Annotated in this window: 95 protein-coding genes, 2 tRNA genes, 1 pseudogene and 1 riboswitch (1 of these 99 only partly in view); of the genes and pseudogenes, 44 read left to right on the forward strand and 54 right to left on the reverse strand. The window is 65.0% G+C overall.

What is annotated here, in order from left to right:
• Positions 1 to 478: the 3' end of a methyltransferase gene (locus M6E97_RS30610; RefSeq protein ID WP_021264096.1), read on the forward strand. Its footprint begins 647 nt before the window's first position; only the last 478 of its 1125 coding nucleotides appear in the window; the start codon falls outside the window, past its left edge; the stop codon is at positions 476 to 478.
• Here the strand turns inward: M6E97_RS30610 and M6E97_RS30615 are convergent, their stop codons facing one another.
• From M6E97_RS30615 to M6E97_RS30635, 5 genes are read right to left on the reverse strand one after another with little or no spacing between them, the layout of a single operon-like run.
• Complete coding sequence (locus M6E97_RS30615; RefSeq protein ID WP_003094898.1) at positions 479 to 1054, reverse strand: nucleotidyltransferase family protein; 576 nt, start codon at positions 1052 to 1054, stop codon at positions 479 to 481.
• Positions 1054 to 2025 (reverse strand): XdhC family protein, encoded by a 972-nt coding sequence (locus M6E97_RS30620; RefSeq protein WP_015503668.1) that lies wholly within the window; start codon positions 2023 to 2025, stop codon positions 1054 to 1056. Before M6E97_RS30620 ends, M6E97_RS30615 begins: the two co-directional genes overlap by 1 nt.
• Positions 2026 to 2028: 3 nt before the next feature.
• On the reverse strand, positions 2029 to 3276 hold the full coding sequence (locus tag M6E97_RS30625; protein ID WP_003141588.1) for a cytochrome c: 1248 nt from the start codon (positions 3274 to 3276) through the stop codon (positions 2029 to 2031).
• A 2-nt stretch (positions 3277 to 3278) separates the two neighbouring features.
• Positions 3279 to 3818, reverse strand: a complete 540-nt coding sequence (locus tag M6E97_RS30630; protein WP_033938438.1) for a (2Fe-2S)-binding protein — start codon at positions 3816 to 3818, stop codon at positions 3279 to 3281.
• On the reverse strand, positions 3811 to 6642 hold the full coding sequence (locus M6E97_RS30635) for a xanthine dehydrogenase family protein molybdopterin-binding subunit (RefSeq protein WP_003135031.1): 2832 nt from the start codon (positions 6640 to 6642) through the stop codon (positions 3811 to 3813). Before M6E97_RS30635 ends, M6E97_RS30630 begins: the two co-directional genes overlap by 8 nt.
• A gap of 310 nt (positions 6643 to 6952) precedes the next feature.
• Between M6E97_RS30635 and M6E97_RS30640 the strand changes: the two genes are divergently transcribed.
• A complete protein-coding gene (locus M6E97_RS30640) occupies positions 6953 to 8164 on the forward strand; it encodes an MFS transporter (RefSeq protein ID WP_003094912.1) in 1212 nt (403 codons plus the stop codon).
• 159 nt (positions 8165 to 8323) lie between these two features.
• Here M6E97_RS30640 and M6E97_RS30645 read toward each other — a convergent pair whose 3' ends face one another.
• From M6E97_RS30645 to cdrA, 3 genes are all read right to left on the reverse strand, one after another.
• On the reverse strand, positions 8324 to 8713 hold the full coding sequence (locus M6E97_RS30645) for a hypothetical protein (protein ID WP_003106768.1): 390 nt from the start codon (positions 8711 to 8713) through the stop codon (positions 8324 to 8326).
• Between the two features lie 302 nt (positions 8714 to 9015).
• Positions 9016 to 10722 (reverse strand): two-partner secretion system transporter CdrB, encoded by a 1707-nt coding sequence (cdrB, locus tag M6E97_RS30650; protein WP_003094915.1) that lies wholly within the window; start codon positions 10720 to 10722, stop codon positions 9016 to 9018.
• A 62-nt stretch (positions 10723 to 10784) separates the two neighbouring features.
• A complete protein-coding gene (cdrA, locus tag M6E97_RS30655; RefSeq protein ID WP_267262493.1) occupies positions 10785 to 17252 on the reverse strand; it encodes a two-partner secretion system adhesin CdrA in 6468 nt (2155 codons plus the stop codon).
• A 320-nt stretch (positions 17253 to 17572) separates the two neighbouring features.
• Between cdrA and M6E97_RS30660 the strand changes: the two genes are divergently transcribed.
• From M6E97_RS30660 to M6E97_RS30680, 5 genes are all read left to right on the forward strand, one after another.
• Complete coding sequence (locus tag M6E97_RS30660; protein WP_033938436.1) at positions 17573 to 18544, forward strand: 2-hydroxyacid dehydrogenase; 972 nt, start codon at positions 17573 to 17575, stop codon at positions 18542 to 18544.
• A gap of 109 nt (positions 18545 to 18653) precedes the next feature.
• A complete protein-coding gene (locus tag M6E97_RS30665) occupies positions 18654 to 19652 on the forward strand; it encodes a class I SAM-dependent methyltransferase (protein ID WP_025297595.1) in 999 nt (332 codons plus the stop codon).
• A gap of 94 nt (positions 19653 to 19746) precedes the next feature.
• Positions 19747 to 21210 (forward strand): amino acid permease, encoded by a 1464-nt coding sequence (locus M6E97_RS30670; RefSeq protein WP_003094922.1) that lies wholly within the window; start codon positions 19747 to 19749, stop codon positions 21208 to 21210.
• A 138-nt stretch (positions 21211 to 21348) separates the two neighbouring features.
• Positions 21349 to 21472, forward strand: a riboswitch (yybP-ykoY riboswitch).
• A 90-nt stretch (positions 21473 to 21562) separates the two neighbouring features.
• Positions 21563 to 22141 carry a TMEM165/GDT1 family protein gene (locus M6E97_RS30675; RefSeq protein WP_003094926.1) on the forward strand — a complete coding sequence of 193 codons (579 nt, stop codon included), beginning with the start codon at positions 21563 to 21565 and terminating at the stop codon, positions 22139 to 22141.
• 116 nt (positions 22142 to 22257) lie between these two features.
• Positions 22258 to 22701 carry a nuclear transport factor 2 family protein gene (locus M6E97_RS30680; protein ID WP_003094928.1) on the forward strand — a complete coding sequence of 148 codons (444 nt, stop codon included), beginning with the start codon at positions 22258 to 22260 and terminating at the stop codon, positions 22699 to 22701.
• 9 nt (positions 22702 to 22710) lie between these two features.
• On the opposite strand, the gene M6E97_RS30685 is transcribed toward M6E97_RS30680, so the two are convergent.
• Entirely contained in the window at positions 22711 to 23736 is a 1026-nt protein-coding gene (locus tag M6E97_RS30685; protein WP_003121034.1) for an NAD-dependent epimerase/dehydratase family protein, read from the reverse strand.
• 143 nt (positions 23737 to 23879) lie between these two features.
• Positions 23880 to 24701: a M48 family metallopeptidase gene (locus M6E97_RS30690; protein WP_003094932.1), complete on the reverse strand. Its 822-nt coding sequence runs from the start codon at positions 24699 to 24701 to the stop codon at positions 23880 to 23882.
• 162 nt (positions 24702 to 24863) lie between these two features.
• On the opposite strand from M6E97_RS30690, the gene M6E97_RS30695 reads away from it, so the two are divergent.
• On the forward strand, positions 24864 to 27002 hold the full coding sequence (locus M6E97_RS30695) for a methyl-accepting chemotaxis protein (protein ID WP_003135079.1): 2139 nt from the start codon (positions 24864 to 24866) through the stop codon (positions 27000 to 27002).
• 2 nt (positions 27003 to 27004) lie between these two features.
• Here the strand turns inward: M6E97_RS30695 and M6E97_RS30700 are convergent, their stop codons facing one another.
• Entirely contained in the window at positions 27005 to 27619 is a 615-nt protein-coding gene (locus M6E97_RS30700; RefSeq protein ID WP_003135081.1) for an SOS response-associated peptidase, read from the reverse strand.
• Between the two features lie 425 nt (positions 27620 to 28044).
• On the opposite strand from M6E97_RS30700, the gene M6E97_RS30705 reads away from it, so the two are divergent.
• A complete protein-coding gene (locus M6E97_RS30705) occupies positions 28045 to 28749 on the forward strand; it encodes an MgtC/SapB family protein (protein ID WP_003094941.1) in 705 nt (234 codons plus the stop codon).
• Between the two features lie 12 nt (positions 28750 to 28761).
• Here M6E97_RS30705 and M6E97_RS30710 read toward each other — a convergent pair whose 3' ends face one another.
• Positions 28762 to 29025: a putative signal transducing protein gene (locus M6E97_RS30710; RefSeq protein ID WP_003094943.1), complete on the reverse strand. Its 264-nt coding sequence runs from the start codon at positions 29023 to 29025 to the stop codon at positions 28762 to 28764.
• Positions 29025 to 29207 (reverse strand): CPXCG motif-containing cysteine-rich protein, encoded by a 183-nt coding sequence (locus tag M6E97_RS30715; RefSeq protein ID WP_003094945.1) that lies wholly within the window; start codon positions 29205 to 29207, stop codon positions 29025 to 29027. The genes M6E97_RS30710 and M6E97_RS30715 overlap by 1 nt, the downstream gene beginning before the upstream one ends.
• Positions 29208 to 29304: 97 nt before the next feature.
• On the opposite strand from M6E97_RS30715, the gene M6E97_RS30720 reads away from it, so the two are divergent.
• Positions 29305 to 30465, forward strand: coding sequence for a 1-acyl-sn-glycerol-3-phosphate acyltransferase (locus M6E97_RS30720; protein ID WP_003135083.1), 1161 nt, complete (start codon positions 29305 to 29307; stop codon positions 30463 to 30465).
• A 99-nt stretch (positions 30466 to 30564) separates the two neighbouring features.
• Here M6E97_RS30720 and M6E97_RS30725 read toward each other — a convergent pair whose 3' ends face one another.
• Positions 30565 to 30843, reverse strand: a complete 279-nt coding sequence (locus tag M6E97_RS30725; RefSeq protein ID WP_033938431.1) for a hypothetical protein — start codon at positions 30841 to 30843, stop codon at positions 30565 to 30567.
• Between the two features lie 283 nt (positions 30844 to 31126).
• Between M6E97_RS30725 and M6E97_RS31160 the strand changes: the two genes are divergently transcribed.
• Positions 31127 to 31333, forward strand: a complete 207-nt coding sequence (locus M6E97_RS31160; protein WP_003094951.1) for a hypothetical protein — start codon at positions 31127 to 31129, stop codon at positions 31331 to 31333.
• A 57-nt stretch (positions 31334 to 31390) separates the two neighbouring features.
• Here the strand turns inward: M6E97_RS31160 and M6E97_RS30735 are convergent, their stop codons facing one another.
• A complete protein-coding gene (locus tag M6E97_RS30735) occupies positions 31391 to 31978 on the reverse strand; it encodes a YajG family lipoprotein (RefSeq protein WP_003094953.1) in 588 nt (195 codons plus the stop codon).
• Between the two features lie 841 nt (positions 31979 to 32819).
• On the opposite strand from M6E97_RS30735, the gene mqo reads away from it, so the two are divergent.
• Positions 32820 to 34343, forward strand: a complete 1524-nt coding sequence (mqo, locus tag M6E97_RS30740; protein WP_003099345.1) for a malate dehydrogenase (quinone) — start codon at positions 32820 to 32822, stop codon at positions 34341 to 34343.
• A gap of 51 nt (positions 34344 to 34394) precedes the next feature.
• Here the strand turns inward: mqo and M6E97_RS30745 are convergent, their stop codons facing one another.
• The 5 genes from M6E97_RS30745 to M6E97_RS30765 form a co-directional block, all read right to left on the reverse strand.
• Complete coding sequence (locus tag M6E97_RS30745; protein ID WP_003094957.1) at positions 34395 to 34808, reverse strand: VOC family protein; 414 nt, start codon at positions 34806 to 34808, stop codon at positions 34395 to 34397.
• Positions 34809 to 35063: 255 nt separating this feature from the next.
• Positions 35064 to 35354, reverse strand: a complete 291-nt coding sequence (locus M6E97_RS30750; RefSeq protein ID WP_003094960.1) for a PA4642 family protein — start codon at positions 35352 to 35354, stop codon at positions 35064 to 35066.
• An 82-nt stretch (positions 35355 to 35436) separates the two neighbouring features.
• Complete coding sequence (locus tag M6E97_RS30755) at positions 35437 to 35922, reverse strand: hypothetical protein (RefSeq protein WP_033938430.1); 486 nt, start codon at positions 35920 to 35922, stop codon at positions 35437 to 35439.
• Positions 35923 to 35984: 62 nt separating this feature from the next.
• Positions 35985 to 36458, reverse strand: a complete 474-nt coding sequence (locus M6E97_RS30760; protein WP_003094965.1) for a WbuC family cupin fold metalloprotein — start codon at positions 36456 to 36458, stop codon at positions 35985 to 35987.
• 1 nt (position 36459) lies between these two features.
• On the reverse strand, positions 36460 to 37017 hold the full coding sequence (locus M6E97_RS30765) for a hypoxanthine-guanine phosphoribosyltransferase (protein WP_003094967.1): 558 nt from the start codon (positions 37015 to 37017) through the stop codon (positions 36460 to 36462).
• A 167-nt stretch (positions 37018 to 37184) separates the two neighbouring features.
• Here M6E97_RS30765 and upp point away from each other — a divergent pair, with 167 nt between their 5' ends.
• The 8 genes from upp to M6E97_RS30805 all read left to right on the forward strand — a co-directional run bounded on the left by upp (position 37185) and on the right by M6E97_RS30805 (position 45239).
• Positions 37185 to 37823, forward strand: coding sequence for a uracil phosphoribosyltransferase (upp, locus tag M6E97_RS30770; RefSeq protein ID WP_003094968.1), 639 nt, complete (start codon positions 37185 to 37187; stop codon positions 37821 to 37823).
• 2 nt (positions 37824 to 37825) lie between these two features.
• A complete protein-coding gene (locus tag M6E97_RS30775) occupies positions 37826 to 39109 on the forward strand; it encodes a uracil-xanthine permease family protein (protein WP_003094970.1) in 1284 nt (427 codons plus the stop codon).
• Between the two features lie 332 nt (positions 39110 to 39441).
• The gene (locus tag M6E97_RS30780) at positions 39442 to 39990 is read left to right on the forward strand and encodes a spore coat U domain-containing protein (protein ID WP_023100253.1); all 549 of its coding nucleotides are present in this window, start codon (positions 39442 to 39444) and stop codon (positions 39988 to 39990) included.
• Between the two features lie 30 nt (positions 39991 to 40020).
• Positions 40021 to 40554: a spore coat U domain-containing protein gene (locus M6E97_RS30785; RefSeq protein ID WP_003135089.1), complete on the forward strand. Its 534-nt coding sequence runs from the start codon at positions 40021 to 40023 to the stop codon at positions 40552 to 40554.
• On the forward strand, positions 40554 to 41096 hold the full coding sequence (locus M6E97_RS30790) for a spore coat U domain-containing protein (RefSeq protein ID WP_023098841.1): 543 nt from the start codon (positions 40554 to 40556) through the stop codon (positions 41094 to 41096). Before M6E97_RS30785 ends, M6E97_RS30790 begins: the two co-directional genes overlap by 1 nt.
• A gap of 18 nt (positions 41097 to 41114) precedes the next feature.
• Positions 41115 to 41903: a molecular chaperone gene (locus M6E97_RS30795; protein WP_003094976.1), complete on the forward strand. Its 789-nt coding sequence runs from the start codon at positions 41115 to 41117 to the stop codon at positions 41901 to 41903.
• 16 nt (positions 41904 to 41919) lie between these two features.
• Positions 41920 to 44295: a fimbria/pilus outer membrane usher protein gene (locus M6E97_RS30800; protein ID WP_034005470.1), complete on the forward strand. Its 2376-nt coding sequence runs from the start codon at positions 41920 to 41922 to the stop codon at positions 44293 to 44295.
• Positions 44292 to 45239: a spore coat U domain-containing protein gene (locus M6E97_RS30805; RefSeq protein ID WP_003094979.1), complete on the forward strand. Its 948-nt coding sequence runs from the start codon at positions 44292 to 44294 to the stop codon at positions 45237 to 45239. Before M6E97_RS30800 ends, M6E97_RS30805 begins: the two co-directional genes overlap by 4 nt.
• A gap of 1 nt (position 45240) precedes the next feature.
• On the opposite strand, the gene M6E97_RS30810 is transcribed toward M6E97_RS30805, so the two are convergent.
• The 3 genes from M6E97_RS30810 to M6E97_RS30820 all read right to left on the reverse strand — a co-directional run bounded on the left by M6E97_RS30810 (position 45241) and on the right by M6E97_RS30820 (position 48830).
• Positions 45241 to 46614, reverse strand: a complete 1374-nt coding sequence (locus tag M6E97_RS30810) for a spinster family MFS transporter (protein ID WP_003094980.1) — start codon at positions 46612 to 46614, stop codon at positions 45241 to 45243.
• Between the two features lie 279 nt (positions 46615 to 46893).
• Positions 46894 to 47916: a ferrochelatase gene (hemH, locus tag M6E97_RS30815; protein WP_003094982.1), complete on the reverse strand. Its 1023-nt coding sequence runs from the start codon at positions 47914 to 47916 to the stop codon at positions 46894 to 46896.
• On the reverse strand, positions 47913 to 48830 hold the full coding sequence (locus M6E97_RS30820; RefSeq protein ID WP_003094984.1) for a TIGR01777 family oxidoreductase: 918 nt from the start codon (positions 48828 to 48830) through the stop codon (positions 47913 to 47915). Before M6E97_RS30820 ends, hemH begins: the two co-directional genes overlap by 4 nt.
• A gap of 395 nt (positions 48831 to 49225) precedes the next feature.
• Between M6E97_RS30820 and M6E97_RS30825 the strand changes: the two genes are divergently transcribed.
• The 4 genes from M6E97_RS30825 (at position 49226) to phrB (ending at position 53669) form a co-directional block, all read left to right on the forward strand.
• Positions 49226 to 50209, forward strand: a complete 984-nt coding sequence (locus M6E97_RS30825) for an NAD(P)/FAD-dependent oxidoreductase (RefSeq protein ID WP_003094987.1) — start codon at positions 49226 to 49228, stop codon at positions 50207 to 50209.
• A gap of 152 nt (positions 50210 to 50361) precedes the next feature.
• Positions 50362 to 51318: a DUF523 and DUF1722 domain-containing protein gene (locus tag M6E97_RS30830; RefSeq protein ID WP_023876000.1), complete on the forward strand. Its 957-nt coding sequence runs from the start codon at positions 50362 to 50364 to the stop codon at positions 51316 to 51318.
• Positions 51319 to 51327: 9 nt separating this feature from the next.
• Positions 51328 to 52227 (forward strand): MerR family transcriptional regulator, encoded by a 900-nt coding sequence (locus M6E97_RS30835; protein ID WP_003141623.1) that lies wholly within the window; start codon positions 51328 to 51330, stop codon positions 52225 to 52227.
• Positions 52224 to 53669 carry a deoxyribodipyrimidine photo-lyase gene (phrB, locus tag M6E97_RS30840; protein WP_004355239.1) on the forward strand — a complete coding sequence of 482 codons (1446 nt, stop codon included), beginning with the start codon at positions 52224 to 52226 and terminating at the stop codon, positions 53667 to 53669. The genes M6E97_RS30835 and phrB overlap by 4 nt, the downstream gene beginning before the upstream one ends.
• Before the next feature lie 125 nt (positions 53670 to 53794).
• Here the strand turns inward: phrB and pagL are convergent, their stop codons facing one another.
• The 6 genes from pagL to hemA form a co-directional block, all read right to left on the reverse strand.
• Positions 53795 to 54316: a lipid A 3-O-deacylase gene (pagL, locus tag M6E97_RS30845; RefSeq protein WP_003094992.1), complete on the reverse strand. Its 522-nt coding sequence runs from the start codon at positions 54314 to 54316 to the stop codon at positions 53795 to 53797.
• A gap of 133 nt (positions 54317 to 54449) precedes the next feature.
• Positions 54450 to 55247: a glutamate racemase gene (gene murI / locus M6E97_RS30850; RefSeq protein ID WP_003099300.1), complete on the reverse strand. Its 798-nt coding sequence runs from the start codon at positions 55245 to 55247 to the stop codon at positions 54450 to 54452.
• On the reverse strand, positions 55237 to 55995 hold the full coding sequence (locus M6E97_RS30855; RefSeq protein ID WP_033938464.1) for a molybdopterin-synthase adenylyltransferase MoeB: 759 nt from the start codon (positions 55993 to 55995) through the stop codon (positions 55237 to 55239). Before M6E97_RS30855 ends, murI begins: the two co-directional genes overlap by 11 nt.
• Entirely contained in the window at positions 55989 to 56819 is an 831-nt protein-coding gene (gene prmC / locus M6E97_RS30860) for a peptide chain release factor N(5)-glutamine methyltransferase (protein WP_015503679.1), read from the reverse strand. Before prmC ends, M6E97_RS30855 begins: the two co-directional genes overlap by 7 nt.
• A 1-nt stretch (position 56820) precedes the next feature.
• A complete protein-coding gene (gene prfA, locus M6E97_RS30865; protein ID WP_003099290.1) occupies positions 56821 to 57903 on the reverse strand; it encodes a peptide chain release factor 1 in 1083 nt (360 codons plus the stop codon).
• 17 nt (positions 57904 to 57920) lie between these two features.
• Entirely contained in the window at positions 57921 to 59189 is a 1269-nt protein-coding gene (gene hemA / locus M6E97_RS30870; protein ID WP_003095001.1) for a glutamyl-tRNA reductase, read from the reverse strand.
• Between the two features lie 143 nt (positions 59190 to 59332).
• Here hemA and lbcA point away from each other — a divergent pair, with 143 nt between their 5' ends.
• The 10 genes from lbcA to M6E97_RS30920 all read left to right on the forward strand — a co-directional run bounded on the left by lbcA (position 59333) and on the right by M6E97_RS30920 (position 66988).
• Positions 59333 to 61105, forward strand: coding sequence for a proteolytic complex protein LbcA (gene lbcA, locus M6E97_RS30875; protein WP_003135130.1), 1773 nt, complete (start codon positions 59333 to 59335; stop codon positions 61103 to 61105).
• 4 nt (positions 61106 to 61109) lie between these two features.
• The gene (lolB, locus tag M6E97_RS30880) at positions 61110 to 61727 is read left to right on the forward strand and encodes a lipoprotein insertase outer membrane protein LolB (RefSeq protein ID WP_003095005.1); all 618 of its coding nucleotides are present in this window, start codon (positions 61110 to 61112) and stop codon (positions 61725 to 61727) included.
• 1 nt (position 61728) lies between these two features.
• A complete protein-coding gene (ispE, locus tag M6E97_RS30885) occupies positions 61729 to 62577 on the forward strand; it encodes a 4-(cytidine 5'-diphospho)-2-C-methyl-D-erythritol kinase (protein WP_009878189.1) in 849 nt (282 codons plus the stop codon).
• A gap of 36 nt (positions 62578 to 62613) precedes the next feature.
• Positions 62614 to 62688: transfer RNA gene (locus M6E97_RS30890), tRNA-Gln, on the forward strand.
• A 55-nt stretch (positions 62689 to 62743) separates the two neighbouring features.
• A complete protein-coding gene (locus M6E97_RS30895; protein ID WP_003099281.1) occupies positions 62744 to 63685 on the forward strand; it encodes a ribose-phosphate pyrophosphokinase in 942 nt (313 codons plus the stop codon).
• 116 nt (positions 63686 to 63801) lie between these two features.
• Positions 63802 to 64416: a 50S ribosomal protein L25/general stress protein Ctc gene (locus tag M6E97_RS30900; protein ID WP_003095013.1), complete on the forward strand. Its 615-nt coding sequence runs from the start codon at positions 63802 to 63804 to the stop codon at positions 64414 to 64416.
• A 41-nt stretch (positions 64417 to 64457) separates the two neighbouring features.
• The gene (gene pth / locus M6E97_RS30905) at positions 64458 to 65042 is read left to right on the forward strand and encodes an aminoacyl-tRNA hydrolase (protein ID WP_003099278.1); all 585 of its coding nucleotides are present in this window, start codon (positions 64458 to 64460) and stop codon (positions 65040 to 65042) included.
• A 40-nt stretch (positions 65043 to 65082) separates the two neighbouring features.
• Positions 65083 to 66183 (forward strand): redox-regulated ATPase YchF, encoded by a 1101-nt coding sequence (gene ychF / locus M6E97_RS30910; RefSeq protein WP_003099270.1) that lies wholly within the window; start codon positions 65083 to 65085, stop codon positions 66181 to 66183.
• Positions 66184 to 66361: 178 nt separating this feature from the next.
• Positions 66362 to 66438, forward strand: a tRNA-Met gene (locus tag M6E97_RS30915).
• Between the two features lie 139 nt (positions 66439 to 66577).
• On the forward strand, positions 66578 to 66988 hold the full coding sequence (locus M6E97_RS30920) for a hypothetical protein (RefSeq protein ID WP_123789187.1): 411 nt from the start codon (positions 66578 to 66580) through the stop codon (positions 66986 to 66988).
• On the opposite strand, the gene M6E97_RS30925 is transcribed toward M6E97_RS30920, so the two are convergent.
• From M6E97_RS30925 to M6E97_RS30975, 11 genes are all read right to left on the reverse strand, one after another.
• The gene (locus tag M6E97_RS30925) at positions 66969 to 67970 is read right to left on the reverse strand and encodes a tyrosine-type recombinase/integrase (protein ID WP_004352688.1); all 1002 of its coding nucleotides are present in this window, start codon (positions 67968 to 67970) and stop codon (positions 66969 to 66971) included. The two genes, M6E97_RS30920 and M6E97_RS30925, sit on opposite strands and share 20 nt — an antisense overlap.
• Positions 67967 to 69259: a hypothetical protein gene (locus M6E97_RS30930; RefSeq protein ID WP_033966774.1), complete on the reverse strand. Its 1293-nt coding sequence runs from the start codon at positions 69257 to 69259 to the stop codon at positions 67967 to 67969. Before M6E97_RS30930 ends, M6E97_RS30925 begins: the two co-directional genes overlap by 4 nt.
• Positions 69260 to 69488: 229 nt before the next feature.
• A complete protein-coding gene (locus M6E97_RS30935) occupies positions 69489 to 70772 on the reverse strand; it encodes a zonular occludens toxin domain-containing protein (RefSeq protein ID WP_003140504.1) in 1284 nt (427 codons plus the stop codon).
• 3 nt (positions 70773 to 70775) lie between these two features.
• A complete protein-coding gene (locus M6E97_RS30940; RefSeq protein WP_003114150.1) occupies positions 70776 to 71132 on the reverse strand; it encodes a DUF2523 family protein in 357 nt (118 codons plus the stop codon).
• Positions 71133 to 71136: 4 nt separating this feature from the next.
• Entirely contained in the window at positions 71137 to 72474 is a 1338-nt protein-coding gene (locus M6E97_RS30945) for a hypothetical protein (RefSeq protein ID WP_053091507.1), read from the reverse strand.
• A 153-nt stretch (positions 72475 to 72627) separates the two neighbouring features.
• Complete coding sequence (locus tag M6E97_RS30950) at positions 72628 to 72876, reverse strand: major capsid protein (RefSeq protein WP_003125072.1); 249 nt, start codon at positions 72874 to 72876, stop codon at positions 72628 to 72630.
• Between the two features lie 12 nt (positions 72877 to 72888).
• On the reverse strand, positions 72889 to 73140 hold the full coding sequence (locus M6E97_RS30955) for a hypothetical protein (RefSeq protein ID WP_003115979.1): 252 nt from the start codon (positions 73138 to 73140) through the stop codon (positions 72889 to 72891).
• 121 nt (positions 73141 to 73261) lie between these two features.
• On the reverse strand, positions 73262 to 73696 hold the full coding sequence (locus tag M6E97_RS30960; protein ID WP_003140508.1) for a hypothetical protein: 435 nt from the start codon (positions 73694 to 73696) through the stop codon (positions 73262 to 73264).
• A gap of 515 nt (positions 73697 to 74211) precedes the next feature.
• Positions 74212 to 74502: a lysogeny maintenance protein PflM gene (pflM, locus tag M6E97_RS30965; protein ID WP_023119949.1), complete on the reverse strand. Its 291-nt coding sequence runs from the start codon at positions 74500 to 74502 to the stop codon at positions 74212 to 74214.
• Between the two features lie 3 nt (positions 74503 to 74505).
• Positions 74506 to 74688, reverse strand: a complete 183-nt coding sequence (locus tag M6E97_RS30970) for a hypothetical protein (protein ID WP_058187913.1) — start codon at positions 74686 to 74688, stop codon at positions 74506 to 74508.
• Positions 74678 to 74950, reverse strand: coding sequence for a hypothetical protein (locus tag M6E97_RS30975; RefSeq protein ID WP_004352675.1), 273 nt, complete (start codon positions 74948 to 74950; stop codon positions 74678 to 74680). Before M6E97_RS30975 ends, M6E97_RS30970 begins: the two co-directional genes overlap by 11 nt.
• A gap of 109 nt (positions 74951 to 75059) precedes the next feature.
• Between M6E97_RS30975 and M6E97_RS30980 the strand changes: the two genes are divergently transcribed.
• From M6E97_RS30980 to M6E97_RS30995, 4 genes are all read left to right on the forward strand, one after another.
• Positions 75060 to 75326, forward strand: a complete 267-nt coding sequence (locus tag M6E97_RS30980) for a hypothetical protein (RefSeq protein WP_023088595.1) — start codon at positions 75060 to 75062, stop codon at positions 75324 to 75326.
• A gap of 55 nt (positions 75327 to 75381) precedes the next feature.
• On the forward strand, positions 75382 to 75717 hold the full coding sequence (locus M6E97_RS30985; protein ID WP_031637200.1) for a hypothetical protein: 336 nt from the start codon (positions 75382 to 75384) through the stop codon (positions 75715 to 75717).
• Positions 75718 to 75869: 152 nt separating this feature from the next.
• The gene (locus M6E97_RS30990) at positions 75870 to 77087 is read left to right on the forward strand and encodes an AAA family ATPase (protein ID WP_071534385.1); all 1218 of its coding nucleotides are present in this window, start codon (positions 75870 to 75872) and stop codon (positions 77085 to 77087) included.
• A complete protein-coding gene (locus M6E97_RS30995) occupies positions 77088 to 77816 on the forward strand; it encodes a hypothetical protein (RefSeq protein ID WP_152904799.1) in 729 nt (242 codons plus the stop codon). It begins immediately after the preceding gene.
• A gap of 449 nt (positions 77817 to 78265) precedes the next feature.
• Here the strand turns inward: M6E97_RS30995 and M6E97_RS31000 are convergent, their stop codons facing one another.
• The 3 genes and pseudogenes from M6E97_RS31000 to M6E97_RS31010 all read right to left on the reverse strand — a co-directional run.
• Positions 78266 to 78571, reverse strand: a complete 306-nt coding sequence (locus M6E97_RS31000; RefSeq protein ID WP_003133769.1) for a HigA family addiction module antitoxin — start codon at positions 78569 to 78571, stop codon at positions 78266 to 78268.
• An 11-nt stretch (positions 78572 to 78582) separates the two neighbouring features.
• The gene (locus M6E97_RS31005; RefSeq protein WP_071534386.1) at positions 78583 to 78861 is read right to left on the reverse strand and encodes a type II toxin-antitoxin system RelE/ParE family toxin; all 279 of its coding nucleotides are present in this window, start codon (positions 78859 to 78861) and stop codon (positions 78583 to 78585) included.
• A 52-nt stretch (positions 78862 to 78913) separates the two neighbouring features.
• A pseudogene (locus M6E97_RS31010) lies at positions 78914 to 79033 on the reverse strand (integrase); the annotation flags it as partial.
• Positions 79034 to 79183: 150 nt separating this feature from the next.
• Between M6E97_RS31010 and M6E97_RS31015 the strand changes: the two are divergent.
• Positions 79184 to 81412, forward strand: coding sequence for a TonB-dependent receptor (locus M6E97_RS31015; protein WP_034005476.1), 2229 nt, complete (start codon positions 79184 to 79186; stop codon positions 81410 to 81412).
• A 69-nt stretch (positions 81413 to 81481) separates the two neighbouring features.
• Here the strand turns inward: M6E97_RS31015 and can are convergent, their stop codons facing one another.
• The 8 genes from can to M6E97_RS31055 all read right to left on the reverse strand — a co-directional run bounded on the left by can (position 81482) and on the right by M6E97_RS31055 (position 88479).
• Entirely contained in the window at positions 81482 to 82129 is a 648-nt protein-coding gene (can, locus tag M6E97_RS31020; protein WP_003095021.1) for a carbonate dehydratase, read from the reverse strand.
• 61 nt (positions 82130 to 82190) lie between these two features.
• Positions 82191 to 83429 (reverse strand): C69 family dipeptidase, encoded by a 1239-nt coding sequence (locus tag M6E97_RS31025; RefSeq protein WP_003111578.1) that lies wholly within the window; start codon positions 83427 to 83429, stop codon positions 82191 to 82193.
• Between the two features lie 198 nt (positions 83430 to 83627).
• Positions 83628 to 84080, reverse strand: a complete 453-nt coding sequence (gene rimI / locus M6E97_RS31030; protein ID WP_003095025.1) for a ribosomal protein S18-alanine N-acetyltransferase — start codon at positions 84078 to 84080, stop codon at positions 83628 to 83630.
• Complete coding sequence (locus M6E97_RS31035; protein ID WP_003141633.1) at positions 84077 to 84778, reverse strand: hypothetical protein; 702 nt, start codon at positions 84776 to 84778, stop codon at positions 84077 to 84079. Before M6E97_RS31035 ends, rimI begins: the two co-directional genes overlap by 4 nt.
• Positions 84779 to 85037: 259 nt before the next feature.
• The gene (locus M6E97_RS31040; protein WP_003106145.1) at positions 85038 to 85574 is read right to left on the reverse strand and encodes a DUF6160 family protein; all 537 of its coding nucleotides are present in this window, start codon (positions 85572 to 85574) and stop codon (positions 85038 to 85040) included.
• Positions 85575 to 85604: 30 nt separating this feature from the next.
• Positions 85605 to 86624 carry a hypothetical protein gene (locus tag M6E97_RS31045; protein ID WP_003095031.1) on the reverse strand — a complete coding sequence of 340 codons (1020 nt, stop codon included), beginning with the start codon at positions 86622 to 86624 and terminating at the stop codon, positions 85605 to 85607.
• 1 nt (position 86625) lies between these two features.
• Positions 86626 to 87672, reverse strand: a complete 1047-nt coding sequence (locus M6E97_RS31050; protein ID WP_003095033.1) for a DUF6160 family protein — start codon at positions 87670 to 87672, stop codon at positions 86626 to 86628.
• A 204-nt stretch (positions 87673 to 87876) separates the two neighbouring features.
• Entirely contained in the window at positions 87877 to 88479 is a 603-nt protein-coding gene (locus tag M6E97_RS31055; protein ID WP_003095035.1) for a hypothetical protein, read from the reverse strand.
• Positions 88480 to 88763: 284 nt separating this feature from the next.
• Between M6E97_RS31055 and mksB the strand changes: the two genes are divergently transcribed.
• From mksB to M6E97_RS31080, 5 genes are all read left to right on the forward strand, one after another.
• Positions 88764 to 90062, forward strand: coding sequence for an Mks condensin complex protein MksB (gene mksB, locus M6E97_RS31060; protein ID WP_003095037.1), 1299 nt, complete (start codon positions 88764 to 88766; stop codon positions 90060 to 90062).
• Positions 90052 to 90747: an Mks condensin complex protein MksE gene (gene mksE, locus M6E97_RS31065; protein ID WP_003095041.1), complete on the forward strand. Its 696-nt coding sequence runs from the start codon at positions 90052 to 90054 to the stop codon at positions 90745 to 90747. The genes mksB and mksE overlap by 11 nt, the downstream gene beginning before the upstream one ends.
• Entirely contained in the window at positions 90744 to 93590 is a 2847-nt protein-coding gene (mksF, locus tag M6E97_RS31070; RefSeq protein WP_034005478.1) for an Mks condensin complex protein MksF, read from the forward strand. Before mksE ends, mksF begins: the two co-directional genes overlap by 4 nt.
• A gap of 111 nt (positions 93591 to 93701) precedes the next feature.
• Positions 93702 to 94709, forward strand: a complete 1008-nt coding sequence (locus M6E97_RS31075; RefSeq protein WP_003095046.1) for an iron ABC transporter substrate-binding protein — start codon at positions 93702 to 93704, stop codon at positions 94707 to 94709.
• Positions 94710 to 94729: 20 nt separating this feature from the next.
• Positions 94730 to 96268, forward strand: coding sequence for an ABC transporter permease (locus M6E97_RS31080; protein ID WP_034005485.1), 1539 nt, complete (start codon positions 94730 to 94732; stop codon positions 96266 to 96268).
• An 80-nt stretch (positions 96269 to 96348) separates the two neighbouring features.
• Here M6E97_RS31080 and M6E97_RS31085 read toward each other — a convergent pair whose 3' ends face one another.
• The 3 genes from M6E97_RS31085 to M6E97_RS31095 are packed head-to-tail and all read right to left on the reverse strand — an operon-like array spanning position 96349 to position 99962.
• Positions 96349 to 98655 carry a PqiB family protein gene (locus M6E97_RS31085; protein ID WP_034005480.1) on the reverse strand — a complete coding sequence of 769 codons (2307 nt, stop codon included), beginning with the start codon at positions 98653 to 98655 and terminating at the stop codon, positions 96349 to 96351.
• Positions 98648 to 99268, reverse strand: a complete 621-nt coding sequence (locus tag M6E97_RS31090) for a paraquat-inducible protein A (protein WP_003111274.1) — start codon at positions 99266 to 99268, stop codon at positions 98648 to 98650. The genes M6E97_RS31085 and M6E97_RS31090 overlap by 8 nt, the downstream gene beginning before the upstream one ends.
• Entirely contained in the window at positions 99255 to 99962 is a 708-nt protein-coding gene (locus M6E97_RS31095) for a paraquat-inducible protein A (RefSeq protein ID WP_011666770.1), read from the reverse strand. The genes M6E97_RS31090 and M6E97_RS31095 overlap by 14 nt, the downstream gene beginning before the upstream one ends.
• Between the last annotated feature and the right edge of the window lie 85 nt (positions 99963 to 100047).

Here is a 100047-nt window from a genome sequence, read left to right on the forward strand (position 1 = left end):
CATCGGCACCCGCGCCTTCCTCCCGCACCTGCCGCGCAGCCTCGGCGCGCTACGCGCCGCCGACCTGGGCTGCGGCAACGGGGTGCTCGGCATCGCCTACGCGCTGCTCAACCCGCAGGCCGAGCTGACCCTGGTGGATGAGTCGTACATGGCCGTGCAGTCGGCACGGGAAAACTGGCAAGCAGCGCTGGGCGAGCGGCCGGCGACGTTCCGCGCCGACGATGGCCTGGCCGGCCAGGCGGCGGGCTCGCTGGACCTGGTCCTGTGCAACCCGCCGTTCCACCAGCAGCAGGTGGTCGGCGACTTCCTCGCCTGGCGCATGTTTCTCCAGGCTCGCGATGCCCTGGCGGCGGGCGGCGAACTGTGGATCGTCGGCAACCGCCACCTGGGCTACCACGCCAAGCTCAAGCGGCTGTTCCGCAGGGTCGAGCAGGTCGCGGCGAATCCGAAGTTCGTGATCCTGAAAGCGGGAAAATAGTCAGCCGAGCGCCGCCGGGGTGTCCACGTCGCGGAGTACGCCCGGATCGTCGCACGGTACCTCGCGCCAGGCCGGACGATGGGCCAGCAGCACGCGGCGCGCGCCCTGGTCGCCGTCCAGTTGCGCAAGCGCGTCCCAGAAAGCGCGGCCGAACAGCACCGGATGACCGCGCTGGCCGTCGTACAGGGGAAACACGATGGCTTCGGGAGTGGCCATCGCGGCCAGACGCTCGAGGGTATCGGCGGCGATCCAGGGCATGTCGCCGAGCAGGACGGCGATGGCCCGGGCCGGGCTGTTCCTCGCCGCCGCGACGCCGGCGGCCAGGCTGTGGCCCATGCCCGACGAGGCGTCGAGGCTGTGGACAAGCCGCTGTTGCGCCGGCAGGCCCAGGCTCGCCGGGGTGTCTCCGGCACGCACCACCACCCGCACCTCGGCGAACGCCTCGCGCGCCCGCGCCACGCTGGCCGCCAGCAGGGTCGTGCCATCAGCCAGGCGCGCCAGGCGCTTGTCGCTGCCGAAACGGCGCCCCTGCCCGGCCGCCAGGACCAGGCACAGCACCTCGTCGGCGGCGACCATCAGAGCCGCTCGCGGGGAATGCCGTTGCGGATGCGAAGAATGTCCGCCAGCACCGCCAGGGCGATTTCCGCCGGCGTCTTGCTCCCCAGGTTGAGGCCGATCGGCGCGTGGATCCGCGCCAGTTCGGCGTCGCCCAGGCCGCCGATGCGCCGCAGGCGCTCGAAGCGTTTCTCCGAGGTCGCCCGCGACCCCATCACGCCGATATAGAAAGCTTCGGTACGCACCGCCTCGAGCATCGCCAGGTCGTCGATCTTCGGATCGTGGGTCAACGCCACCACCGCCGTATCGGCGTGGCAACCGCCGTCGGCGATGAACAGCGAGGGCAGCTCGCGACGGATCTCGATGCCCTCCAGCAGCACGCCGCGCAAGGCTTCTTCGCGCGGGTCGCAGAGGATCACCTCGAAGCCCAGGCCCTTGCCGAACTCGGCGCAGGCATGGGCGACGCTGGAATAGCCGGCCAGCAACAGGCGCTGGGCGGCACCGACGCGCAGGCGCACGCGCTCGCCGTCGCGTTCCGCCCGTGGGCCGTGGCTGGAATCGTCGCGCAGGCTGCGCGCGCCGCTGCCCAGTTCGACCTCGCGGAGCAGGCGGCGCTGGCCAAGCAACGCCGACTCCAGCTCGCGCAGATGGGCCTGGACGTCGCAGTCCGGCGCCAGGTTTTCCACCAGTACGTCGAGGATGCCGCCGCAGGGCAGGCGCACGTTCGAGTTCGGGTCGTCACCCTCGCCGTAGCGCACGATCACCGAGGGCTCGGGGAAACCGCCGGCGGCGACCCGCTCGAGGAAATCATCCTCGACGCAGCCGCCGGACAGCGAGCCGATCCATTCACCGCTGGCGTTCACCGCCAGCAGCGATCCCGGCGCGCGGGGCGCCGAGCCGTAGGTCGTGAGCACGGTACAGAACCACACCCGTTCGCCGCCCACGGACCACTTCAGCGCCTTGCGGACCACCTGTAGATCGAGGTGTTGCACGATTCACTTCACCTTGACGGTATGCACCGAAGCGCTCTCCGTCTTCAATTGCGCGACCTGTTGGGGACCGAGGTCACCGGGCAATCCGCCCCAGGTCTGGCGCAGGTAGTTGAGCAGGTCCGTGAGTTGCTCGTCGTCGAGTTTCCCGGCGAAACCGGGCATCGGTTGCATGCGTTCGAAGCCGGTGAACTGCTGTTCGACGATGCCGTCTTCGATCACTCGCAACAGATTACGCGGGTCTTGCAGGCGCAGGGTAGTGTTGCCGTTCATCGCCACCGCGATATGCGGCTTGCCCTCGCCTTCGCCGCCGTGGCAGCCGGCGCAGACGTTGAGGTACTGCTGGCGACCGCGCTTGCCGCTGTCGTTCAGCTGCGCCTCGGGTAGCGCCTGGACCACCTTGGCCGGCGGCGGCTGGTCGCCGAGCAGGTAGGTGGCCATGGCCGCCAGGTCGCCGTCGTCGAGGTGCTGGGTGCTGTGGTGCACCACCGGGAACATCTCGTTGAACATGCTGCCCTGGGCGCTCATGCCGTGCTTGAGGAAGCTCGCCAGGTCCGGCTGGGTCCAACCGCGCGCGGCAAGGTCGCCGGGCAGCAGGCTGGGCGCCAGGTAGCCGTTGAGCAGGCCGCCGCTCAGGCGCTTGTCCTGCTCCAGGGCGCCGGCCAGGTTGCGCGGGGTATGGCACTCGCCGCAGTGGCCGAGCACCTCGACCATGTACTGCCCGCGTTTCCAGGCCTCGCTGCGCCCTTCCTCCGGCTGCAAGCGCACGCTCTTGCCGTAGAGCAGGTTCCAGCCGGCCAGGCCCATGCGCACGTTGAACGGGAAGCTCAGGCTGGTCTGCGGCGCCGGCCGGGCGATCGGCTCCTGGGCCATCAGGTAGGCGTAGATGGCGTCGGCATCCTCGCGCTCGATCAGGTGATAGGAGGTGTAGGGCATCGCCGGATAGAGGTAGGCGCCGTCCTTGCGCTTGCCCTCGGTAAGAGCGGCGAAGAACTCGTCGGCGCTGTAGGCGCCGATGCCGTGTTCCTTGTCCGGGGTGATGTTGGTGCCGTAGATGGTGCCGAACGGCGACTGGATCGGCAGCCCGCCGGCGAACGGCGCGCCGCCCTCGGCGGTATGGCAGGCCATGCAGTCGGCGGCGCGGGCGAGGTATTCGCCGCGCTTGACCAGCGCCGCGTCGGCGCCGGCGGCGGAGGCCAGGAACGGCGACAGCGCGGCCAGCGCCAGGGCGAGGCCGGAAAGGGTGCGTTTCATCCTCAAGCCTCCTTGACCAGGCCGAGTTCGTCGAGCACGTCGCGGGTGGCGCTGTAGTAGCGCACGTAGCCGGTGCAACGGCAGATGTGATGGCCGAGGCTGTCCTCGATCGCCTGCTCCAGCTCGCTGCGCTTGATCGGCTGGCGCTGGGCTTTTTCCACCAGCACGGTGGCGGCGTTGACGAAGCCCGGCGCGCAATAGCTGCACTGGAAGGCGAACTGGTCGACGAACTTCTGCTGGATCGGGTTCAGCTCGCGGATGTCGCCATTCTCGTCGCGCTGGGCATGGCCCTCGATGGTGCGAACCTTCTTGCCGTCGAAGTAGTGCGCGCCGGTGATGCAGGTGCGCACTTCCTCGCTGGTGCCGTCCGGATTGTCGACGATCACCACGCAGGCATGGCAGATGCCCTGGCCACAGCCCAGGCGCGAGCCGGTGAGGTTCTGGTATTCGTGCAGGTAGTCGATCATCGGCAGGTCTTCGGCGACCTCCACCGGACCGATGGCTTGACCGTTGAGGGTCATCTGGAGCTTGCGGTTAGCCATGGAGGGCCTCCTTGATGCGGGCGGGAGTGATGGGCAGGTCGCGGACGCGCTTGCCGGTGGCGTGCGCCACGGCGTTGGCGATGGCGCCGACCACCGGGATCATCACCACCTCGGCGATGCCCTTGGCCGGATCGGTCGGCGACAGCGGCGGGAGGATCTCCGCCGTCTGGTTCCACACCGCCACGTCCTTCGCCCGCGGCAACCGGTAGCGGTTGAAGTTCCAGTCCCCTTCCGCGGGGCCGCCCTCGTAGAGCGGCATTTCCTCCAGCAGCGCATGGCCGATACCCATGGCGATGCCGCCCTCCAGCTGGCCCTTGACCAGCTCTGGCACCAGCACCCGGCCGCACTCGATCCAGGAATGGTGGTCGAGCACCTGCACCTCGCCGCTGCCCTTGTTCACCTTCAGCTCGACCAGGGTCGCCACCGGACTGTAGTAGGTGACCATCGCGTTGTTCAGCTGGGTCGCCGGATAAGCCGGATTCTGCCGGTCGAGCAGGTGGAAGCCGGCGCTGTTCATCATCGCCTTCTTCACTCCCGGCGCGCCGTCGCCGTACTTCACCGCCATGGCGTCGAGCGGCAGGCGTTCGCGCACGCCATCGATGACGAAGTCCGCCTCGGCCCAGCTCCAGCGGTTGAAGCCGTGGACGCTGACGCCGGTGACCAGGCCCATCTCGTGGGCCTTCTTCGCCAGCTCGGCGAAGGGAATCGGCGCCAGGCCGTTGCCGGTCAACTGGCCGTCGACCCATACCGCGTTTTCGCGGCGCACCACATAGGGATTGGCCTGGCCGCCGAACGGACCGCTGCGCCACAGCGCCAGGGCCGCCGGCCACAGGCCGTGGTTGAACAGTACGCGCGCGGCTTCGCGGGTGGCGTGGCTGAAATAGAACGCCGAGTTGGTCGCCGACGACGGCGAGGCCAGCTTGCCGACCCAGCGCGGATCGCGTAGCGCGGCGTCCTGCTCGGCCTGGCTCATCAGGTAGGGATTGCCCTTGGTGGTGAGCCGCAGCTCGGGCCATTCGGTCTCGGCGGTCTTCACCTCGTCCGCCGGACGGCCGAGGAAGTCGCCGACCACGAAGGCCTGCGAGGTGGACATCCCGGTACCGATCTCGGTGCCGATGTGGCGCAGGCTGATGCGCCCGTCGGCGCTGAACTCGATGCTCGCCATCGGCGCCTCGGCGCCGGTGCCGAAGTCCTTCTGGCAAATGGCGAAGCCGACCCCATACCAGTTGTCCGGGTCCTCCGCGTCGAAGCGCTTCTTGCGTGCGTCGCGGTCCTTCCAGACCTCGTGGGCAGCGGCCTTGTCGAGGATCTCGTGCAGGCGCAGGGCACCGGCCGGGACCGCGCCCTGGGTGTTCTTCATGCCCGAGCGCAGGGCGTTGCGACGACGCAGGTCGATGGCGTCGACGCCCAGCCGGCCAGCAATCTCGTCGACCATCATCTCGGTCGCGGCCATGGTCTGCAGGGTACCGTAGCCGCGCATCGAGCCGGCCTCCACGCCGCGCGAATGATAGGCGGTGACCGCCAGGTCGTTCTGCGGCATGTAGTAGATCGACTGCGCGGCGGTGGCGCCCACCGCCGCCACCGAGGCGCTGTAGTTGGCGCGCCCGCCGCCGTCGGCGCTCATGTCGGCGCGGAAGATGCGGAAGCCGAGGTCGTTCCTGTCTACCGCCAGTTGGTAGCGGATGTCGAACGGGTGGCGCTTGATGCCGCTCTGGAACTGCTCGTAGCGGTCGTTGGCCAGGCGCACCGGCACACCCTCGCCATACAGCGCGGCGAGCGCGGCATAGAAGACGAAGATGTTGTTGTCCTTGGAGCCGTAGCCGACGGTATAGCCCGGATGGATGTTGAGCTTCTCCAGGGCGAAGCGCGACGGCTTGATCATGTGCACGCTTTCGTAGGCGACTTCGAACGGGCACTGGGTGGCGACCACGAAGTGCAAGGTCTTGCTCGCCGCGTCGTACCAGCCGTTGCCGTTGTCCGGCTCCAATGCCGCCGGCTCGATCGATGGGGTCTTGTAGCGCTCGTCGAAGACCAGCCAGTCCTGCGGCGGGTTTTCCAGTTGCTCGGCCATGCGCTTGGCATGGAACAGCCCCTGCTCGGTGAGGTCGCCGTGCAGCTTCGGCTCGCGGGTCCATACCGGTTTGCGGTTGAGGATGGTGGGGAACAGCATCGAGTCCTTCAGGCTGGAGAACTCGTCGTCCTCGTAGGGCGTCTTGCCGCCGACCCGGACGAAGCGATAGCTGCCGTAGGGATCGCCCTGGTACAGCGGGGCCTGGGCGCCATAGCGGATCGCCTTGTCGTTGAACTTGAGCTTGAGCTTGGCCCGGCGGAAGCGCTCGAAGTCGTTCCAGATCAGGATCGCCACCGGATGGCCGATGAACATCGGCACCTTGCCCGGCGGCAGGAGCGGATCGGGCGAATGCGCCTCGGGGAAGACGATGCCGTCCTTCTCCAGGTCGGCGGCGGTGACGATACGGTCCGGCTGCAACTCGGCGCCCAGCCAGGAAAGGTCGTGGCCTTCGTAGATGCGGTCGGCGCGAACAGTCTTCAGCAACATGGCGTGGCCTTGCTGCTGCGGCCAGCCGGGCATGTCCCTGGCGCGGATATCGCGGGCGAACACCTTGTTGCCGCAGACCTTGGACAAGGCGTCGTTACGGAAACGGACCTGGCCGTTGCCCGCCATCCAGCGCTGGGCGGAAACGGTCACCTGGTTCTCGAACAAGGCAGCGAACGCCTGGCTGCCGAGCGGCGCCAGGGTGACACCCACGCCGGCGATCAACCCGCCCTGGAGAAAGGCGCGCCGGGATATATCACGGTTGGACATGCAAGTTCCTCTGGGTGGTACGGTTCCCACCCATGTCGTTATTCAGGCTTGAACAGCTCGTCCGGACGGACGAAGTGGAGCACGCAGGCGGAAAAACCTGACTCAGGAGTTAATTTTAGCGACAAGTCGCACCCGAGGAAAAGTCCCGTCTACCGCTGGAAGGCCCCATGGACACTCGACTTTGGTCGCCTGCCAGGCCGGCTCCAACCTTTTCGTGCGCTTCTCTGAATCTTCGATTTCGGCAATGGCAACAGCCAAGAGGTAACCACATGTTACTCTCCGCCCTCCTCTCGAAACGCCCGACCCCAGCATGTCCAGCCAACCCAGCTCCCTGCTCCGCCATCGTCCCTTCCTCGCCTTCTGGCTGGCCCGCGTCTGCACCGCCAGCGGCTTCCAGATGCTCACCGTGGCCATCGGCTGGCACATCTACGAACTGACCGGCAATGTCCTCGACCTGGGCCTGGTAGGCCTGGTCGAATTCCTCCCGCGGGTACTGTTCATGCTCCACACCGGGCATGTTGCCGACCGCTACGACCGACGCAGGATCGCCGCCCTCTGCCAGGCCGGCCAGGCCCTGGTGGCGGTGGCACTGGTGCTCGGCGCGGCTTCGGGAGAGATCACCCGCAACATGATCTTCGTCCTCGCCTTCGCCCTCGGTACCGCCCGCGCCTTCGAAATGCCGACCACCCAGGCGCTGCTGCCGAACCTGGTACCGGCCGGGCTGTTCCCGCGCGCGGTGGCCGCTTCGGCTTCGGCGATGCAGGCGGCGACCATTGCCGCCCCGGCCCTCGGCGGCCTGCTCTATGCGTTCGGTGCCTCCTGGGTCTACGTGCCGACCGCGACTCTCTACGTCCTCGCCTGCGTCCTGACGCTCAGCCTGCCGGTACGCAACCAGCCGCTCACCCAGGGCAAGGCCACCCTCGACTCGCTGCTCGCCGGCATCCGTTTCATCCGCAGCCGACCGGACATCTTCGGCGCAATCTCCCTCGACCTGTTCGCCGTGCTCCTCGGCGGCGCCACCGCCCTGCTCCCGGTGTTCGCCAAGGACATCCTGCTCACCGGGCCCTGGGGCCTCGGCCTGCTGCGCTCGGCTCCAGCGGTGGGCGCCCTGGCGATGTCGTTCTGGCTGGCGCACTTCAGCATCGAACGCAACGTCGGGCGGATCATGTTCCTCTCCGTGGGCATCTTCGGCCTGGCAACCATCGCCTTCGGCCTGTCGAAATCGTTCTGGCTGTCCCTCGGCGTGCTGGTGGTACTCGGCGCCGCGGACATGGTCAGCATGGTCATCCGCGGCGCCTTCGTGCAGCTCGAGACCCCCGACGAGATGCGCGGCCGGGTCAGCGCGGTGAACGGCCTGTTCATCGGCGCCTCGAACCAGCTCGGCGAGTTCGAGTCCGGGCTCACCGCACACTGGTTCGGCACGGTACCGGCAGTGGTCCTCGGCGGGATCGGCACCCTGGTGGTCACCGGAGCATGGATGAAGCTGTTCCCTAGCCTGGCGCAACGCGACCGCCTGCACTGAGGCCAATGCCGTCGCGCGTCGCTGCCCCGACAGCGGCGTATCGGCGATAACGCCTGGGGCGTTATCCGTCCTCCCCATGGAACACCGCACCTTCTCGGCAATAAGAAAGCCCGGCATCGAGCCGGGCTTTTCTCGCACCTTGCGGCGTGATCCGCGGTGTCAGGCGGGGCGCCGCATCTCCCGATGCAGGCGGTCGACGGTGCGCTCGCTACCGTTGTCGGCCAGGCGCAGATCGACGCGCCCCATGTCCTTGTGCAGACGGTCGACGGTCTGTTCGCTGCCGTTCTCGGCCAGGCGCGCCTCGCGGCTGGTCATGTCGCGGTGCAAGCGATCGATGGTCTGCTCGCTGCCGCTTTCGGCGACCCGGCGTTCTTCCTGGACGCGCGGCGCCTGGGTCTTGCGCAGGCGCTCGAGGGTACGGTCGGAACCGTCGGAGGCGATCAGTTGTTGGGCACCGCGCAGGGCGATGGATTCGACCCGCGGTGCGGCGAAGGCGGCATTGGCGGTCAGGGTAGCAAGGGCGATGGCGAGGATCAGCGGGCGTTTCATGGCAGTGGCTCCAGGTATTCGTTACGTGGGGCCATTCTCTGTTCGGGAAACTCGATTGGAAAACGAAGCGCGCCAATAGTATTCATCGACGTTTGAAATAGTGCGAATAACCGCTCTAGCACAGCAGTTACAGCAAGAATACGCCTCTCCGACCGACCTCGACACGGATTGACGGCATCGATATGAAGAATCGAAGAAATCGAAAGTTTGAGAAAAACACTCGGAATTGAGCACGGACCTCCCTCTCCGCAGAACCGGAGAGGGGCTCCGTCAGCAGCCTCCGGAACGGAGGCCGGCAGGGTTCAGAAGCGCGCCACCACGTTGAACAGGACCCGCGTCTCGCGCTTCCCATCGCGCTGGTCGGCTGGCTCGCCGATGACCTGGCGGGCAATCTCCGGGTTGAACGACAACTGGTCGGTGAGGTTGAAGCGCACCCCGGCACCGATCGAGCCGAGCTTCTGCTGCTCGTCATCGTCCACGTCGAGGTTGTAGGTCTTGCCCCAGTCGTAGAAAGCGTAGGCCTGGTAGCTGCGCAGCCAGCTATAGCCCACCGCCTGGCCATAGCGCGGTTCGAGCTTCAGGGCGAAGCCACGGTCACCGGTGATGTTGCCCGGGGCGAAGCCGCGACCGATCCCGCTGCCGCCAACGCCGAAGCGCTCGCTCGGCAGCAACGGGTCGAAGCTGTACTGCCATTGCAACTCGCCATACACCGACCAGGGTCCGCCGAGCCCTTGCAGACGCCCGATGTTGCCGTTGAGATAGACGAAACGTCCGTCGGCCACTTCGCGGGAACGACGTTCATCGTCCTTCTTGGTCGCGCCCCACATGTCCAGGCCGATGTTGTTGCGCACCTCCGCCAGGTTGATGCCCATCCAACGGTCGACCCAGTCATAGGTCAGGCGTTGCTGGAACACCCGCACATGGTCACGACCGGGGTTCGAGGCGTCGCTGGCGAAGTCGCGCAGGCGGGTCTCGGTATCCTTCCACTGCAACGCCAGGCCGCCGCTAAGGTTCTGCGAGCGCGAGCGGATGAAGGGATGGTTGTAGGAAATGCTGCCTTCGGTGCTCTTGCTGACGCTGTCGAAGGGGAATACCGAGTCCGGGATGTCCGGGTTGACCTTCGAATAGGAACCCATGATCTGCAGGGTATCGCCGGCGAACATGCCGCCCAGCGGCAACGTGCCGCGCAACTGGATGTAGCGGGTGGCATCGCTGAACGGCGAGATCGCACCGAGCACGTCGATCTGCTCGTAGAAGCCCAGGCGGGAGAACTCGGTGGCGCCGAAGGCCAGGGTGGTCGGGTCGGTGTAGTGCGAACCGCGGTTGTCGAGGCTGACGAAGCCTTCGTATCGCTGCTGCTGCAAGGCCACGTCGAGGTTCGACGAGCCCAGCGCCTGACCCGGGCTGAGCACGCTCTGCACGTTGACCCCCGGCAGGTCGCCGACCAGCAGCAGGCCGCGCTCCAGGGTATCGGCATCCAGCGGACGTTTTTCGGTCAGCGGTGCGAGCAGTTCCTCCACCCGCACCCGCGGCCCATCGACGGTTCCCTTGATCTGCACGTGTTCGAGGTAACCCTCGATCACCTGCAGGCGTACCTTGCCGCCCTCGATGCTCTGCTCCGGCACCACTACCTGGGTCAACAGGTAGCCGTCCTGGCGGTACTTGGCGGTGAGGCGGTTGGCCAGGTCGACCAGTTCGGCCAGGGACACCTGCTTGCCGAGCATATGCTGGTAATAGGACTCGAGCACCGCCTTGTCATAGCGGGTGTTGCCTTCGATGCGTATCTCGCGCAGTTCGAAGCGGATCTGTTCGCTGCCTTGCGGCGCGACCTGCTTGGGCACCACCAGCGGCGCCTCGGGCTTGGCCTGCGGCTCGCTGCGGGGCTTGAAGCGTTCATCGAGCTGGGATGGCTGTACAGTCCCTGGCAACTCCACGGCGGCGGCGGAAGCTGCCAGCATCCCGCAGCCACAGAGCGTCACCCAGCGAAGCGTCCATTGCGAAGGTTTCATCATTCACCTCGGGCAGATGACGCACTACCGCCCGGAGACGATAGTGCGCATTGCGAAAAGGGTTAGAAATTCAGAGGCTTGTTGAAGCAGCTCCAGTAGTCGGCCAGGTAGCTCTGGTTCGAGCAACCCGCCCCACTCTCGGCCTCTGCCCTGAGCGGACGATCGGTGAACTGCCCCACCCGCTTGGCGCTGGCGTCCTCCGCCGGACCCGCGGCGGTAGCCGGCAGCAGGTTAGGATCGCTGACGTCCATGCCCAGAGCGTAGGCGCGCAGGAACGGGTTTTCGAGGAACGGGTTTTCCAGCGTGGTGGTGCGGTAGACCGCATCCCCGGGGGTATCCGGATCGCGCCCCTTCTGCAGTTCGCGCAAGTCGGAGAGCGCTGCCAGTTGCCCCAGGTCGCCCGGCGTGACCGGCAGCGGCAGGATGCTCAGCAGGTTGCCCTGGTAGTTGAGCTGGTAGTTGCCGCTGGTGAGGGCAAGCCCACCCTGGAGGATGTCGTACTGGCCTACGGCTTCGCCGCCCACCCGACCGAGCCCGCCGGCGAGCACCTGACCGGCGCTATCGCCATTCTTCAGGCCGGAAACCTGATAGGTCAGCGCCGGGTCGGCGGTGCCGACCTGCTTGCTCTTGGCATCGGCGAATACGTTGAGCAGCGCCTTGGTGATGGTCAGGTCATTACCCTGGTAGGCCAGGTCATAGTTGCCACTGGTCAGCACCAGGCCGCCCTGGTTGATGCCATACACACCCACGTTCTCGCCTGCGTCGCGGTTCAGCCCGCCGGTCAGGATCGAGCCGGCGCTGTCACCGTTCTTCAGGCCGCTGACCTGGTAGGTCAGGCTCGGGTCGGCGTCGCCATAGACCTTGGTCTTGCCGTCGGCGATCACATTGAGCAGTGCCTTGGTGATGGTCAGGTTGTTGCCCTGGTAAGCCAGGTCATAGTTACCGCTGACCAGACCCAGGCCACCCTGCTGAATCGCATAGTTGCCTACGTTTTCGCCGGAGACACGAACCAGGCCGCCGCCATTGAGCACCGAGCCAGCGGTATCGCCGTTCTTCAGCCCGGAAACCTGGTAGGTCAGTGCCGGATCGGCATCGCCATAGACCTTGGTCTTGGCGTCGGCGATCACATTGAGCAGTGCCTTGGTGATGGTCAGGTTATTGCCCTGGTAGCTCAGGTCGTAGTTGCCGCTGTTCAATGCCAGGTCGCCCTGATTGATGCCATACACACCCACGTTCTCGCCTGCGGCGCGGTTCAGCCCGCCGGTCAGGATCGAACCGGCGCTGTCACCGTTCTTCAGGCCGCTGACCTGGTAGGTCAGGCTCGGATCGGCGTCGCCATAGACCTTGGTCTTGGCATCGGCGATCACATTGAGCAGCGCCTTGGTGATGGTCAGGTTATTGCCCTGGTAGCTCAGGTCGTAGTTCGCGCTGACCAGGCCCAGTCCACCCTGGTTGATGCCGTACACGCCGACATTCTCGCCAGCCACGCGGCTCAGGCTGCCGCCGTTGAGCACGGCACCGGCGGTGTCGCCGTTCTTCAGGCCGCTGACCTGGTAAGTCAGGCTCGGGTCGGCATCGCCATAGACCTTGGTCTTGGCATCGGCGATCACATTCAGCAGAGCCTTGGTGATGGTCAGGTTATTGCCCTGGTAGTTCAGGTCGTAGTTCGCGCTGACCAGGCCCAGGCCGCCCTGGTTGATGCCATACACGCCGACATTCTCGCCAGCCACGCGGCTCAGGCTGCCACCGTTGAGCACCGCGCCAGCGGTATCACCGTTCTTCAGGCCGCTGACCTGATAGGTCAGGCTCGGGTCAGCGTCGCCATAGACCTTGGTCTTGGCATCGGCGATCACATTGAGCAGTGCCTTGGTGATGGTCAGGTTATTGCCCTGGTAGCTCAGGTCGTAGTTACCGCTGTTCAATGCCAGGTCGCCCTGGTTGATGCCGTACACGCCGACATTCTCGCCAGCCACGCGGCTCAGGCTGCCGCCGTTGAGCACGGCACCGGCGGTGTCGCCGTTCTTCAGGCCGCTGACCTGATAGGTCAGGCTCGGGTCAGCGTCGCCATAGACCTTGGTCTTGGCATCGGCGATCACATTGAGCAGTGCCTTGGTGATGGTCAGGTTATTGCCCTGGTAGCTCAGGTCGTAGTTACCGCTGTTCAATGCCAGGTCGCCCTGGTTGATGCCGTACACGCCGACATTCTCGCCAGCCACGCGGCTCAGGCTGCCGCCGTTGAGCACGGCACCGGCGGTGTCGCCGTTCTTCAGGCCGCTGACCTGATAGGTCAGGCTCGGGTCAGCGTCGCCATAGACCTTGGTCTTGGCATCGGCGATCACATTGAGCAGTGCCTTGGTGATGGTCAGGTTATTGCCCTGGTAGCTCAGGTCGTAGTTACCGCTGTTCAATGCCAGGTCGCCCTGGTTGATGCCGTACACGCCGACATTCTCGCCAGCCACGCGGCTCAGGCTGCCGCCGTTGAGCACGGCACCGGCGGTGTCGCCGTTCTTCAGGCCGCTGACCTGATAGGTCAGGCTCGGGTCAGCGTCGCCATAGACCTTGGTCTTGGCATCGGCGATCACATTGAGCAGTGCCTTGGTGATGGTCAGGTTATTGCCCTGGTAGCTCAGGTCGTAGTTACCGCTGTTCAATGCCAGGTCGCCCTGGTTGATGCCATACACACCCACGTTCTCGCCTGCGACGCGGTTCAGCCCACCGGTCAGGATCGAACCAGCGCTGTCACCGTTCTTCAGGCCGCTGACCTGGTAGGTCAGGCTCGGGTCGGCGTCGCCATAGACCTTGGTCTTGCCGTCGGCGATCACATTCAGCAGCGCCTTGGTAATGGTCAGGTTATTGCCCTGGTAGCTCAGATCGTAGTTGCCGCTGTTCAATGCCAGGCCGCCCTGGTTGATGCCGTACACGCCGACATTCTCGCCAGCCACGCGGCTCAGGCTGCCGCCGTTGAGCACGGCACCGGCGGTATCGCCGTTCTTCAGCCCGGACACCTGGTAGGTCAGTGCCGGATCGGCATCGCCATAGACCTTGGTCTTGGCATCGGCGATCACGTTCAGCAGTGCCTTGGTGATGGTCAGGTTATTGCCCTGGTAGCTCAGGTCGTAGTTCGCGCTGACCAGACCCAGGCCGCCCTGGTTGATGCCATACACACCCACGTTCTCGCCAGCCACGCGACTCAGGCTGCCGCCGTTAAGCACCGCGCCAGCGGTATCGCCGTTCTTCAGGCCACTGACTTGGTAGGTCAGGCTCGGATCGGCATCGCCATAGACCTTGGTCTTGGCATCGGCGATCACATTCAGCAGTGCCTTGGTGATGGTCAGGTTATTGCCCTGGTAGTTCAGGGTGTAATTGCTGCTGACCAGGCCCAGTCCACCCTGGTTGATGCCGTACACGCCGACGTTCTCGCCAGCCACGCGGTTCAGGCTGCCGCCGTTGAGGACCGCACCGGCGGTATCGCCGCGCTTGAGACCGGAGACCTGGTAGGTCAGCGCCGGATCGAGGTCGCCGTAGACCTTGTTCTTGGCATCGGCGATCACGTTCAGTTGCGCCGGAGTGATGCGCAGGTCGTTGCCGACGTAGCTGAGGGTGTAATTGGCCGTGTTGAGGCCCAGCCCGCCCTGAAGTATCCCGTAGTTGCCGACGTTCTCCCCGGCCACCCGGCCGAGGTTGCCGCTCAGCACGCCAGCGGCGGTATCGCTGTTCTTCAGGCCACTGACCTGGTAGGTAAGGGTCGGATCGGCGTCGCCATAGACCTTGGTCTTGGCGTCGGCGCTGACGATCAATTGCGCCGGCGTGACGGTCAGCTTGCCGTCCTGGCGCACCAGTTGGTAACGCTGGCTGAAATACTCGCTGCCATTGGCGTTACCGGTGATCGCGTACTGCCCGACGTTCGACGCCTGGGTCGCCGTGGTGCTGGCGGTCGCCTGGTAGAGGTCGTTGAACTGGCTGTTGACGTAGGCGTCGATGGCGTTGATGCCGGACATCGTGGCCGTCAGAGTCGGATTCACATCACCGTAGACGCGGGTAGCGTCATTGGCGGTCAGGGTGGCGGTCTGCTGGCGGGAAAGGATGTCGCCGGCAGTGGTGGTGGTCTTGAACATCTCCACCTGGGCGCGCTCGGCGAAGCTGTTGAACGCTCCCTCGCGCATGAACAGGTCCAGGCGGGTATCGACGCGGCTGGTCTTGCCGCCGAGGCCGAAGATCAGTTCCTCGGTCAGGCCGGTGCCGACGTCGTACTGCAGCTCGTCGGTCACGCCGATCACGCCGCCGAAGCCCTTGACGCCCCAACTGGTGCCCCAGTTTCCGGTCCAGGTGGTGACGCTGCCGTTGCCGGCGGCGACGGTGAACCCGCTGGGCGCACCGCCGTTCGGGGTGGCGGTGACGTTGCTGCCGTTGACCTGGTAGCGCAGGTTGGTCACCAGGTAGTCCGACGAGTCGTTGGTCGGGAAACTGGCGGAACCGCTGACCCGCCGATAGGGCAGCGCGGTGAACACCAGGCGGTCGAACTCGCTGTTGCCGTCGGCGGTCAGCGTGTAGTTACCGGTGGTGCCGACGCTGTTGGCCTCGAGAATCCGCGTGCCGACGCTGGAGACGATGTTCTGCACGGTGCCGGTCATGCTCTGGTTGATGAACGGATCGAACACCGTGCCGCTCGTGGTCACGCCGGTGGCGTTGCTCTGGCGGTACTTGAGCGTACCGTTGAAGGTCTGCAGCGCCAGGTTGCCGGCGTAGTTGTCCCAGGAAGTCAGGTCGATGCTACCGGCACGGCCGGCGAGGTTGGCGGCGATCAGCGCGGTACCGGCCTGCTGGCTGATCTTGCCGGCGGTGCTGGTCTGCATCCACAGGGTGCCGCTACCCAGGTCGACGATGCCGCTGGTCTGCGGCGTGCCGCCGCTGAGGAAGTTGATGTTGCCGCCGGCGCGGATTGCCAGGCTGCCGTTGCGGAACAGGATCGGCGCAGAGATATCCACCGCACCGGCAGGTCCGGTGGCGATCAGTTCCAGGCCGCGACTGGCGCCGCCCAGGTTGCTGGTGATCAGCGGCGCTTCCACCGACAGCCGGTCGCTGGCGCTGAGGGTCACCTTGCCGCCTGCCAGCGCCCCGGTGACCACCGAGGCATTCACCGTCGCATCGCCGCTGGCGCCGTTGGCGCCCCCCACCGAACCTGAGGTGCCGCCGGAGGCGACGATGCGCAGGGTGGTCGGGTCGAGCAGCCAGGTGCCACCGTTGCCGTAGGGTGCGGCGACGCTGACGTAGGCGCTGTCGGCGATGCTCAGGTTGACCTTGCCGGAGGTCTCCACCAGGCCGCCGTTGCCGCCCTGGGCGCCGCCGCGCGCGAGGATCCGCCCGTCCATGCGGGTATTGCCGTCGGACCAGACCACCGCCAGGCCGCCATTGCCCTTGCCGGTAGCCGAGACGTCGATGCTGGCGCCCTTGGCCAGCGTAGCGTTCTTCGCTCGTGGCAGCTCGCCGCGGCCCTGGAAGTCGCCGCCGATGCGCACGCTGCCGCCCTGTGCGGCGCCGCGGGCGTCGATGCTGGCGGTGCTCGCCAGGGCCACCTGCTGCCCGCTGACCAGCACGTCGCCGCCGTTCTTCGGACCGCTGACGTCGATCTTGCCGGCGATCTGGATGTCCCCGGACTTGCTTACCAGCGCCACGCTGCCCTCGCGCACCTCGGTGCCGCGGGCAAGGATCACGCCGGACAGGTTGACCGCGTTGTCGACCACCCGGGAAGCCTGCTCGGCGGTGATCAGCACGCTACCGCCGTCGGCCTGGATCGCGCCGCCGTTGCTGACCAGCGCCTGGGCATCCTGCGGCTTGCGGGTAACCGGGTCGGTCACGGCGATCGACACCAGGCCATCGCCGTAGAGGTCGATGGTCGCGGCATTGCCGGCGGCCATCGCCACGGTGCCGAGGCGGGCGTTGATCACGCCGTTGTTGGCCACGGACGGCGCGACGAAGGCCGCCAGGCCTTTCTCCGCGACGCTGATGCTGCCGTCGTTGACGATCCGCGCGTCGGGGTTTCCGGGCTGGTCGAAGATCAGCTTGCCCTGGCGGAAGTGTTCGTCGCTGATGTTCGCCGTGGTGGTGATCAGGGAGCCCACGTCGACCTTGGCCGAGCCGCTGAAGACCACGCCGTTGGAGTTGTAGATGATCACCTGGCCGGGCGCGGAGATGCGCCCGGCGATCACGCTTTCCTGGCCTGCGGTGACCCGGTTCAGGGTCGACGAGGTCACACCGGGCTGGTTGAAGCGCACCGCCTCGTCGGCGGAGACGTCGAAGCCCTTCCAGTTGATGATCGCGCGCTGGGTGCTCTGGTCGATCAGCGTGGTCTTGCCCTGCTGGCTGATCTTGATCTCGTTGGGGTTGAACTGGGCACCGGTAGGTGCCGCCATGGCCGCGTTGATGCTGGCGATGGCGAACATGAGGGTGCTGCTGGCGGCAAGGACGAAACGCCCTTCCCTACCAGCTTTCGAAGAGGTGCGCTTGCCGCGCTGGCTATCCGGACGGACCATGAAAATCTCCCTATCTGCGTGGCGCACGTCAGTTTTCCAGCACTGCATTTCGTCAGTTAAATGACGAAAATCTGAGAAGCAATTCACATTGCGCCTTGTGTGCCAAAAAAATGCCTTTCAGATCAAAAATTGTCCACTTGAAAGGGCGACCGTTCGTCGGAGTGACTCAAAAATGACACTACCGAGGTTAAATATGTAATACCGTCAAAAAACCGACAATACTTTCGGGATAATCACTGTCAAGAAAACTGGAAGACCTCCCTGGCACGCGGGTTTGCTAGGCTAGGCAGCCCCCGTCCGCTGCCGCCAAGGAACCTTCCATGAGCCATGCCCTGCGCGCCGTTTTCCTCGACCATGCCTCCCTCGACCTCGGCGACCTGGACATGCGCCCCCTGCGCGCCGCCTTCGACGAGCTGCAACTGCATGCCGCCAGCCAACCGCAGGAAGTCGCCGCGCGGCTGCACGGTGCGCGGGTCGCGATCAGCAACAAGGCGCCGATCGACGCGCAATGCATCGCCGCCTGCCCAGAGCTGGAACTGATCCTGGTCAGCGCTACCGGCACCAACAACATCGATCTCGCTGCCGCTCGCGAGCGCGGTATCGTCGTCGCCAACTGCCATGGCTACGGCACGCCCTCGGTAGCCCAGCACACCCTCGCGCTGCTACTGGCCCTGGCTACGCGCCTGCCGGACTACCAGCAGGCGGTACGCAGCGGCCGCTGGCAGCAATCCAGCCAGTTCTGCCTGCTGGACTTCCCCATCGTCGAACTGGAAGGCAAGACCCTCGGCCTGCTCGGCCATGGCGAACTGGGCGGGGCGGTGGCGCGGCTGGCGGAGGCGTTCGGCATGCGCGTGCTGTTCGGTCAGTTGCCAGGACGGCCCGCCCGGGCGGACCGCCTGCCGCTTGGCGAACTCCTGCCACGGGTCGACGCCCTGACCCTGCACTGCCCGCTGACCGAGGACACCCGCGGGATGCTCGGCGCCGCCGAACTGGCGCTGATGAAGCCTGGCGCCTTCCTGGTCAATACCGCCCGTGGCGGCCTGGTCGACGAACAGGCGCTGGCCGACGCCCTGCGCGGCGGCCACCTGGGCGGCGCGGCCACCGACGTGCTCAGCGTCGAGCCGCCGAGAAACGGCAATCCGCTGCTGGCCCCCGACATCCCGCGCCTGATCGTCACCCCCCATAACGCCTGGGGCAGTCGCGAGGCGCGGCAGCGCATCGTCGGCCAACTGGCGGAAAACGCAGAGGCATGGAAGGCCGGGCGCGCCCTGCGGGTAGTCAACGCCGGCTGATACGTCGCTGCGGGCACCGCGCACGGATGAACGGCGATCCTCGCCGACAATCCATGCGGGTATGCCAGGCCCAAGCCTGTTAAGATTTCCCATTTTTTCCGGAGCCCGCATGGACCCTCGCAGTGAAGTGCTGCTGCGCCAGCGCCACCTCTTCGCGACCCCGCTGCTGCTGGCCGGCCTGCCCGCCGACGACCTGCTCGCCGAGCTACCGCAGGCCCAGGGCTGGAGCTGGCACGCCGGCGAGCAGGCGCAGCTGGACGCCCGCTTCCCCGACCGTAGCCGTTTCGACACGCGCGCGCCGACCGGCGCCTGGACTTCGGCCGTTCTGTTCCTGCCCAAGTCCCGCGAACTGACCGACTACCTGCTGGCCAGCCTGGCCGCCCGCCTGCCCGGCGGCGAACTCTTCCTGGTCGGCGAAAAGCGCGGCGGGATCGAGCGCGCGAGCAAGCAGTTGGCCGCCTACGGCAAGCCCCGCAAACTGGATAGCGCGCGGCATTGCCAGCTCTGGCAGGTGCGTATCGAACAGGCGCCGGCCGAGCCCGACCTGCACGCCCTGGCCCAGCGCTACAGCCTGCCGCTGGCCGATGGCGAGCTGCAGGTGGTGAGCCTGCCGGGGGTGTTCAGCCATGGCCGCCTGGATCGCGGCAGCGCGCTGCTGCTGGGGCAACTGCAAGCCCTGCCCGGCGGCCATCTGCTGGACTTCGGCTGCGGTGCCGGCGTACTCGGGGCGGCTCTCAAGCGTCGCTACCCCGCCAGTCGCCTGACTCTGCTCGACGTCGACGCCTTCGCTGTCGAGAGCAGCCGACTGACCCTCGCCGCCAACGGCCTGGACGGCGAAGTGATCGCCGCCGACGGCATCGACGGCGCGCCGCGCGAACTCGCCGCGATCGTCAGCAATCCGCCCTTCCACCAGGGCGTGCACACCGACTACCAGGCCTCCGAGCGCCTGCTGCAACGCGCCGCCGAGCACCTGGCGCCGGGCGGCGAACTGCGCCTGGTCGCCAACAGCTTCCTGAAGTACCCGCCGTTGATCGAACGCCACCTCGGCCCCTGCCGGACACTCGCCGAAGGCGACGGTTTCCGCATCTACTCCGCCCGTCGCTCCTGATTTCTGCCTGGAACCCTGTGAATGAAGCTTTTCCTCTCCCTGCCCGCACGCCCGCAGCCAGCCCCTTCCGTGACCATCCGCCGGGAGGCCGCCGATGACTGACCTGAACGCCAGCCAGGGCCAGCAACTGCGGCGGGTGCTCAAGCCGCGCCACCTGAACATGATCGCCATCGGCGGCTCCATCGGCACCGGGCTGTTCGTCGCCTCCGGGGCCACCGTGGCCACCGCCGGGCCCGGCGGTGCGCTGCTTTCCTACGCCCTGATCGGGCTGATGGTGTACTTCCTCATGACCAGTCTCGGCGAGATGGCCGCCTACATGCCCGTTTCCGGCTCGTTCTGCACCTATGGCAGCCGGTTCGTCGAAGATGGCTTCGGTTTCGCCCTCGGCTGGAACTACTGGTACAACTGGGCGGTGACCATTGCCGCGGAACTGGTGGCGGCGCAACTGGTGATGAGTTTCTGGTTCCCCGAGGTGCCGGGCATCTACTGGAGCGCGATCTTCCTGGGCATCATGTTCGGCCTCAACGTTATTTCCGCGCGCGGCTTCGGCGAGAGCGAATTCTGGTTCGCCCTGATCAAGGTAGTCACGGTGGTGATCTTCATCGGCGTCGGCCTGGCGACCATCTTCGGCATCATGCATGGCGTGGAGTCGCCCGGCTTCAGCAACTTCACCATGGGCGACGCGCCCTTCGTCGGCGGCTTCCAGGCGATGGTCGGGGTGGCGATGATCGCCGGCTTCTCGTTCCAGGGCACCGAGTTGATCGGCATCGCCGCCGGTGAATCGGAAAATCCGCGGAAGAACATCCCGATCGCCATTCGCCAGGTGTTCTGGCGCATCCTGATGTTCTACATCCTGGCGATCTTCGTGATCGGCATGCTGATTCCCTACACCGACCCGAACCTGCTGAAGAACGATGCCAGCGACATCAGCGTGTCGCCCTTCACCCTGCTCTTCGAGCGCGCCGGCTTCGCCGCGGCGGCCGGGGTGATGAACGCGGTGATCCTCTCGGCGATCCTCTCCGCCGGCAACTCCGGCATGTACGCCTCGACCCGGATGCTCTACAACCTCGCCCTCGAGGGCAAGGCACCGCGCCTGTTCTCCCGTGTCTCGCGCAGCGGCGTGCCACGCAATGCGCTGTACGCCACTACCCTGGTCGGCGCCCTGTGCTTCCTCACTTCGGCCTTCGGCGACAGCACCGTCTACACATGGCTGCTGAACACCTCGGGCATGTGCGGCTTCATCGCCTGGCTGGGCATCGCCATCTCCCATTATCGCTTCCGCAAGGGCTACCTGGCCCAGGGCGGCCGCCTGGAAGACCTGCCCTACCGGGCCAAGCTGTTCCCCTTCGGCCCGCTGTTCGCCTTCGCCCTGTGCATGGTCATCACCCTCGGGCAGAACTACCAGGCGCTGGTGGGCGAACGCATCGACTGGATCGGCCTCCTCGCCACCTACATCAGCCTGCCGCTGTTCCTGGCGATCTGGCTGGGATACCGCTGGAAGAAGCGCGCGCGCTTCGTTCGCTACCACGAAATGGACGTCAGCCCGACCAATACCTGATTCACCCTGCCGCCCAGCGATTCCTCGCGGATCGCTGCGGATGCCGGCACGTTTCCTTGCGATCAGGCTCCCTCGCCGCCCTCCCGGACGAAAGTTTCCGTCCCGGGCTTGCCCAAGCCGCCCGGCTTGGGCAGAATGCGCCCCGTCCTAGGGGAGTAGTCTCCCGCGAGCGCCGCACCGGCCTCGCCCGGCACGCGTCAACACACTTGGTCCGCAGACCATGGCGCGCGCGACCCAAGCCTGCCCAGACAGGCCAAGGGTTTGACAAGACCTATGACACGCACGATCTGACCCGGGGCGGGCAGATGGCGCGTGTCATGGTGATTGGTCGACCCGCCCCTTAGGAAGCCTGATGGAATCGCTGTTCGTCCCCACCCTGATCGTTGCCCTCGCGGAAATCGGCGACAAGACCCAGTTGCTGGCACTCCTGCTCGCGGCGCGTTTCCGCAAGCCGTGGCCGATCATCGCCGGCATCGTCGCCGCCACCCTGGCCAACCATTTCGCTGCCGGCGCGGTGGGCGCCTGGGTCGCCAGCTTCTTCTCGGAAGCCACCCTCAGCTGGATCCTCGCCGCCTCCTTCATCGCCGTCGCCCTGTGGACGCTGGTACCGGACAAGCTCGACGACGAAGAGTCCGGACTGAAGAAATACGGCCCCTTCCTCACCACCCTGATCGCTTTCTTCCTCGCCGAGATGGGCGACAAGACCCAGGTCGCCACGGTCATGCTGGCCGCCCAGTATCCGCATTTCTGGCTGGTGGTGATCGGCACCACCCTGGGCATGCTGATCGCCAACGTACCGGTGGTACTGATCGGCAACCTGGCCGCCGATAAGCTGCCGCTGACCCTGATCCGCCGCCTGGCCGCGGCCGCCTTCGCCGCACTTGGCCTGTACGCCGCCTGGCACGCCGCGCAATTGACCGGCTGGCTCTGAAGGACTGCGCCGCCGGGCCCGGGATGGCTGGGCGGCCAATGCAAAATGCATAGGAACGGCTACAGTTCAGGCAGGCACCGGATGCCTGCCCCACCACTCGCCCACGAGAGCCGGAGATGCCCTCACACGACCTGAAACGACTCGCCCGCCATCACATCGAGCTGTCCTGGAACAAGGGCCGCATGGCGTTGGTGGAGCAGTTGCACAGCAAGGATTTCCTCTACAAAAGCTCGTTCATCGGCCATCCCCTGGATACCGCCGGCTATATCCGCCTGCTGCAGGACATCCGCACGGCGATGCCGGACCTGGAGGTCGTGGTCGAAGACTGCATCGGCGAGGAACGCAAGGTGTTCACCTGGAGCACGCTGATCGGCACCATCGTCCGGCCGACCCTGGGCTATCCGGCCAGCGACAAGGTGCTGAGCATTTCCGCGATGGGCTTCTGGGTGTTCAACCCGCAGGGCCAGTTGCAGGAGCTGTGCACCATGTTCGACATGGAGAGCTTTCGCGCTCAGCTGGGACTGCAGACCCGGCCCTTTGCGGAAAAAGCGCTGCCCTAGCCAACCGTCCTAGGCGTTGAAATAGCCGTTGTCGCGGAACCAGTCGATGGCGCGCAGCAGGGTGTCGTCGAGGGCGGTGGTGGAGAAGAAGCCGAGTTCCTCGCGGGCCTTGCGTCCATCGAGGAACTGCCCGCCAGCCATCACCTCGATGGCGGTTTCGTCGAGCAGCGGCAACTGGCCGCTGACCCGGTAGCGCAAGCGGCCCAGGGTGGCCAGCGCGCGAGCCATGGCCATCGACATCGGCTGCGGCGCAGGCTGGCCGAGCAGCTCGGCGATGCGCCGGGTCAGGTCGGCCATTTCCAGGTTGTGCCCGGTCAGCAGGTAGCGCTCGCCGATACGCCCGCGCTCAAGGGCCATCAGCAGGCCGCGCCCGGCTTCGGCGGCATCGATGACGTTACGCTGGCCGGCGACGTAGTGGGTCATCTCGCCATTGCCGATGGCGGTGATCACGCGTCCGGTGGTCGGGCCGATGTCCAGTTCGCCGAGTACCATGCCGGGGATCCCGATCACCACCGGCAGGCCGTTGCGCGCCTGCTCCCGGGCCTGCTCGTCGAGCGCCCATTTGCACAGCACGTAGGAACTCTTGCCGCTCGGCAGGCTGTCGTAGAACAACCCCTCGTGCCCCGGTAGTCCCTGGGGATGCCGGGGCATGGCATATGCCGAACCGACGTAGAGGATGCGCGGCACCCTGGCCTGCAGGCAGGCGGCATAGAACGGGTTGGTCTGGCCCAGCGCGCTGGCCACTTCCTCCTGCCAGCGGCGCGGCCGCGAAGGATAGTAGCCGGCGCTGAAGATCACCCCGTCGAGGCCGCGCAGGGCGCGTTCCAGGCCGGCGTGGTCGAGCATCTCGGCGACCCGGCACTCGGGCTCCAGATAGGCGAGACGCTGGATCTGCGAAGAAGGACGGTGGATCAGCACCAGATCGTGACCGGCGGCCCTGATGGCGCGCGCGGCGTGATGTCCCAGCAGGCCGGTGGCTCCGAGTACGGCGTATTTCACATGAGCTCCAGGGCGTGAGAGTGGCTGTTCGTCCACGGGTCCCGCAAGCGGGTCGGCCAGCAGTCTAGGCCGAACGCCGGCGAGATACCAAACAGCAGGTTACGGAAATACACAACAGGCGTTTCCGATGGTAAGCCTGTCGGCGCGCCGGCCGCCCCCCGCGACCGCGCGCCCTGGCCTCACTTGCCGCGCCTGGCCTGCTGGTACAGCGGCATCACCTTGGGAATCGCGGCCTGGAGATTGGCCATCCGCGAACTGTCGGAGGGGTGGGTGCTGGTGAACTCGGGCTGGCTGGCACCGCCGCTGGCCTTGCCCATCTTCTGCCAGAGGGTGATCGCCGCTTCCGGGTTGTAGCCGGCGCGGGCGGCCAGCTCGAGACCGATCAGGTCGGCTTCGTTCTCGTTGGCACGACTGTTGGGCAGGGTCATCAGGTAGTCGACGCCGGTATTGGCCAGTTGCAGGCTTTCCTGGCCGAGGCCGGCCAGGGCGCCGATCTGGCTGGCCACCTGCACGCCGTAGGCCTTGGACATGGCCTCGCGCCCATGCTCGCGCAGGGCGTGAGCGATCTCGTGGCCCATCACCGCGGCGATCTCGTCGTCGGTGAGCTTCAGCTTGTCGATCAGCCCGGTGTAGAAAATGATCTTGCCGCCGGGACCGCAGTTGGCGTTGAGTTCGTCGCTCTTCACCACGTTGACTTCCCAGTTCCAGCTGGTGGCGTCCGGGCGGAAGGCGGCGGTCTGCGGGATCAGCCGCTGGGCGATCGCCTTGACTCGCCGCGCGTCGGCACTGCTGGTATCGAGCACGCCGGCGCTTTTCGCCTCGCCGAGAGTCTTCTGGTACGACTGGGCGTACATCTGGTCGACTTCCTGGCTGGACAACATGCTGAACATGTATTGCTTGCGGTCGACGCCGACGGCGCCGCCGCTGGTGGTGTTCACTGCCTGGCAACCAGCGAGCAGCAGCGCGCCGGCGAGGGTGGCGAATCGGAAGGGATGAGCCATGGTCCTTTGTTCTCCTCTGAAGGCCGAGCGCATGGTAGGCCGCGCCTCGAGCGCCGGCAACAGCCGTTGGCGAGGAAATCTCCATCGGCCGATTAAGGATTTGCCGCCCTCTTGCCGATAACCTCGCCAGAGACAATTCCAACAAGGGTCGGAAGTCCCATCATGAAGCTCAAGTCGATCCAGTTTTCTGTCGCCGCCCTCGCCGGCGCCAGCGTTCTAAGCGTCGTCGTGGTGTTGGTGCTGTATGCCCTGTTCGCCGGCGCGCGAACCCAGGAACTGGTGCAGCAACGCACCCAGGGCCTGTTGGAGAAGGTCATCAACGAGCGCCTGGTGGCCCTGGCCCGCGCCCAGGTCAGCCAGATCCAGCGCGAGCTGGAGTATCCGCTGACGGTGGTCCACGGCCTGGCCAACAGCACCCGCCTGCTCGGCGAGCCGGGCGCCGACGGCATGCCGCAGCTGAACGCCAGCCGCGACGAAATCTCCGCGCTGCTGCGCAGCACCGTACAGAACAACCCCAAGCTGCTCGACACCTTCATGGCCTGGGAAGCCAATGCCTTCGATACCGATGCCGCCTTCGCCGGGCAACCCGGCAAGGGCTACGGCCCGGACGGTCGCTACCTGCCCTGGTGGTATCGCGGCGCCGACGGCAAGCCGATCGTCGAGGCCATGACCGACAGTATCGATAGCGAAAAGCTGCTGCCCACCGGGGTGCGCGAGAACGAATTCTACGCCTGTCCGAAAGAGAACAAGCGTCCCTGCATCATCGACCCGGCTCCCTACGAAATGGGCGGCAAGACCGTGATGATGTCGTCCTTCAACGTGCCGATCATGGTTGGCGACCAGTTCCGCGGCGCAGTCGGCGCCGACCTCTCGCTGGCCTTCATCCAGGACCTGCTCAAGCGCGCCGACCAGCAGCTCTACGATGGCGCCGGGGAAATGGCGCTGATCGCCAGCAACGGCCGCCTGGTGGCCTACACCCGCGACGACAGCAAGCTCGGCGAGCCCGCCGGCAGCGTCCTCGACGGCAACGAAGTGGACAACCTGAAGAACCTCACGATCGACCAGCCGCTCTACGACATCGACGCCGAGCACGGTCACATCGAGCTGTTCCTGCCTTTCACCATCGCCGACAGCGGCGTGCGCTGGACCCTCATGCTGCAGATTCCCCAGGCGGCGGTATTCGGCGAACTGCAGCAACTCCAGGGCGAGCTGAGCGACCAGCGCCAGCAGGATATCCTCGGCATGAGCCTGGCCGGTCTGGTGGTAGCGGCCCTCGGCCTGCTGGTGGTCTGGCTGGTCGGCTACGGCATCGCCCGGCCGCTGCGCCAACTGGTCGGCATGCTCGACGACATCGCCCAGGGCGAAGGCGACCTCACCCGCCGCCTGAGCAGCGAGCGCGCCGACGAGCTGGGCTCCATCGCCAAGGGCTTCAATACCTTCCTTGGCAAGCTGCAGAACATGATCGGCCAGGTGGTGCAATCGGTGCAGAAGGTCAGCGACTCCTCGGAGCACACCGCCGACATCGCCATCCGTACCAACCAGGGCGTGCAGCAGCAACTGGCGGAGATCGAACTGGTGGCCACCGCGGTCCACGAGATGACCGCCACCGCCCAGGACGTGGCGCGCAACGCCACCCACGCCGCCGAGGCAGCCAACCACGCGGACCAGGCCGCGCACCAGGGCAAGCAGATCGTCGAAAGCAGCTCGGCGGCGATCCAGGCCCTGGCCAGCGAGATCGGCCGCGCGGTCGGCGTGGTGCAGAACCTGGCCAAGGACAGCGAAAACATCAACGCGATCCTGGTGGCGATCCGCGGTATCGCCGAGCAGACCAACCTGCTCGCCCTCAACGCCGCCATCGAGGCCGCCCGCGCCGGCGAGCAGGGTCGCGGTTTCGCGGTGGTGGCCGACGAGGTACGCAACCTGGCGCAGAAGACCCAGCAGGCCACCGAAGAAATCCAGAGCATGATCCAGCAGTTGCAGCAGGGCACCCGCGACGTGGTGAAGGTCATGCAGGACAGCCAGGACCGCACCGACGACAGCGTGCGCCATGCGCGCCAGGCGGCCGAGGCGCTGGAGTCGATCACCCAGGCGGTATCGGTGATCAACGACATGAACACCCAGATCGCCAGCGCCGCCGAGGAGCAGAGCGCGGTGGCCGAGGACATCAACCGCAACGTCGCCAACATCGGCCAGGTCGCCAACCAGGTGGCCGGCGGCGCCGACGAGGCCTCGCAGGCCAGCGCCGAGCTGACCCGCCTGGCCGAGCAGCAGCGGCGCCTGGTGAATCAGTTCAGGGTCTAGCGTCAGGCCGGGGTCAGGCACTCCGGCCCGTCGGTTTCAGGCTTGTTGACGAAGCCGGCCAGGGCCACGCTGCGCAGGTTCGGTTGGGGCTTGGCGAGCAGGCTGATCAGCGCCGGCAGCGGCGTGTCCGGAGCCAGCCAGGTATCCTGCTCGGCCTCGTCGAGCAGCAGCGGCCGGCGGAACTCGGCGGCCGCCTGGGATACCTGGGCCACGCTGAGCCAGGTCTGTCCCTGCACCGGATAGGCCTCCCAGATGCCGGCGAAGAACAACAGGCGCTCGCCGGTGGAAACCCAGTACGGACGCTTGCGCACCCCGCGCCATTCATAGAAGCCGTTGGCCGGCAGCAGGCAGCGGCGCTGCTGGAACGCCTCGCGGAACATCGGTTGCTCGGCGAGGGTTTCCGCCCGCGCGTGGCTGGGCGTACGCGACAGGTCGGTGAGCCAGGCCGGGGTCAGCCCCCAGCGCGCCAGGTCGGCGCGGCGCGCACCGGCGTCCTCGCGAACCATCAGCACCTGGTTCGCCGGAGAAATGTTCCAGTGCGCCCGCCAATCCGCCGGAAAGCCCGGCAGGGCCGCCAGCGACGGATTCCAGCGGAACAGGGCGTAACGACCACTCATGCTTGGCACTGCCTGGTGAGGGAAAGCCGCACAGTGTAACCCGAAGCGCCACACTGGCCTTGCCGAACGCAAGCTGAATGAAACCCAATCTTAACTTGACGCGCCTATCCTCCAGGCTTATGGTGCCGCCCGCATTCTGTAACCCACACAGGAGTCCTGCATTGGACAACAGCCCTAGTCGATTGCGACAGGTCCATCCGGCGAGCTAGTCCAGCAGAACCCTCTGCCACTGCCTCGCCGAACATGGCGGACAGTGGCGATCCGCATCCCGTCCGGGATGACGCATCCCCATTTTCCCTTCGTGTCCCTTCCCTCGCGCCATCCGCGCAGCGGGAAGCCGCGGTCCTGCGCAATCCATCGTCCTTTATCCGCGCGGACCGACGGCCCGCGCCAGCTCCGGCCGTCGGCCGGCAACGAGGTGAAACATGGATTGGAAAGTATTTCTCCTGCGCGTCGCGGTCGCGCTGGTCCTGGGCGCCCTGATCGGCGCCGAACGCCAGCTGCGCCAACGCCTCACCGGCCTGCGCACCAATGCGCTGGTCAGCACTGGCGCCTGCCTGTTCGTGCTGATGACCCAGGGCGTGCCCGGCCTGGCCGGCGACGCTTCGCGGATCGCCGCCTACGTGGTCTCCGGGATCGGCTTCCTCGGCGGCGGCGTGATCATGCGCGACGGCCTCAACGTGCGCGGCCTGAACACCGCAGCCACCCTCTGGTGCACCGCCGCCATCGGCGTGCTGTGCAGCATGGGCCTGCTGCTGGAGGCCACGCTCGGCAGCCTGGTGGTGCTCTGCGCCAACATCCTGTTGCGCGACATCGCCCAACGCCTGAACCGCCAGGACGTGTTGCCGGCCAGCGAGGCCGAGCAACGCTACGAAGTGCAGATCGTCTGCCGCGCCGAGGACGAGATCCAGGTACGCAGCCTGATGCTGCACAGCCTCGGCAGCAGCGACCTGCGCCTGCAATCGCTGCACAGCGAGGATCTGGACAACCCGGCCAAGCTGGAAGTCCGCGCCGAACTGCTCGGTACTCCCGAGGCTCCGGCGCAGCTGGAACGCCTGGTCAGCCGGGTCAGCCTGGAGAAGGGCGTCAGCTCGGTGCGCTGGCAGGTCTTCGAACTGGCGGCCGACTGAGCGGCGGCCGCCTCAACACAACAGGCTGCCGGGGCCGCAGGGCTCCGGCGGCTCCTCGGCCAGCGGGGCGGCGGCGTTGTAGGCGAGGATCAGTTCCCGCGCCCGCTCCGTCTGCTCGTCCGCCACCAACAACGCCAGCAGTCCGCCAGGCGGCAGTTCGCCGATGGCGCCGACCAGGTGGCGGCCGCTGACATGGGCGGCGATCCCTTCGCTGGCGAGCATTCCTACCAGCATCTCGGCCTCCAGCAGGTCGGCCGGCTCATATACGCGCTGCATCAGTCATCCTCCCGGCGGACGTTCAGTGACCAGTCCTGCCCATCGGTGCGCAGGTCGAACAGGATCGGCCGGCAGCACACCGGGCAGTCCTCGTAGTACTGCTGGTCGCCGGCGCTCAGGTCGAGCAGCGCCTCGGCCGGTTCCCCGCAGTAAGGGCAGCTATAGGCCTGGCTTTCGAGCATCGCTGCACCCCCTATGAGTTCCGTTTATAATCGCGCGGTTCAATTTTCGGCCACCCCCTTGGGCGGCCTTCGCAGCATCCATATGGAACCAGAAAGCATGATGGGCGAGTTCGAAGCCATCCGACCCTACAGTGACGCCGAAGTCCCCGCGGTATTGCAACGCCTCCTGAGCGACGACGCCTTCCTCGGCGCCCTGGTCCGCTACCGCTTCCCGCGCCTGGCCGGTCCCCTCGGTTGGCTGCTCAAACCTCTTATAGCCCATCGCCTGGCCCGCGAGGTCACCGGCATCCGCAGCGTGGCCACGCTACAGGACAAGTTCGAGCCCTACGTCGACCACACCATCGAGAAGGCCACCGATGGCGTCACCTACTCCGGGGTCAATCGCCTCAAGCCAGGCTGCGCCTACCTGTTCATCGCCAACCACCGCGATATCGTGATGGACCCGGCCTTCGTCAACTACGCCGTGTACCACGCCGGCCTGCCGACCCCGCGCATCGCCATCGGCGACAACCTGCTGCAGAAATCCTTCGTCAGCGACCTGATGCGCCTGAACAAGAGCTTCATCGTGCACCGTTCGCTGAGCGGCCGGCGCGAGAAGCTCGCCGCCTACCAGACGCTCTCCGCTTACATCAACCACTCGATCCGCGAGGACCGCCAGTCGGTGTGGATCGCCCAGGCCGAAGGGCGGGCCAAGGACGGCGACGACCGTACCGACTCGGCGATCCTCAAGATGTTCCACATGAGCCGCAAGGACGAACCCTTCGCCGAAATGGTGCGCGCCCTGCATTTCATCCCGGTGTCGATCAGCTACGAATACGACCCCTGCGACCTGGCCAAGGCCCGCGAGTTGCACACCCGCGCCAGCACCGGCGAATACCGCAAGGCGCCGGGCGAGGACGATGCCAGCATCGCCCTGGGCATCACCGGCTACAAGGGCCGCGTGCACATCAACTTCGGCGCCGAACTGGAGGGCGAGTTCAGCGACGCCAAGCAGTTGGCCGCCGAACTGGACCGGCAGATCCTCGGCAACTACCGTCTGTTCCCGGTGCACTACCTGGCCTACGAGATGAGCGAGAACCGCGACCCGGACCTCGCCGTCCCCACGGCCGAGAGCCTGTTCGGCAGCGAAGAACTGGAGAAGGCGCGCAAGGAATGGAACCGCCGCCTGGAGCAATGCCCGGCCGAGCAGCGCCCCTGGCTGGTGCTGCAATACGCCAACCCGGTACTCAACCAATACCGGATCAAGCAGCAATCCTGAAGACGAAAGCCCGGCGCCGCCGGGCTTCTCCATCGGGCAACGGCTTCGAACCCGCAGACGGTTATCCGCGTGCGGTTCGGCTCGCCGAGGCAGGCCCTCTCAGAACCGCGTGCTGGCCCAGCTGACCAGCAGCGCCAGGCCCAGGCAGGCGGCGCCGAATCGGTAGAAGAACAGGTTGATCCGCAGGATCGCCTCGTCCATCGGCAATGCCTCCTCCCCCGCCTCGCCCTCCGCGGCCCAGCGCGCCAGGGCGCGACGCTCGCGTGCGCGGGTGGCCAGCAGCAGCCAGGCGCCGGCGACACCGAAGAACAGCGCAAGGCCGTTCACGGCCTGCGCGGGATGGGCGAGGAACAGCGCCCACAAGGCTTGCAAGGACATCGATAACCTCCGCAACAGGACAACACGCCGGGGCTACCGAGTAACGCCTTGGGTGAGCTGATGACAGGACGGACCGTCGGGGACGGCGGGGAAGGACTGGTCGAATTCTATCCAGAATGCATGAGCGACGGCCAGCGACGACCGGGTTGTCGCGACGAAGCGCAGCGGTTAGCAGCAATCCGTCTAAAAAAGGCGCGGCCTCGCCAGCGTGACCGGCTAGTCTGAAAGTGCTTTGCCGGTCACAGAACCCCACCCAGGCAAACGACAACACAGGAGAGTCGTCATGCTGGAAACCGCACCCCACGAACATAACTATCTGATCGACCACCTGGACGAGATCGAGGCCGTGATCGTCGATCTTTCCTTCAATGTCCAGGACGACCGCTGGCTGGTGTACTGCACCGCCTGCGGCCATGAACACCTCGACCTGCCTGAGACCGACGAACGCATCAGCATCGGCGAGCCGGACCCGTTCCACCAGGCCGCCTGAGTTTCCCGAGCGCATGAAAAAGCCCGGCATCCGCCGGGCTTTCTCGTTACCGCCGGCTCATTGCTGGCCGAGGGTCTGAGCGATGGTCGGGTCCTTGAACACGCGGGTCAGGGCGTCGCTGAGCACCTCGCTGACCAGCTTGCTGTTGGTCGCCTGGTTCGGCGCCATGCCGAAGCGCTGGTTCAGCGAGGCGCCGTAGCGACCGGTGTAACGCCGGCTGCTGTTCTGCACGTCGGCGCGGAAGGTTGCGGTGATGTCGGCCTGGGTGACGTAGACGCCGTCCTTCGGCGACTGGTACTTCAGCTCGGCCAGGGTCAGGGTCAGTTGCGGCGCGTTGTAGGCGTTGGCCGAAGGCGTGTAGCCGAGCAGGCGCACGGCCGTCTCGGCCTGGGCCTGGAGCTTGGGCACCACGTCCTCGCTACGGACGGTCAGGGTGCTGGTATCGGCGTAGAGGCCGCCGCGGGTGCCCAGGGACGGGCCGGGACGGCCATCGACCACCTTGACCACCACCGGCTGGCCATGGCCGACGGCGGTCAACGGTCCTTTAAGGACCGGTTGCGGGTCCAGTTGTTGCGGGCTCAGGGCGCAGCCGCCGAGAACCAGGGCGCTTGCGGTCATCAGGCTGAGCAACAGGCGATGCAGCATGCTCATCTCTCCATGGGTTGGGCACGAATGGCCGGCAGTATAACGGCGCCGCGAAGGCACCGCAGCATTGCCTTGGACGTTCGCCACGGGGCGCGGTTCCTCGCCTGTGGCAGGTGGCGCAGGGCACGCATGCCCGGCGTTTGGCAGATACGGCGCGGCGGATTGTCCCAGGGGGCTTTCGCCGGCGGGCACTTCGTGACCGGGAATGGGAAAAAAGTCTAAGGAGCGGGGTATTTTTTGATTTTCACCGTTATAATCGCCCCCCGATTATAAGGACGCCTCCTGATCGGGTTCCGGCCCCCGCGCCATCCCCCCACAGAGAGCCGCCAGTAGAGCGCTGCCCCATGAGGCAGACGCCCTGAAACGCCTGTAGCGAGTTTTTCGGCAAGGAATGCCGCATGACCCCGCACGATTCTGCGAAGGCATGCCCGCGACAGACGAGCCCTTCCGGCCCATGTCTCCAAAAGAGCGTGGATCGAAGGTATTTCACTACTTCACGAGAGTGTGGCGAGCAATGAAGAGTTTTGCGTCGGTAAGTGCGCCATTAGCGCTTGAAACAGCCCCCCGCAGACGCGACCGCAGCGGATACCTCATGACCAGAGCCTGACGGCCCGTTCCGTCGCGAATGTGCTTGCACGACCGGATGCCCGCATGGGCCAGCCAGGCTGCCAGATCGCCAGCCCCGCGCCCGGCATCCATAGGCGATGACGCCCGGCGTCCCGCCGTTGTTGCGAAGAATCGGACATGACGGCTCCCTCCGCCGCTGCCTGCCGGCCCGTACCGGCCTCGGCCCTGCCCCGTCTGTCGTCAATTTGGTGCTGAAGATTTTGGAGAAGCGTTAATGGCGCAAAACGATCACGAAACAGTCGACATGCTGCTGGTAGGCGCCGGCATCATGAGCGCGACCCTGGCGGTCCTGCTCAAGGAACTCGACCCCAACCTGAAGATGGAAGTCGTCGAACTCCAGGAGTCCGGCGCGATCGAAAGCTCCAACCCGTGGAACAACGCGGGCACCGGCCACGCCGGCCTGTGCGAGCTGAACTACACCCCGCAGTCGGCCGACGGCAGCATCGACATCAAGAAAGCCGTGGGCATCAACACCATGTTCGAGGTGTCGAAGCAGTTCTGGTCGCACCTGGTCGCCAAGGGCACCTTCGGCTCGCCGAAGACCTTCATCAACCCGGTACCGCACCTGAGCTTCGTGCGCGGCAGCGAAGGCATCGCCTACCTGAAGAAGCGCTTCGAATCGCTGACCAAGCACCACGCTTTCGAGACCATGGTCTACTCCGAGGACAAGGCCACCCTCGCCGAGTGGATGCCGCTGATGATGCCGGGTCGTCCGGCCGACGAAGCGATCGCCGCGACCCGCGTCGAGGGCGGTACCGACGTCAACTTCGGCGCCCTGACCAACCAGCTCCTGCAACACCTGGCGCAACAGCCTGGCGCGCAGATCCGCTACAACCAGAAGGTCACCCACCTGCGCCGCGCCGATAACGGCTGGCGGGTCACCGTCAAGGACACCCGCAACGGCGGCGACCGCGAGATCCAGGCACGCTTCGTCTTCCTCGGCGCCGGCGGCGGCGCCCTGCCGCTCCTGCAACTTTCCGGCATCCCGGAAGGCAAGGGCTTCGGTGGTTTCCCGGTGAGCGGCCAGTGGCTGCGCTGCGACAACCCGGAAATCGTCAAGCAGCACCAGGCCAAGGTCTACAGCCAGGCCGAGGTCGGCTCGCCGCCGATGTCCGTGCCGCACCTGGACACCCGCGTGGTGGACGGCAAGAAATCCCTGCTGTTCGGCCCCTATGCCGGTTTCTCCACCAAATTCCTGCGCCATGGCTCGTTCCTCGACCTGCCGCTGTCGGTACGCCCGGGCAACATCCTGCCGATGCTCTCGGTGGCCCGCGACAACATGGACCTGACCCGCTACCTGATCGGCCAGGTCATGCAGTCGCCGGAACAGCGCCTGGAAGCCCTGCGCAAGTTCTACCCCGAAGCCAGGGCCGAGGACTGGCGCCTGGAAGTCGCCGGCCAGCGTGTGCAGATCATCAAGAAAGATCCGAAGAAAGGCGGCATCCTGCAGTTCGGCACCGAGCTGGTGGCCGCCCACGACGGCTCCATCGCCGCCCTGCTGGGCGCCTCGCCGGGCGCCTCGGTGACCGTCTCGATCATGCTCGGCCTGATCGAGCGCTGCTTCCCGGAGCAGGCCCGCTCGCCGGAGTGGAGCGCCAAGCTGAAGGAAATCTTCCCGGCTCGCGAGAAAGAGCTGGAAAGCGACGCCGAGCTGTACCGCAGCGTCAGCAGCCGTTGCAGCGAGGTGCTGGAACTGACCGCGAAGAACGACGTGCAGGCCCCGGTCAACGCCGAGTGAGCCGCGCGCTACGGAACAAGCCGCCTTCGGGCGGCTTTTTCATTTGCGGAGTCAGGCGCCGGCCTCGCAATTGATCATCCAGGACACCCCGAAACGGTCCACCAGGGTACCGAAACAGGGCGACCAGAAGGTCTTGCCCAACTCCAGCTCGACCCGCCCGCCGTCCTCCAGCAAGGCGTCATAGCAGCGCCGCGCCTGCTGCGGGTCGCGGGTATTCAGTGAAAGGGAAATCCCGGAGATCGGCTGCAACGCCGGCCCGTGCCCGTCCGAGGCCATGATCTGGCTGTCGCCGATCTGCAGGTTGGCGTGCATCACCTTGTCGCACCAGCCTTCCGGCACCACCACCGGACCGGGCGCCTCGTCGAAACGGAACAGGAAACTCACCCTGGCACCGATGGCGTGTTCATAGAAACGCAGGGCCTCTTCGCAACGGCCGTTGAAGCAGACGTAGGGCTGGACGTACATGGGAACCTCGGCAGGCTGTTTTTCCTGTGAGTGTAGAAAAGCAGCAGCCTCTCGCAGAGCGAATAAAGCAGTCCTGGCCATTCGCCCCCCCCTGTCTCCCTGGCGCTCCGCAATGCGAGAAGGCCCGTTGCCTATCGTCCCTTGCCACCGCCAGCCGTCATTCGGGTGCTGGCGTTCGCCGACGGGTGGGATTCTTCGGCGGGCCGCGCAACGAAAAAGCCCGCCGAAGGGCGGGCTTTTCACCGCATGGCCGGCTCAGGCGCCCTTGGCCGCCTGCAGCGCTTCGATGTAGGGCGCGGCCTGGCGCTGGTCGGCGACCAGGGCGACGAAGTCGTTGCCCTTGGCGTCGCGCGCATCGAGATCGTAGCCGGCCTCGCGGAAGAAGGTGAGGAAGCGCTCGAAGTCGTCGATGCGCAGGCCGCGATAGGCCTTGATCAGCTTGTGCAGCGAGGGGGGCGTGTCGTCGGCCGGCTCGACGCCGAGGAACAGCTTGATCGACTCGTCACTGATCTCTTCGCCAATGATCTGTTTCTTGTCTTTGCGCATCGCTTTCTCTCAACGGCTCTGGGGCCGGGCTCGCCCGGCGCGGGATAAGGCCAGGCAGTTTACTCCCGGCGCGCGGCGAGGCTCAACGCGCGCGTACCGCGCCGGTGTGCAGGTCGGCCCAGACATGGCCGTTGGGATAGGCGAGGAACTGGCAATAGACCGTCTGGTTGCGCAGCAGGTCGAGCAACGCCGGGTACTGCGCCAGCGGGTAGTTGAGCGTGAGGGTGCGGGTCCCGGCATCGTAGAGCGGCTTCTTCAGGCTCTTGCCTTCGCTGTCGAACTGGATCAGCACCTGGGCCAGGGTCGCGCCCTTGCTCAGCGGCTTGCCCTTCAGGCGCAGCAGGGTCGGCGTGGTGATCGGGATCGGCTGCTGGTTGGACTGCCGCTGGTTGCCCAGCACCACGCTGTACTCGGTGATCTGGATCAGTTGCTGCTGCTCCGGCGCCTCCTGGCGCAACTGGCCGTCGTCGGGCGGCAGGAAGCGCGCGTGCATCGGGGGATTCTCGGCGCCCAGGCCGGCCAGACTGACGAACAGGAGCAGGGAGCCGCACAGGCTACGGGCGAACATCGGGACCTCCGGACAGGGCGAGCCGGCACTCTAGCATGGCTGCCGACCCGCCGCCGAAGCGCTCAGGCGAACTGGGCGCGCATCCAGTCCCGGTAGGCCGGCGCATCGGCGCTGCCTTCGGCAGGCGCCCAACTGGCGAACTCGCCTTCGCCGAGCGGGCGGTAAGGCCCGGCCTTGCATTCGAACAGGATGCTGTCCGGCTCCAGCACCACCAGGGCATGGAACACCCCGGGCGGCAGGTCGACACCGGGGCAGTCCCCAGCGGCGCTCAACTCGCGCTTGTCGAGGAGTTCCCCGTCCTCGGCGAAGACCAGCAGGCCGAGACGGCCCTTGAGCACGATCAGCGCCTCGGCCTTGCCCGCATCCAGGTGCCGGTGCGGCGGGATGTAGGTATTCGGCTGGAGGCCCACTGCCATGCGGTGGCAGGGCTCCTCCATGCGGTGGAAGTTGTGATGCTGGCGACCACGCGGCGCGTTGCCCGCCCCGCTCGCCAGTTCGGCGAACAATTGCTGGTCGAGGTAGCGCGGTCCGGCCATCTCAGAGCCCCTTGACCGCGAAGATGCCCGCGGCGTTGCGCCAGTAGCCCTTGTAGTCCATGCCGTAGCCGAACACGTAGCGGTCGGCGCAGTAGAGGCCGGTGAAGCTGGCCTTGAGGTCGGGCCGGGCCTTGCGCTCATGTTCCTTGTCCACCAGTACGGCGGTGTGCACCGCGCGTGCGCCGGCATGCTTGCAGAAGTCGATGATCGCCGAGAGGGTGTGCCCTTCGTCGAGGATGTCGTCGATGATCAGCACGTCACGGTCGATGAAGGAGATTTCCGGCTTGGCCTTCCAGAACAGTTCGCCGCCGGAGGTCTCGTTGCGGTAACGGGTCGCATGCAGGTAGGACAGTTCGAGGGGGAAGTCGAGCAGCGGGAGCAGCTTGCCGGAGAAGATCAGGCCGCCGTTCATCACGCAGAAGACCACCGGGTTGGTCTCGCCGAGATCGCGGTTGATCGCCTCGGCGACGCGACCGATGGCTGCCTCGACCTCGTCGTTGTTGAACAGGCAGTCGGCTTCCGCCATGACTTGGCGGATGTGCGCGAGATCGACGGACATGGTGCTTCTCCCTGGCTGGGCTGAGAAAAAGTCGGCAAAGGTACTCATCCGGTCGCCATCGGGCAACCCCCGGCGGTCGAGTGCGAATCAGAATAATGGTCCAGACTGTGCGGAATGCATTACGCTAGCGCAATTTTTTTGCCCGCCCCCGTTGGAGACAGTCGCCCATGCCCGTACATGAGATCCGCCACCCCCTCATCCGCCACAAACTGGGCCTGATGCGCCGTGCCGATATCAGCACCAAGAACTTCCGCGAACTGGCCCAGGAAGTCGGCGCCCTGCTGACCTACGAGGCGACCAAGGACCTGCCCCTGGAACAGTACGAAATCCCCGGATGGGCCGGCCCGGTGACGGTGGAGAAGATCTCCGGGAAGAAGATCACCGTGGTGCCGATCCTGCGCGCCGGCATCGGCATGCTCGACGGCGTGCTCAGCCTGATTCCCGGCGCCAAGGTCAGCGCGGTCGGCGTCGCCCGCAACGAAGAGACCCTGGAAGCACGCACCTACCTGGAAAAACTGGCGCCGGACATCGCCGAGCGCCGCTCGCTGATCATCGACCCGATGCTCGCCACCGGTGGCTCGATGGTCGCCACCATCGACCTGCTGAAGAAGGCCGGCAGCAAGGAAATCCGCGCCATGGTGCTGGTCGCCGCCCCCGAGGGCATCGAGGCGGTACGCAAGGCCCACCCGGACGTGATCATCTATACCGCCTCGATCGACGAGAAGCTCGACGAGAACGGCTACATCATTCCGGGCCTGGGCGACGCCGGCGACAAGATCTTCGGTACCAAGCAGAAGGAAGCCTGAACATGGGCGATGCCTTCCAGGAGCCGCTCTGGCGCCAGGTGCTGTCAGGCGCGCAGATGCTGTTCGTCGCCTTCGGCGCGCTGGTGCTGATGCCGCTGATCACCGGTCTGGATCCCAACGTCGCGCTGTTCACCGCCGGCCTCGGGACCCTGCTGTTCCAATTGGTGACCGGGCGCCAGGTACCGGTGTTCCTCGCCTCCAGCTTCGCCTTCATCACCCCGATCATCCTCGCCAAGGGCCAGTTCGGCCTGGCCGCGACCATGGGCGGGGTGGTCGCCGCCGGCTTCGTCTACACCTTCATGGGCCTGGCGGTGAAGATCAAGGGCACCGGCTTCATCGATAAACTGCTGCCGCCGGTGGTGATCGGCCCGGTGATCATCTCGATCGGCCTGGCGATGGCGCCGATCGCGGCGAACATGGCGATGGGCAAGGCCGGCGACGGCAGCGAGCTGCTGCCGTACCGCACCGCGATGATGATCTCGATGCCGGCGCTGCTCACCACCCTGGTGGTGGCGGTATTCGGCAAGGGTATCTTCCGCCTGGTGCCGATCATCGCCGGCGTGCTGGTCGGCTTCGCCCTGTCGTTCGTCTTCGGCGTGGTCGACACCGCCGCAATCGTCGCCGCACCCTGGCTGGAACTGCCGAAATTCACCGCGCCGGAATTCAACTGGCAGGCGATCCTGTTCATCGTCCCGGTGGCCCTGGCCCCGGCCATCGAGCATATCGGCGGGGTCATCGCGGTGGGCGGCGTCACCGGCCAGGACTACCTGAAGAAGCCCGGCCTGCACCGCACCCTCCTTGGCGACGGCCTGGCCACCTCGGCCGCCGGCCTGTTCGGCGGACCGCCCAACACCACCTACGCGGAAGTCACCGGCGCAGTGATGCTGACCAAGAACTACAACCCGAAGATCATGACCTGGGCGGCGGTGATCGCCATCACCCTGGCCTTCGTCGGCAAGTTCGGCGCGATCCTGCAAAGCATCCCGGTACCGGTGATGGGCGGCATCCTCTGCCTGCTGTTCGGCACCATCGCCTCGGTCGGCATGAACACCCTGATCCGGCACAAGGTCGATCTCTCGGAAGCGCGCAACCTGGTGATCGTCTCGGTGACCCTGGTGTTCGGCATCGGCGGCGTGCTGATCGGCAGCGGTACCGGTCCCGACGACATCGGCCTGAAGGGCATCGCCCTGTGCGCCATCGTCGCCATCGTCCTCAACCTGCTGCTGCCGGGCAACGACGGCTGGCAGAACAAGGCGCTCGACGAACAGCACAAGGATTCGCACTGAAACCAACGGGCGGAACACTTCGCTGTTCCGTCCGTATTCCACCCGCCTCGTTATTTTCAAATCATGTAGTCAATCGCTTACTACTTTGTAATTAAACTTCCTTGCATTTCCCAAATAACCACGCCATCTGACTAGCAGAGATTTACTCGCGCTGCTATATAGCCAGTCAAACATGACTGACTAGCCGCTCTGCGCCGCACCCGGCGCGTCGTCAGCCATGAACTTCGAGTTTGGCGGATATATAAGGCCGATCATTTAAAGTCGTGGGAACTTTATTTATCCGCCAACGTCCTTCTGCGCCACCGACATTCATTATCGACAGGAAGTTAGAGATGAATAAACGCACTCCGGCAGTCTTGTTGTTCTGTGCCTGCGCCAGCCTGCTGGGCACCGCCCAGGCCGCCGGTACGCTAATCGGCCAGGTCGGCGTGCAGATGGTCATCGGTGCCGGCTGCACCATCATCAACGGCAGCGTCAGCGGCGGTATCAACCAGTGGGGAACCCTGGACTTCGGCAGCCATTCCGACCTCACCAACGTGGTCGACGCGCAGACCGTCGGCACCAGCGGCAATATCCAGATCCAGTGCAGCACCGGCCTGACCCCGAGCCTGACGGTGAACGCAGGCTTGCACGCCAGCGGCGGCCAGCGCTACATGCAGAACACCACCACCAGCAGCAGCACCATCGCCTACAACATCTATTCGGACGCCGCGCGCAGCGCGCTGATCCAGGCCAACACACCGGTGGACATCTCCTCGGTCTCCACCGGCACCGCGGTCAACATCCCCCTCTATGGCCGCGTGGTGCCCACCGGACAAAGCACGCCCACGCCGACGGCGGGGACCTACACCGACACCCTGCTGGTCACCATCGCCTGGTAAGACGCGCCGCCAGGCGCGGCGCCGGGCAGCATGGTCCTGGGGGGACCGATGAGCCTGAACCGCTACTTCACCGGAGGACTGCTCTGCCTGCTCGGCTGCAACCCGGCAAACGCGCAGACCGCCACCATCGTCCTGAGCGCCACGCTGCTCCCGGCCTGCGAGGCAGGTAGCGTCGGCAGCGGCGGCGCGATCACCTTCGGCACCCTCGACTTCGGCCAGTACGCCTCCCTGAACAACGCCATCAGCGCCACCAGCCAGCAAGGCGCAGGCTCCATCCGGGTCAAGTGCGTCAGCGGCCAGACCTATGCGATCACGCTCGACGGCGGGCTCTACGGCAGCGTCGCCACGCGGCGCATGGCGAACATCGCCAACACCGCCCTCACCCTGACCTACAACCTGTACAGCGACCGCCCCGGCGGCATCGTCTGGGACAACACCACCGGCGTTGCCGCCACCGGCAACGGCAACGACCAGTGGTACCCCATCTACGGCCTGGTGCCGGCACAGACCACGCCGGTCGCCGGGACCTACCGCGACACCGTCAACGTGACCATCAGCTGGTGATGCCGATGTCCAGCCGGCATCTACTCCTGTCGCTTCTCCTGCTCCCGCTGCCGAGCCTGGTCGCGCATGCCGATCCATCGCCGATCAGCCGCGCCTTCCAGGTCCAGGCGGTGGTCGCCAACGGCTGCGCCTTCGGCACCGCCATCAGCGACAACGCCTATGACCTCGGCACCCTGAGCTTCGGCACCCTCGGCAACCTGGCCAGTCCGGTTAACGTCGCCAGCAGCTCCGGGGCCGGCTCCATCGTCCTGACCTGCACTCCGGGAATGACCGTCTCCGTCGCCCTCGACTACGGGATCAATGGCGGCAGCAGCAACCAGCGCTACCTGAAGCGGGTGAGCGGTAACGAGACCCTCGCCTACCAGCTCTACCAGGATGCCGCCTACTCCCAGGTCTGGGGCAACGGGGCACTCGCGCGGACCATCGCCAACTTTCCCGCCAGCACCCAGACCTACACGGTATACGCGCGCCTGTTCGCGGTCGGCAGCCTGCCGTCCGCCGGCAACTACCGCGATACCGTCACCGTCACCCTTTCGTTCTGAGCCGTCATGGAGGATCACATGCCCAGTCCACACCTACCTCTCCGCCCCGGCCGCTGGCTTGCGGCGCTGCTGGCGCTGTTCCTGGGCGGCCCGGCACAAGCCGCCAGTGCGGTGCTGATCTGGCCGATCAACCCGGCCATCGAAGCCGACCAACCGGCCACGGCGCTGTGGCTGGAGAATCGCGGCAAGCAACCGGTGGTCCTGCAGGTGCGCGTGCTCGGCTGGTCCCAGGCGGATTTCCAGGACGTCTATCGCAACCAGCAGGCAGTGATTCCCAGCCCGCCCTTCGTCAAGGTCGAGCCGGGCCGCCGGCAACTGGTCCGGCTGATCCGCCAGGGCGGCCAGCCCAGCACGCCGGAGGACGCCTACCGGGTGCTGATCGACGAAGTGCCCGACGGCAGCGCGGGGCAGACGCAACGAAGCCCCGGTCTCGCCCTGCAGTTCCAGATGCGCTATTCGGTACCGCTGTTCGTCAGCGCCGACGGCGTCTGGACCCAGCCGCGCAGCGATGTCGAGCGCGACCCGGCCGACGCGACCCGGCCGAAGCTGGCCTGGCGGCTGGTCGAGGAACAGGGCAAGCGTTACCTGCAGGTGCGCAACGAGGGTAGCGTGCACGCCCGCCTGAGCCATGTCCGCTGGGAGGGCAACGGCCGCAGCCTGGCGCTGCTGGACGGCCTGCTCGGCTACGTGCTGCCCGGCCAGCAGATGCGCTGGCCGCTGCCGCCGGGGCTGCTGCCGGACGCCGGCATGACCCTGAAACTGCAACTGGCGGACAACGACGCGCCGATCAGCGTTCCCGGGTACTGAGGCGGACGTCGGTCCCGTGCCTCGCCCGTGTCAGCGGCGCTCTCGCCGCCACCGCTCGCTACTGATCGGCCTGGCGCTGCTCTCCCCTGTCCATGCGGCGGACTACCTGGCCGGACTGCCGCCGCCGCAACCCGCTCCGTCCGGCGGCGGCGGCAACGTCCTCTACTACCTGGAACTGGTGATCAACGGCCGCGACAGCGGCCAGGTGGTGCCGGTCAACGCCGCCGATGGCCATTACCTGCTCGACGCCGCGGCCCTGCGCGAAGCCGGCGTGCGCCTGCCTGGCAACCCCGCCGGACAGGTCGCGGTGGATGCCCTGCCCGAGGTCCGGGCGGACTATGACAGCGCCAGCCAGCAACTGCACCTGCAAGTGCCGCCGGACTGGCTGCCGGAGCAGCGCTTCGACGATCCCGGACTGGTCGCCCGCGCCCCGGCGCGCAGCAGCCTCGGCGCGCTGTTCAACTACGACCTGTACTACTCGGCCCCCGCCGACGGCGCCACGCCCTGGCTTTCCGCGCTGCTCGAGCAACGTCTGTTCGACGGCTTCGGGGTGATCTCCAACACCGGCGTCTACACCCGCTATTTCGGCGACGCCGACAACCTCGACAGCCGCTACCTGCGCTACGACACCTACTGGCTGTACAACGACGAACGCAACATGCACAGCTACCAACTGGGCGACTACGTCAACGGCGCGCTGAACTGGACCACCCCGGTACGCATGGGCGGCTTTCGCTTCGCCCGCAACTTCGGCGTACGTCCGGACCTGGTCACCTATCCGCTGCTGCGCTTCGACGGCCAGGCCGCCGTACCCAGCACCGTCGACCTGTTCATCAACGGCTACAAGGCCAGCAGCGCCGACCTGCAGCCCGGTCCCTTCGCCATCAGCAACGTGCCGTATATCAACGGAGCCGGCGAAGCCACGGTGGTGACCACCGACGCCCAGGGCCGACAAGTGGTGACCAGCCTGCCGTTCTACGTATCCAACACCCTGCTGGCGCGCGGCCTGAGCGATTTCGACCTGTCCGTCGGGCGTCTGCGCGACGACTACGGCCTGCGCAACTTCTCCTATGCCGACAATGCCGCCAGCGGCATCTACCGCTACGGCGTCAGCGACCGCCTGACCCTCTCCACCCACGCCGAGGCCGCCAGCGACCTGCGCCTGCTCGGCATCGGCGGCGACATCGCCGTGGCCACCTTCGGCACCCTCAGCCTGGCGGCCAGCGGCAGCGACGGCCAGGGCGACAGCGGCCAGCAATACCTGCTCGGCTACTCCTACTATTCGCGACGGCTCGGCCTCAGCCTGCAACACATCGAGCGCAGCGCCGGCTATGGCGACCTCGGCACCCTGGACGGCGAGTACCAGTTGAGCCGGCGCACCGACCAGGCTACCGCCAGCCTGACCTTCGACGAGCAGGGCACCATCGGTACCGGCTACTTCGACATCCGCGCCCGCGACGGCAGCCGCACGCGCCTGGCCAACCTCTCCTACAGCCGCCCGATCGACAGCCGTAGCAGCGTCTACCTGGCGCTGAACAAGGATCTCGACGGCGACGGCTACAGCGCGCTGATGCAACTGGTGATTCCCTTCGACATCAACGGCCTGCTGAACATCGGCGTCACCCGCGACAGCGACCGGCGCTACAGCGAGCGGGTGATCTGGAGCCGCTCCACGCCGAGCCAGGGCGGCCTCGGCTGGAACCTCGGCTATGGCGGCGGCGCCAGCCGCTACCAGCAGGCCGACCTGACCTGGCGCATGCAGAACGTGCAACTGCAGGGCGGCCTCTATGGCGAGACCGGCAACTACACGCGCTGGGCCGATCTCAGCGGCTCGCTGGTATGGATGGACAACGCCGTGTTCGCCAGCAACCGGATCAACGACGCCTTCGTCCTGGTCAGCACCAAGGGTTATCCACAGGTGCCGATCCGCTACGAGAACCAACTGATGGGCAGCACCGACGACAACGGCCACCTGCTGGTGCCCTGGGTCGCGGCCTACTACCCGGCGAAGTTCCAGATCGAGCCGCTGGACCTTCCGGCCAACGTCAGCGCGCCCGAAGTCGAGCAGCGCGTGGCGGTACGCCAGGGCAGCGGCCTGCTGCTGGATTTCCCGATCCGTGCCGTGGTCGCCGCCAGCATCAGCCTGGTGGACGAGCGCGGCGAACCGCTGCCGCTGGGCAGCCGGGCCGAAGAAACCGGCAGCGGCCAGCGCGCCAGCGTCGGCTGGGACGGCCAGGTCTATTTCGAAGGATTGCAAAGCGACAACCAGCTACGCGTGGTCCGCCCCGACGGCCGGGCCTGCCAGGCACGCTTCCGCCTGGACACGCGCAAACCCACCGTCAGCCAGGTCGGCCCGCTGACCTGCTCGGCCCCCATCGGAGATACGCCATGAGCCGCCACTCCACGTCTGCCTGCCTGCTCGGCTTCGCTACGCTCTGCGCCAGCCCGTTGCTGCTCGCCGCCTGCACCACCAGCTCCGGCACCGGCAATTTCGGCAGCCTGAGTTCGTTCACCGTGGCCAGCACCGCACAGACCATCACCGGCACCACCGGCTTCAAGTGCACCGGCAGCCTGTTGTCGATCCTCAGCACCAACACCATCGACGCGACCATCGCCAGCACCGCCAATCCGCTGGGCACCACGCCGCGGCTGTACAATGCCGCCAGCGGCACCTACCTGCCCTACAGCATCTGCAAGGACAACGGCTGCGGCACCGTCTACAACGTCGGCTCGACGGTACGCTGGAGCAGCACCACCTTCCTCGGCATCCTCGGCCTGTTCAACGCCACCGACGGCAGCCTGCCGCTGTACCTGCGCACCGCCACCGGGGTGACCCTGCCGGCCGGCACCTATACCGATACCATCGGCCTGAACTGGGCCTGGCACCTGTGCGCGGCGGGCATCGGCCCAGTCTGCGTATACGACGACGGCACCGCCAGCAGCAGCGTCAACGTTACCCTGACGGTGCTCAAGGACTGCTTCATCGACAGCGCTCCGGACCTCAGCTTCGGCAGCGCCGCGCTGGTCTCGGCCTTCACCGCGGTGAACCAGAACATTGGCGTGCGCTGCACCCTGAACGCCACCTATACCATCGGCTTCGACAACGGCAACAACTTCAGCGGCGGCTGGCGGCGAATGCTCAGCGGCACCAACGCGATCCAGTACAACCTCTACAAACCGGGCGACTCGACGGTCTGGACCACCAGCAACACCCAGGCAGGCACCGGTAGCGGCGCCGCGCAGAACGTGCCGTACCGGGCCATCGTCAACCCGGCACAGGGCAACGTCCCCGCCGGTACCTACAGCGATACCGTGCGGGTCATCCTCACCTACTGAGTCAGGCCGGCTGCCGGGACGCCTTCCAATCCTCGCCGCCCTCGCCTTCCCGTCGCAGGCTCCAGTCCTTCAGGTGCTCCAGGCTGGCGCGATAGGGCTTGAGGCCGATCCCCAGCAGGACCACCGCGCCGAGCACCGCGGCCAGGGTCACCAGCAGCAGCGAGTAGCGCAGCGCCATGTCGTCGGCGAAGACGAAATCGGTGACCAGCGCCACCGCCGTCGGGCCCACGCCGAGACCGAACAGGGTGACCACGAACAGGTAGATCGCCGAGGCCTGGCCGCGCATCGAGTTGGGCATGATCTCCTGGATCGCCGCCGGGGCCACGCCGAAAGGCATGCTCAGGAAGAACACCGTCGGCGCCATCAGCGCCGCCGCCCAACTGGCGTTGTCCAGCAGCGGGTAGACCAGGGTGAAGGGAATCACCGCCCAGGCGGCGAGCAGCCCGACGCGCATGTTCGCGTCGCTGCGCCCGCGCTTCGCCCAGTAGTCGGCCAGGCGCCCGCCGAAGACGATGCCGAGACAGCCGAACACCGCGACGATGCTGCCGTAGACCACCCCGACATGACCGGCGTCCCAGCCGTGGGTGCGGACGAAGAAGGTCGGCACCCAGGCGCCGCTGCCGTAGCCGGCGAAGGACAGGCAGGCGAAACCGAAGTTGTGGCAGAGCACGGTCTTGCGGTTGGCCCGCAGGTAGGCGCCGACCTCGCCCAGCGGCACCGCCACGCCTGCGCCGACTCCGCGCCGGGCCGGCTCGCGGATCGCCAGCAGCAACAGGCAGAAGAGCACGCCGGCGGCGCCGAGGATGAGGAAGATCAGTTGCCACGGGCGCACCTCGCCGAACAGCGGCAGGTGCACGTCGCCCTGGGCCGAGGCGAACTTGATCACCAGCCCGCCGAGCAGGAAGGCCAGCCCCGAGCCCAGGTAGATGCCCATCGAGTAGACGCTGATCGCCGTCGCCCGACGCTCGCGCGGGAAGCTGTCGGCGATCAGCGAATAGGCCGCTGGCGACAGCGCCGCCTCGCCGACCCCGACGCCGACCCGGAAGGTGAGGAATTGCCAATAGCTGCGCGCCAGACCGCAGGCCGCGGTCATCGCGCTCCACACCAGCACGCCGAACAGGATCAGGCCGCGCCGGCTGCGGTTGTCGGCCATGCGTCCGAGCGGGATACCGCAAAGGGTGTAGAACAGGGCGAAGGACAAGCCCATCAGCAGGCTCATTTCCGTGTCGCTGATGGCCAGGTCGCGGCGGATCGGGCCGACCAGCAGGTTGAGGATCTGCCGGTCGATGAAGGACAGCACATAGGCGACCATGAGGATCGCCACCGTGGTCCAGGCCGCAAGGTTGGAGGGATAGCCGTTATTGTTGTTATGCATGCCGAACTCCTGGACGCCGCCGAAGCGGCGGATGCGAAGGGAGGGTCGACAGGCAGGATAAGCCGGCAACATCCGGGCTTATACCCAGGGCAAGGGACTATAGAACTGCTGAATGCGGGAAGCGGGTTCCGGCGAATGACCGCCAGGTCATGCGCCGCCGCGTGCGCTCAGAGCCTGTCCAGCATCTCGCGAGCTGGGCGGGGAAGCGGAGCTGACGAGCGGCAAATGAGCGCTTCAAAGCCTTCATACCGCGCCGCGCAGCGGATCATGAACAGGCTCTCAGAGCGGCCTGGCCAGGCGCCCGCTCATCTCGGCCAGGGCGCCGACCCAGGCGGGGTGGTCGTTGAGGCAGGGAATCAGCACCAGGTCCTCGCCGCCGGCGCTGATGAACTGCTCGCGGCCGCGCATGCCGATTTCCTCCAGAGTCTCGATGCAGTCGGCGACGAACGCCGGGCACATCACCAGCAGGCGCTTCACCCCACGCTGCACCAGTTCGTCGAGCTTGGCGTCGGTATAGGGCTCGATCCACTTGGCGCGCCCCAGGCGCGACTGGAACGCCACCGACCAGCGCCCCTGCTCCAGGCCGGCGCGCTCGGCGAAGGCCTCGGCGGTGCGCAGGCACTGGCTGCGGTAGCAGAGGGCGAGGGCTTCGGGGCTGACGTTGCGGCTGTTCTCGGCCAGCAGGTCGTGGGCAGGATCCTTCACCAGCTTGCGGATGTGCCGCTCGGGCAAGCCATGGAAGCTCAGCAACAGATGGTCGTGGGGCTGCTGCAGGTACGGACGCACGCTTTCCACCAGGGCATCGAGGTAGACCGGCTGGTCGTAGAACGGCGGCAGCGTGCTGACCTCCAGGCCCAGGCGATGGGCGGCGATCACCCGGCGCACCTCCTGTTCGGCGGTGGTCGTAGTGCTGTCGGCGAACTGCGGATACAGCGGCGCCAGGGTGACCCGCCGGATACCACGGCGCGCCAGGTCGAGCAGGACCTTCTCGATGGCCGGCTGGCCGTAGCGCATCGCCAGTTCCACCGGTCCATGCGGCCAGTGCGGCTTCATCGCTTCCTGCAGGCGACGACTGAGGACGATCAGTGGCGACCCTTCGTCCCACCAGATCGAGCTGTAGGCGTGCGCCGATTCGGCCGGACGCTTGATCAGGATCAGCGACACCAGCAGGCGCCGCAGCGGCCAGGGTAGGTCGACCACGTAGGGATCCATGAGGAACTGGTCGAGATAGCGGCGGACATCCTCCACCCGGGTCGAATCCGGGGAGCCCAGGTTGAGCAACAGCAGGGCATTCTCGGTCATGCCTGATCCTTTCGTCGGGCGTCCAGGACATCGGCCAGCGCCACGTCCAGGTCGGTGAATTGAAAACGGTAGCCGGCGTCCTGCAAGCGTTGCGGCAAGGCTCGCTGGCCGCCGAGCAGCAATCCGGACATTTCTCCCAGCCCGAGGCGCAGGACGAACCCGGGGGTCGGTATCCGCGCCGGCTTGTGCAGCGCCCGGCCCAGGGCCTTGGCGAAATCGCGGTTGCGCACCGGGTTGGGAGCGCACGCATTATAGGGACCGCTGGCATCGGGCCGCCGCAAAAGAAAATCGATCAGCTCGATTTGATCCTCGATATGAATCCACGGCATCCATTGCCGGCCGTCACCCAGCGGTCCGCCCAGGCCGAGCCGGTAGAGCGGCAACAGGCGCCCGAGGAAGCCGCCCTCGGGGGCCAGCACCAGGCCGGTGCGCAACAGCACGACACGGGTGCCGAGCTTCTCCGCCTCGCGGGCGATCTGCTCCCAGGCTAGGCATAGCTCGCTGGCGAAATCCTCGCCGGCCGCCGCCCCCTCCTCGGTCACCGGGCGCTCGCCGCTGTCGCCATACCAACCCACCGCAGAACCCGATAACAGAAGGTCCGGGCGCTGCTCACGAGCGTCCAGCCATTCCACCAGGCGCTCGGTAAGGCGTACCCGGCTTTCCCACAGCAGCGCCTTGCGCTTGTGGCTCCAGGGTTTGTCCGCGATCGGCGCGCCGGCCAGGTTGACCACCGCGTCGAGCGGCTGGTCGCCGTACTCGTCGAAACGATCGATGCCGCGCACGCCGACGCCGCACAGCGATTCCACCTGCTGCGGCCGCCGGCTGAACACGGTCAGCCGGTGTCCGGCCTGTCGCCAGCGGGCGCACAGGCGGCGACCCATCAGGCCGGTACCGCCGGTCAAGAGAATGTGCATGGCTGTCTCCTCGTTTTGCCTGCGTGCCCTTTCAGTCTGGACCCTGGACATCGATCTGCCCGATGACCGTGCATCCTCCCCCCATTCCGGCGTTATCCTGTGAATGGAAGATCCGTCGGCTCCGGCCAGGGAACCCTGGCGTCGTTTTCGACTCAGCCAAGGAACAGGGCTTGCATCGCATTGGTGCCTTAGTGAACGGCGCCAGCCGTCTATTCTTCAGATAACTCGGTTGATACTTCCGAACGGAACGTCTGAAGGTTCGACAGGCCAGGAAGCGCGCCATCGGCGCGACGCAAGGTGCGCCTCGAAGCACGCGCAACACTGTACATTAAATCAAGCTTGTACAAGAAACCTGATTCGCCTGTCCAGACGCTACACAACCAGAGAGGCATGTCATGAGCGTCCCCATCGCCATCATCGGTACTGGCATCGCCGGGCTTTCCGCCGCCCACGCATTGAGATCCGCCGGCCAGACCGTACAACTGTTCGACAAGGGCCACGGCAGCGGCGGCCGCATGGCCAGCAAGCGCAGCGAGGCCGGCACGCTGGACCTCGGCGCGCAATACTTCACCGCCCGCGACCGGCGCTTCCTCGACGCCTTGCAACACTGGCGCGAGGAAGGCTGGGTGGACGAGTGGAAACCCGCTCTCTACCAATACCGCGACGGCCAGCTGAGCCCCTCCCCGGACGAGCAGCCACGCTGGGTCGGCATCCCACGGATGAGTGCGATCACCCGCGCCCTGCTCACCGATCTGCAAGTGGTCTTCTCCTGCCGCATCACCGAGGTCTTCCGCGGCAAGCAGCACTGGCACCTGCAGGACGCCGAGGGACAGAACCACGGTCCGTTCAACCAGGTCCTGATCGCCATCCCCGCTCCCCAGGCCACGCCGCTGCTGGCCAGCGTGCCGAAACTGGCGGCCACCGCCGCGAGCGTGGTCATGGAGCCGACCTGGGCGGTGGCGCTGGGCTTCCGCGAGGTACTCGACACCCCGGTGCAGGGCTGCTTCGTGCACGGCAGTCCGATCGCCTGGCTGGCCTGCAATCGCAGCAAGCCGGGGCGCGACACCGCCCTCGACACCTGGGTGCTGCACGCCACCAGCCAGTGGAGCCGGCAGCACATCGACATGGCCAAGGAGGACGTGGTCGAGCACCTGCGCTGCGCCTTCGCCGAAGTGATCGGCTGCGCCGTACCGGAAGCCGCCTTCAGCATCGCCCACCGCTGGCTCTATGCACGCCCCGCGGAGGCTCACCAGTGGGGCGCCCTCGGCGATCCCGACCTGGGCATCTACGCCTGCGGCGACTGGTGCTCCAGCGGCCGCGTCGAAGGCGCCTGGCTCAGCGGCCAGGAAGCCGCGCGGCGCCTGCTGGAACATCTCTGAGGGGATCGGGCCGTCGCCTGGCGGCCCGATGTGACAAGAAAATACCTATACAAATACATTGACCTGTACAAGATAAGTTCTAGGATGTGTCGTATGACCGCCTGGCTGTCGAGCTGCGCGCGAACCTCCTTTCCCCTCGGGAGACGACACCGATGCACGAATCTCACCCTTCCCTGACGCCCCGACTCGGCATCAGCGCCTGCCTGCTCGGCGAACCGGTGCGCTTCAACGGCGGCCACAAGCGATCCGCGCTTTGCGAGGAACTGGCGCGGCACGTCGAGTTCGTCTCCTTCTGCCCGGAACAGGCCATCGGCCTGGGCACGCCGCGCCCGGCGATTCGCCTGGAAGGCACTCCGGAAGCCGCCGAGGCGCGGAGCCGCGACGGCCTGGCGGTCGGCGGAGCGCTCGCCGAATATGCGCGGCGGGTGGCGCAACGGGCGGATACGCTGGACGGTTTCATCTTCATGCAACGTTCGCCGTCCTGCGGGCTGCAACGGGTCAAGGTCTATCCAGAAGGCGGCGGCGCGCCGCGCGCCGAAGGCCGTGGACGCTTCGCCGCAGCCCTTTGCGAAGCCTTGCCGGAGCTACCGGTGGAAGAAGAAGGCCGGCTGCACGATCCGGTCCTGCGGGAGAACTTCCTCACCCGCGTGTTCGCCCATGCCCACTGGCAGGCCCTGTGCCAGCGCGGCCTCAGCCATTCGGCCATCGTCGCCTTCCATAGCCGCTACAAGTACCAGTTGCTGGCGCATTCGCCGGAGCACTACCGCAGTCTCGGCCGCCTGCTCGGCGAAGCCGGCCATTACCAGCCGGAAGCCCTCGGCACGCGTTACTTCGGCGAGCTGATGCAGGGCCTGCGCCGCTGCGCGACCCGCGGCAGCCATGGCAACGTGTTACTGCACCTGAGCGGCTACCTGAAACGCGACCTCGCAGCCGAAGACAGGCGTGAATTGCGCGAGCTGATCGAGCAATACCGGCATGGCAGCGTGCCGCTGGTGGTACCGCTGACCCTGCTAAAGCACCACTTCCGTCGCCACCCGCATGCATACATCGCCCAGCAGACCTACCTGCAACCGCACCCGACCGAACTCGGCCTGCGCAACGCGCTCTAGGATTTCCCGATGAACTCGCCCCACCTCGAACGCGGCGGCCTGCCGATCCGCGAAGTCACTCGTCTGACCGGCGTCCATCCGGTCACCCTGCGCGCCTGGGAGCGCCGCTACGGCCTGGTGGTGCCGCAACGCACCGGCAAGGGTCACCGGCTCTACAGCGAAGAGCAGGTCGAGCGCATCCGCCGGATACTCGTCTGGCTCGAGCGTGGCGTCGCCATCAGCCAGGTGCGCGCGCTGCTGGAGCGTCCGGAGGAAACCCCGGCGGCGGATGTCGAATCCCCCTGGGAACGCCTGCACGAACAACTGCTGGACGCCATCGCCGCGCTGGCCGAGCGACGCCTCGACGATCTGTTCAACCAGGCCGCGTCGCTCTATCCGGTAGCGACCCTCTGCGAAAAGCTTCTGCAACCCTTGCTGCAGCACCTCGAACGACGCTGGCAGGGACAATTCGGCGCGCGCATGGAGCGGGCCTTCTTCTTCTCCTGGTTGCGCAGCAAGCTGGGCGCCCGCCTTTATCACCAGCAGCGGCTGCAACAGGGCGCGCCGCTGCTGCTGGTCAACCAGTCCGAGCTGTCGCTGGAACCGAACCTCTGGCTGTGCAGTTGGTTGCTCGGCAGCGGCGAGGTGCCGCTGCAGGTCTTCGACTGGCCGCTGCCACCGGCCGAACTGGCCCTGGCCTGCGAACGCCTGGAAGCTCGCGGCGTGTTGCTGTACGCCAGTCATCGCCTCAACCCGGAGCACCTGCCGCGTCTGCTGGCAGGGGTGAGCTGCCCGGTGGTGCTGGTCGGACCGGCCGTGGAGATCCAGCGCGAAGCCTTCGAAACCCTGGCGCTAGCCGGCCTGCTGCTGGCGAGCACGCCCCTGGAAGCCCGCCGCCTGCTCGGCGAACGAGGCCTGTTGAACCCATGAACGGACTTCCGATGAACCTGATCTGGTTTCGCTGCGACCTGCGAACCACCGATAACAGCGCGCTCCTCGCCGCCGCCGATGGGCGCCCTTGCGTGGCCCTCTACCTGCTCAGCCCGGCGCAGTGGCGGGAACACGACGATGCGCCCTGCAAGGTCGACTTCTGGCTGCGCAACCTGGGCGAGCTGCAACGCCAGCTCGCCGCGCTGAACATCCCGCTGCTGGTGCGCGACTGCGGCCACTGGCGGCAAGCCCCGGAAGTCATCGGCCGGCTCTGCCGGGAGCTGGGAATCGGCGCGGTACACGTCAACCAGGAATACGGGGTGAACGAGGAACGCCGCGACCAGGCCGTCGGCCAACGCCTGCGCGAACAGGGCGTGGCCTTCCACAGCCACCTCGACCAGCTGTTCTTCGCCCCCGGCTCGGTGCTGACCCGAACTGGCGGCTATTTCCAGGTGTTCAGCCAGTTCCGCAAGGTCTGCCACGAACGGCTGTACCAGGCCCTACCGGGTGTCCGCCCGCGTCCGCAGCCCCAACCACCGCACGCGCTGGCCAGCGACCCGCTGCCGGATGCCGTGCCCGCCTTCCCGCGGCCGGCCGATAGCTTGCGCCGCCTCTGGCCGGCAGGCGAAGAGGTAGCGCAGGAACGCCTGCGCGACTTCGCCGACCAGCACCTGGCCGACTACCATGAACGGCGCGACTTCCCGGCGCTTCCCGGCACCAGCCAACTGTCGCCCTACCTGGCCGCCGGCGTACTCTCGCCCAGGCAATGCCTGGACGCCGCGCTGGTTGCCAACCGCGGCGAGTTCAGCGGCGGCCAGCAAGGCGCCGCGACCTGGATCAACGAGCTGCTCTGGCGCGAGTTCTACAAGCACATCCTGGTCGGCTACCCACGGGTCTCCCGGCACCGCCCCTTCCGCGAGGAGACCGAAGCCCTGCGCTGGCGCCAGGCCCCGGCGGAACTCGAAGCCTGGCAACAGGGGCGCACCGGCATACCGATCATCGATGCAGCAATGCGCCAGTTGCTCGCCACCGGCTGGATGCACAATCGCCTGCGGATGGTGGTAGCGATGTTCCTCAGCAAGAACCTGCTGATCGACTGGCGCGAAGGCGAACGCTGGTTCATGCGCCACCTCATCGACGGCGACCTGGCGGCGAACAACGGTGGCTGGCAGTGGAGCGCATCCACCGGCACCGACGCCGTCCCCTACTTCCGCCTGTTCAATCCGCTCTCGCAGTCCGAACGCTTCGATCCACGCGGCGAGTTCATCCGCCACTGGCTGCCGGAACTGGCCGGCCTGGAGCGCAAGGCGATCCACGATCCGTCCAGCCTGGGGCTGTTCGCCGGGGTCGACTATCCACGGCCGATGGTCGACCTGAAGGCCAGCCGCGAACGGGCGCTGGCGGCTTTCCGCAACCTGCCGCCGCGCGATGGTCGCGCGTAGGGCGCGTCAGCGAGCTATCGCCTCCCGCCAAATGGCTCGCTCTTTCCATGGGGCGGTGCGGCGTGGTGGAAGAATCGCAGGCATGAAAAAGCCGGGATGAACCCGGCTTTTTTCGACCGTGCCGACTAGATCGGGATCTTGTAGAACAGGCTGTAGGACTCGATACCGTCGTTCGGCTGTTTCAGGCCGGCGTTGGAATAGTGGATCGCCCGAATGCCGACCGACTGGCCGTTGGCGAACTTCAGGCCGGCGCCGATGCGGTCTTCGAAGTTCAGGGAGGAACCCAGGTTCTGGTCGCCGACACGGGTGCCGGAGAACGCCGCCACGCCGATACCGGCCTCGATGAATGGCTTGATCGAGTCGCCGGCGAACTCATAGACGAATACCGGAGCGAACGACAGCGAATGCTTGCCGGCGCCTTCATCGCCACCTTCCCAATAGGTGTAGCCCGCATCCCAGTAGCCGGTCAGGCGCCCGGTGGAGGTCTGCCACCAGCTCTTGTCCCAATCCCAGCTCAGGCCCAGGCGATAGGTCATGCCCGACTGGCCGGTCGCACCGACGGCGGCCGAGACGTCCGCCGCCTGGGCGGAAGCCACGTGGACGGAGGAAAGTGCGGCCAGAACGGCCAGCGGAAGTAGTTTCTTCATTGAAACGTCCTTTTCGAAAGTTGCATGAAAGCCCCCGCATTCAAGCTGCGCATTATAAGAGCGCACTTACTAAAGCAGATACTAGACCAAACGCTTTAGTTCAAAAAATCGCTGTCACGTCTGCCAGGAACGACTAAACGACTAATTTTCCTACGCTTTCCGGGCTTCCCCAGAGGATCGGCAGGATCCTTTCCATCTCCTCCGGCAGCGCGCTGGTCCAGAAACGCGGCGTCGCGGCCTGGCCAGAGGCCAGTAGCGCCCGCGCCGACAATACGCGCTCCAGTTGCCGGGCGACAGCCGCTCCCGTATCGATCACTGCCATCTCCGCCGGGATCAGCTCGGCCAGCAGGGGTTTGACGAAGGGATAATGAGTACAGCCGAGGATCAGCGTATCGCAGCCCTGTTCGAGGATGGGCGCCAGCAGGCGTTCCAGCAGTGCCCGGGTTTGCGGCCCATAGAGATCGCCGGCCTCGATGCGCTCGACCAGCCCCGGACAGGGCTGGGTGAAGACCTGTACGTCGCTGGCGAAGCGGTCGAGCAAGGCGGCGAAACGCGCGCTCTTCAGAGTTCCGGTGGTGGCCAGGACGCCGACCCGACCGTTGCGGGTGGCCGCCGCGGCCGGCTTCACCGCCGGCTCCATGGCCACCAGCGGCACCTGCGGATAACGTTCGCGCAATTCCGCCGCAGCCGCTGCCGTCGCGGTATTGCAGGCCAGTACCAGAGCCTTGGCGCCCTGCTCCAGAAGGAAATCACCGATCCGCTCGCAGCGTTCGCGGATGTACTCCGCGCTCTTCTCGCCGTAGGGCACATGGGCGTTGTCGGCGACGTAGAGCAACGATTCGGATGGCAGGCGCGCACGAATCTCACGCAATACGCTGAGCCCGCCGACCCCGGAATCGAAAACGCCGACCGCGGCCGACTCAACCGCCATGGCGTTGCCCGCAGACGGCACAGGAAGGATCGCGACGCACCCGCAATTCGCGGAAGCGCGTGCCGAGGGCGTCCACCAGCAGCAGGCGGCCCACCAGCGGTTCGCCGAAACCGGCCAGCAGCTTGACCGCCTCCAGCGCCTGCAGGCTACCGACCAGCCCCACCAGCGGACCGATCACGCCGGCCTCGCTGCAGGTCAGCTCGGCCTCGCTGCCGTGCCCGTAGAGGCAGTGGTAGCAGGGGCTTTCGTCGCGGCGGGTATCGAATACCGAAAGCTGGCCCTCGAGACGGATCGCCGCGCCGCTGACCAGCGGCTTGCCGGCGCGCACGCAGGCGACGTTGACCGCCTCGCGGGTGGCGAAGTTGTCGGTGCAGTCGAGCACCAGGTCGACCGCCGCCACGGCGGCATCGAGGGAGTCCTCATCCAGCGCGGCGCTATGGCTGACCAGGCGGATCTGCGGATTCAGCGCGCCCAGCCGGCGCATCGCCGACTCCACCTTGCCGACGCCGACGCTGGCGCCATCGTGGATGACCTGCCGTTGCAGGTTGGTCAGGTCGACCGTATCGAAATCCGCCAGGTGCAACTCGCCGACCCCAGCCGCGGCCAGGTACAGCGCCACCGGCGAACCCAGACCGCCAAGACCGACGATCAGTGCGCGGCTGCGCTTCAGGCGCAGCTGGCCCTCGACGTCGACCTGCGCCAGCAGGATCTGGCGACTGTAGCGCAGCAGTTCCTCGTCGCTCAGCATGCCCATTGTCCGAGAGTGATCCGCTCGTTGCCGCCGAGGTCGCGCAACGTATGTACCCCGGCGAAGCCGCGGGCGCCGAGCAGTTCGCGCACCGCCGCCCCTTGATCATAGCCGTGCTCGAGCAGCAACCAGCCTTCGTCCAGCAAATGCCGCGGCGCCTGGGCGACGATCTGGCGGATATCGTCGAGGCCATCGCTACCCGCGACCAGCGCGCTCTTCGGCTCGAAACGCACGTCGCCCTCGCTCAGGTGCGGGTCGCTGGCAGGGATGTACGGCGGATTGCCGACGATCATCCGGAAGCGCCGGCCATCGAGGGCGGAGAACCAGTGGCTGCGGCGCACCTCGACGTTCTCCAGGAGCAGCCGCTGGCGATTGCGCTCGGCCAGCGCCACGGCCTCTTCCACACGGTCCACCGCAGTCACTGTCCATAGCGGCCGCTCGCTGGCCAGGGCCAGGGCGATGGCGCCGGTGCCGGTGCCCAGGTCGAGCACCGTAGCGGTGTCCGCCGCGAGGGTCGCCAGCGCGGTTTCCACCAGCAGTTCGGTGTCCGGGCGCGGGATCAGGGTGTGTGGCGCGACCTCCAGGTCCAGGCTCCAGAAGCCCTGGTGGCCAAGTATGTAGGCCACCGGCTCGCCGTTGCGCCGACGGGCGATCCAGTCGTCGAACAGCTCGTTGGCCTCGCGCGGCACGATGCGCTCCGGCCAGGTACGCAGGAAGCTGCGCGGCTTGCCCATCGCCGCCGCCAGCAGCAACTCGGTGTCGAGCCGGGCGCTGGGCGAATCGGGCAGTTGGGAATCCTTGAGAAGGGTACAGATAGTGGTCATGTCAGTCGCCCAGGGCCGCCAGTTGATCGGCCTGGTATTCCTGCAGCAGCGGCTCGATCACCTGTTCCACCGCGCCCTCCATCACCTCGCCCAGGGAGTACAGGGTGAGGTTGATGCGATGGTCGGTGACCCGCCCTTGCGGGAAGTTGTAGGTACGGATGCGCTCCGAGCGGTCGCCCGAGCCCACCAGCAGCTTGCGCGTGCTGGCGATCGCCTGCTGCGCCGCGGCCTGCTGCTGGTCGTTGAGCTTGGCCGCCAGCCAGGCCATGGCCTTGGCGCGGTTCTTGTGCTGCGAGCGCTCTTCCTGGCACTCGACCACGATGCCGCTGGGAATGTGGGTGATGCGCACCGCCGAGTCGGTCTTGTTGACGTGCTGGCCGCCGGCGCCGGAGGAACGGTAGGTGTCCACCCGCAGGTCGGCCGGGTTGATCTCGATCGCTGCCTGCTCGTCCGGCTCCGGCAGCACCGCGACAGTGCAGGCAGAAGTGTGGATCCGGCCCTGGGATTCGGTTTCCGGCACCCGCTGCACGCGGTGCGCGCCGGACTCGAACTTGAGCTTGGCGTAAACGTTGTCGCCCTCGACCCGGGCAATCACTTCCTTGTAGCCACCGTGCTCGCCCTCGTTCTCCGACAGCGTCTCGACCCGCCAGCCCTGGCGCTCGGCGTAGCGCGAATACATGCGGAACAGGTCGCCGGAGAAGATCGCCGCCTCGTCGCCACCGGTGCCGGCACGGATCTCCAGGAACACGTTGCGGCTGTCGTTGGGATCCTTCGGCAGCAGCATGCGCTGCAGGCTGTCGCCGAGGGCGGCGAGGCGGCCGCGCGCTTCGGCGACCTCCTCCTCGGCGAGGTCGCGCAACTCCGGGTCGCTGTCCTTGAGCAACGCCTGGGCGCCCTCGAGATCGGCCTGCACCTTGCGGTAGTCGCGGAACGCCAGGATCACCGGTTCGACCTCGGCGTACTCGCGGGAATAGGCGCGGAAGCGGGTCTGGTCACTGATCACCTCGGCGTCGCCGAGCAGCGCCGTCAGTTCTTCGTAGCGATCGCTGAGGACATCCAGCTTTTTCAGCAGAGAAGCTTTCATGCAGGCATAGGTACCGGTCAGTGGCGCGGCGCGCCCTCGTCGAGGGCGAACAGCTCCTGGGCCAGGGCCAGCGCGTCGATGCGGCCCTCGGCGGACATTTTCTTCATCTGCACGCTGGGCGCGTGCAGCAGTTTGTTGGTCAGGCCGCGGGCCAACTGGGCCATCACCTCGGCCGGGTCGGCACCGTTGGCCAGTTGCCGCTGGGCCTTGCCCAGTTCTTCATCGCGCAGGCGCTCGGCCTGCTGCCGATAGGCGCGCAGCACGTCCACCGCAGCCAGTTCGCGCAGGCGCTGCATGAACTCGGCGACGCCGCTGCCGACCAGTTCCTCGGCGGCCTGGGCAGCGCCCTGGCGGCTCTTGAGATTCTCCGCCACTACTTCGTGGAGGTCGTCGACGCTATAGAGGTAGACGTCGTCCAGTTCGCCGACTTCCGGCTCGATGTCGCGCGGCACGGCGATGTCGACCATGAACATCGGCTTGTGCTTGCGTTGCTTCAGCGCGCGCTCCACGGCGCCCTTGCCGAGGATCGGCAACTGGCTGGCAGTGGAGCTGATGACGATATCGCTGTTGGCCAGTTCCTCGGGTATCTCCGAAAGCAGCACCGCATGGGCGCCGAACTGCTCGGCGAGCAGGCTGGCGCGCTCCAGGGTGCGGTTGGCCACCACGATGCGCTTCACGCCTTGCTCGAACAGGTGGCGCGCGACCAGGGTGATGGTCTCGCCGGCGCCGATCAGCAGCGCCTGGCTGCGGTGCAGGTCGCTGAAGATCTGCTTGGCCAGGCTCACCGCGGCGAACGCCACGGACACCGGGTTCTCGCCGATGGCGGTATCGGTGCGGACGGTCTTCGCCGTACTGAAGGTGGCCTGGAACAGGCGGCCGAGCAGCGGACCGACGGTGCCGGCCTCGCGCGCGACGGCGTAGGCCGACTTCATCTGGCCGAGGATCTGCGGCTCGCCGAGGACCATCGAGTCGAGGCCGGAGGCCACGCGCATCATGTGGCGCACCGCGTCTTCGTCCTGGTGCACATAGGCGCAGGCGCGCAACTCGTCGAGGGTCAGACGATGGTAGTCCGCCAGCCAGGCGAGCACGTCGTCCGCGGTCGGATGGTCGATCTCCAGGTAGAGTTCGCTCCGGTTGCAGGTCGACAGGATGGCCGCCTCGCGGCTGGTGGTCAGGCGGCAGAGCTGCTGCAGCGCCTCGACCATCTGTTCCGGAGTGAAAGCCACGCGCTCGCGGACAGCCACCGAGGCGGTCTTGTGATTGATGCCGAGGGCAATGAAGGCCATGCAGGATCGCTGAGCTAATCGGGGAAACGCGCAATTCTCCTACTTCGCCAAGGGCAGGACAACCATTGCCGATGTATTGACCCCATAGACAGCTTCGTCGACGCCCGTCCCGGCCCCCTTGGGCTTGCCGGACGGCTTATGTCATGATGGCGCCACCCTCGCAGGTTCAAGGCCGGCTTTCTTCCTCTATGAACAAATCCCTCGCGCTGCTGACCGTCACGCTGCTGCTCGGCGGCTGCCAGTCACTTATCCACAAGACTCCCGATGGCACCCCGCCGGTGGAAGACACCGCGGTCGAGACCAAGGCCAAGCCGGAAAAGTACGGCTCCTTCAGCGAGGACAGCCTGTATTCGCTGCTGGTGGCCGAACTGGCCGGGCAGCGCAACCGCTTCGACATCGCCCTGAGCAACTATGTGGTGCAGGCGCAGAAAACCCGCGACCCCGGAGTTTCCGAGCGCGCCTTCCGCATCGCCGAATACCTCGGCGCCGACCAGGAAGCCCTCGACACCTCCCTGCTCTGGGCGCGCAGCGCGCCGGACAACCTCGATGCCCAACGCGCCGCCGCGATCCAGTTGGCCCGCGCCGGGCGCTACGAGGAGTCCATGGTGTACATGGAGAAGGTCCTCAACGGCCAGGGCGACACGCACTTCGACTTCCTCGCCCTGTCTGCCGCGGAGACCGACCCGGATACCCGCACCGGCCTGCTGCAGAGCTTCGACCACCTGTTGAAGAAATACCCGAACAACGGCCAGTTGCTGTTCGGCAAGGCCCTGCTGCTGCAACAGGACGGCCGCCCGGACGAAGCCCTGACCCTGCTCGAGGACAACTCCGCAAGCCGCCACGAAGTCGCCCCGCTGCTGCTCCGCTCGCGCCTGTTGCAGAGCATGAAGCGCAGCGACGAGGCCCTGCCGCTGCTCAAGGCCGGGATCAAGGAACACCCGGACGACAAGCGCGTGCGCCTCGCCTACGCGCGCCTGCTGGTGGAGCAGAATCGCCTGGACGACGCCAAGGCCGAGTTCGCCGGACTGGTCCAGCAATTCCCCGACGACGACGACCTGCGTTTCTCCCTGGCGCTGGTCTGCCTGGAAGCCCAGGCCTGGGACGAAGCCAGGATCTACCTGGAAGAACTGGTCGAGCGCGACAGCCACGTCGACGCCGCCCACTTCAACCTCGGCCGCCTCGCCGAGGAACAGAAGGACACCGCGCGCGCCCTCGACGAGTACGCCCAGGTCGGCCCGGGCAATGACTTCCTCCCGGCGCAACTGCGCCAGACCGACGTCCTGCTCAAGGCCGGTCGCGTCGACGAAGCCGCCCAGCGCCTGGACAAGGCGCGCAGCGAGCAACCCGACTACGCCATCCAGCTGTATCTGATCGAAGCCGAGGCGCTGTCCAACAACGACCAGCAGGAAAAGGCCTGGCAGGCCATCCAGGAGGGTCTGAAGCAGTACCCGGAGGACCTCAACCTGCTCTACACCCGCTCGATGCTGGCGGAGAAGCGCAACGACCTGGCGCAGATGGAAAAGGACCTGCGCTTCGTCATCGCCCGCGAGCCGGACAACGCCATGGCCCTCAACGCCCTCGGCTACACCCTGGCCGACCGCACCACCCGCTACACCGAAGCGCGCGAGCTGATCCTCAAGGCGCACAAGCTGAACCCGGACGATCCGGCGATCCTCGACAGCATGGGCTGGATCAACTATCGCCAGGGCAAGCTGGCGGACGCCGAGCGCTACCTGCGCCAGGCGCTGCAGCGCTACCCCGACCACGAGGTCGCCGCGCACCTGGGCGAAGTCCTCTGGGCCCAGGGGCGCCAAGACGACGCCCGGGCCATCTGGCGCGAATACCTCGACAAGCAGCCCGACAGCGACGTGCTGCGCCGCACCATCAAGCGCCTGACCGGCGCCGAGACTCCTTGAAACCATGCGTCTACGTCTTTTCCTCGCCGCCTCCGCGCTGGCCCTGCTCAGCGGCTGCGCCGGCCTGACCTCCCACGAAGCCCTGGAAGGCCAGGGCGATGCGCAGACCTGGAAAACCCACAAGCAGCAACTCAGCGAGCTGGATGCCTGGCAGATCGACGGCAAGGTCGGCATCCGCGCCCCGCGCGACTCCGGCAGCGGCACCCTGTTCTGGCTGCAGCGCCAGGGCTACTACGACATCCGCCTGTCCGGCCCGCTCGGCCGCGGCGCAGCACGCCTGACCGGGCGTGAAGGCGCGGTGAGCCTGGAGGTCGCCGGGCAGGGCCGCTACCAGGCGGAGTCCCCGGAAGCCCTGCTGGAAGAACAACTAGGCTGGCGCCTGCCGGTCTCGCACCTGCTCTGGTGGGTACGCGGCCTCCCGGCGCCGGACAGCAAGAGCCGCCTGACCCTCGACGCCGACAGTCGCCTGGCGCGCTTGGAACAGGACGGCTGGCAGATCGAATACACCCGCTACGCCGAACAGAACGGCTACTGGCTACCCGAGCGCCTGAAGCTGCACGGCCAGGACCTCGACGTCACCCTGGTGATCAAGGACTGGCAGCCGCGCCAGCTCGGCCGCTGACATGAGCGTGCGCCTCAGCCTGCCTGCCCCGGCCAAGCTCAATCTGTTCCTGCATATCCTCGGCCGCCGCGACGATGGCTATCACGAGTTGCAGACCCTGTTCCAATTCCTCGACCACGGCGACGAGCTGCATTTCGAAGCCCGCCAGGACGGCCAGGTACGCCTGCACACGGAAATCGCCGGGGTGCCGCACGACAGCAACCTGATCGTGCGCGCCGCGCGCGGGCTGCAGGAAGCCTCCGGCAGCCTGCAAGGCGTCGACATCTGGCTGGACAAGCGCTTGCCCATGGGGGGCGGCATCGGCGGCGGCAGCTCCGACGCCGCCACGACGCTCCTGGCCTTGAACCATCTCTGGCAACTCGGCTGGGACGAGGACCGCATCGCCGCCCTGGGCCTGCGCCTGGGCGCCGACGTGCCGGTCTTCACCCGCGGACGCGCGGCTTTCGCCGAGGGCGTGGGCGAAAAGCTCACCCCGGTGGACATCCCGGAGCCCTGGTATCTCGTCTTGGTTCCGCAAGTACTTGTCAGCACAGCAGAAATTTTTTCAGATCCACTGTTGACACGCGATTCTCCCGCCATTAAAGTGCGCACCGTTCTCGAGGGGGACAGCCGAAACGACTGTCAGCCGGTAGTCGAGAGGCGTTACCCAGAAGTTCGTAACGCTTTGATCTTGCTAAACAAATTTGTTTCAGCTAGATTAACCGGCACTGGAGGTTGTGTGTTTGGGAGCTTCCCAAACAAAGCTGAAGCTGATAAAGTCTCGGCCCTTCTTCCAGACCACCTTCAGAGGTTCGTCGCCAAAGGAAGCAACGTTTCGATGTTGCACCGGAAGCTGGAAACTCTGGTCTGAGAAAGGAATGCCGAAACGGCATTCGAGCAATACCACAGGGGCGTCGCCAAGCGGTAAGGCAGCAGGTTTTGATCCTGCCATGCGTTGGTTCGAATCCAGCCGCCCCTGCCATTTTCCTCTTCTGTATTTCATCCGGATCCCTTCGGTCGACACAGGTACCTGTAGCGTGTCCAAGATGATGGTCTTCACGGGGAACGCTAACCCCGATCTTGCACGACGCGTCGTGCGTCAGCTGCACATTCCTCTTGGCGATGTTTCAGTTGGCAAATTCTCCGATGGCGAAATCAGCGTCGAAATCAACGAAAACGTCCGCGGCAAGGACGTATTCCTGATTCAGCCGACCTGCGCGCCGACCAACGACAACCTGATGGAACTGGTGGTGATGGCCGATGCCTTCCGCCGCTCCTCGGCCACTCGTATCACCGCTGTCATCCCCTACTTCGGCTATGCCCGCCAGGATCGCCGTCCGCGCTCCGCCCGCGTGGCCATCAGCGCCAAGGTAGTGGCCGACATGCTGACCGTCGTCGGGGTCAACCGTGTCCTCACGGTCGACCTGCACGCGGATCAGATCCAGGGCTTCTTCGATATCCCGGTAGACAACATCTACGGTTCCCCCGTGCTGGTGGACGATATCGAAGACCAGCGCTTCGAGAACCTGATGATCGTCTCCCCGGACATCGGCGGCGTGGTGCGCGCGCGCGCCGTGGCCAAGTCCCTGGGCGTTGACCTTGCGATCATCGACAAGCGTCGTCCCAAGGCCAACCAGTCCGAAGTGATGCACATCATCGGTGACGTCGAAGGCCGTACCTGCGTACTGGTAGACGACATGGTCGATACCGCCGGCACCCTCGGTCACGCCGCCAAGGCACTGAAAGAGCACGGCGCCGCCAAGGTCATCGCCTACTGCACCCACCCGGTGCTGTCCGGCCGTGCCATCGAGAACATCGAGAAATCCGTACTGGACGAGCTGGTGGTGACCAACACCATCCCGCTGTCCGCCGCTGCCCAGGCCTGTGGCCGCATCCGCCAGCTGGACATCGCTCCGGTCGTTGCGGAAGCCATGCGCCGGATCAGCAACGAAGAATCGATCAGCGCGATGTTCCGCTGAGGTCCAGCCTCGGCGAACGCGCCTGAACGAAAACGCCCCGCTCCGGCGGGGCCTTTGAAATCGCCCGAACGCTGGTCGCAAGCGTTCGGGCGCATTGTTATTTTTGGAGATACACAATGGTCGACTTTATTCTGAATGCCCAAGTGCGTTCCGATCTGGGGAAAGGTGCGAGCCGCCGCCTGCGTCGTAACGCCGGTCTGGTTCCTGCTGTCGTTTACGGCGGCGACAAAGAGCCCCAGTCCGTAACCCTGGAACTGCGCGAAATCGCCAAGCTCCTGGAAAACGAGGCTGCCTTCAGCCACGTGATCGCCCTGAACGTTGGCGGCGCCAAGGAAACCGTACTGATCAAAGCCCTGCAGCGCCATCCGGCGAAAGGCTTCGTGATGCACGCCGACTTCCTGCGCGTGGTCGCCGACCACAAGCTGACCGCCCACGTACCGCTGCACTTCATCAACGAAGAAGTAGCCGTTGGCGTCAAGCAATCCGGTGGCGAGATCTCCCACACCATCTCCGAAGTCGAAGTTTCCTGCCTGCCGAAAGACCTGCCGGAATTCATCGAAGTCGACATGGCCAAGGTCGAGCTGGGCCAGATCGTTCACCTGTCGGACCTCAAGGCTCCGAAAGGCGTCGAGCTGGTACAACTGGCCCACGGCAACGATCTGGCCGTTGCCAACATCCACGCTTCCCGCGTGGTGAAGGAAGAAGGTAGCGAAGAAGGCGCCGCCGAGTAATTCATTACTCGATCGCCTTTTTATAGAGAGGGGCTCCCGTCGTGACTGCCGTACAACTGATCGTTGGCCTGGGAAACCCGGGTCCTGAATACGACCAGACCCGGCATAACGCGGGGGCCCTTTTCGTTGAGCGCCTGGCGCATGCCCAGGGCGTCAGCCTCGTGGCTGACCGCAAGTATTTCGGCCTGGTCGGCAAGTTCAGCCACCAGGGCAAGGACGTTCGTCTGTTGATCCCGACTACCTACATGAACCGCAGCGGCCAGTCCGTGGCGGCGCTGGCGGGATTCTTCCGGATCGCCCCGGACGCCATCCTGGTGGCCCACGACGAACTCGACATGCCCCCTGGCGTCGCCAAGCTCAAGACCGGCGGTGGACACGGCGGGCACAACGGGTTGCGCGATATCATCGCCCAGCTCGGCAATCAGAATTCTTTCCATCGCCTGCGGCTTGGCATCGGCCATCCGGGGCACAGCAGCCTGGTTTCCGGTTACGTGCTCGGCCGCGCCCCGCGCAGCGAGCAGGAACTGCTCGACACCAGCATCGACTTCGCCCTCGGCGTGTTGCCGGAAATGCTCGCCGGGGACTGGACCCGGGCGATGCAGAAGCTGCACAGCCAGAAGGCCTGAACCACTTTTCTAGCGCCTGTCTGAGCGCGAGGGACATAGCATGGGATTCAACTGCGGCATCGTCGGCCTGCCCAACGTCGGCAAGTCCACCCTGTTCAACGCCCTGACCAAATCCGGTATCGCGGCGGAAAACTTCCCGTTCTGCACCATCGAGCCGAACAGCGGCATCGTGCCGATGCCCGACGCGCGCCTGAACGCCCTGGCCGAGATCGTCAAGCCCGAGCGCGTACTGCCGACCACCATGGAATTCGTCGACATCGCCGGCCTGGTGGCGGGCGCCTCCAAGGGTGAGGGCCTGGGCAACAAGTTCCTCGCCAACATCCGCGAGACCGACGCCATCGCCCACGTGGTGCGCTGCTTCGAAGACGACAACGTGATCCACGTGTCCAACAGCGTCGACCCCAAGCGCGACATCGAGATCATCGACCTCGAACTGATCTTCGCCGACCTCGACAGCTGCGAGAAGCAACTGCAGAAAGTCGCCCGCAACGCCAAGGGCGGCGACAAGGAAGCCCTGGCCCAGAAGGCCCTGCTGGAAAAGCTCATCCCCCACTTCACCGAAGGCAAGCCGGCGCGTTCGCTGCTGAAGAACCTCGGTGACGAGGAGAAGCGCCTGGTACGCAGCTTCCACCTGCTGACCAGCAAGCCAGTGATGTACATCGCCAACGTCGCCGAGGACGGCTTCGAGAACAACCCGCACCTGGATGTGGTGAAGGCCATCGCCGAGGAAGAAGGCGCGGTGGTGGTGCCGGTGTGCAACAAGATCGAAGCCGAGATCGCCGAGCTGGAAGACGGCGAAGAGAAGGACATGTTCCTCGAGTCCCTCGGTCTCGAGGAACCCGGCCTGAACCGTGTGATCCGTGCCGGCTACGGCCTGCTCAACCTGCAGACCTACTTCACCGCCGGGGTGAAGGAAGTCCGCGCCTGGACCGTCCGCGTCGGCGCCACCGCCCCGCAGGCCGCCGGCGTGATCCACACCGACTTCGAGAAAGGCTTCATCCGCGCCGAAGTGGTCGCCTACGACGACTTCATCCAGTTCAAGGGTGAACAGGGCGCCAAGGAAGCCGGCAAGTGGCGCCTGGAAGGCAAGGACTACATCGTCAAGGACGGCGACGTGATGCATTTCCGCTTCAACGTGTAATCCCCTTCCCGTCCCAGGAAAGCCCCGGCCAAGCGCCGGGGCTTTTCGTTCCTGCCCCTCCCCATCGCCCTCTCTCCGGCGATCCGACCCCTTCCGTCTAAACGATTGAAAGATCAGAAAATTATCTAGGCCCAGGGGTTGACAGCCCCGCCCGAGATACGGAAAATGCGCGCCACTCGGCTACATAGCTCAGTCGGTTAGAGCGCAGCATTCATAATGCTGATGTCCCAGGTTCAAGTCCCGGTGTAGCCACCATATTTTTCAAGGGGTTAGCGCAAGCTAACCCCTTTTCTTTTGCCTGTGGTGACTACAAAGTGACTACAGCGTGTCTACCTCTTCCCTCACCCCTGCCTCTGCCCTACCCTTCGGTCATCAGCCAGTAGAGACAAGGGACATGTTCAGCGAACTCGGCTTTTCTAACTTTGATGTACTTCTTCCCATTGCCTGCACTATCGGCGCCATATTCGGCAGTCTGGCTCAGACAATCATCGCAAACTACAACCTGAATAGTCTTCCTCGTAAGGAAGGTGAAATGAAGTCCGCCTCTCCCCAGCTACAAGAAATGCGCTCAGCGTGGCTATTCTTGCGACTTTTCGTTGGGGGCGTATTGGGTTTCGTTGTTGGGCTGTACTTCGTTGGAGCGCTACAAGAGACACCAGCAGTTTTTGCAAAGATATGGGCTCTATCCTTCGTTGTGGGTTATGCCGCTCCGAAGATTTGGGTCGTTCAGGAGCGAAACCTCCTCAACCGTATTGATAGCTCCCTGGACCAGCCTGAAAAGGCTTCTACTGGTGTACCTGACTAGCGAAGTGCTTTATCTGATACAGCGGGGACAGGCTCATAGCCGAGGCCAAATGCTCCGGCGATAGGTGCGCATACCGCATAGTCATGGTGATCGACGAATGCCCGAGGATCCGCTGTAGGGTCAGGATGTCCCCTCCCCCCATCATGTAGTGGCTGGCGAAGGTATGGCGGAGAATGTGGGTCATCTGGCCCGGCGTCTGGAACCCGCAACGCTGATAGGCGCAGCGGAACGCGGCGCGGCAAGACATGAACAGGCGGCCAGATCCAGGCATGCCCACCTTGAATATCAACCTCTCCAACTCGTCCGGGATCGGCACTGATCGGCTCTGCCGATTCTTGGTCCGGTGATAGTGCACCTTGCCGCCATGCACAGCGCCCCGTGTCAGGCTTTCCGCCTCTTCCCAGCGGGCTCCCGTGGCGAGACACAACAGCGCGACCGGATAGGTATGGTTGTTCGTGCTGGCCTTGCACTCTTCCAACAATCGAGCGACCTGATCCAGGGACAGAAACGTCAGTTCGACCTGATCCGTCTTGATTTGCCGGACCTTGCCCAGCGGGTTTTCCTTGTGCCAGGAGCCCAGGCGAATCAGTTCAGAGAAGACCGCCGACAAGTAGCGTTGCTCGTGATTGACCGTCTCAGGCTTCACCTCGGTCAAGCGACGTTGCCGGTAGCGTGCCCACGCCAACGAATCGAACTCGAATGCCAGAGGGTTCCCTAGCCGCTTCGCCAGCGCCTCGCAGCGCGCCAAGCGTTGCTTGCCGTCCTTCAAGGTGCAGCCATGGAGGTCATACCAGACCTTCACCAGATCGGAGAGACGGTCATCCAGCGGTCGGCCCGTCTCGCCCTTCACGGCAAAAAAATCCTGCTCATAGCGAATCGCGGCAGACTTGGTGGCGAAGCCTTTCTTGCGAATCCTGCGCCCGGAACGACCATTCTCATAGAAGTCAGCCGTCCACGTCTTGCCGTCCTTGCGTACCGTCATATCGCATATCCCTTGCGCAGATAGCGATCACACATGAGCTTGTGTATATGCCTTTCCAGATCGCGACGAGTCCAACCCTTGGCGAGATAGTGGTCTTCGATAACGTGCCAGAACTCCAATTTGCGGGCGGACTCAATAGCCTTTTTTGCCGGGACACGCTCCCGCGCGATCAGGCTCACGAACTGGCCGAGAAACATCTCGCAGTTACGTCCACTGAAACCCTTGGCAGTCTTGTAATAGCGCCGATACTCGGTGCGCTCAATCAGCGGATCGCACTCGACTTGGACGCGAGCATCCTGGCTGATCAGGCTCCAGAAGGCGTCATACATGCCCTCCCGAGAGAGCACACGGAATGCCTCGCAGGCATAGTTCCACAGCCCCTGTAGGTGCGGGCAAAGGCCCTCGTAGGTGCGGCAGCCGATGACCTCTCCCGAGGCCATACGTGAGCCTTCGGAGAACTGCTGGACGATGGAGTGGTGATAGCGAAACTCGATCCGCCACACCGTTTCCAGGGGGTTATAGGCCGGGTCGCCATCGCCGAACGGATCCCCGTTCAGGGTCGCCCACACGCTTTCCCAATAGTCGAGCTTGTCGGTGGCCCGAGCCTGGAGGGTCTTGTTATAGATCGACAGTTGCAGGCCGTTGGCCGAGCCGAACATGTACGTCTCGCCACGCCCGTAGACCGAGGCGTTGCCGTCGAACTCGATCCGCTCGATCCCACTGATTTGCCGTACCCGACGCGAGCGGCAGTGCATGCGATCAACGAGATCAGCCAGAGGCGTCCAGCCCTGCACATCCAGCGCGATATGCACGGCTGCTTGGTTGGTCTCGCAGTGACTCAGCACCGCTGCGGCCAGGTCATCCAGCACGCCCTGGAGGATATGCGGGTCGGCGCCGTCAATGGCGTGGGGCGACACCTCGATCTTGAGGTGCGAGCCAATGGTGTCGACCTTGATGTTGTGGTTCTTGATCAGCAGGATCAGGCCCATTTCGGCGTTCTGCAGGCGGTACTGATAGCCAGAGTCGCGACCAATACGGCCCTTGGACCATTCGTAACCGGCGAACTCGACCACATCCACCGACAGATCAAACAGCGCCATGACTTCCGGCCGGAGCTTGCCGTTGTACAACTGCCGCACGGTGTCCACGCCACACCGCAGGATCCGCACGCCTGACAGGTCGGTGAACTGTCCATTGAGCGGGTCCATGAAAAGCATCCCCTTCGGGGACTTGTGGAAATCCCCGTTTTCTTCGAGGACCAGTCGGGTTGGATGGATCGGAGTCTTCATGTTCTTTACCCGTTAATGAGGTTCTATGGGGTTGCTGATCGGGGGTTATCTGACGTGTTACAGGGGCGTCGGCCGCGCCTTCGGCCTATCGCTCATGCCTTCCGCTCCCGGCCGGCGGCGCGGCCCGCCCCTCATGGCGGCACCCCTACCGCCGCTAGCGCCGTCATCACCGACCACCAGTGATGCAGCGCCCAGCCCATCGCCACCGGAACGAGGAATTCCCAATCGATCATTTCTGCCTCCAGGGCCGCGAGGCGTATTCGGAATCGGGGACGATGGTCAGCGGCACCTTGTCAGGTTCGCGGGCGCCCGCTGCCGATGGCGGCAGGTTGAGCAACGGCGGCACGCCAGCGACCGCCACCGGCCGGACCGAGGAGCCGGCACAGGTGACGGTCCCCTCCCATTCCCCGTAGAGCAGTTCGGCCACGCACTCGCCGCGTGGCTTGATCGCGTAGCCGGATCCCACGAGTTGCCAACTGGTGAGTTCCAGGTGCCGGCCGGCAGGGTCATCCAGGGCGAACATGTAGATATCGCCCTTCGACGGCATGTAGGCGTGGGCGAGGATCGAAATCCGCCGATCGGCGAAGGGATGGGCGTTCAGATCAACAGGCGCAGCAGCAGGCCCATCAGGTACAAGCCCAGGAGGAAGAAAGCTATTCGCAGCAGGACGCGCTGGAGCAGCCACAGCAGCAGGCGCAGTAGCGGTCGGAAGAGGCTTAGGAGTAGGCGCGGAAGCCGCCGGATCAGGCTTAGCACCAATAACCCGCATTGGCCCCATATAGCTAACAAAGCCAATAGTGCCGGCCAGCAATGCCAGTAGAAGAACCAGCTTAGGCGACCGGAAGAGGCTCTTGCCCGCCTTGGTGTCTTGGGTCTTGCCGGTGGCCGTGGACTGGTAGAGGGCGAAGGTCTGCTTTCGGATCCGCTTGTATTCGATGATGGTGCCATCGGCGGGCGGACGGTTGAGTTGGGCGTCATGCTGGGCCTCCTTGTAGCGGCCTGGAATGCCGATCACCGCGAGGTTGGAATGCTTGTAGGCCATCTCGCAGGTCATGCGGATATCGTCGCGGATGTAGGAGATGTTCGGCGTGGTGAGGACGATGTCCCAGTTGAAATGCCGGTGCCGGGTCCAGGCGTCGAGCCAGCCCATGGGGCGGTCGGCCGCGTGGGCCGCTTCCGGTCCGCCGGGGTAGTCGAAGCGCTCGAGGTCTTTTTCCCGCCAGGACTTGGGAAACAGCAGTTGGGTTTCGTCGAAGATCAGGAAGGCCCCGCGGGGCGCCCACTGAAACCACGTGCGCATCTTTTCGAGGTCTTCCAGCGACTCCAGATCGAGGTTGATGATTTCCGCCGTGTTGGGCAGGTCCGGGAAGACCTGATAGGCCCGCTCCAGGGTGAAGCCGCGCACGTTGGTGATGATCACCCGCCCGTCTTTCAGCGCGGGCACGGCGTCATCTTGGATCGCGCCTGAGGTCTTGTAGGAGCCATTGGGGCCGTGGTGGATCTTGATCGACACGGATCACCTCCCAATGAACGGCACGAAGCGCATGCAGAAGCGCGTCGCCGCCGCGACCATGATGATGTTCAGCGCCTGCGGCACGCCGAAGAAGGCCAGCCCCGCCGCAATCGGACCCGGCAGCGCGGCGTACATGCTGCGGATCATCTGCGGCACGCCGAGGCTGTCGATCAGTTCGCGGGCGGCGGTGTAGCTGACATCGATCAGCAGGATCAGGGTCTGGAGCGCGGCGTACATCGACGCCTTGGTGGCGACCACCAGGCCGTCGCGCACGAAGTCATAGATGCCTTGGGCGAAGAAATCCCAGATCCACTGGAAGAAGGCGATGATCTGATCGAGAAAACCGGAGAGCCATTCCATAGGGTCAGTCCCTCAGCAGTATGAAAGCGGCGATCAGCGCGGCCATCAGCAGCAGCGCCACACGCAGGTTGGAGAGCTGGTCGGCGTAGTCGGCGACGCAGAGGGAGTAGGATCGGCCCCAAATGGTCACGGACTCGCAGGGAAGCTGGCCGCCGCCTTCCGCCAGGTTGAGGTCGAACGCGCCCTTCATCTGATCGACGTTGGCCCGGACCTTGTCCTTGAGTTCTTTCTTGGCCTGCTCGACCTTCTGTTCCCAGGTGGCGATGGCGTCATCCCAAGTGCCGGGCTTGGGTTCCTTGAGTTCGCCGCCGGGGCCGGCAGGACCGGGGGAGCAGTCCTGTTTCGCCGGGTCGCAGTTGCCGCCATCGCCGCCATCGCCGCCACCGGTTCCGCCGCCGCTGCCGTCGCCTCCCCCGCTTCCATCGCCGCCGCCCTCCCCATTGCCGCCGCTCCCATCGGAGCCACCGGTGCCGCCGTCGCCACCCCCGTTGTCATTGCCGCCGCCGTTGTCGCCCCCGCCATCGCCGCCACCGGTGTTACCGCCATCACCACCATCACCGCCATCGCCCCCCGGCTCAGTCGGATCCGTGGGCGTCTTGACGCAAGTCGTCCCGGACCAGCTATAGCCGGGAGGACAGCTAGGGTCATTCGGGTCGGACGGCGGTTCGTCGGGATTGGTCGGCGGGGTGTCGTTCAACGAGGGACCGGTCATGCCGGGATTGCCGGAGTCAGCGGCGCAGGCACTACCGTCCGTCATCAACACGTAGTTGCAGAAGCCTTGGTTGTCGCTGCCGGGATAGCGATAGCAACTGGTGGTCTTCGAGGTGGTCGGCAGGTACTGGCATCCATTCTTGCAGCCAGTGGGCGGCGAGCTATTCACGAAGTTTCTGCCGCCCGACACGAAGATGTTCGAGGGCGGTGAACTGAACAGATCCGTCAGCCCTTTGATGCAGTTGTTTTCCGGCGGCGTTTCACACACTCCCGTTTGCGCGTTATACGTGGAGCCCTCAGCACAACCGGTGCCCTTGCGCATGACGGAAATAGTGAAATTCGGCTCAATACGATTCCCGTTGAAATAACGAAACACCGTGCACACATAGTTGGTCGAGCCCCTCATCTCCCGCGAATCGATCACCATTTCAACCGCGGGATATTGAGCCTTATACATTCCCAGCCCGACCTCACAAGCCGCACTAGGACTGGTAAACCGGTCAGGAGCAGTCGGGCCGTTTAATTGCCAGTAATAAGGCTCCGCGTAGGCACTCCAGCTACACAACACCAGCAACACGGCGCAGACCTGGCGCACCAGGGCGAACCAACGCGCACGCTTTTCAATCCTCATGACACTTCCCTCAAGCAACAAAAAGCCCCCTGCCGGAAACTCCGGAGGGGGCTTCCGCCTCGGTCTGTTCGGTTAGAAGAATTCGCCGGTCCGGTACCCGGTGATGAAGGCGCCGGCGAAGAACGCCCCCAACCACACCGACCAGAGCACCCGTTACGCCTTGCGCAACATGCTGTAGATCAGGCCGGCAACGGCCAGGATCACCAGGGCGCCGACGATGTAGCCGCCAATGGCCTTCATATCGCCCTGGCCATCGGTGATCGCCGATTCCACCGCGCTGGTGTCGATCACCCCGGCGAAGGCCGGCAGCGAAGTCGCGGCAGTGACGGAACCGGCGATGCACAGGTTGCGGAACGAGGCGACCGGGCTGAACTTGGCGATGCGTTGCTTCATTGCTTTCATGGTGTTTCCTCTCTACTTGGCTTTACGAAGAAGTGACGCGACCCAGCCAATCAAAAGCCCCGTCACGAACGATCCCAGGACGCCTGCGGCACCGATGCCAAAGGCTTCCGGGGAGAAACCACCGTTGACCAGGATGTCCACGTATCCAGCGGCCTCGGGCGGAATCAGGTAGGCCTGTTGCCATGCGAGTTCGCGACACGCCATGAAGCCCTCGGGGGTCGAGGTCCACGCGGTACACACCTGCACAGCGACAACGCCTGACATAGCGATCAGTCCTCAAACAGCCAGGGAGGCCGCCAGGCTGTCGATCCAGCCCCAGGCGTAGCCGGTGGCCAGACCTACCGCGAACAGCGAGAGATAGCGGAGCATCGCGGCCTCCTACGGCTTACGCCTTGGCGTCCGGGGACTTGTCTTGTTTGTCCTGGCCCTGCGGCTGCTGGGCCGGGCGCGGGGCTTGGGCCTGTGCTTGCGGGCGGGCCGGGGCTTGGGCGGTCGGCGCCATCGGCTTGCCGCCCACGGCCAGCAGATCCACGAGGACCTGGGTATTGGTGATCCGGCCGAAACGGTCTTGGGTCGGGCGGACCACGCTGGCGAACTTGCAGAGCACCGGCTGGCCTTCGAAGACGATGGCGTCCAGCAGGGTCGGCTCGATGTTGTATTCGCTAATCTCGAAGCCCTTGGCGTTGCCACGGGCGCCTTCCGGGATCGGGGCGATGGACTGGACCGAGGCGTAGATTTCCCCGGTCTTGGTCGAGGTATAGGTGTCGGTCTTGGTGACCCACAGTTCGACGACGCCGCCTTGGGTTGCAAACATGTTCATCGGTGTTTCTCCTTCAATTCGCCTTTTTCGGCGTGAGTTGTCCCGCTGCTGCAAATTCGGCTGTTTCGCCTTCATTCAGCGGTGTTGGGTGAAAGTGATTTGTCGGGCGATCCCTTCGGGCCGGGCTCTATTCGCTAGCGAACCAAGCCAACCACGGGCGTTCGTCTCAGCCCATTCGAGTAACGATCCCTATCGCAACGTCGTCGCCGACGGCCAAGGGGAACGCTTCCCCTTGGAACCCGCAGAGCAACACCAAGGGCTCTGCCCTTGTCATCCCGCTCTTGCCGCAGAGGGCTCGGGAGCGCGGGGCGGAGAAGCTGCCCCACACTCCCCAGCGGAGGCTGTTTCAGGGGAGAGGCGTTCAAGGGTGCGCTGCGCCCGTGCTTCCGTTCGCCGGAACGGTGAGGCTGTTCCGACGAGCCGGGAGCGCGGCCCTTGACCGGATCGGCCACGGTGCGGGCGGCTTGGATCAGGCAGAGCAGGAGCAGCGCTTTCAGGGTGTTAGCGAGCATGGGTCAGCCCTCCAGCTGGAATGCTTCGCGCACGGGCACGAAGGGCGTGGGTTTCCCGCTGTCGTACACAACGTGCCAGTACTTCGGCGGACGCCGGGACGGGTCGTGTTTCGCGCAGAAGGAACGGGGACGGCAGAGCCAGCGGCCATCTTCCCGATAGGGCAGCCCAGGGGGCCGGCAGTCCGGACACGGCGACGGGCTGTGCAATGGGATGGCCTGCCTTGCGGACCAGCACACAGAGCAGGCGCAGTCCGGGGCGTGGGTTTGGCGTAGGTAATAGGGACTGGCGGCCATGGCTCATTTCTGCCCCCTACGACCACAGCGATAGTCTTCAATCGCCTGACGGAGCCAAGCATTCTCGATCTGGTCGATATCGACAGTCAGGCCGCCCCAGGTCACGACCCTGCCGGAAACATTGCCGACGATGCCCGCGAAGCAGAATTGGAAGGTTTCCATCGGCACTGGGCGATCACTCGGCATCGTAATCACCCTGGCAGAAGATCGATTTGCCCCGGTCGAGGTCACGGCGAATACGGTGCAGGTTCACCACGCGGCGACGGCCAATCTTGGCAGTCGGGATCGTCTTGGTTTCCACCCAGCCCCGCACCACGTCTTCCGTGATGTCTTCCAGGCCCAGCATCTGCGCGAAGACCGCTTGCGAGCAGAACGGCGCGGTGCGGAAGTCCGTGACCTTTTCCACAGCACCTGTGACGGTGAACCCCACTATTCCAGACTCTTCCATGGTTTTGCCCTATAATGAAAATCACGCTTACTGAGTAATTCTTACTAAGTAGAGCAACATTACACTCAGATTGTTACTAAGTACAATCTACTAAGTAGAATTTTTAGGCATGATAAAAGACCGCCTTATAACCTTGTTTAACAAGGAGCGAACAAGCGTCTGGTTTGAAAAGCAGACCGGGATTGATCGCTATCGGTGGGGCAATGTCCGAAACGGGAAAGCCAGAATCACCGACGCCGAGATCGAGGCGGTGATACAGATTTTTCCGCAGTACGCACTTTGGCTAGTGACCGGCAACATCGCCCCTGAAAGCGGGCAAACCAGCCCCGAATACGACGAGGCCAATCAAAACTTGAGCAGTCCCAACGCGGGATAGCGATCACCAGGAGAGCAGCGGAACGCTGGTTCGCTTCAAGGATCGGAGAAAGGGAATGAGAGCAGTTGCATCCACCATCGTACTTTTGACGCTATGCGGCTTCGCATACGCAGAAGAGTCCAAGCCTTTAGCAACCCAGGCCGGTGAGGCGACAGCGCCAATCGCGGAGGCTATCGGATCAGGGTTTAGCCGCATAATGACCGAGTTCATGGCAGGTACAGATGGCATGGTAGGGGACGCCGCAAGGAAAAACCTCAAGATGCAGGACAAACGCGACAGGGAAGCAAACAGAAGCGTGCGGAAGACCATGAAGGAATGTATTAAGCCGGGAAACGTCATAGACGAAGACGTAAAAGAATGTGTGGAAGGTATTATGGAGAGATCGTGGTGAACGATCTTTGGAAAGGCGGTAGAGAAACTACTGCCTTTATAAAAAGAAAACGAGCCCCTCATGCCGGCTCCATAAAAAATATTTAAAGAAAAAGCAAAGTGTATATTTACAGCAAGCCAAGGCTCAAAGACTTTCAAAAGGCAAATTAGTAAATGGCGATTATAGAGAAAATTTCCATAGACGGCTTCAAGTCCATATGGAACGAGTCCATAGAACTTGGCCAACTCAACATATTTCTCGGGACCAACGGTGCAGGAAAGAGCAACCTACTGGAAGCGATTGCAATGGTGTCATCCTCTCTTGAAGGAGGCATAGACTATGAAAGGCTAGCGAGGAGAGGCTCACGCCTTTCCTCACCAGAAATATTCAGGAGCGCTTTCAAAGGAAAAGATAGAAGACATACATTTAAAATCGAAGTCTGTGTCGGCGGCGTCAATTACAACATGAGCGTACGCTCAGTTAATTCATTCTCATACTTCTCAGAGTCAGTTCGCTACAAGAATAGGACCATAGCCGGGCGCTCCCATAATGGATCAACTCTATTAGGAGTTCCATTCGACAGCAAATTAGATCAAAAAAGGAGCATATTCCCTTTTCTACAATCATTGAGGCCCAAAGAGTTAGCCGAAAATAAAAAGACCCCAGCCGATCTTCTTTCAACGGTCGAAAAATTTGCTATTTACTCTCCGTCCACACCAATATTAAGGGGTATCGCCACAGACTCAAGCTCAAAATCCCCATTGGGAATCTATGGTGGGAGACTTGCCGAAGCACTCAACGAGGTTATTAATGAGAAAAACTCGATAACTGATCTACGTAGATTTTTTAGACTTCTAGATTGGTTTAAAAAAATAGGCACAACCCAAGAAACAGAGCAAGAACTTATATCTGAGCACGTAAATTTAGGCAGACTAAAGCTTAGATATGAAGACAAATACATGAAAAGCACCTTCAACAAACTCTATGCCTATGATGTCAGTGAGGGCGCTCTCTTTGTCCTTTTCGTACTCGTTCTTTTAATACACAAAGATTCTCCACCAATTTTTGCATTGGACAACATCGACAACGCTCTAAACCCGGGTCTAGTCAGGAGTCTAATGGGACATATTGTCCAAATATTAAAAGATCACGAAGAAAAACAAATTTTTCTAACCACACACAACCCTTCTACTTTAGACGGACTAGATATATTTAATGAAAAACATAGACTCTTCATCGTTGAGCGAAACGAAGAGGGCCATACAAAATGCCGGAGAATCGCTCCTCCAGAGGGAATGACAAAGAAAGACTGGGAAGAAAAATACTTCGGCATGAAACTTTCTGAGATATGGCTTTCAGGCGCAATTGGCGGGATGCCTATAGGATTCTAAATGGACAAAAAGTACCTATTGGTCTGCGAAGGACAAACAGATTATTTTGTAATAAACGAAATATCTAAATCCATATCTAACAATATTGGAAGAAAGGTAATCATTACCCCACTCTCCCCCCAGCAAGATGCAACGACCGGCACTTGGCCTCAACATGGATGGACCGCAATCAGAAACTGGTGTCGACTATATGGAAAGAAAACAGCCGCAGAACTAGCCCCACTTCCTCAAAAACTTAGGGAAGCGGCGCTCAGAAAAAACTGGCAAGCGCTACTCAAGTTTGAAAATGCCGATGGAATCATTCTTCAAATAGATGCAGACATTGCAGAACAGATAAAAGACTTCCCCGCATTTGATCCTAAAGCACAACATAGAAAAGAATACTTAGACGGTGCGATTAGATTTTGGCTAAACGATGAAAACCTAGAACCTCAAATGTACCTAGCCATTACAAGCCATGCACTAGAAGCATGGATAATGGCGACACACTCAAATACTGATCCCGTTTTCGCGGATCTTCCTCAGAACTTCGACTATGAGGAAGTAACAGACGTAGAGGCTAGATTAATCAGGCTCGGGTACAAATCTAAAAGAGTAAATGGCACGCGCCGCCTCTCAAAAAAAGAAAGTCTCTATAAATCCTACGCTGAAAAAGTCGCTGAAAACCTAGAAACTGTCAGAGCAAAATGTACAGCAGCCAATGAACTCTGCCAGCACTTGGAGAAATAGCGAAACCAAAAAAATAGAGCGAAAACTGCAAGGTGTTTTGGCTCAGCTCAATCGTATCTGAATACCACACTACATGAGACTTTAAGTATCCTAGCAATACGGAGCAGACCTTTGGCTTCACTCCTTACAACACCCGAACAAGAGGTGACTACATTACAGCACCAGTATGAATTAGTGAGTCCAAGCAAGCTAATAGCCGCTCTAAAAGCCCCGAAATATGGACCTCTGAGGGTGAACGATAGTCACTCCATGCGATTCATAATGCTGATGTCCCAGGTTCAAGTCCCGGTGTAGCCACCATATTTTTCAAGGGGTTAGCGCAAGCTAACCCCTTTTTGTTTTGGTCGGCAGACTACAAACCGACTACAAACCGTCTACGCCCCCTTTACCGATTTACGGTTCGCATGAAAAAGCCCCGCATCTGCGGGGCTCTACGATCAACGTCACCGCTATCCGTGAGCAAGCAGCGGCTCAATCTCATGTTCGATCTGCTCGCCATTCGCCGCATAAGCAGTTGCTAACGAGTACTCACTCTGGAGATTCATCCAGAACTGAGCGGACGTATCAAAGTAACGCCCCAGACGAATCGCCATATCTGCGGAGATACCACGCTGCTCACGAACGATATCGTTCACTGTCGGAGCGGAGACTTTCAAAGCGCGTGCTAGGGCAGCTGGAGAGATATCCAACTCCATCAGAAACTCATCGCGTAATATTTCCCCAGGATGGATGGGGCGCATACCATTGGTAGCCATGGTCCACCTCCTCAGTGGTAATCAACTATTTCGACTTCTTCGGGACCCGCATCCGTCCAGACGAAACAGACACGCCACTGGTCATTGATCCTGATGCTATGTTGGCCCACCCGCTTTCCCTGCAACGGCTCCAACCGGTTTCCAGGTGGAGAGCGCAAGTCTCGAAGCTCCGTAGCCGCATGATGCATTGCGAGCTTACGCGTAGCGACTGTGAGGATCGCTCCCCACCGCCTCGAAAGACCCGTCTCAAAAAGCTGACGAGTCTCGTCGCAGCGAAAGGTCAGAATCATTCATTAACCCTTAACGTTAAGCGTTAACTTCACTACAGATTACCACAGATCCTCATGTGGTCAATTTGTAGCCAGACTGAGTAATCGGAGAAAAGCGCATCGCCGATTCCAAGTGCTCCGGCGTTAGGTGCGCATACCGCATCGAGGAATGCCCGAGGATCCGCTGTAGGGCCACGCCATGCGCAGCGCCCCGTGTCAGGCATTTCATCTTGCTTTGGAAGCCAGGCATGCCTCATTGAAACAGTTCGAATCATTTGATAATCATTATCGATTTGTTTAGCTTTGCCGCCCATCAAAACAACAGCAACTCGGACATCTCCTCATGCCCCGCTCCATCCCTTCGCGCCCGGCTCCCCTGGCGCTTTCCCTGTCCCTCTTCGCTTCGTTTTCCGCTCCTGCGCTGGCTGCCGATCCGGTGGAGCAGCAGATGGTGGTGATCGGCTCGCGCGCGCCGACCAGCATCAGCGAGTTGCCCGGCACGGTCTGGGTGATCGAGCGCGAGCAACTGGACCAGCAGACCCAGGCCGGCGTGCCGCTGAAGGAGGCGTTGGGACAATTGATCCCGGGCCTGGATATCGGCTCCCAGGGTCGTACCAACAACGGGCAGAACCTGCGCGGACGCAGCGTGCTGGTGATGATCGACGGGGTGTCGCTGAACAGTTCGCGGGGCATCAGCCGGCAGTTCGACTCCATCGACCCATTCAACATCGAGCGCATCGAGGTGATGTCCGGCGCCAGCGCGGTGTACGGCGGCGGCGCCACCGGCGGGATCATCAACATCGTGACCAAGAAGGGCGTCGGCGGCGACACTCGCTTCAACACCGAGCTTGGCGCCCGCAGCGGCTTCCAGAGCCACGAGGATCACGACCTGCGCGCGGCGCAGTCGATCAGCGGCGGCAACGACCTGTTCAACGGCCGCCTGGCCATCGCCTACCAGAAGAACGGCGCGGCCTACGACGGCAGTGGCGACCAGGTACTGACGGACATCACCCAGACCGACCTGCAGTACAACAGGTCGGTAGACCTGATGGGCAGCCTTGGCTTCACTTTCGCCAATGGCCACAGCCTCGATCTCGGCCTCCAGTACTACGACTCCGGCTACGACGGCGACCGCGGCCTCGATCTCGGGCGCAACTTCGATGCCCTGCGCGGACGGGCACCCTATTCGATCAAGGGCGGCGTCGACCTCGACCGCGAGCCGGAAAGCAAGCGCCATCAGTTCAACGCCACCTACCATGCGCCGGAAGTGCTGGGTCACGACCTCTACCTGCAGGCCTACTACCGCAACGAGAAGATGGCCTTCAACCCCTTCCCCACCATCCGCTACAGCAATAGTGGCGCAATCAACTACGGCACTTCCTACTACTCGGCCTCGCAGCAGGACACTGACTACTACGGGATGAAACTGGCCCTGGTGAAGACCTGGGAGCGCGCCAGCCTGACCTACGGGGTGGACCTGGACCGGGAAAAATTCACGTCCGACCAGATGCTCTTCAACCTGCCGCTCGCCGCCGCCAGCGGCGGGCTGGTAGCCAGTGAACAGGCCAAGCTGGGCCGCTACCCGGACATCGATACCGACAGCCGCGCCTTCTTCCTCCAGGGCAGTTGGAAGGCCACCGACGACCTGACCCTGAGCGCCGGCGTGCGGCGCCAGTCGATGAGCACCGACGTCAGCGACTTCGTGGCGGCGAACCAGCAGATCCTCATCGCCAACGGCCTTGGCAAGACCGCCGACGCGGTTCCGGGCGGGAGCAAGGACTACGACGTCAACCTGGTCAACGTCGGCGCCATCTACAAGCTGAACCTGCAACAACAGGTCTGGGCCAACTACAGCGAAGGCTTCGAGCTGCCGGACCCGGCCAAGTACTACGGTTTCGGACGCTACGGCGCAGCCGACGGCAATGGCCACTACCCGCTGCTACAGGGGGTCAGCGTGAACGACTCGCCGCTGGACGGGATCAAGACCAAGCAGGTCGAGCTGGGCTGGCGGCACACCGACGGTGCCCTGGATACCCAGGTGGCGGCGTTCTATTCCTGGTCGGACAAGAGCATCAAGTACGACTCGAAGACCCTGGCGGTGCTGCAGCAGGACACCAAGAAGCGCAACTACGGCCTGGAGGGCCAGGCTACCTACTGGCTGGACGATCACTGGCAGGTCGGCGTCAACGGCCTGGCCATCCGCTCCCAGGAGAAGGTCGACGGCCGCTGGCTGAAGCAGGACGTGACCTCGGCCAGCCCGTCCAAGGCCGGCGCCTTCGTCGGCTGGAAGGACGACCAGCGCAGCCTGCGCCTGCAGGGCGTGCGCACCTTCAACCTGAACGACGAGCCGGGCAACAAGATCGACGGCTACGCGCTGTTCGACCTGCTCGGCACCCAGGCGCTGCCGGTGGGCACCCTCACCGCGGGCATCCAGAACCTGCTGGACAAGGACTACACCACGGTCTGGGGACAACGCGCGCAGGTCTACTACGGCGGGCTCGCACCAGCGGGACTGTTCGACTACAAGGGACGGGGGCGGACCTACAGCCTGACGTATAGCATGGAGTTCTGAAGCCGTCCTCGACAGTTCCCCTGTCCCTCCAGGGAGAGGGGAACGCGCAGGGAAGAGCTTCCGCCTCTCTCAGCAGCAACCGCCCAGCGGACTCAAGCGATACTGCGGCGGCAACTGGTCGAGGCCGCTGACGGTGACGTTGAGGTTCTTCCACAGGCCATCCTTGATCCCGTAGATGCAGCCATGCACGGACAGCGACTGGCCGCGGTGCCAGGCGTTCTGGACGATGCTGGTGTGGCTGACGTTGGCCACCTGCTGGATCACGTTGAGCTCGCAGAGGCGATCGACGCGCTCCTCCTCGGTCGGCAACTGCTCCAGGTGCTCGCGGTATTCATAGGCGAGGTCGCGAATGCTGCGCAGCCAGCCGTCGATCAGGCCGAGCTGGTCGTTGTGCAGGGAGGCGCGCACGCCGCCGCAGCCGTAGTGGCCGGTGACCAGGATGTGCTTGACCTTGAGCACGTCGACGGCGAACTGGATCACCGACAGGCAGTTGAGGTCGGTGTGCAGCACGACGTTGGCGACGTTGCGATGGACGAACAGGTCGCCGGGCAGCATGCCGACGATTTCGTTGGCCGGCACCCGCGCGTCGGAGCAGCCGATCCAGAGGTACTCGGGGGTCTGCTGGCGGGCCAGCTTGGCAAAGAAGTCCGGGTCTTCCTGCTTGATCGCTTCGGCCCAGCGGACGTTGTTCTCGAACAGTTGCTGCAAGTCGCTCATGGCATGCCCCTCGTTTGACCGGTGCAGCACCTTACGGAAGGCGATGCCCGTTTGACAAGCGTCACAGCGCGGCGTGGCTACGCCACCAGCGCTGCTGCGCCAGCGGCTGCATGGCGACCTGATCATGCCAACAGGCGTGCCAGGCTGCGGCGTCCTCTGCCAGGCGCGGCCAGTCGGGCTGTTCGAGGTCGGCGAAGAGTTCCCGTTCCAGCCAATCGCGGCCGCTGCGCAGGAGCCGGCGGAAGGCGCGGTCGGTGAGCGCGCGGCGGTGCACCGCCTCGAAGCGCCACCAGGGAGACTCCTGTACCGCCTCGCGCGGCTGGCTGAGCACGGCGGCGCCGGAGGCCGGATCGAAGGACAGCGGCTGGAACAGTCCCAGGCACGGCGCCGAAGTACCGGTGGCGGCCAACAGTGGGCCGTCGTCGCGCAAGCGGGCGACCAGACTGGCGGTGGTCTGCGAAGGCCGCCAGAAGCTGCCGGCGTGCATGCATACCTGGCGGTTGTTGTGGCGGCGGAAGTGGTCCCCGCGCGGGCCATGGTGGCGCAGCGCGGCGAACAGCGCGTGCCAGTCCGGCTCGCCAGGCAGACTGTCGAGGAAGCGCTGGTTGATCCGACAGCGCCGGTGCGCGCCGCCGACCCAGGGTAACAGGCGGGTGTCGAAGACCCGCGCGAAGTGGAAGTCGCCGCGACCATCCCAGCAGCCCTGGCGGCGAGCCTGGTCCTCGAGGTCGCGGCTGCACAGGTCGAATTCGTGGCCAAGGGTCAGGGCGTTGGAGATGGCCCAGCGCTCGACCTTCTTCGCCACCCACAGGTTGCCGGCGGTTTCCAGCACCCAGGCTTCGCCGGGGTCGGCGATGAGAAAGCTGTTGTCATAGCGGATGCGCTTATCGCGGTAGCCGGCCGGGCCGCCCTGGCCGTAACGCTGCAACAACCCGGTGATCACCTCTAGCGCCTCGCGGGCGCTGGCGCCGCGCTCCAGTCCCAGGCGCAGCAGGTCCATGCCGAGCAGCGCGGTGCCGCGCTGACGGGTCAGCTTGGTGAACACCGCTTCGTTGCCGATGGCCACGCCGTGCTCATTGACGCCCATTTCCGCGCCCCAGATCCAGCTCGGCTGGCTGATCACCAGCGCATGCCGCTGGGCGGCCTGGGGAATGTCGAGGTAGGTGGTGCGCAAGCGCGCTTCCGGATCGTTGCGCACCGCCGGCAGGCGCAGCAGACGCTGCGGTTCGGCGGGCTCGCGGTCGCTGTTCTTGGCGAACCAGGTCTGGCCCTGGTGGCGAAGGATCAGGGTGTCGCACATGGGGGGCTCCAGTCTGCGCATCCTGCCACCGGCCGCTGTCGACCTGACTTCGCACTCCCGCGAAGGGTTACCGCATGAAGGGACCTGCCTGCGGTATGCAGGCGAGAATCGGAATGCTGGTAAGGGTACGGCGGTGCCAGAAGGCCAGCCAGCTACTCCAAGTGATAGCTAGTTGCCGGCAGGGAAGCGGAGCAAGCCTCAGTCGAACAGGGTACAGGCCATGACCAGGGCGTCTTCGCGCCCGCCGACGGCGGGGTAGTAGTCGCGACGGCGGCCGATCTCGTTGAAACCGTAGCGTTCGTAGAGGCGGTAGGCGGCCTGGTTGGAAGCGCGCACTTCGAGGAAGCATTCGCGAGCCTGGTGGCCGGCCGCCTCGCGCATCAGGTGTTCGAGCAGGCGCAGACCGAGGCCACGCCCCTGGCTTTCGGGCTTCACCGTGATATTCAGCAGGTGCGCCTCGTCGAGGATGATCTGGATGACGCCATGGCCGACCTGCTGGCTACCCTCGAACATCAGCCAGCAATGGTAGTTCTTCAGGCCTTCGCTGAAGATGCCACGGGTCCAGGGGTGACTGAAGGCGGCATATTCGATTTTCAGCACGGCATCGAGGTCCGCCTCGGTCATCGGGCGGAAGGAAATCGCATCGCTCATTGAATCTCGCTCGACCAGCGCTGACGGACACGGCGCATGGCGCGCCACAGCTCGCCCTTGAGGGCGGGTTCTTCCATGAGGGCTTCCAGGCCTGGCACGGCCCAGGTTGCGCCCAGACCGTCCACCTGCAGTTCGCGGAACAGGCTGCCCTCGTCGCCCTCGCCGGCGAAGCGGATCGCCGGCAGGCCGACCAACCACAGGCAGCGGCTACGCTCGCTCTCCTCCATGCGCGCGGCGACGAAGCTCTGGACGAACTCCAGGGCCGCCTGCGGCCCCTGGTCGAGGTTGCCGCGCGCCAGCAGCGGCCAGCGTACCGGTTCGCCGATCAGCCGCGGGCTGTCCGGCAGGCCGGCGGCGCGCAGCAGGTCGCGCAGCAGCAGGTAACCCGGATCGCGGCTGGCGAAGGGTTCGCCGGTGGGCAGTTCGACCAGCAGGGTGCAGGAGCCCGCCTGCAGCAGTTGCAAGGCGAAGCGCGGCGGCGGGGCCTGGACCGCCGGCGGCTCGGCCGGGGCCTCTTCGACCGGCGCGACCGGCTCGGCTTTCTTCGCCGCCGGGGCGCCCGGCTTCGGCAGGCTGATCGGGATCCCCCGGCCTTCCACGGGCGCGGCGGGAGCCACGCTCGGCGCGCTGGCCGGCGCCTCGGCTTGCGGGACGCGGGCCTGCGGCGCATCGATCGCGGCGCGCGCACGCACAGGCACCGCCGGCTCTTCCCGGGGCGGGGTCTCCAGCAACTCCGGCCGCGAGGGTGCGGCGAACGGCAACGGCTGGCGGGGCAGCCAACTGGTTATCTGCATCGCGCCCAGGAAGGCGCGGCGACGCTGTTCTTCGATCAAATCTCGGGCACCGGCAATTAGGCGATGCGCGGGGACGGTTTCGCCCCCGGCGTTCAGGCAGGCAATGATAGCGGTTCTTCGACCTCGGCGGAGCGGCTTTGTCCCGCCATGCGACGGTTCGCCCTCAACGCGGGGCGACGGTGAAGATGTTGACGTTGCCCTGCAGCTTGAGGGTGCCGTCGATGCGTGCGCTGACCAGGTTGGTCTGCACCAGCCCGGGATCGGTACCGCGCGCCTTGTTGGCGCCAGCGATGGTGAAGCGCAGGTCCTGGAAGCTGGTGTCCTTCAGGCCGACGCGCAGCACCGGGCGGTTGAAGGCAGCGCCGTCGCCGCCGAAGCCGTCCTTGATGGTCACCACGTCCAGGGTGACTTCGTCGAAGCTGAACTTGCCGCTGATATCGTCGATCACCAGGTAGTTGTTGCCGCTGCCGGCCGGCTGGATCGCCAGGCGCGCGCCGCAGCCGCCGGCGCAGCGCGTCTGCGAAGGATTTTCCTGGAGATTGAGCGAGGCGCTGATGCTGATCCCGGCCTGGCCGACCACGTCGTCCAGATCGCCATCGCCCAGCAAGCGCAACTCGGCCCCGGCCGAAGCGCTGAACAGCAGCGCCAGCGCCGCGAGGATGCCGATGCCGCCTGCCAGTGGATGAGTCTGCTTGGCCATGTGCTGCGTACCTCGTTTCGCGCCGCCACCTCAGAGGTTGTGCGACGTCACCTTCAGGTAGTTGAAGCTGAGCCCGGATATCTCGTTGCGGCCCATGTTGTAGCCGCCGGTCGGTACCTGCCCGTAGCCTGGCCGGGTACCGCCGATGTTGAGGTTCTCGATCACCAGGCTGGTGCGCGGCGCATTGGCGTAGAAGTCGGCGGCGTTGGCCAGGGTCAGCTTGGGCAGTTCGAAAGTGAAGTTGCCGTCGGCGGTGACCGAGAACAGCAACGGCTGCGACTTCCCGTAGCCAAGCGCGACGCTGGCATAGGCGTTGGTCAGGTAGACGGTGCGCGCGGCCTGCTCGGCGGCGCTGACGCAACTGGGCGAGCCAGCACCGCAGGACATGATCTCGAAAGTCTTGGCGTAGAGGTTCAGGCGCATCTCGCCAACCAGTTGGCTGCGCGCGTTGGCGCCCCAGAAGCGCAGGTAGGAACCGTCCATCGCCAGTTCGGAGAAGTCCAGGTTGAGCACATCGGTGCGCGTGGAAGTGACGCCGAAGTCGAAGCGGATGCCGGCGTCGACCTTTTCGCTGGCCCGACTCGAGCAGTTGCTGCCGGCACCGGCGTAACCAGCGATGCACGGCTGGCCACCGGCGCCGCTCACCAGGCTGGGGAAAGCCAGCTCGATCACGTCCGCGGTGTCCGGCAAGGTGCTGACCACCCGCCCGTCGTCGAGCTGGGTGGTCAGCACCGAACCCTTGGCCAGATTCAGCTTGAACGGGAAGTTGAGACGGCCGAGAGTCACCGGCGCCAGGGTGCTGCCCTTGTTGCTGCCAGTGGCGGCGACGTACAGCTCCTTTACCGTGATCGGCACGTTCTGCCCGGTGGCGGTGTTGGTCACGCCATTGATCGCGATGGTGGCCTTGTTGCCGTCGACCATGGCGCTGTCGAGGACGAAGCCGATGCCGGCACCCTGCACGTCCGACAGTTGCTCGTCGTCGAGCGCTGTCATCTCGGCATGGGCGAAGGGGGCGGCCAGCAGGGCCGCGAGCAGGCAGGCGCGACTCATCTCAGCAGCCCTTGTTCAGGCCGCCCAGGCAGGTGTCCTGCCGTGGAATGCCATTGAAGGCCTGACCGAAGTCGACCTTGATCGGCGCCGTTCCATCGGCGTTGCGCGACATGTTGAGGAAGGCACCGGCCAGCGCGGCGACCAGCTTGGAGGGATCCTGCTGGTCGCGCCACTGGACGTTCTGGCTCTGCATCGAGATGAAGAAGCCTTTCGACGAGTCGATGAAGTTCTGCGCGTTGTTCGGATCCACGGTGCCGATCGGGAACGACTGGTACTGGGCCAGGTTGAAGCAGGTCTGGGCGCCCATCAGCTTGCAGTCGTTGGAGGTCAGGAAGGGCAGCAGGACGTTCACCAGGCTGCCGATGATGGTGCTGTCGTGCATGTCCAGGGCCGTGCCGTTCTTCAGGCCGATCATGGCAGCGCGGATCGGGTCGGGGTTGCCGGAGCTGTTCACCAGTTCTGCCTGGGCGGTGTACTGAGAGCTGCCGGTGAGAGTGATGGCGGTCTTCGCCGCCAGGCAGTCGAGGGCCAGCAGGCCGCAGGAAATGCTGCCTCCCAACTGGCTGCCGGTGCCGTACAGGTCCACCGGCACGTTGCCGGTGAGGGTCTTGATATCGCCCGAGAGGTAGCCCTTGGCTTCGCCGAAACCGATACGGATGCCGACCATCTTGCTGCCGTCGTAGGCGAACTCGATGTAGGGATTGCTGATGAGGAACGGGTTGATCGCGCCGGTGGCGTCGTTGACCGTGCCCAGGGCGAAGTTGTCGATGGCGATGTCGGCACTGCCGGCAAGCTCGCCGCTGCGGTTGTACTGGCCCAACTGCAGCTTCTTCATGTTCAGTTGGGTCTCGATGTCGGCGCCGAAGTTGATGCGGGTGAAGTTCAGTCCGTTGGCGGCGTCGGTGGTGAGGTTGATGAAGGCCTGGCCGACCACGTCGGAAAGCTGGTCGTCGTCCAGCGACTCCATCCTCGCCTGGGCGGTGGCAGCCAGCAGACCGGCGCCGCAGAACAGCGCGCAACGCAGCAGGAAGGGCAGACGACGGGACATGGGCTCACCTCTTGTTCTTCTCGTGGCCGACGGCAGAGACACTGCGACCTGTAGTCACTATAGAAAGCCCCGGGCGAATCGGGGCCGACCCATAGTCGAGAAAAACCGCCGAACGACGCGGTCGCCGCGCTCGCTGCAGCGGATGAGCGGTCGCTCGGCCAGGATGGATGTTACCCATCGTCACACGGGGGTAACGTCAGCCCTTCACTGCTGGCGGAACAGGCCGATCAGATGGTCGGCAATGGCACCCTTGATGGCGTTGAGGCTGAGCAGGGAGTGTGCGCTGAGGCGGGCGGGGTTGATCCGGTGCAGGTGCAGCGAGGGCATGCGCGCTTCGTACTCGCGCAGGTCGCCCTTGACCAGGATCGGCAGGAACACGTCGTCGTGAGCCTGGTAACGCTGGATCAGCAGTTTCAACCCTTCCTGGAACGGCAATTCCTTCGACGCCACCAGGCGGTGCTCGCCGGGAATCTTCAGGTAGAGCCCGCGATAGCCCATGGTCTCGCCCGGCAGGATATGGATCCCGGTGGGCTCCACCGCGGCCAGCGGGATATCGTGGAAGGTGTCGTGCCAGGCCTGCTCGCTGGGCAGGATGGTGATGCCGCCATGGTCGCTCTCGGGAATCACGAAGCTGTAGTTGCTGTAGAGCTTCTCGACATAGGCCGAGTAGATGCACAGGCGGTTCTCGAAACGTTTGAGGAAGGCGATCGCCTCGCTGCGGTTGGTGATGGCATCCAGGTCCCAGGCAAGGTCACCCTGGTTCTGCAGTTCGGCCCAGCGGGCCTCGGCGTAGGCGGCGTCGTTCAAGAGTCGGCATTCATTTGGAATAGACAGGCCAGGGGACTTCAGCAGAAAGCGTGCCAGCCCCTGGAAGCCCCATTCCCCGGACCAGGCGGGGCAGGAAAGTCCTTACGCAGTCATAAACTGCCGCTTTTCGACACCTCGATGATAGCCAGATGCCATCCACCGATACCGGGCCCGTACCTGCGCCGCAGACGTGTCGACGGCCTGCATCGCACTCATCGGCGGCGTCTGCGTCGCCCGTGCCTTTGCAGTACAATCGGCGCTTTTTCCACGGACCGGCCCTCCCGATGATCGACCCCCGACGCGTACTGCGTGCGCTTGCCGAACACTGGGCCCTGCTCGAGCCTCTCTGCGAGCGCTTCGATGCCGGCACCCTGAGCCTGGCGGAACTGCGCAGCCAGTTGAACACCCAGTTACCGGAAAGCAACCCGGCGGAAATCACCGCCCTGCTCGACCAGTGGATCCGCCTGGATATCCTGGTCCCGGTGGCCAAGAGCCCCAACCGTTTCGAGCTGAACGCGCAGATCCACGACTTCCTCGCCTACCTGCGCCACGAGCATCGCCTTGGTCTGTGCCTGGAGATCGAGGCCTACCTGCGCCATCTGGAGCGCCTCGCCGGGTACATCCAGGACGCCTTCGAGACCCGCGACAGCCAGGACCTGGCGCGCCAGCTGCGACTGCTCGACATGCGCGTGCGCGATGTACTGAAGAAGCTCGGCAATGACGAGCAGGCACTGATCGGCGTGGCCGAGCGGGCCAAGACCAGCGACCGGCAGATTCCCCTGGCGCAGCGCTACGCGGAGGTCCTGGCGACCTGGGACGAGTACGTCGAGCCGATGATCCAGCTGGTCAGCGCCGACGGCGCCTTCGAGCAGGGCGTGCGGCGGGTCGAACAGGTCCTGCTGCGCCTGCTAGGCGAACAGCAGCGCCTCGGCCACCTGGTCGACGACGACCTGGTGCTGCGCACCCACGCGCGCATCCTCGAGATGCAGACCAACGCCCAGCTGACCCTGCGCCGCGCCCGCGAATTATTGCTGCCGCTGCGCGAGGAAGCGCGCCGGCACAACGCGGTGACCCGTGGCGCCGCCCTGGCGCTGGCGGCGATCCGGCGCAAGGGCCTGGACGCCGTGCCGCAGGCGGCGATGCCGCTGTTCACCCGGCCGCAGAGCACCTTCCTCGGCACCGCCTCGCAGGTCGAGAGCTACGTCTTCGCCCTCGCCCGCTTCGAGCCGAAGCCGGCGCAGTTCCCCAAGTCCAGCGGCACGCGCAAGAGCAACGGGCCGGCGCGACCACCGCGGACCGCGCGGGAAATGATCGAGCGCTGCCAGGCGGCGCTGCCGCTGCCGGACCTCATGCAATGGCTGCTGGCCCAGGAACCGGACGGCGCCACCGACGAGTTGCTCTACTGGTTCTCTCGGCTGTCGCGCGACGCGCGCTTCCAGCGCGAACGCCTGCAACGCCGCGAGTACGAAACCACCGAACATTGCGTCAGCCTCTGCTCCTTCGCCCTGAACCCCGCCGCCAAGGACAAGGGCCAGGCCAGGGACGCAGACACCCTTTCCGCGAGCGAAACCCATGCATCTTGATCTCTCCGAACTGACCCAGCTCGCGCCGATCTTCCGCGAGCTGTTCAAGGGCTACCACATCAGCCACCGCGACCCCGAGCTGTACACCCAGCTGTCCTCGCACCAGGACCAGTACCGCGGCCTGTTCCGCGCCATGGGCTTCGAGCTGGTCTGCGATACCCGCGGCTTCTACTACTTCGTCCCGGAGCAGGTCGGCGCCCAGGTGAACAAGACCGCCCAACGCCTGGCGCTGTTCACCTTCATCCTCGTCGAACACCTCGCCGACCAGGGCCGCGACCCGCTGTCCGTGCTGGACGGCGGCAGCATCGGCCGCGAAGAGCTGCCGCCGCTGCTGGAGAAATACCGCGACCTGTTCCTCCAGGCCGAGGTGCAGACCCAGGAAGAACTGGAAGAGAAGGTCATGCGCCGCCTGACCCAGCTCGGCTTCGCCTCCGAGGACAGCGGCGTGTACCGCTTCATGCCGCCGATGCACCGTTTCCTCGACGTCTGCCTGTCGGTGCAGCAGGACCGCAACCTGTCCGCCAGCCTGCACGCCGACCTGCCGTTGCAGACGCCGGTGCTGGTCGATGACGGCGAGATCGAACCGCTGATGGCCAGCGACGAAGAATTGTCCGAAGAGAGCGAGGAAGACGCCCTCGCCCGTGCCATCGCCGAAGAACACGCGCAACAGGAGGCTGACGCATGAGCCAGACCCGCTACGGCATCCGCCGCTTCGCCCTGCTCAATACCGCCGGCTACAGCCTGGGTATCTTCCCGCTGGAAAACCCGCTGTCGATCTACGGCGCCAACAACCTGGGCAAGAGCGCCTCGATCAACGCCCTGCAGTTCCCGATCCTTGCCCGCCTGTCGGACATGAGCTTCGGCAAGTACAGCATGGAGCAGTCGCGGCGCTTCTACTTCGCCTCGGACACCAGCTACATCCTCCTCGAACTGATGCTGCCCCACGGTCCGCACGTGATCGGCGTGGCCGGGCGCGGCCCGGGCGGCGGCTTCGGCCACCAGTTCTTCGCCTACGCCGGCGAGCTGAGCCTGGACCACTACCAGAAGAACGGTACCTGCCTGCGCCAGCGCGAGCTGTTCGCCAACCTCGAGCGCGAAGGCATCAAGGCCTACGAGGTGAAGCCGGAAGAGCTGCGCCGCCTGCTGGTCGGCGGGCACACGTCGATCCCGCTCGACCTGACCATGATCCCGCTGCGCTCCACCAGCGAGCAGAGCCTGAAGACCTTCCGCTCGCTGTTCATCAACCTGCTGCACATGCGCGAGATCACCGCGGCCAAGCTCAAGCAGCTGTTCCTCGACGCCTTCGAGCACAGCCTGCGCTCGGGTAACGTCGACTACATCGCCGCCTGCGAGGAGGCCTTCCGCGACGTGCGGCGGATGGAGCAGGACTACCAGGCGCTGGTCGCCGCCGGCCCGCTGGTGGAAGCCCTGGCCAACGGCGTGACCCAGCGCGACGTACTGCGCGGCAAGATGCACCGCCTTTCACCGCTGCTCGACAGCCTGCTCGGCACCTGGCACGACTACGCCGGGGCGCGCCGCGAGGAACTGCTGATCCAGCACGAGCAATACCGCGCCGAGCAGGACGGCCTGCAGAACGAACAGCGCGGCGGCACCCAGGAGCTGATGCGTCTGGAGCGCGAGATCGCCGGCATCCAGCGCTGGCTCGGCGAGCTGTCGGTGCTCAAGACCCGCTTCGCCCTGGTCGACGACGCCAAGGTCCTCGAACAGCAGTTGCTCGCCGCCAAGGATGCCCACGACGAACTGGCCGGCGCCCTGGCCCATTCGCGGCAGTTCTCCAGCGAAGACCTGGAAGAGCGCCTGCGCGACCTGGAAAAACGCCTGAAGAACGTCCGCCAGCAGCTCGAACACGCCGACAACAACAGCTACGCACGCCTGCGCGAGGAGTTCAGCCAGCAGGACGTGGAACGCCTGATGCGTCTGTTCAACGGCGCGCTGTTCAGCCTGCCGCTCGGCGAGAACGGGGTGAACCTGGATGACGGCGACGTCTGGGTGAAGAGCGTCGAAGCCATCCTCGACCACTTCAAGGGCGAGCATTTCGAAGCCCCTGGCCTGAGCATCGACCTGTCGCACATCGAACCGCCGGCGTTGCAGGCCCTGGCCGACCGCGCCGCCCTGCGCGACCAGAAGGAGCGCCTGGAGAAGGAGCTGAAGCAGCTCAAGACCCAGCAGAGCGTCGCCGCCGACCGCGCCGCGAGCAAGGCCCAGGCAGAGAAGCTGTACCAGGACGTGCTGGATGCGCAGAAGGCCCTGGAAGACTTCCGCCGCACCCAGACGCTGACCGCCGAGGAGCCCGAGAAGCTCGCCGAACTGGCCCAGCTGGAGGCGTCCCAGGACGAACTCAAGCGCTCCAGCGACGCCTTCGCCGAGCGCGTCCAGCAACTCTCCGCGCGCCTGCAACTGGTGGCCCGGCAACTGGGCGACCTGGAGGCCAAGGAGCGCACCCTGGAAGATGCCCTGCGCCGCCGCCAGCTACTGCCGGCCGACCTGCCCTTCGGCACGCCGTTCATGGAGCCGGTGGACGACTCGCTGGACAACCTGCTGCCGCTGCTCAACGACTACCAGGACACCTGGCAGGCGCTGCAGCGCATCGACGGGCAGATCGAGGCGCTGTACGCCCAGGTGCGCCTGAAGGGCGTCGCCAAGTTCGATAGCGAAGACGACACCGAGCGCCGCCTGAAGCTGTTGATCAACGCCTACGCGCATCGCCAGGACGAGGCCCTGACGCTGGCCAAGGCGCGCCGCGCGGCGGTCACCGACATCGCCCGGACCCTGCGCAACATCCGCAGCGACTACGACAACCTGGAACACCAGTTGGCCCTGTTCAACCGCGAGATCAACAAGCGCCAGGTGTCCAACCTGCAGAGCTTCCGCATCGTCCTCGCGCCGAACAAGGATGCGCTCAAGCACATCGACCAGATCATCCACAGCGCCGGCCAGTACGAGGAAGGCGAGAACCTCTCGGTGTTCGACCTGACCCAGAGCGCCGAGCAGGACGCGAAGAACGAGGAGGCCAAGGAATACCTGGCCCGCCTGGTCGCCGCCAACCACAACCAGTTGGGCCTGAAGGACCTGTTCGAACTGGCCTTCGAGATCACCAAGGTCAACGGCCAGCCGATCATGCACACCGACATCGACGGCGCCGCCTCCAACGGCACCACCATGACCATCAAGGCGCTGACCAACATGTACCTGTTGCTGCACCTGATGGACCGCGAGCAGGCCGGGCGCGTGCGCCTGCCCTACTACCTGGACGAGGCGGCGGACATCGACGAGCGCAACCAGGCCGCGCTGCTGGAGACCAGCCTGCAACTGGGCTTCGTGCCGATCCTGGCGAGCGTGAAGCCGCAGGTTTCCGCACACGTGGCGATCGACCTGGAAGGCGGTAGCGGCCCGAACGGCATCTATATCGACGAAGCCGACTGGAAATACATCCGTCGCCGGGATGCCGCCGCCAGCGGCGAAACCCGCGCAGCCAGCGAGCCGGAGGAAACCGGCGAACCGGCGTGAAGCGTCTGCCACGGCCCTGCCTGACAGGGCCGTGGACTTTTCCGATAGGCCCGAAGCTCCCGCGAAGATATAATTGGTTACATTCGCATTTGTAACCCACGGGGAGAATCCATGCCTGTTCGACTTCTCAACCGTTTCCGCCACGCCGCCCTGGCGTGCCTGCTCGGTTCGCTTTCCCTCAATGCGGCGGCCGATCCCGTCACCCTTACCCTCTACAATGGCCAGCACGCCGCCACCGGTATCGCCATCGCCAAGGCCTTCCAGGACAAGACCGGCATCCAGGTGAAGATCCGCAAGGGCGGCGATGGCCAGCTCGCCAGCCAGATCACCGAGGAAGGCGCGCGCTCGCCGGCCGACGTGCTCTACACCGAGGAATCGCCACCGTTGATCCGCCTGGCCAGCGCCGGCCTGCTGGCCAAGCTGGAGCCAGAGACCCTGGCCCTGGTCGAGCCGGAGCACGCCGGCGGCAACGGCGACTGGATCGGCATCACCGCCCGCACCCGGGTACTGGCCTACAACCCGAAGAAGATCGACGAGAAGGATCTGCCGAAGAGCCTGATGGATCTTTCCGATCCGTCCTGGTCCGGCCGTTTCGGCTTCGTGCCCACCAGTGGCGCCTTCCTCGAACAGGTCGCCGCAGTGATCAAGCTCAAGGGCCAGGAGGAAGCCGAGGATTGGCTGACCGGCCTGAAGGCCTTCGGCTCGATCTACACCAACAACGTCACCGCCATGAAAGCCGTGGAGAACGGCGAGGTCGACATGGCGCTGATCAACAACTACTACTGGTACACCCTGAAGAAGGAAAAGGGCGAGTTGAACTCGCGCCTGCACTACTTCGGCAACCAGGACCCGGGCGCGCTGGTCACCGTCTCCGGCGCCGCAGTGCTCAAGTCCAGCAAGCACCCCAGGGAAGCCCAGCAGTTCGTCGCCTTCATGCTCAGCGAGGAAGGCCAGAAGGCGATCCTCAGCCAGTCCGCCGAGTACCCGATGCGCAAGGGGATGCAGGCCGATCCGGCGCTGAAGCCGTTCGCCGAACTGGACCCACCGAAACTGACCCCGGCCGACCTGGGTGAGGCCAGCGAGGCCCTCAGCCTCGAACGCGACGTTGGCCTGAATTGATCGGCGCCGCCTCCACGCCCGTGCGCCTGCGCACGGGCTCGCGCCGGCGAACGCCATTCTGGCTGTTCCTGCCGGTCCTGCTCCTCGCCCTGCTGGCCAGCCTGCCGCTGCTCTACGTCGCGGCCAAGGCCTGGGACGCCGGCTGGCACAGCGCCTGGCAACTGCTCTGGCGCCCCTACGTATTCCGCTTGCTGGGCAACACCCTGTGGCTGATGTTCGGCGTGACCCTGCTCAGCGCCCTGCTCGGCCTGACCCTGGCCTGGTGCGTCGAGCGCAGCGACCTGCCGGCACGGCGCTTCTGGAACGTGGTGCTGTGCCTGCCGTTCGCCATCCCCGCCTTCGTCAGCAGTTTCACCTGGGTTTCGCTGAGCCCGATGTACGAAGGCCTCGGCGGCGCCATCCTGGTCATGACCATGTCCAAGTATCCGCTGGTCTACCTGCCGGTAGCGGCGACCCTGCGCGGCATCGATCCTTCCCTGGAGGAGTCGGCGCGGATGCTCGGTCTGTCACGGCGCCAGGTGTTCCTGCGGGTCACCCTGCCGCTGCTGCGCCCGACCCTGGCCGCCACCGGGCTACTGGTGGCGCTGCACATGCTGGTGGAGTTCGGCGCGTTGTCGATCCTGCGCTACCAGACCTTCACCACAGCCATCTACCAGGAATTCGAACTGGAGTTCAGCAACGCCACCGCGGCGATGCTCTCCTCGGTACTCCTGGCGCTGTGCTTCCTGCTGCTCTGGCTGGAGTTGCGCATGCGCGGCCGCAGCCGCCTGGTACGCACCGGCCAGGGCAGCGCGCGGCGGGCCGAACGGGTCCGCCTGGGGTTCGGCAAGTGGCCGCTCCAGGCGCTGCTGGCGACGCTGGTGCTGATCGGTACCGGTATCCCCCTGGTGATGCTCGGTTATTGGCTGTACGAAGGTTCCTCGGCCAGCTTCCCGCTGATGGAAATCGCCTCGACCCTGCTTTCCTCCCTGTCGCTGGCCTTCGGCGGGGCGCTGCTCAGTTGCTTGCTGGCGCTGCCGGTAAGCATCCTGGTGGTGCGCTACCCCGGCGCCCTGGCGCGCTGGACCCAGCGCCTGCCGTACCTGCTGCAAGCGTTACCGGGACTGGTGATCGCCCTCTCGCTGGTGTACTTCTCGCTGCACTACCTGCCAGCCACCTACCAGACCACCGGCTTGCTGCTGGTCGCCTATGCCCTGCTGTTCATGCCGCTGACCCAGGCACCGATCCGCGTGGCCCTGGAAAAGGCCTCGCCGCAGTTGGAGGAAGCCGCCCGCACCCTCGGCCAGACGCCCTTGATGGCCTTCCTGCGGATCACCCTGCCGATCATCTCGCCAGCCATCGGCGCCGGCTTCGTGCTGGTGTTCCTCGACACCATGAAGGAACTGACCGCCACCCTGGTGCTAGGCCCCACCGGGCTGTCGACCCTGGCCACCTCGGTCTGGGTGCACACCGCCAACCTGGAGTACGCTGCCGCCGCACCCTACGCCGCGCTGCTGATCCTGATCTCCGGCTTGCCGGTGTACCTGCTGACCACCCGGGCGCATCTCAGCACTCACTGACACCCACTCCCCAGCAGGCATGCATGAACGAAAACGCCGCTTACCCAGGTAAGCGGCGTTTCTTTTTGCCGGTCCGACAATCAGCGGTGGGCGGTTTCCTTCAGAGGAATCTTCGGCGCCCACTCCAACCATTCGTCATTGGCCGAATCGAACAGGGCGAAGGTCTGCCCCGGCTTGGCGGGCTCGCCCATCTGCGCATTGTTCGGGGTGGCGAAGGCAATGCCGCCCTCCATCAGCGCCTCCATCGACTCGGTGCGTAGCGACAGGCCTTTGAACAGGCTGGCGTCGACGCCGAAGCCGCTGGCATTCCAGAAACGGCTGCCGGTACGCACCAGCGGTACGTAGCGCGGTTCGATGAGGATGCCGATCAGCACCCGGTCGGCCTGTTCGCCCAAGGCCAGGTCGACGACCTTGCCCACCGGGATCTGCCGGTAGGTCACCAGGTTGCCCGGCTTGATCGAGCCCTTGCGCGGCGCACTGAGGGTCAGCCGCAGGCCGCTTTCCCGGCCCAGCAGGTTGGGCGCTTCGGCGAGAGTCTGGAAGCGTGCCTGGCGCTCGCCCGGCGTGCTCGACGGCAGCGCCTCGATGTAGGGGCCGCTGACCAGGGTTCCGAGGTTCTCGGTACGCAGCAGGCCGAGCGCCGGACGCACCACCCAGAAGCGGGTTCCGCTGCGGGCGACGCGCTCGCCGGCGGAAGTCAGGCGGGCCTTCATCAGTACCCCGGAGAGATCCGGGTTCAGCTCGACGCTTTCGATCTTGCCGATGTCCAGGCCCTTGAAGCGGATCGGCGTGCCTTCGCGCAGGCCGTCGGCATTGTCGATGCTCAGCTGGATTTCCACGCCACGGGCCATCGCCGCCTCCTCGCTGTCGAAGAGGGTGAAGCGCCGCACCTTGGTCACGGTCGGCGCCTTCGGATCGAGGGTGTCGAAGGAGATCCCGCCGGTGATCAGGGTCTGTAGCGACTCGCTCTTCACCTGCACGCCGCTGAGGTTGCCGGTCAGGGTGATCCCGCTGGAGTTCCAGAAGCGCGTCGAGGTATTCACCAGGTGCGCGTACTCCGGCTCGATGTGCACACCCACCACCACTCGCTGGCGGTCGCGCGATAGCTGGTAGCTCTGCACGCTGCCGACGCGAACCTGGCGGTAGAGGATCGGCGCGCCGATATCGATCGAGCCGAGCTTGTCGCTGGTCAGCACCAGGTGCAGGCCGGGCGCGTCGGTGTTCAGCGGCGGCGCTTTCGGGCGGATGGTGAACTCGCGACTCGGCGCGCCGCTCTTGGCGAAGCGCACGTCGATATAGTTACCTTTCACCAGGGCCTCGAGGCCGGTGATGCCGGCCAGGGAGATGCTTGGCTTGACGGTCCAGAATTCGGTGCCTTCCAGCAGCATGTCCTCGACCCGCGGATCCATCGCCAGGTCGGCAGTGGCGCTGCTGTAGTCCTTGCCCATGTCGATCGACTTGACCAGGCCGACCTGCACGCCGTTGAACATCACCGGGGTGCGGCCCGGATCGATACCACTGACGTCGTTCATCTTCAGCTTCACGCGCAGACCGGCCTGGGCCGCGTCGTAGTCGTCGTACAGGCGGAACGGCTTGCTCGGGTCGGTCGGCGGGCTGTCGGTGCGGTTCTCCGGGGTAGAGAAGGCGATACCGCCGGCGACCAGGGTCAGCAGCGACTCGCTGTGCACCTTGAAGCCGGACAGGCCGCCGGAAATGGAGATGCCGCTGGCGTTCCAGAATCGCGTGTGCTTGCGCACCAGGTCGGCGTAGGCCGGCTCGATGTGCACCTTGATCTCGATGGTCCTCTGGTCATCGCCCAGTTGGAAGCTCTTCACCTGGCCGACCTGGATCTGCCGGTAGAACACCGGGCTGCCCTGCTCCAGGGAGCCCAGGCGATCGGCCTTGAGGGTCAGGTGCAGGCCGGGCAGCTTGTCGGAAAGGGGTGGCGGCTCCTTCAACGCGGTGAAGTAGCGTTCTTCCTTCTCGCCCTTCACCGGATCGACCGCGATGTAGACGCCGGAGACCAGGGTTTCCAGGCCGGTGACGCCAGCCAGGGAAACCCGCGGCTTGACCAGCCAGAAGCGGGTGTCCTTGCTCAGATATTCCTGGGCTTCCTTCTTGATCTCGATGGTCGCGACCACGCCCTTGATGTCCTTGCTGACATGCAGGTCGGTCACCTTGCCCACCGAGATGCCCTTGTACAGCACCTCGGTCTTGTTGGCCTGGATCCCGTCGCCGCTCTCGAAGCGAACCTGGATGTCCACGCCAGCCTGGTCGAAGGCACGCCACGCCAGCCAGGCACCGATGGCCAGGGCCACCAGCGGCAGCACCCAGATCGCCGACCAGTTCGAGGTCTTGTGTTTCTTCGGACTTGGCAGATCACTCATTCTCGTCATCCAGATTGGTGTTGTCCCAGATCAGCCGGGGGTCGAACGTCACGGCGGCGAGCATGGTGAGCACCACCACGCTGGCGAAGGCGGCGGCGCCGAGGTTGGCCTCGATGCTCGCCAGGTTGCCGAAATTCACCAGCGCCACAAGGATGGCGATGACGAAGATATCGAGCATCGACCAGCGCCCGATCCATTCGATGAAGCGATACATCAGGATACGCTGGCGGGCCGACATCGGCTGGTGCCGCTGTACCGAATAGAGCAGCAGGGCGATGCCCACCAGCTTGAAAGTAGGAACCAGGATACTGGCGACGAACACCACCATGGCGATGGGGAACATGTCGGCATGCACCAGTTCGACCACGCCCTCCATGATGGTGGCGGGCATTCCGCTGCCGAAGAGGTTGACCGTCATGATCGGCAGCAGGTTGGCGGGTATGTAGAGGATCGCCGCGGTGATCAGCAACGCCCAGGTGCGCGTGAGGCTGTTTGGGCGCCGGGCGTGCAGCACCGCACCGCAGCGACTGCAACGCGAATGCTCGTCCCCGTCGGCGCGATTCAACTGGTGGCACTCGCCGCACACCAGAATTCCGGCATCAAGCGCGCGCATCGTCGTCCTCGCCGCCCAGCGCTTCCCATACCTGGTGCGGCGACATGGTGACCTCCAGCCAGACCTGGGTGAACAGCAGCGCCACGAAACAGGCCAGGCCGACGCCCAGGCTGAGGTCGGCCATGTCGATCAGCTTGACGATGGAAACCAGGATGCCCATGAGGTAGACCTCGAGCATCCCCCACTCGCGCAGATGGTGATAGCCACGGTAGAGCAGCATGCCGATGTGACGGGCGATACCGAAACGCACGCTGATCATCACCAGCAACTGGCAGAGCAACTTGACCAACGGGATCACCATGCTGCACAGGAATACCAGGATGGCGACGCCCTGCATGCCACTGTCGTAAAGACCGAGCACTCCCGTCCAGACCGTATCGCTGCGGGTCTGGCCGAGCAGGCTGAGATTCATGATCGGCAGGAAATTGGCTGGGATATAGAGGAAGAGCGCCGTCAGAACCAGCGCGAAGCAACGGCGTTTCCATTGATGGCGATGCGCGGCCAACTCGAAACCGCAGCGCGGACAATTGGCTTTCTCGCCCGGTCCCAGGGGTTCCCGGCGCATCAACAGATCACACTCATGGCAAGCAACCAGTTCTTCCAGGGGAAGATCCTGCAGGCCACGGACATCGGTATCGGACATGAATGAGCTCGGCTGGATTTGTCGGCTATTGTAGACGAGCGCACAGTGCAAATCGCGTCTCCCATGCCCTCGGAAGTACGCCGCCCGGCAGCTCTCGAAGTTTTTCGATTATCGTCCGCAGCGCTGCTGGCTTGCC

The organism is Pseudomonas sp. B111, assembly GCF_026428275.1.
GTDB lineage: Bacteria > Pseudomonadota > Gammaproteobacteria > Pseudomonadales > Pseudomonadaceae > Pseudomonas > Pseudomonas aeruginosa.

Bases quoted from the DNA above. Each gene is read 5' to 3' on its own strand.
- M6E97_RS30615 (WP_003094898.1), bottom strand. From the start codon at position 1,054: ATGGTCGCCGCCGACGAGGTGCTGTGCCTGGTCCTGGCGGCCGGGCAG.
- M6E97_RS30625 (WP_003141588.1), bottom strand. From the start codon at position 3,276: ATGAAACGCACCCTTTCCGGCCTCGCCCTGGCGCTGGCCGCGCTGTCG.
- M6E97_RS30630 (WP_033938438.1), bottom strand. From the start codon at position 3,818: ATGGCTAACCGCAAGCTCCAGATGACCCTCAACGGTCAAGCCATCGGT.
- M6E97_RS30635 (WP_003135031.1), bottom strand. From the start codon at position 6,642: ATGTCCAACCGTGATATATCCCGGCGCGCCTTTCTCCAGGGCGGGTTG.
- M6E97_RS30640 (WP_003094912.1), top strand. From the start codon at position 6,953: ATGTCCAGCCAACCCAGCTCCCTGCTCCGCCATCGTCCCTTCCTCGCC.
- M6E97_RS30645 (WP_003106768.1), bottom strand. From the start codon at position 8,713: ATGAAACGCCCGCTGATCCTCGCCATCGCCCTTGCTACCCTGACCGCC.
- cdrB (WP_003094915.1), bottom strand. From the start codon at position 10,722: ATGAAACCTTCGCAATGGACGCTTCGCTGGGTGACGCTCTGTGGCTGC.
- cdrA (WP_267262493.1), bottom strand. From the start codon at position 17,252: ATGGTCCGTCCGGATAGCCAGCGCGGCAAGCGCACCTCTTCGAAAGCT.
- M6E97_RS30660 (WP_033938436.1), top strand. From the start codon at position 17,573: ATGAGCCATGCCCTGCGCGCCGTTTTCCTCGACCATGCCTCCCTCGAC.
- M6E97_RS30665 (WP_025297595.1), top strand. From the start codon at position 18,654: ATGGACCCTCGCAGTGAAGTGCTGCTGCGCCAGCGCCACCTCTTCGCG.
- M6E97_RS30670 (WP_003094922.1), top strand. From the start codon at position 19,747: ATGACTGACCTGAACGCCAGCCAGGGCCAGCAACTGCGGCGGGTGCTC.
- M6E97_RS30675 (WP_003094926.1), top strand. From the start codon at position 21,563: ATGGAATCGCTGTTCGTCCCCACCCTGATCGTTGCCCTCGCGGAAATC.
- M6E97_RS30680 (WP_003094928.1), top strand. From the start codon at position 22,258: ATGCCCTCACACGACCTGAAACGACTCGCCCGCCATCACATCGAGCTG.
- M6E97_RS30690 (WP_003094932.1), bottom strand. From the start codon at position 24,701: ATGGCTCATCCCTTCCGATTCGCCACCCTCGCCGGCGCGCTGCTGCTC.
- M6E97_RS30695 (WP_003135079.1), top strand. From the start codon at position 24,864: ATGAAGCTCAAGTCGATCCAGTTTTCTGTCGCCGCCCTCGCCGGCGCC.
- M6E97_RS30700 (WP_003135081.1), bottom strand. From the start codon at position 27,619: ATGAGTGGTCGTTACGCCCTGTTCCGCTGGAATCCGTCGCTGGCGGCC.
- M6E97_RS30705 (WP_003094941.1), top strand. From the start codon at position 28,045: ATGGATTGGAAAGTATTTCTCCTGCGCGTCGCGGTCGCGCTGGTCCTG.
- M6E97_RS30710 (WP_003094943.1), bottom strand. From the start codon at position 29,025: ATGCAGCGCGTATATGAGCCGGCCGACCTGCTGGAGGCCGAGATGCTG.
- M6E97_RS30715 (WP_003094945.1), bottom strand. From the start codon at position 29,207: ATGCTCGAAAGCCAGGCCTATAGCTGCCCTTACTGCGGGGAACCGGCC.
- M6E97_RS30720 (WP_003135083.1), top strand. From the start codon at position 29,305: ATGATGGGCGAGTTCGAAGCCATCCGACCCTACAGTGACGCCGAAGTC.
- M6E97_RS30725 (WP_033938431.1), bottom strand. From the start codon at position 30,843: ATGTCCTTGCAAGCCTTGTGGGCGCTGTTCCTCGCCCATCCCGCGCAG.
- M6E97_RS31160 (WP_003094951.1), top strand. From the start codon at position 31,127: ATGCTGGAAACCGCACCCCACGAACATAACTATCTGATCGACCACCTG.
- M6E97_RS30735 (WP_003094953.1), bottom strand. From the start codon at position 31,978: ATGCTGCATCGCCTGTTGCTCAGCCTGATGACCGCAAGCGCCCTGGTT.
- mqo (WP_003099345.1), top strand. From the start codon at position 32,820: ATGGCGCAAAACGATCACGAAACAGTCGACATGCTGCTGGTAGGCGCC.
- M6E97_RS30745 (WP_003094957.1), bottom strand. From the start codon at position 34,808: ATGTACGTCCAGCCCTACGTCTGCTTCAACGGCCGTTGCGAAGAGGCC.
- M6E97_RS30750 (WP_003094960.1), bottom strand. From the start codon at position 35,354: ATGCGCAAAGACAAGAAACAGATCATTGGCGAAGAGATCAGTGACGAG.
- M6E97_RS30755 (WP_033938430.1), bottom strand. From the start codon at position 35,922: ATGTTCGCCCGTAGCCTGTGCGGCTCCCTGCTCCTGTTCGTCAGTCTG.
- M6E97_RS30760 (WP_003094965.1), bottom strand. From the start codon at position 36,458: ATGGCCGGACCGCGCTACCTCGACCAGCAATTGTTCGCCGAACTGGCG.
- M6E97_RS30765 (WP_003094967.1), bottom strand. From the start codon at position 37,017: ATGTCCGTCGATCTCGCGCACATCCGCCAAGTCATGGCGGAAGCCGAC.
- upp (WP_003094968.1), top strand. From the start codon at position 37,185: ATGCCCGTACATGAGATCCGCCACCCCCTCATCCGCCACAAACTGGGC.
- M6E97_RS30775 (WP_003094970.1), top strand. From the start codon at position 37,826: ATGGGCGATGCCTTCCAGGAGCCGCTCTGGCGCCAGGTGCTGTCAGGC.
- M6E97_RS30780 (WP_023100253.1), top strand. From the start codon at position 39,442: ATGAATAAACGCACTCCGGCAGTCTTGTTGTTCTGTGCCTGCGCCAGC.
- M6E97_RS30785 (WP_003135089.1), top strand. From the start codon at position 40,021: ATGGTCCTGGGGGGACCGATGAGCCTGAACCGCTACTTCACCGGAGGA.
- M6E97_RS30790 (WP_023098841.1), top strand. From the start codon at position 40,554: ATGCCGATGTCCAGCCGGCATCTACTCCTGTCGCTTCTCCTGCTCCCG.
- M6E97_RS30795 (WP_003094976.1), top strand. From the start codon at position 41,115: ATGCCCAGTCCACACCTACCTCTCCGCCCCGGCCGCTGGCTTGCGGCG.
- M6E97_RS30805 (WP_003094979.1), top strand. From the start codon at position 44,292: ATGAGCCGCCACTCCACGTCTGCCTGCCTGCTCGGCTTCGCTACGCTC.
- M6E97_RS30810 (WP_003094980.1), bottom strand. From the start codon at position 46,614: ATGCATAACAACAATAACGGCTATCCCTCCAACCTTGCGGCCTGGACC.
- hemH (WP_003094982.1), bottom strand. From the start codon at position 47,916: ATGACCGAGAATGCCCTGCTGTTGCTCAACCTGGGCTCCCCGGATTCG.
- M6E97_RS30820 (WP_003094984.1), bottom strand. From the start codon at position 48,830: ATGCACATTCTCTTGACCGGCGGTACCGGCCTGATGGGTCGCCGCCTG.
- M6E97_RS30825 (WP_003094987.1), top strand. From the start codon at position 49,226: ATGAGCGTCCCCATCGCCATCATCGGTACTGGCATCGCCGGGCTTTCC.
- M6E97_RS30830 (WP_023876000.1), top strand. From the start codon at position 50,362: ATGCACGAATCTCACCCTTCCCTGACGCCCCGACTCGGCATCAGCGCC.
- M6E97_RS30835 (WP_003141623.1), top strand. From the start codon at position 51,328: ATGAACTCGCCCCACCTCGAACGCGGCGGCCTGCCGATCCGCGAAGTC.
- phrB (WP_004355239.1), top strand. From the start codon at position 52,224: ATGAACGGACTTCCGATGAACCTGATCTGGTTTCGCTGCGACCTGCGA.
- pagL (WP_003094992.1), bottom strand. From the start codon at position 54,316: ATGAAGAAACTACTTCCGCTGGCCGTTCTGGCCGCACTTTCCTCCGTC.
- murI (WP_003099300.1), bottom strand. From the start codon at position 55,247: ATGGCGGTTGAGTCGGCCGCGGTCGGCGTTTTCGATTCCGGGGTCGGC.
- M6E97_RS30855 (WP_033938464.1), bottom strand. From the start codon at position 55,995: ATGCTGAGCGACGAGGAACTGCTGCGCTACAGTCGCCAGATCCTGCTG.
- prmC (WP_015503679.1), bottom strand. From the start codon at position 56,819: ATGACCACTATCTGTACCCTTCTCAAGGATTCCCAACTGCCCGATTCG.
- prfA (WP_003099290.1), bottom strand. From the start codon at position 57,903: ATGAAAGCTTCTCTGCTGAAAAAGCTGGATGTCCTCAGCGATCGCTAC.
- hemA (WP_003095001.1), bottom strand. From the start codon at position 59,189: ATGGCCTTCATTGCCCTCGGCATCAATCACAAGACCGCCTCGGTGGCT.
- lbcA (WP_003135130.1), top strand. From the start codon at position 59,333: ATGATGGCGCCACCCTCGCAGGTTCAAGGCCGGCTTTCTTCCTCTATG.
- lolB (WP_003095005.1), top strand. From the start codon at position 61,110: ATGCGTCTACGTCTTTTCCTCGCCGCCTCCGCGCTGGCCCTGCTCAGC.
- ispE (WP_009878189.1), top strand. From the start codon at position 61,729: ATGAGCGTGCGCCTCAGCCTGCCTGCCCCGGCCAAGCTCAATCTGTTC.
- M6E97_RS30900 (WP_003095013.1), top strand. From the start codon at position 63,802: ATGGTCGACTTTATTCTGAATGCCCAAGTGCGTTCCGATCTGGGGAAA.
- ychF (WP_003099270.1), top strand. From the start codon at position 65,083: ATGGGATTCAACTGCGGCATCGTCGGCCTGCCCAACGTCGGCAAGTCC.
- M6E97_RS30920 (WP_123789187.1), top strand. From the start codon at position 66,578: ATGTTCAGCGAACTCGGCTTTTCTAACTTTGATGTACTTCTTCCCATT.
- M6E97_RS30925 (WP_004352688.1), bottom strand. From the start codon at position 67,970: ATGACGGTACGCAAGGACGGCAAGACGTGGACGGCTGACTTCTATGAG.
- M6E97_RS30930 (WP_033966774.1), bottom strand. From the start codon at position 69,259: ATGAAGACTCCGATCCATCCAACCCGACTGGTCCTCGAAGAAAACGGG.
- M6E97_RS30940 (WP_003114150.1), bottom strand. From the start codon at position 71,132: ATGGAATGGCTCTCCGGTTTTCTCGATCAGATCATCGCCTTCTTCCAG.
- M6E97_RS30945 (WP_053091507.1), bottom strand. From the start codon at position 72,474: ATGAGGATTGAAAAGCGTGCGCGTTGGTTCGCCCTGGTGCGCCAGGTC.
- M6E97_RS30950 (WP_003125072.1), bottom strand. From the start codon at position 72,876: ATGAAAGCAATGAAGCAACGCATCGCCAAGTTCAGCCCGGTCGCCTCG.
- M6E97_RS30955 (WP_003115979.1), bottom strand. From the start codon at position 73,140: ATGTCAGGCGTTGTCGCTGTGCAGGTGTGTACCGCGTGGACCTCGACC.
- M6E97_RS30960 (WP_003140508.1), bottom strand. From the start codon at position 73,696: ATGAACATGTTTGCAACCCAAGGCGGCGTCGTCGAACTGTGGGTCACC.
- pflM (WP_023119949.1), bottom strand. From the start codon at position 74,502: ATGGCCGCCAGTCCCTATTACCTACGCCAAACCCACGCCCCGGACTGC.
- M6E97_RS30970 (WP_058187913.1), bottom strand. From the start codon at position 74,688: ATGCCGAGTGATCGCCCAGTGCCGATGGAAACCTTCCAATTCTGCTTC.
- M6E97_RS30975 (WP_004352675.1), bottom strand. From the start codon at position 74,950: ATGGAAGAGTCTGGAATAGTGGGGTTCACCGTCACAGGTGCTGTGGAA.
- M6E97_RS30980 (WP_023088595.1), top strand. From the start codon at position 75,060: ATGATAAAAGACCGCCTTATAACCTTGTTTAACAAGGAGCGAACAAGC.
- M6E97_RS30985 (WP_031637200.1), top strand. From the start codon at position 75,382: ATGAGAGCAGTTGCATCCACCATCGTACTTTTGACGCTATGCGGCTTC.
- M6E97_RS30990 (WP_071534385.1), top strand. From the start codon at position 75,870: ATGGCGATTATAGAGAAAATTTCCATAGACGGCTTCAAGTCCATATGG.
- M6E97_RS30995 (WP_152904799.1), top strand. From the start codon at position 77,088: ATGGACAAAAAGTACCTATTGGTCTGCGAAGGACAAACAGATTATTTT.
- M6E97_RS31000 (WP_003133769.1), bottom strand. From the start codon at position 78,571: ATGGCTACCAATGGTATGCGCCCCATCCATCCTGGGGAAATATTACGC.
- M6E97_RS31005 (WP_071534386.1), bottom strand. From the start codon at position 78,861: ATGATTCTGACCTTTCGCTGCGACGAGACTCGTCAGCTTTTTGAGACG.
- M6E97_RS31015 (WP_034005476.1), top strand. From the start codon at position 79,184: ATGCCCCGCTCCATCCCTTCGCGCCCGGCTCCCCTGGCGCTTTCCCTG.
- can (WP_003095021.1), bottom strand. From the start codon at position 82,129: ATGAGCGACTTGCAGCAACTGTTCGAGAACAACGTCCGCTGGGCCGAA.
- M6E97_RS31025 (WP_003111578.1), bottom strand. From the start codon at position 83,429: ATGTGCGACACCCTGATCCTTCGCCACCAGGGCCAGACCTGGTTCGCC.
- rimI (WP_003095025.1), bottom strand. From the start codon at position 84,080: ATGAGCGATGCGATTTCCTTCCGCCCGATGACCGAGGCGGACCTCGAT.
- M6E97_RS31040 (WP_003106145.1), bottom strand. From the start codon at position 85,574: ATGGCCAAGCAGACTCATCCACTGGCAGGCGGCATCGGCATCCTCGCG.
- M6E97_RS31045 (WP_003095031.1), bottom strand. From the start codon at position 86,624: ATGAGTCGCGCCTGCCTGCTCGCGGCCCTGCTGGCCGCCCCCTTCGCC.
- M6E97_RS31050 (WP_003095033.1), bottom strand. From the start codon at position 87,672: ATGTCCCGTCGTCTGCCCTTCCTGCTGCGTTGCGCGCTGTTCTGCGGC.
- mksB (WP_003095037.1), top strand. From the start codon at position 88,764: ATGATCGACCCCCGACGCGTACTGCGTGCGCTTGCCGAACACTGGGCC.
- mksE (WP_003095041.1), top strand. From the start codon at position 90,052: ATGCATCTTGATCTCTCCGAACTGACCCAGCTCGCGCCGATCTTCCGC.
- mksF (WP_034005478.1), top strand. From the start codon at position 90,744: ATGAGCCAGACCCGCTACGGCATCCGCCGCTTCGCCCTGCTCAATACC.
- M6E97_RS31075 (WP_003095046.1), top strand. From the start codon at position 93,702: ATGCCTGTTCGACTTCTCAACCGTTTCCGCCACGCCGCCCTGGCGTGC.
- M6E97_RS31085 (WP_034005480.1), bottom strand. From the start codon at position 98,655: ATGAGTGATCTGCCAAGTCCGAAGAAACACAAGACCTCGAACTGGTCG.
- M6E97_RS31090 (WP_003111274.1), bottom strand. From the start codon at position 99,268: ATGCGCGCGCTTGATGCCGGAATTCTGGTGTGCGGCGAGTGCCACCAG.